This is a genomic window from Clostridium paraputrificum, assembly GCF_900447045.1.
GTDB lineage: Bacteria > Bacillota > Clostridia > Clostridiales > Clostridiaceae > Clostridium > Clostridium paraputrificum.
On the sequence record NZ_UAWH01000014.1, the window covers coordinates 778528 to 893870 of the forward strand.

104 protein-coding genes, 1 other RNA gene, 1 pseudogene, 2 riboswitches and 1 other annotated feature are annotated in these 115343 nt (G+C 30.1%); of the genes and pseudogenes, 80 read left to right on the forward strand and 26 right to left on the reverse strand.

Annotated features, from left to right (window positions below):
• Positions 1-33: 33 nt before the first annotated feature.
• From DR024_RS08680 to DR024_RS08715, 9 genes are all read left to right on the forward strand, one after another.
• Positions 34-1068: a deoxyguanosinetriphosphate triphosphohydrolase gene (locus tag DR024_RS08680; RefSeq protein WP_111918536.1), complete on the forward strand. Its 1035-nt coding sequence runs from the start codon at positions 34-36 to the stop codon at positions 1066-1068.
• Between the two features lie 145 nt (positions 1069-1213).
• Positions 1214-3010, forward strand: a complete 1797-nt coding sequence (dnaG, locus tag DR024_RS08685; RefSeq protein WP_111918538.1) for a DNA primase — start codon at positions 1214-1216, stop codon at positions 3008-3010.
• Positions 2994-4127 carry an RNA polymerase sigma factor RpoD gene (gene rpoD / locus DR024_RS08690; RefSeq protein ID WP_027099596.1) on the forward strand — a complete coding sequence of 378 codons (1134 nt, stop codon included), beginning with the start codon at positions 2994-2996 and terminating at the stop codon, positions 4125-4127. Before dnaG ends, rpoD begins: the two co-directional genes overlap by 17 nt.
• An 88-nt stretch (positions 4128-4215) precedes the next feature.
• Positions 4216-4911, forward strand: coding sequence for a tRNA (adenine(22)-N(1))-methyltransferase (locus DR024_RS08695; protein ID WP_027099597.1), 696 nt, complete (start codon positions 4216-4218; stop codon positions 4909-4911).
• A complete protein-coding gene (locus DR024_RS08700) occupies positions 4912-5706 on the forward strand; it encodes a Nif3-like dinuclear metal center hexameric protein (RefSeq protein WP_055253586.1) in 795 nt (264 codons plus the stop codon).
• A gap of 132 nt (positions 5707-5838) precedes the next feature.
• Complete coding sequence (locus DR024_RS17690) at positions 5839-6009, forward strand: hypothetical protein (RefSeq protein ID WP_156333922.1); 171 nt, start codon at positions 5839-5841, stop codon at positions 6007-6009.
• Positions 6010-6063: 54 nt separating this feature from the next.
• Positions 6064-6408, forward strand: an RNA gene (rnpB, locus tag DR024_RS08705) — RNase P RNA component class A.
• A gap of 383 nt (positions 6409-6791) precedes the next feature.
• Positions 6792-7004 carry a hypothetical protein gene (locus DR024_RS08710; protein ID WP_027099600.1) on the forward strand — a complete coding sequence of 71 codons (213 nt, stop codon included), beginning with the start codon at positions 6792-6794 and terminating at the stop codon, positions 7002-7004.
• A 178-nt stretch (positions 7005-7182) separates the two neighbouring features.
• On the forward strand, positions 7183-7539 hold the full coding sequence (locus tag DR024_RS08715) for a hypothetical protein (RefSeq protein WP_027099601.1): 357 nt from the start codon (positions 7183-7185) through the stop codon (positions 7537-7539).
• 100 nt (positions 7540-7639) lie between these two features.
• Here the strand turns inward: DR024_RS08715 and DR024_RS08720 are convergent, their stop codons facing one another.
• On the reverse strand, positions 7640-8497 hold the full coding sequence (locus DR024_RS08720) for a 50S ribosomal protein L11 methyltransferase (protein ID WP_027099602.1): 858 nt from the start codon (positions 8495-8497) through the stop codon (positions 7640-7642).
• 109 nt (positions 8498-8606) lie between these two features.
• On the opposite strand from DR024_RS08720, the gene DR024_RS08725 reads away from it, so the two are divergent.
• A complete protein-coding gene (locus tag DR024_RS08725; RefSeq protein ID WP_027099603.1) occupies positions 8607-9563 on the forward strand; it encodes a D-2-hydroxyacid dehydrogenase in 957 nt (318 codons plus the stop codon).
• 24 nt (positions 9564-9587) lie between these two features.
• Here the strand turns inward: DR024_RS08725 and DR024_RS08730 are convergent, their stop codons facing one another.
• Positions 9588-10376, reverse strand: coding sequence for an HAD family hydrolase (locus DR024_RS08730; protein ID WP_055183609.1), 789 nt, complete (start codon positions 10374-10376; stop codon positions 9588-9590).
• Between the two features lie 156 nt (positions 10377-10532).
• Positions 10533-10724, forward strand: a binding site (T-box leader).
• A 172-nt stretch (positions 10725-10896) separates the two neighbouring features.
• Here DR024_RS08730 and leuA point away from each other — a divergent pair.
• The 3 genes from leuA to DR024_RS08745 all read left to right on the forward strand — a co-directional run bounded on the left by leuA (position 10897) and on the right by DR024_RS08745 (position 15512).
• Positions 10897-12549, forward strand: coding sequence for a 2-isopropylmalate synthase (gene leuA, locus DR024_RS08735; RefSeq protein WP_027099605.1), 1653 nt, complete (start codon positions 10897-10899; stop codon positions 12547-12549).
• 137 nt (positions 12550-12686) lie between these two features.
• A riboswitch (glycine riboswitch) is annotated at positions 12687-12768 on the forward strand.
• A gap of 2 nt (positions 12769-12770) precedes the next feature.
• A riboswitch (glycine riboswitch) is annotated at positions 12771-12846 on the forward strand.
• An 82-nt stretch (positions 12847-12928) separates the two neighbouring features.
• Positions 12929-14302, forward strand: coding sequence for an alanine/glycine:cation symporter family protein (locus tag DR024_RS08740; RefSeq protein WP_055253588.1), 1374 nt, complete (start codon positions 12929-12931; stop codon positions 14300-14302).
• A gap of 271 nt (positions 14303-14573) precedes the next feature.
• Positions 14574-15512, forward strand: coding sequence for a glycoside hydrolase family 73 protein (locus tag DR024_RS08745; protein ID WP_051196069.1), 939 nt, complete (start codon positions 14574-14576; stop codon positions 15510-15512).
• Positions 15513-15599: 87 nt separating this feature from the next.
• On the opposite strand, the gene DR024_RS08750 is transcribed toward DR024_RS08745, so the two are convergent.
• Both DR024_RS08750 and DR024_RS08755 read right to left on the reverse strand, forming a co-directional pair.
• Entirely contained in the window at positions 15600-16226 is a 627-nt protein-coding gene (locus tag DR024_RS08750) for a tetratricopeptide repeat protein (protein WP_027099608.1), read from the reverse strand.
• 76 nt (positions 16227-16302) lie between these two features.
• On the reverse strand, positions 16303-16575 hold the full coding sequence (locus DR024_RS08755) for an acylphosphatase (RefSeq protein ID WP_027099609.1): 273 nt from the start codon (positions 16573-16575) through the stop codon (positions 16303-16305).
• A 145-nt stretch (positions 16576-16720) separates the two neighbouring features.
• Between DR024_RS08755 and ndk the strand changes: the two genes are divergently transcribed.
• Positions 16721-17149 carry a nucleoside-diphosphate kinase gene (ndk, locus tag DR024_RS08760; RefSeq protein WP_027099610.1) on the forward strand — a complete coding sequence of 143 codons (429 nt, stop codon included), beginning with the start codon at positions 16721-16723 and terminating at the stop codon, positions 17147-17149.
• 119 nt (positions 17150-17268) lie between these two features.
• On the opposite strand, the gene DR024_RS08765 is transcribed toward ndk, so the two are convergent.
• Genes DR024_RS08765 through DR024_RS08785 form a run of 5 tightly spaced genes read right to left on the reverse strand, consistent with a single transcriptional unit; the run spans position 17269 to position 21656 of the window.
• Positions 17269-18420, reverse strand: a complete 1152-nt coding sequence (locus DR024_RS08765) for an ABC transporter substrate-binding protein (protein WP_081663767.1) — start codon at positions 18418-18420, stop codon at positions 17269-17271.
• The gene (locus DR024_RS08770) at positions 18413-19210 is read right to left on the reverse strand and encodes an ABC transporter permease (RefSeq protein ID WP_027099611.1); all 798 of its coding nucleotides are present in this window, start codon (positions 19208-19210) and stop codon (positions 18413-18415) included. The genes DR024_RS08765 and DR024_RS08770 overlap by 8 nt, the downstream gene beginning before the upstream one ends.
• The gene (locus DR024_RS08775) at positions 19204-20046 is read right to left on the reverse strand and encodes an ABC transporter permease (protein WP_055183606.1); all 843 of its coding nucleotides are present in this window, start codon (positions 20044-20046) and stop codon (positions 19204-19206) included. The genes DR024_RS08770 and DR024_RS08775 overlap by 7 nt, the downstream gene beginning before the upstream one ends.
• 1 nt (position 20047) lies before the next feature.
• Positions 20048-21088 (reverse strand): spermidine/putrescine ABC transporter ATP-binding protein, encoded by a 1041-nt coding sequence (potA, locus tag DR024_RS08780; RefSeq protein ID WP_027099613.1) that lies wholly within the window; start codon positions 21086-21088, stop codon positions 20048-20050.
• Between the two features lie 28 nt (positions 21089-21116).
• Positions 21117-21656 (reverse strand): helix-turn-helix domain-containing protein, encoded by a 540-nt coding sequence (locus tag DR024_RS08785; protein WP_027099614.1) that lies wholly within the window; start codon positions 21654-21656, stop codon positions 21117-21119.
• 359 nt (positions 21657-22015) lie between these two features.
• Here DR024_RS08785 and DR024_RS08790 point away from each other — a divergent pair, with 359 nt between their 5' ends.
• Both DR024_RS08790 and DR024_RS08795 read left to right on the forward strand, forming a co-directional pair.
• Entirely contained in the window at positions 22016-23029 is a 1014-nt protein-coding gene (locus DR024_RS08790) for a GNAT family N-acetyltransferase (RefSeq protein WP_099313803.1), read from the forward strand.
• A gap of 65 nt (positions 23030-23094) precedes the next feature.
• On the forward strand, positions 23095-23937 hold the full coding sequence (locus DR024_RS08795; protein WP_027099616.1) for a YcdB/YcdC domain-containing protein: 843 nt from the start codon (positions 23095-23097) through the stop codon (positions 23935-23937).
• Positions 23938-24054: 117 nt separating this feature from the next.
• On the opposite strand, the gene DR024_RS08800 is transcribed toward DR024_RS08795, so the two are convergent.
• Together DR024_RS08800 and DR024_RS08805 are read right to left on the reverse strand one after the other, a co-directional pair.
• Positions 24055-25455: an alanine/glycine:cation symporter family protein gene (locus tag DR024_RS08800; protein WP_027099617.1), complete on the reverse strand. Its 1401-nt coding sequence runs from the start codon at positions 25453-25455 to the stop codon at positions 24055-24057.
• Between the two features lie 277 nt (positions 25456-25732).
• Entirely contained in the window at positions 25733-28279 is a 2547-nt protein-coding gene (locus tag DR024_RS08805) for a transglycosylase domain-containing protein (protein ID WP_111918540.1), read from the reverse strand.
• 96 nt (positions 28280-28375) lie between these two features.
• Here DR024_RS08805 and yunB point away from each other — a divergent pair, with 96 nt between their 5' ends.
• On the forward strand, positions 28376-29026 hold the full coding sequence (yunB, locus tag DR024_RS08810; protein ID WP_111918542.1) for a sporulation protein YunB: 651 nt from the start codon (positions 28376-28378) through the stop codon (positions 29024-29026).
• Between the two features lie 384 nt (positions 29027-29410).
• Here yunB and hpt read toward each other — a convergent pair whose 3' ends face one another.
• Entirely contained in the window at positions 29411-29935 is a 525-nt protein-coding gene (gene hpt / locus DR024_RS08815) for a hypoxanthine phosphoribosyltransferase (RefSeq protein WP_027099619.1), read from the reverse strand.
• A gap of 428 nt (positions 29936-30363) precedes the next feature.
• Between hpt and hflX the strand changes: the two genes are divergently transcribed.
• From hflX to DR024_RS08840, 5 genes are all read left to right on the forward strand, one after another.
• Complete coding sequence (gene hflX / locus DR024_RS08820) at positions 30364-32160, forward strand: GTPase HflX (protein ID WP_111918544.1); 1797 nt, start codon at positions 30364-30366, stop codon at positions 32158-32160.
• A 182-nt stretch (positions 32161-32342) separates the two neighbouring features.
• Positions 32343-33245, forward strand: a complete 903-nt coding sequence (locus tag DR024_RS08825) for a nucleotidyltransferase domain-containing protein (protein WP_111918546.1) — start codon at positions 32343-32345, stop codon at positions 33243-33245.
• A 16-nt stretch (positions 33246-33261) separates the two neighbouring features.
• The gene (locus DR024_RS08830) at positions 33262-34677 is read left to right on the forward strand and encodes an aminotransferase-like domain-containing protein (protein ID WP_034867027.1); all 1416 of its coding nucleotides are present in this window, start codon (positions 33262-33264) and stop codon (positions 34675-34677) included.
• Positions 34665-35315, forward strand: coding sequence for a YigZ family protein (locus DR024_RS08835; RefSeq protein WP_027099623.1), 651 nt, complete (start codon positions 34665-34667; stop codon positions 35313-35315). Before DR024_RS08830 ends, DR024_RS08835 begins: the two co-directional genes overlap by 13 nt.
• Before the next feature lie 76 nt (positions 35316-35391).
• A complete protein-coding gene (locus tag DR024_RS08840) occupies positions 35392-36129 on the forward strand; it encodes a YebC/PmpR family DNA-binding transcriptional regulator (protein WP_027099624.1) in 738 nt (245 codons plus the stop codon).
• Between the two features lie 137 nt (positions 36130-36266).
• Here the strand turns inward: DR024_RS08840 and DR024_RS08845 are convergent, their stop codons facing one another.
• On the reverse strand, positions 36267-36989 hold the full coding sequence (locus DR024_RS08845; RefSeq protein WP_111918548.1) for a GerMN domain-containing protein: 723 nt from the start codon (positions 36987-36989) through the stop codon (positions 36267-36269).
• Between the two features lie 141 nt (positions 36990-37130).
• Here DR024_RS08845 and DR024_RS17695 point away from each other — a divergent pair, with 141 nt between their 5' ends.
• Entirely contained in the window at positions 37131-37271 is a 141-nt protein-coding gene (locus tag DR024_RS17695; protein ID WP_155849328.1) for a hypothetical protein, read from the forward strand.
• 40 nt (positions 37272-37311) lie between these two features.
• On the opposite strand, the gene DR024_RS08850 is transcribed toward DR024_RS17695, so the two are convergent.
• Entirely contained in the window at positions 37312-37641 is a 330-nt protein-coding gene (locus DR024_RS08850; protein WP_055253596.1) for a DUF1622 domain-containing protein, read from the reverse strand.
• A 255-nt stretch (positions 37642-37896) separates the two neighbouring features.
• Here DR024_RS08850 and DR024_RS08855 point away from each other — a divergent pair, with 255 nt between their 5' ends.
• The 4 genes from DR024_RS08855 to DR024_RS08870 all read left to right on the forward strand — a co-directional run bounded on the left by DR024_RS08855 (position 37897) and on the right by DR024_RS08870 (position 44529).
• Positions 37897-38772 carry a radical SAM/SPASM domain-containing protein gene (locus DR024_RS08855; RefSeq protein WP_027099628.1) on the forward strand — a complete coding sequence of 292 codons (876 nt, stop codon included), beginning with the start codon at positions 37897-37899 and terminating at the stop codon, positions 38770-38772.
• A gap of 189 nt (positions 38773-38961) precedes the next feature.
• Positions 38962-43542 (forward strand): alpha-1,3-galactosidase-related protein, encoded by a 4581-nt coding sequence (locus DR024_RS08860; RefSeq protein WP_172458933.1) that lies wholly within the window; start codon positions 38962-38964, stop codon positions 43540-43542.
• Positions 43543-43820: 278 nt separating this feature from the next.
• A complete protein-coding gene (locus DR024_RS08865; protein ID WP_027099629.1) occupies positions 43821-44087 on the forward strand; it encodes a hypothetical protein in 267 nt (88 codons plus the stop codon).
• A 64-nt stretch (positions 44088-44151) separates the two neighbouring features.
• Positions 44152-44529 carry a hypothetical protein gene (locus DR024_RS08870; RefSeq protein ID WP_027099630.1) on the forward strand — a complete coding sequence of 126 codons (378 nt, stop codon included), beginning with the start codon at positions 44152-44154 and terminating at the stop codon, positions 44527-44529.
• Between the two features lie 123 nt (positions 44530-44652).
• On the opposite strand, the gene DR024_RS08875 is transcribed toward DR024_RS08870, so the two are convergent.
• The gene (locus tag DR024_RS08875; RefSeq protein WP_242829742.1) at positions 44653-45543 is read right to left on the reverse strand and encodes an SDR family oxidoreductase; all 891 of its coding nucleotides are present in this window, start codon (positions 45541-45543) and stop codon (positions 44653-44655) included.
• A 163-nt stretch (positions 45544-45706) separates the two neighbouring features.
• Between DR024_RS08875 and DR024_RS08880 the strand changes: the two genes are divergently transcribed.
• The 20 genes and pseudogenes from DR024_RS08880 to DR024_RS08975 all read left to right on the forward strand — a co-directional run bounded on the left by DR024_RS08880 (position 45707) and on the right by DR024_RS08975 (position 66073).
• Positions 45707-46288, forward strand: coding sequence for a hypothetical protein (locus tag DR024_RS08880; protein WP_111918552.1), 582 nt, complete (start codon positions 45707-45709; stop codon positions 46286-46288).
• Between the two features lie 163 nt (positions 46289-46451).
• Positions 46452-47063, forward strand: a complete 612-nt coding sequence (gene ruvA, locus DR024_RS08885; RefSeq protein ID WP_027099633.1) for a Holliday junction branch migration protein RuvA — start codon at positions 46452-46454, stop codon at positions 47061-47063.
• Between the two features lie 11 nt (positions 47064-47074).
• Positions 47075-48109, forward strand: a complete 1035-nt coding sequence (ruvB, locus tag DR024_RS08890; RefSeq protein ID WP_111918554.1) for a Holliday junction branch migration DNA helicase RuvB — start codon at positions 47075-47077, stop codon at positions 48107-48109.
• Positions 48110-48123: 14 nt separating this feature from the next.
• Positions 48124-49149 (forward strand): tRNA preQ1(34) S-adenosylmethionine ribosyltransferase-isomerase QueA, encoded by a 1026-nt coding sequence (gene queA / locus DR024_RS08895; protein ID WP_027099635.1) that lies wholly within the window; start codon positions 48124-48126, stop codon positions 49147-49149.
• Between the two features lie 12 nt (positions 49150-49161).
• Positions 49162-50301, forward strand: a complete 1140-nt coding sequence (gene tgt / locus DR024_RS08900; protein ID WP_027099636.1) for a tRNA guanosine(34) transglycosylase Tgt — start codon at positions 49162-49164, stop codon at positions 50299-50301.
• Between the two features lie 99 nt (positions 50302-50400).
• Positions 50401-50670 (forward strand): preprotein translocase subunit YajC, encoded by a 270-nt coding sequence (gene yajC, locus DR024_RS08905; protein ID WP_027099637.1) that lies wholly within the window; start codon positions 50401-50403, stop codon positions 50668-50670.
• Between the two features lie 50 nt (positions 50671-50720).
• Positions 50721-51092, forward strand: a complete 372-nt coding sequence (locus DR024_RS08910; protein ID WP_034867032.1) for a TIGR04086 family membrane protein — start codon at positions 50721-50723, stop codon at positions 51090-51092.
• An 82-nt stretch (positions 51093-51174) separates the two neighbouring features.
• Positions 51175-52416, forward strand: coding sequence for a protein translocase subunit SecD (gene secD, locus DR024_RS08915; RefSeq protein ID WP_027099639.1), 1242 nt, complete (start codon positions 51175-51177; stop codon positions 52414-52416).
• A gap of 6 nt (positions 52417-52422) precedes the next feature.
• Positions 52423-53280, forward strand: coding sequence for a protein translocase subunit SecF (secF, locus tag DR024_RS08920; RefSeq protein WP_027099640.1), 858 nt, complete (start codon positions 52423-52425; stop codon positions 53278-53280).
• Between the two features lie 318 nt (positions 53281-53598).
• Positions 53599-54456, forward strand: a complete 858-nt coding sequence (locus DR024_RS08925) for a DHH family phosphoesterase (protein WP_027099641.1) — start codon at positions 53599-53601, stop codon at positions 54454-54456.
• A 70-nt stretch (positions 54457-54526) separates the two neighbouring features.
• On the forward strand, positions 54527-55045 hold the full coding sequence (locus DR024_RS08930; RefSeq protein ID WP_027099642.1) for an adenine phosphoribosyltransferase: 519 nt from the start codon (positions 54527-54529) through the stop codon (positions 55043-55045).
• Positions 55046-55156: 111 nt separating this feature from the next.
• Positions 55157-57343, forward strand: a complete 2187-nt coding sequence (locus DR024_RS08935; RefSeq protein ID WP_027099643.1) for a RelA/SpoT family protein — start codon at positions 55157-55159, stop codon at positions 57341-57343.
• A gap of 12 nt (positions 57344-57355) precedes the next feature.
• Positions 57356-57805 carry a D-aminoacyl-tRNA deacylase gene (dtd, locus tag DR024_RS08940; protein WP_027099644.1) on the forward strand — a complete coding sequence of 150 codons (450 nt, stop codon included), beginning with the start codon at positions 57356-57358 and terminating at the stop codon, positions 57803-57805.
• A gap of 14 nt (positions 57806-57819) precedes the next feature.
• Positions 57820-58437: an MBL fold metallo-hydrolase gene (locus DR024_RS08945; RefSeq protein WP_111918556.1), complete on the forward strand. Its 618-nt coding sequence runs from the start codon at positions 57820-57822 to the stop codon at positions 58435-58437.
• 8 nt (positions 58438-58445) lie between these two features.
• Positions 58446-59876 carry a coproporphyrinogen III oxidase gene (locus DR024_RS08950; protein WP_111918558.1) on the forward strand — a complete coding sequence of 477 codons (1431 nt, stop codon included), beginning with the start codon at positions 58446-58448 and terminating at the stop codon, positions 59874-59876.
• Between the two features lie 11 nt (positions 59877-59887).
• Entirely contained in the window at positions 59888-61138 is a 1251-nt protein-coding gene (gene hisS / locus DR024_RS08955; protein ID WP_111918560.1) for a histidine--tRNA ligase, read from the forward strand.
• Positions 61139-61156: 18 nt separating this feature from the next.
• Positions 61157-62947 (forward strand): aspartate--tRNA ligase, encoded by a 1791-nt coding sequence (gene aspS / locus DR024_RS08960; RefSeq protein ID WP_055183594.1) that lies wholly within the window; start codon positions 61157-61159, stop codon positions 62945-62947.
• Positions 62948-63033: 86 nt separating this feature from the next.
• Positions 63034-64095, forward strand: a complete 1062-nt coding sequence (locus tag DR024_RS08965; protein ID WP_055183593.1) for an ABC transporter permease — start codon at positions 63034-63036, stop codon at positions 64093-64095.
• A 2-nt stretch (positions 64096-64097) separates the two neighbouring features.
• Positions 64098-65408, forward strand: a complete 1311-nt coding sequence (locus DR024_RS08970; RefSeq protein ID WP_055183592.1) for an FtsX-like permease family protein — start codon at positions 64098-64100, stop codon at positions 65406-65408.
• A gap of 5 nt (positions 65409-65413) precedes the next feature.
• Positions 65414-66073, forward strand: a pseudogene (locus tag DR024_RS08975) (ABC transporter ATP-binding protein).
• A gap of 186 nt (positions 66074-66259) precedes the next feature.
• Here the strand turns inward: DR024_RS08975 and DR024_RS08980 are convergent.
• Entirely contained in the window at positions 66260-66952 is a 693-nt protein-coding gene (locus DR024_RS08980; protein WP_027099649.1) for a MurR/RpiR family transcriptional regulator, read from the reverse strand.
• A gap of 74 nt (positions 66953-67026) precedes the next feature.
• Between DR024_RS08980 and DR024_RS08985 the strand changes: the two genes are divergently transcribed.
• Both DR024_RS08985 and DR024_RS08990 read left to right on the forward strand, forming a co-directional pair.
• Positions 67027-67641 (forward strand): AAA family ATPase, encoded by a 615-nt coding sequence (locus DR024_RS08985; RefSeq protein ID WP_027099650.1) that lies wholly within the window; start codon positions 67027-67029, stop codon positions 67639-67641.
• A 26-nt stretch (positions 67642-67667) separates the two neighbouring features.
• Positions 67668-68966: a PTS sugar transporter subunit IIC gene (locus DR024_RS08990; RefSeq protein WP_111918562.1), complete on the forward strand. Its 1299-nt coding sequence runs from the start codon at positions 67668-67670 to the stop codon at positions 68964-68966.
• Positions 68967-69136: 170 nt separating this feature from the next.
• Here DR024_RS08990 and DR024_RS08995 read toward each other — a convergent pair whose 3' ends face one another.
• Entirely contained in the window at positions 69137-69790 is a 654-nt protein-coding gene (locus DR024_RS08995) for an NAD(P)H-dependent oxidoreductase (RefSeq protein WP_111918564.1), read from the reverse strand.
• 126 nt (positions 69791-69916) lie between these two features.
• On the opposite strand from DR024_RS08995, the gene DR024_RS09000 reads away from it, so the two are divergent.
• The 20 genes from DR024_RS09000 (at position 69917) to DR024_RS09095 (ending at position 91339) form a co-directional block, all read left to right on the forward strand.
• Positions 69917-70606: a SanA/YdcF family protein gene (locus DR024_RS09000; protein WP_111918566.1), complete on the forward strand. Its 690-nt coding sequence runs from the start codon at positions 69917-69919 to the stop codon at positions 70604-70606.
• A gap of 127 nt (positions 70607-70733) precedes the next feature.
• Entirely contained in the window at positions 70734-71747 is a 1014-nt protein-coding gene (locus tag DR024_RS09005; RefSeq protein ID WP_111918568.1) for a hypothetical protein, read from the forward strand.
• On the forward strand, positions 71748-72011 hold the full coding sequence (locus DR024_RS09010; protein WP_111918570.1) for a hypothetical protein: 264 nt from the start codon (positions 71748-71750) through the stop codon (positions 72009-72011).
• Position 72012: 1 nt separating this feature from the next.
• Positions 72013-72522, forward strand: a complete 510-nt coding sequence (locus tag DR024_RS09015) for an RNA polymerase sigma factor (protein WP_111918572.1) — start codon at positions 72013-72015, stop codon at positions 72520-72522.
• A gap of 173 nt (positions 72523-72695) precedes the next feature.
• Positions 72696-74462, forward strand: a complete 1767-nt coding sequence (locus DR024_RS09020) for a sigma-54-dependent Fis family transcriptional regulator (protein WP_055183587.1) — start codon at positions 72696-72698, stop codon at positions 74460-74462.
• A 241-nt stretch (positions 74463-74703) separates the two neighbouring features.
• On the forward strand, positions 74704-75909 hold the full coding sequence (dpaL, locus tag DR024_RS09025; protein ID WP_027099655.1) for a diaminopropionate ammonia-lyase: 1206 nt from the start codon (positions 74704-74706) through the stop codon (positions 75907-75909).
• A 19-nt stretch (positions 75910-75928) separates the two neighbouring features.
• Entirely contained in the window at positions 75929-77116 is a 1188-nt protein-coding gene (locus DR024_RS09030) for a YgeY family selenium metabolism-linked hydrolase (RefSeq protein ID WP_027099656.1), read from the forward strand.
• A 19-nt stretch (positions 77117-77135) separates the two neighbouring features.
• Positions 77136-78716: an N-acyl-D-amino-acid deacylase family protein gene (locus tag DR024_RS09035; protein WP_027099657.1), complete on the forward strand. Its 1581-nt coding sequence runs from the start codon at positions 77136-77138 to the stop codon at positions 78714-78716.
• 16 nt (positions 78717-78732) lie between these two features.
• Positions 78733-80058 carry a putative aminohydrolase SsnA gene (ssnA, locus tag DR024_RS09040; RefSeq protein ID WP_055183586.1) on the forward strand — a complete coding sequence of 442 codons (1326 nt, stop codon included), beginning with the start codon at positions 78733-78735 and terminating at the stop codon, positions 80056-80058.
• A gap of 21 nt (positions 80059-80079) precedes the next feature.
• Positions 80080-81447: a nucleobase:cation symporter-2 family protein gene (locus DR024_RS09045; RefSeq protein ID WP_055183585.1), complete on the forward strand. Its 1368-nt coding sequence runs from the start codon at positions 80080-80082 to the stop codon at positions 81445-81447.
• Positions 81448-81464: 17 nt separating this feature from the next.
• Complete coding sequence (locus tag DR024_RS09050) at positions 81465-82553, forward strand: 4Fe-4S binding protein (protein ID WP_111918574.1); 1089 nt, start codon at positions 81465-81467, stop codon at positions 82551-82553.
• Positions 82554-82566: 13 nt separating this feature from the next.
• Positions 82567-83979: a dihydropyrimidinase gene (gene hydA / locus DR024_RS09055; RefSeq protein ID WP_111918576.1), complete on the forward strand. Its 1413-nt coding sequence runs from the start codon at positions 82567-82569 to the stop codon at positions 83977-83979.
• Positions 83966-86524 (forward strand): selenium-dependent xanthine dehydrogenase, encoded by a 2559-nt coding sequence (xdh, locus tag DR024_RS09060; protein ID WP_111918578.1) that lies wholly within the window; start codon positions 83966-83968, stop codon positions 86522-86524. The genes hydA and xdh overlap by 14 nt, the downstream gene beginning before the upstream one ends.
• Before the next feature lie 25 nt (positions 86525-86549).
• Positions 86550-86933, forward strand: coding sequence for a RidA family protein (locus tag DR024_RS09065; RefSeq protein WP_027099663.1), 384 nt, complete (start codon positions 86550-86552; stop codon positions 86931-86933).
• Between the two features lie 45 nt (positions 86934-86978).
• Positions 86979-87518 carry a nucleoside-triphosphatase gene (locus DR024_RS09070; RefSeq protein ID WP_034867035.1) on the forward strand — a complete coding sequence of 180 codons (540 nt, stop codon included), beginning with the start codon at positions 86979-86981 and terminating at the stop codon, positions 87516-87518.
• Positions 87519-87526: 8 nt separating this feature from the next.
• A complete protein-coding gene (locus tag DR024_RS09075) occupies positions 87527-88552 on the forward strand; it encodes an ABC transporter substrate-binding protein (RefSeq protein WP_099327760.1) in 1026 nt (341 codons plus the stop codon).
• A complete protein-coding gene (locus DR024_RS09080; RefSeq protein WP_055183580.1) occupies positions 88549-89535 on the forward strand; it encodes a FecCD family ABC transporter permease in 987 nt (328 codons plus the stop codon). The genes DR024_RS09075 and DR024_RS09080 overlap by 4 nt, the downstream gene beginning before the upstream one ends.
• A 56-nt stretch (positions 89536-89591) precedes the next feature.
• Complete coding sequence (locus tag DR024_RS09085) at positions 89592-90317, forward strand: ABC transporter ATP-binding protein (RefSeq protein WP_278244172.1); 726 nt, start codon at positions 89592-89594, stop codon at positions 90315-90317.
• Positions 90311-90907 (forward strand): nucleotidyltransferase family protein, encoded by a 597-nt coding sequence (locus tag DR024_RS09090; RefSeq protein ID WP_034867039.1) that lies wholly within the window; start codon positions 90311-90313, stop codon positions 90905-90907. Before DR024_RS09085 ends, DR024_RS09090 begins: the two co-directional genes overlap by 7 nt.
• Before the next feature lie 93 nt (positions 90908-91000).
• Positions 91001-91339 (forward strand): hypothetical protein, encoded by a 339-nt coding sequence (locus DR024_RS09095; RefSeq protein ID WP_027099669.1) that lies wholly within the window; start codon positions 91001-91003, stop codon positions 91337-91339.
• A gap of 27 nt (positions 91340-91366) precedes the next feature.
• Here the strand turns inward: DR024_RS09095 and DR024_RS09100 are convergent, their stop codons facing one another.
• From DR024_RS09100 to DR024_RS09110, 3 genes are read right to left on the reverse strand one after another with little or no spacing between them, the layout of a single operon-like run.
• On the reverse strand, positions 91367-91888 hold the full coding sequence (locus DR024_RS09100; protein ID WP_111918580.1) for a J domain-containing protein: 522 nt from the start codon (positions 91886-91888) through the stop codon (positions 91367-91369).
• 45 nt (positions 91889-91933) lie between these two features.
• Positions 91934-92800, reverse strand: a complete 867-nt coding sequence (locus tag DR024_RS09105; protein WP_027099671.1) for a DUF5685 family protein — start codon at positions 92798-92800, stop codon at positions 91934-91936.
• A 9-nt stretch (positions 92801-92809) separates the two neighbouring features.
• On the reverse strand, positions 92810-93721 hold the full coding sequence (locus DR024_RS09110; RefSeq protein ID WP_051196073.1) for a patatin-like phospholipase family protein: 912 nt from the start codon (positions 93719-93721) through the stop codon (positions 92810-92812).
• A 320-nt stretch (positions 93722-94041) separates the two neighbouring features.
• Between DR024_RS09110 and DR024_RS09115 the strand changes: the two genes are divergently transcribed.
• Entirely contained in the window at positions 94042-96291 is a 2250-nt protein-coding gene (locus tag DR024_RS09115; protein WP_051196074.1) for a LamG-like jellyroll fold domain-containing protein, read from the forward strand.
• Between the two features lie 189 nt (positions 96292-96480).
• Positions 96481-98238 carry an SUV3 family DEAD/DEAH box RNA helicase gene (locus tag DR024_RS09120; protein ID WP_111918582.1) on the forward strand — a complete coding sequence of 586 codons (1758 nt, stop codon included), beginning with the start codon at positions 96481-96483 and terminating at the stop codon, positions 98236-98238.
• A gap of 73 nt (positions 98239-98311) precedes the next feature.
• On the opposite strand, the gene DR024_RS09125 is transcribed toward DR024_RS09120, so the two are convergent.
• A complete protein-coding gene (locus DR024_RS09125; protein ID WP_027099673.1) occupies positions 98312-98575 on the reverse strand; it encodes a spore coat protein in 264 nt (87 codons plus the stop codon).
• A gap of 12 nt (positions 98576-98587) precedes the next feature.
• Entirely contained in the window at positions 98588-98764 is a 177-nt protein-coding gene (locus tag DR024_RS17700; protein WP_155849330.1) for a hypothetical protein, read from the reverse strand.
• Positions 98765-98940: 176 nt separating this feature from the next.
• On the opposite strand from DR024_RS17700, the gene DR024_RS09130 reads away from it, so the two are divergent.
• A complete protein-coding gene (locus DR024_RS09130) occupies positions 98941-99819 on the forward strand; it encodes an IS1/IS1595 family N-terminal zinc-binding domain-containing protein (protein WP_111918584.1) in 879 nt (292 codons plus the stop codon).
• A 60-nt stretch (positions 99820-99879) separates the two neighbouring features.
• Here the strand turns inward: DR024_RS09130 and zupT are convergent, their stop codons facing one another.
• Positions 99880-100641: a zinc transporter ZupT gene (zupT, locus tag DR024_RS09135; protein ID WP_027099675.1), complete on the reverse strand. Its 762-nt coding sequence runs from the start codon at positions 100639-100641 to the stop codon at positions 99880-99882.
• Between the two features lie 152 nt (positions 100642-100793).
• On the opposite strand from zupT, the gene DR024_RS09140 reads away from it, so the two are divergent.
• Both DR024_RS09140 and DR024_RS09145 read left to right on the forward strand, forming a co-directional pair.
• Complete coding sequence (locus DR024_RS09140; RefSeq protein ID WP_055253621.1) at positions 100794-101894, forward strand: AI-2E family transporter; 1101 nt, start codon at positions 100794-100796, stop codon at positions 101892-101894.
• Positions 101895-101982: 88 nt separating this feature from the next.
• A complete protein-coding gene (locus DR024_RS09145; RefSeq protein WP_055253622.1) occupies positions 101983-103281 on the forward strand; it encodes a homoserine dehydrogenase in 1299 nt (432 codons plus the stop codon).
• 22 nt (positions 103282-103303) lie between these two features.
• On the opposite strand, the gene DR024_RS09150 is transcribed toward DR024_RS09145, so the two are convergent.
• Together DR024_RS09150 and DR024_RS09155 are read right to left on the reverse strand one after the other, a co-directional pair.
• A complete protein-coding gene (locus DR024_RS09150) occupies positions 103304-103633 on the reverse strand; it encodes an AzlD domain-containing protein (protein ID WP_055253624.1) in 330 nt (109 codons plus the stop codon).
• 1 nt (position 103634) lies between these two features.
• On the reverse strand, positions 103635-104366 hold the full coding sequence (locus DR024_RS09155) for an AzlC family ABC transporter permease (RefSeq protein WP_051196075.1): 732 nt from the start codon (positions 104364-104366) through the stop codon (positions 103635-103637).
• 224 nt (positions 104367-104590) lie between these two features.
• On the opposite strand from DR024_RS09155, the gene DR024_RS09160 reads away from it, so the two are divergent.
• From DR024_RS09160 to DR024_RS09170, 3 genes are all read left to right on the forward strand, one after another.
• Positions 104591-106288, forward strand: coding sequence for a cell shape-determining protein (locus tag DR024_RS09160; protein ID WP_242983099.1), 1698 nt, complete (start codon positions 104591-104593; stop codon positions 106286-106288).
• 167 nt (positions 106289-106455) lie between these two features.
• Positions 106456-109119, forward strand: a complete 2664-nt coding sequence (locus DR024_RS09165) for an EAL domain-containing protein (protein ID WP_055253626.1) — start codon at positions 106456-106458, stop codon at positions 109117-109119.
• Between the two features lie 299 nt (positions 109120-109418).
• The gene (locus DR024_RS09170) at positions 109419-110957 is read left to right on the forward strand and encodes an AbgT family transporter (RefSeq protein ID WP_027099681.1); all 1539 of its coding nucleotides are present in this window, start codon (positions 109419-109421) and stop codon (positions 110955-110957) included.
• Positions 110958-111173: 216 nt separating this feature from the next.
• Here DR024_RS09170 and DR024_RS09175 read toward each other — a convergent pair whose 3' ends face one another.
• Positions 111174-112322, reverse strand: a complete 1149-nt coding sequence (locus DR024_RS09175) for an SEC-C metal-binding domain-containing protein (protein ID WP_027099682.1) — start codon at positions 112320-112322, stop codon at positions 111174-111176.
• Between the two features lie 169 nt (positions 112323-112491).
• Between DR024_RS09175 and DR024_RS09180 the strand changes: the two genes are divergently transcribed.
• The 3 genes from DR024_RS09180 to DR024_RS09190 all read left to right on the forward strand — a co-directional run bounded on the left by DR024_RS09180 (position 112492) and on the right by DR024_RS09190 (position 115310).
• Positions 112492-113592: a hypothetical protein gene (locus tag DR024_RS09180; protein WP_111918586.1), complete on the forward strand. Its 1101-nt coding sequence runs from the start codon at positions 112492-112494 to the stop codon at positions 113590-113592.
• 115 nt (positions 113593-113707) lie between these two features.
• Positions 113708-115090: a CehA/McbA family metallohydrolase gene (locus tag DR024_RS09185; protein ID WP_111918588.1), complete on the forward strand. Its 1383-nt coding sequence runs from the start codon at positions 113708-113710 to the stop codon at positions 115088-115090.
• A 61-nt stretch (positions 115091-115151) separates the two neighbouring features.
• The gene (locus tag DR024_RS09190; protein ID WP_065254241.1) at positions 115152-115310 is read left to right on the forward strand and encodes a DUF1540 domain-containing protein; all 159 of its coding nucleotides are present in this window, start codon (positions 115152-115154) and stop codon (positions 115308-115310) included.
• The last annotated feature ends 33 nt before the right edge of the window (positions 115311-115343 follow it).

Sequence of the window (115343 nt, forward strand, 5' to 3'; positions counted from 1 at the left end):
AAATATAGAATGATATATAGGAGGTGATTTTATATGGACATAAGGGAAAAAATCGAGACTTTTGAAAGGTTGACATTTATTGAAAAAGCAACTTTTTCTGATAAGTCCTTGGGTCGTGAAAAAGATGAGAGTGAGGATGTTGTTAGAACTTGTTTTATGGTGGATCGTGATAGAATTATTCATTGTAAATCATTTAGACGTTTGAAGCATAAGACTCAAGTTTATATAAAAACCTTCGGAGATCATTATAGAACAAGATTGACCCATACATTAGAGGTTGCTCAGATTGCTAGAACTATAGGGGCTGGAATTAGATTGAATGAAACCTTAATAGAAGCAATTGCATTAGGGCATGATTTAGGGCACGTAGCATTTGCCCATAATGGGGAAGAAGTTTTAAATGAGTTTTTGCCAAATGGATTTAGACACAATGAACAAAGTGTAAGAGTAGTAACAAAGTTAGAGAATGAAGGTAAGGGGGTAAACCTTACTAAAGAGGTTATAGATGGTATACTGCATCATAGTGGCTTAAGAAGTGCATCTGATGATAAAGGAGCATCAACCTTAGAGGGAAGAGTTGTTCAGGTAAGTGATAAGATAGCATATATAAATCATGACATAGATGACTCTATAAGAGCAGGTTTGTTGTCGGAAAATGATATTCCAAAAGAATTACTTAATACTCTTGGTAAAACTCATTCTGAAAGAATTGAAACATTGGTGTTAGATTTTATTAATACATCAAATAAGAATTTGGAAAAAGGAGTTAACTCAGTTGGGTTAAGTAAAGAAATTGAAGAAGCTATGAGAGAGCTTAGGGCATTTATGTTTAAGAATATATATTTATCTGAGGAACTTAAAGAAGAACGAAATAAGGCGAAGTTTATACTAAATGAATTAATAAATCATTATATGGAACATATAGAAGAAATGCCGGAGATGTATAGAAATATTGCAGAATGTGAGGGAGCTAAAAGAGGGGTGGCAGATTATATTGCTGGGATGAGTGATGATTATTGTCTTAGTCAGTTTAATAAAATATTTGTCCCTAAACTGGTAATATATTAAAGCTAAGTATATTTTTTAAGATTTAAGGAAAGATAAGTAAGTCAAAAAGTTAGAAAATAATTTTAAAATCAGAAGGAATAGTAAGCAATGTGTCGAATAATATATAAATTGTTGAAAAAAATTTTGTAAGGAGGGGGAAGCTTCCTTGCGTATATCAGAGGAATTAATTGAAAGAATCAGACAAGAAAATGACATAGTAGATATAGTTTCAGAAACCGTTAGGTTAAAGAGGTCAGGACGTAATTATATGGGGCTTTGCCCATTTCACAATGACCATTCTCCATCTTTCTCGGTTTCGCAAGATAAGCAGATATATAAATGCTTTTCATGTGGAGAGGCAGGAAATGTTTTTACTTTTGTCATGAAACAAAAAAAATTAAACTTTTTAGAAGCAGCAAAGTATTTGGCCGAAAAGGTAAATATACCTTTAGATTTAGGGGATGGAGAACCTAGTAAGATAACAAAAAAGAAGGAAGTGCTTTACAAAGCAAATATTGAAGCAGGGAGATTCTTTTTTAAAAACTTATCTCAAGATAAGAAAGCAAAAGAATATTTCTTAAATAGGGGAATAAAAGAATCCACTATAAGAAAATTTGGATTAGGGTATTCTAAAGATAGCTGGAATAGCTTGATTTATCATTTAAGGAAAATGGGCTTAAAAGAAGATGCTTTGCAAGAAGCAGGATTAGTTCTTAAAAGCGAAAAGAAAGGTACCTTTTATGATAGGTTTAGAAATAGAGTTATGTTCCCAGTCTTTGATATAAAAGGAAGGGTAATTGGCTTTGGTGGTAGAGTGTTAGATGATTCTAAACCAAAGTATTTAAACTCACCAGAAACTTTAGTTTTCCAAAAGGGTACTAATCTGTATGGATTAAATTTTGCTATTAAAGAAAAGATGGAGGATAGATACTTCATCATAGTAGAAGGGTATATGGATTGTATTTCACTACATCAATATGGAATTACTAACGTAGTTGCATCACTTGGAACAGCATTGACTACTAATCAGGCAAGGTTGTTAAAGAGATATGCAGACAAAGTAATTATTTCATATGATGCTGATGTTGCAGGTCAAACAGCAACACTTAGAGGGTTAGAAATTTTAAGAAATGCAGGATTTGATGTTAGAGTACTTACAATACCACAGGGTAAGGATCCTGATGAATTTATTAGATCAAATGGGAAAGAGGCTTTTTTAAAATTGATTAATTCTGCAACACCATTAATAGGCTATCGTCTAAAAAGGGCAGAAGAGGGAATTGATTTTAAAAATGAACAATCTTTAATTAAATATGGGGAGAGAGTTACAGAAATACTAGCAGATTTGAATCCAGTTGAAAAGGATGTTTATATAAAAAAGATATCCGAGGACACTGGATTGAAGGAACAATCTCTTTATGATTTGCTATCTATGGCACAAAACAGAAAAGAAGAGCCTTTTATGAATAAAAAGGAAGAAATTGGAACAAAATTATATGTAGAGCCTGCTTATTTAAAAGCTGAAAGAAGTCTTATAAAACTTATGTTTAAGGAAGGTTATTATGAAGAAATTGTAAAACAAATTTCTAGTGATGATTTTAATTTAGGGGCTCATAAAAAAATCTTCTCTTTAATTTCTAAAGGGAAAGAAGAAGGTGCTGAAAATATATTAGCATATGTAGAAAGTGGTTGTGATGATGTGGAATCATCCAAAGAGTTCGTGAAAATTAAAGAACTTAGGGTATTAGAAGCTAGTGATGAGAGAAAGCTAATTAGAGATTATATAAATAGGATAAAAACATTTAAATTAACTTCAAAAATTGAATGTTTAAAAAAGGAGCAAAAAGACTTGGAACAAAAGGGAAAGATTGAAGAATCAATAAAACTCGCAATAGAGCTCAACAAATTAAATGAGGAGCTTAAGAGGGAGAAAGGGGTTATTGGTCATGGCGAAAGGAGGTAAGAAAGAAATGGCAGAGGAAACTAAAGCAAAAAGCAAAAAGACTGGTAATGATAAGAAAGATAGAAATGACAAGATGGCCATTGTTAAGAATTTAATAGAAAAAGGTAAGAAGAATGGTTCATTAACTTATAAAGAAATTATGGATGACATAGAGAACATAGATTTAGGACCAGAACAAATAGAAAAGATTTATGAGGTTCTTGAATCTATGGGGATAGAAGTAATAGGTGATATTAATGGTGTTGAAGAGGTTGAAGAAGAAGTAGATCTTTCAATACCAGAAGGTATTGCTATTGATGACCCTGTTAGAATGTACTTAAAAGAAATAGGTAAGGTGCCATTATTATCTTCAGAAGAAGAAATAGAACTTGCTTTAAGAATTGAACAAGGGGATCAATATGCTAAGAAGAAGCTAGCTGAAGCTAACTTAAGACTTGTTGTAAGTATAGCTAAGAGATATGTTGGTAGAGGTATGTTATTCCTAGATCTTATTCAAGAAGGTAACTTAGGACTTATTAAAGCCGTTGAAAAGTTTGATTATAGAAAAGGGTTCAAATTCTCTACATATGCTACATGGTGGATAAGACAGGCGATTACAAGAGCTATAGCAGACCAAGCAAGAACAATTAGAATACCAGTTCATATGGTTGAAACTATAAATAAGCTTATAAGAGTACAAAGACAATTACTTCAAGAGTTAGGAAGAGATCCATTCCCAGAAGAGATTTCAAAGGTTATGGATTTACCAGTTGAAAAGGTAAGAGAAATTCAAAAAATAGCACAAGAGCCAGTTTCTTTAGAAACTCCAATCGGTGAAGAAGAAGATAGCCATTTAGGTGATTTCATTCCTGATGATGAAGCTCCAGCACCAGCAGAAGCTGCAGCATTTACTATGCTAAAAGAACAATTAATAAATGTTCTAGATACTTTAACTCCAAGAGAAGAAAAAGTATTAAGACTAAGATTTGGTCTTGATGATGGTAGAGCAAGAACTCTTGAAGAAGTAGGTAAAGAGTTCAATGTAACAAGAGAAAGAATAAGACAGATAGAAGCTAAAGCTTTAAGAAAGCTTAGACACCCATCAAGAAGTAAAAAGCTTAAGGATTATTTAGATTAATATATACTAAAAAACATCTGTTGAAAAACAGATGTTTTTTAGTACCTAGGGTAAAATATACTTATATGCTATTAGAAAGAGGTTTAACATGGACATTAGTAAAAGATTAGAGTTTATAGCAAATCATATAGATAAATGTGAAAGTATTATAGATGTTGGTACAGATCATGGATATATTCCAATATATGCAGTGAAAAAAGGGCTTTGTAATAAGGCTATAGCATCTGATATAAATAAGGATCCTGTTAAAAAAGCACAATTAAATGTGGCTCTAGAAGGGTTGTCGAAAAAAATAGATGTTAGGCTAGGAGGAGGCTTACAAACAGTTGATATAAAAGAAGTAGAAGGTGTTGTAATTGCAGGTATGGGAGGAAACCTAATTAGAGATATACTAGAGCATGATAAAAGAAAGTTACCTTTCTATAAATTTTTAATATTACAACCAGCTCAAAATCCAGAAGTTCTTAGAGAATACTTGTATAATAACGGATATGAGATTTTAGAAGAAGATTTATGTTTTGATGAGGGAATTTACTATGAACTATTTAAAGTAAGGAAAAATAGTAAGGAAAATATGAAGTTAGACCCTATATATTATGAGTTTTCACCTGTACTATTAAAAGATAAGCACCCTTTAATGATAGGGTATTTAAAAGAAAAAGAAGAAAAATATAATAGAATAGTAAGCTTTATAAAAGAAGATAGTGAAAGTGCAATAAGAAGAAAAAAAGAAGTCCAAGATAAATTAAATGAAATAAAAAGATTTATTGAAGAGGTGAAATAAATGACCATAACAGTAAAAGATATATCAAAAGAAATGGAGAAGTTAGCACCAATATTCTTAAAAGAAGACTTTGATAATGTAGGACTTATGGTTGGATCTAAAGATAAGGAAGTTAAAAAAGTCCTATTAGCGTTAGATTGTACTAAAGATGTTATTGAAGAGGGAAAAAGGGAAGGGGTAGACCTTATTATAACTCATCATCCACTAATATTTAGAAAACCAAGCAGAATTGTAAATGATGATCTTCAAGGATGGAAGATAATAGAACTTATAAAGAACGATATATCTTTATATTCAAGTCATACTAATTTAGATTCTACTAAGGATGGTATAAATGAAGAAATTGTTAAGGTATTAGGTTTTTCTCAGGGGAAACTTATTGAGTCCTCAAAGGTTAGAGGATTTGAAGAATGTGGATTAGGTAGGGTTGTTTACTTAGATAGTGAAATAGAATTAAACAATCTTATAAATATAGTTAAAGAGAAGCTTGGGATAAGCAGTTTAAGAGTTGTAGTAGGAAAAGAAAATGTGAAAAATATAGCTATAATAAATGGAAGTGGTCAAGACTTTTTTGGAAAAGCTATAGGAATGGGAGCAGATTGTATAATAACTGGTGATACGTCATATCATTTTGCTTCTGATTATAAAGAAATGGGAGTGTCAATTATAGACCCAGGACATTTTCCTACAGAATGGATAGTGTTTTTAAAGGTGATGAAAAAGATAGAAGAGAGATTTAGTACTATTGAATTCATTCACTCTAAGTGCAGTAAAGACCCTTATGAATATGTATAAAATAAGTATTTTTTTGAGTTATAAACATATATAAATAGTAGAACTCATCAATTTTGAGGAGGAACTATTATTAGTACACAAAAAGATTTTAAAAAGGCTTTTAAAAATATTAGGGAAAATTTTCAAAGTGGAATGAATAGAAGTTCTAGAGGATGGAGAAGCTGGCCAATATTTTATTTTTGTAGCCCTTTTAAGTTTATTATATTATGTGGACTTTTGGCTACATTACTTCTTTGTGGAGTTGGATTATATGGTCTAATTGTAATAATTCTTTTAGTTCTATTATTTATATTTGTTCCATAATTGTAAAAAAGTTCAACTTGTAAAAGTATAAGGAGTATGATATTATAGTCTTTGCGAGTGAGACATGCAATCGCTGCTAGTCTTTGAACTAGGAGAGGAAAGTCGGGGCTCCGTAGGGCAGGGTGCTGGATAACGTCCAGTCAAGGTGACTTGAAGGAAAGTGCAACAGAGATATACCGCCTATTTTTATAGGTAAGGGTGGAAAGGCGAGGTAAGAGCTCACCAGCGTGGTGGAGACATCACGGCTATGTAAACCCCACCTGGAGCAAGACCGAATAGAGAGGCATTTAAGGGGTTGCCCGTCCCGCCTCTGGGTGTGTCGCTTGAGTTTACTGGCAACAGTAAGCCTAGATAGATGATTGCTTAAGACAGAACCCCGCTTATGGCTTATCTCGCAAAAAAAGAGATTTCAAGGGTTTGAAGGGAAGAAATTAAATTTTTCACTTGCAGTTTCCCTTATTATATTTATAAGCTTTGTAATAGAGGTGTAATCTTATTGGTTACATCTCTATTTCTTTTTTAGTAATATGGATTGACTGAAATAATGAATTTTATAGTGTTTCTAGTATTAATTGAAGTAAGTGGGTTTTAGTTGATATGCTTTAAGATATTGTTTGTATTTATTGTTTTTTCTTTTTTGTTAAAGAAGTGTTAAAGAAATATGAATAATATTGACCTGATTTAATATTTATATAATAATATTTTATAAAAATTAAAAAATAAAGAAATTTCGTTTGTATTGGGATAATAATTAATACTTTTATTAAATTTGGGAGGGTTAAATGAGAAACAACAGAAAAACAAGTGAAGCACAAAGGAATGCAGATAAAAGATGGAGAGAAAAAAATAGAGAGCATGCAAATTATTTGAAAAATAGAACTAGTGCAAGGTGCTTTATAAGGAATAAAGCTACACTAGAAGATATAGAAGAGTTAAAAGAGTTACTTAGAGTAAGAGCTGAAGTGTTAAGTAAAGAAAATAATCTATTATGTTAAAGGCTAGGATATAGTTAGTATTCTAGTCTTTATTTTTGTAGCAATAGAAAAAACTTTAATCTACAATGATATATACTAGGTTAACCTCTATTACTTTTTTATCCTATATTAATGAAATTGTATACATAATATGATATAATAATTAAATAATTATACTTTTAATTAATGAGGTGGGGGAATGGTTAAATTAGTTAGAAAATTTGTTACAGATATTAGGTTAAGTAAACTTAATGCAGTAAAATATAGTGGTATTGTAGCCTTCTTAATTTTTGCTACTTCAGTTACTTATAAAAATTTAATGGGGACTTCAGTAAAAGATGCAATAATAACATCTGGTATTAGTGCAGCAATATTATTTGTAGCTCTTTATTTTATGTGTTTTGCAATTGTAAAGCAAATGGATAAAAAGGATGCAAGGATTGAAGCTGAAAAGCAAAGGGAATTAGAAGAGAGAAGAAGAAGGCTTGAAGAAAGAAGTGGGAAAAAAGTTAATAATAAGAAGAAAAAGAAAAATAGACAAGCTTATAATGAATAGTAAAAATGGTGAGGGATAAAATTTATCCTTCACCATTAATTTTTTATGTATAGATCAGTTATATTTTCTGTGACTTGGAGCTTGTAACGGAACAACCTTTTTAGTTAAAAATAGCTGTTACCCATTCGTTGCTTTGATGCTTTTCTATCATATTAAATCCATTACACTCTACCATAGATTTGATGTTATCAAAGCTCCATTCAACTAAGCCGGAAACAAGAAGGGTTCCATTGTCCTTTAAATGAGCTTTAATAAAGTTCATAAACATATGAGTTTCTTCTCCACCAATGTTTATATATATCCAGTCAAATTCTCCTTCAATGTTAACCTCATTAGAAAGAGCATCTCCAACAAAAACCTTTATATTATTTAAGCCGTTTAAAGAAGCGTTTAGTTCCACTTCATCCTTTACATCTCTAATATCTAAAGCAACTACTTCACTAGCTCCTTTAATTGCTGTTGCAATGGATAGTATACCAGATCCAGTTCCTATATCTAATACTTTTTTATTAGAAAAGTCTTTGGATAGAATTACTCTAAGAAGATCTTGAGTAGTTTCATGTAGACCAGTACCAAAAGCTCCTTGAGAAATAAAATTTATTTTGTTTTTACCTTCTATTTCTTCATCAGGAGAAGCAAGAACCCAGTTCTCATCTATATTTATAGCAGGTAAAGAAAAATCATTATAATTATAGTTTTCTTCATATACATTAATAGGTGTTTCATTAATCAAATGAGAAACCTTGTCTTTAAAACCTTCTAAGTCTTCCTCTTCTCCATCAAAGGCAACTTTTAATGTAGTTAATTCATCTTCTTTTTCTATATATCCATATCCATTTTCATCAGTAGTTATTTCTAATGGACTTTCATAAAATGCGTTATAGATTTCATTTATTTGTAGTATTTCGATCTTTTCATCTACTTTATTTAAAGGCATATTATAACAAATAATAAACATAGAAAATCTCCTCTCTTTTAAGCTAATATCATCTTATTACAAGAAATGAATTATGTAAAGTGTGAGAGAATATGATAAAATTATTATTAGGATTTAAGGAGGGATAGTCGTGAAAAAAATAGTTGTTTTAGATGGAATCACTTTAGGAAATGTTGATTTTGATAAGTTAAAAGAATTTGGTGAATTAGTATACTTTGATAAAACAAATGCTGATGAAGTAGTTGATAGAGTAAAGGATGCAGCAATAGTACTAACTAATAAAGTTGTATTAAATAGAGAAAATTTAAAAGATGCAAGTAAATTAGAATTAATTTGTGAAATGGCTACAGGATTTAATAATATTGATATAGAGTATGCTAAGGAGAGAAATATTGCAGTGACTAATGTTGCAGGATATTCTACACCAACTGTAGCTCAGCATACATTTGCAACATTATTGCATTTATATGACAAGATTTCTTATTATGATAATTTTGTTAAGAGTGGAGCGTATTCATCATCAGGCTTATTTACTAATTTAGATAAGCCTTACAATGATATAGAAGGTAAGAGATGGGGAATAGTAGGGTTAGGAGCTATAGGAAGAAAGGTAGCTCATATTGCAGATGCCTTTGGTTGTGAAGTGGTATACTATTCAACATCAGGAAAAAATAACAGTTCAGATTATAGAAGAGTAGAACTAGATGAGTTATTAAAAGAATGTGATATTATATCAATTCATGCTCCTTTAAATGAGAATACTCAAAGCTTATTTAATTATAAAAATATAAGCAAAATGAAAAAGGATGCTGTACTGATTAATATGGGAAGAGGACCTATAGTTGTTGATGAAGATTTAGCTAAAGCTATTGATGAAGAACTTATAGCTGGTGCTGCCTTGGATGTATTTATGGTAGAACCTATGCCAGCAGATAACCCATTTTTAAAGGTTAAAAATAAAGATAGATTAGTGTTAACTCCACATATTGCATGGGCTAGTATTGAAGCTAGAGAAAGATTATTTAAGGATTTAATAGAGAATATACATGCTTTTTATAGAGGAGAAGCTAGAAATAGAATAGTTTAAAAAATAAGCCTAGGGTTACTAGGCTTATTTTAATACATATTCTTCAATTGCTTTAATTACTCCATAATTTCTATTGCTTTTTGCTATATAGTTACCGTATTGTTTCATATCTTCATTTGCATTTTCCATAACAAAACTAAATTTAGCCTTACCAAGCATTTCTATATCATTGTAGAAGTCGCCAAAAACCATAGTTTCCTCATAAGAAATATTTTCATCATTTTGAATTTTTTCTAAGGCAGCTCCTTTATTAACATTCTTATTCATAATATCAAGCCATATTTCACCGGCAACCACAACCATAAATTCATCTCCAAATAGAGGATTTAAAACTTTATTGGAATTATTAGATGCTCCTGAGAGGTCGCATAGTGTAATTTTAAAAATATCATCATCAATAGAATATAAGTCTTCTACTACATGCTTCTTTATATAGTATTTATCAATCTCTTTTAAGAAATCATCACTACATGGTTTATGATATGCACCTTTTGTACCACATAAAATTAACTCTATGTTTTCTATATCTTCACAAGCTTTTATAATAGCTGTTACAAAGTCTTTCTTTATAATATCTATGCAAGACTTACCTTTATCTTCAACTACATAAGCACCATTGTCACAAATATAATAAATGTGATCTGAATAAGGCTTGAAGTTTTCGTATAAAGTAGGGTAAGGTCTTCCACTAGCTACTACAAATTTAACGTTTTTATTATTTAGTTTTTCTAATACTTCAAAAAAGTTCGATGGTAGCTTCCCATGTTCATCTAATAGTGTTCCATCCATATCTGTTGCAATTAACTTTATCATATAGTCCACCCTTTTCGTTGAATAATTTTCATTAGTATTTCATAAGTTATTATACCATAGTAAAAGAGTTGGAAAAATAAATACACTAACAAGAAACAAATGGAAATATTGACATATAATCAATAATATAGTAATATTACAAATAAGTTAATAATTAGAAAAACGTTGATTGAGAGTAGTAGAAAGAAAAGATTCTTTTTAGAGAGCGAGTGCTTTGCTGGGAAACTCGTAGGAATAACTTTTGAACTTGCTCATGAGTTGTAAGGTTTAATTTAAATCTTATCGGTATATCTATCGTTATTTTAAGTAAGTATAATTTTGGATGGTACCGCGTAAATCGCTCCAATAAGGAGTAATTTACGCGGTTTTAATATTATATGAGAGGTGAAATTGGATGGGGTTAATAGTTTAGTAGAGAAAATAATTATTGTGATTTTAAAGCTTAAAGGGGTAATTGAATCGCTGTGATTTTATATAGGTTTTATAAAAGCAATAAGTATTAATAAAGGGGGCTTAAAACATGTTAAATGTAAATAAATATAAGAGATTTAAAACTATTAATTTTAAGGAAAGAACTTGGCCAAATAAAGAGGTTACAAAGGCACCTATATGGTGTTCTGTAGATTTAAGAGATGGTAATCAGGCTTTGATAAGTCCTATGACAGTAGATGAGAAGGTTGAAATGTTTAACCTTTTAACTAAATTGGGGTTTAAGGAAATTGAAATAGGTTTTCCTTCTGCATCACAAATAGAATTTGATTTCTTAAGAACACTTGTTAATAATAATTTAATTCCAGATGACGTTGTTGTACAAGTATTAACACAAGCAAGACCTCACTTAATTAAAAGAACTTTTGAAGCCTTAGAAGGGGTGAAAAAGGCTGTTGTTCATATTTATAATTCAACTTCTATACTTCAAAGAGATGTCGTCTTTAATATGAGTAAAGAGGAGATAAAAAATATAGCTGTAGAAGGAACAAAGTTAGTAAAAGAATATGTTAAAGAGTTTAATGGGGAAGTGATTCTAGAATATTCTCCAGAGAGTTTTACAGGAACAGAGGTAGAATATGCATTAGAGGTTTGTGAAGCTGTTTGTGATGTATGGGAAGCATCAAAAGATAAAAAAGTTATAATTAATTTACCATCTACAGTTGAAATGGATACTCCAAATGTTTTTGCAGATCAAATAGAGTGGATGTGTACTCATTTTAAAGATAGGGAACGTGTGATAGTAAGTGTACATCCTCATAATGATAGGGGGACTGGTGTAGCAGCTGCTGAATTAGCTTTACTAGCAGGGGCTGATAGGGTTGAAGGTACTCTGTTTGGTAATGGAGAAAGAACAGGTAACGTTGATATAGTTAATATTGCTCTTAACATGTATTCTCAAGGGGTGGATCCTAAGCTAGAATTAAATAATATTCAAGAAGTTATAGATGTATATGAAAGATGTTGCAAAATACCAGTTCATATAAGGCATCCCTATGCAGGAGAACTAGTTTTCACGGCTTTCTCAGGATCTCATCAAGATGCTATAAATAAAGGGATGGCAAAGTATAGGGAAAGAGAAGGTCAATATTGGGAGGTGCCTTATCTTCCAATTGATCCAAGTGATTTAGGAAGAGAATATGAAGCTTTAGTAAGGATTAATAGTCAATCTGGTAAGGGCGGAATAGCATTTGTTATGGATAGATACTTTGGGTATAAGATGCCAAAGAAGATGCATAAAGAATTTGCTGATGTAATTCAAAAAATATCAGAAGAAAGAGGAGAAGTGGCTCCACAAGTAATAATGCAAAAATTTGAAGAGGAATACTTAAATAGAGAGGAGCCTTTCAAATTAATTAAATGTTCTGTGTCGGAAGAGGATTCTAATTCTAATGTAACTGTTAGGTTCTTATATAAGGGTGTAGAAAAAGAGTTTACTTCTGTTGGAAATGGACCAATAGATTCATTGAAAAAAGCCTTAATTAAATCTGAATTAATAAACACAAGTATTTTAGATTATGCAGAGCATTCAATGGGAGAAGGGTCAGAAGCAAAGGCTGCTGCTTATGTAAATATGAAGAGAATTGATAATGGAGAAGAAACCTTTGGTGTTGGTGTAGATTCTAATATTACAACTGCTTCAATGAAAGCTGTATTCAGTGCTATAAATAGACTTTATAAGTAATAAATAAAACGCTACTTTTTAAGTAGCGTTTATTTATTAATGCAGTCTATGATGAAAGGACAAATGTATTTTATATACTTGCAACATATGGCAAATTAATATATAATAAGTTCATAAAATAAAATATTAAAGTTCGGATGAAGATAGTGGGAGAGCGACAAACTTATTTTGTCCACCGAAGAGGGAAAATCTTTCAGGTTATAGGACCGCTATTGGACGAGCCTCTGGAGAGACTCTAGAAGAGCACCGAAGGAGCAAGGCTAAGATAGCTGAAACTCTCAGGTAAAAGGACAGGGGATATGAGATTGTATCATGTTTTTTTGTGATGCAATTTATCATACTCTCCTCCAGTAAATTATAATTTAGGGAGGATTTTTTTATGCAATTAAAAGATTTATTACAAAACGTTAGTGACTTCATATGGGGGCCACCATTACTAATTTTACTAGTAGGTACAGGGGTATATTTAACCTTAAGGTTAAAGCTACTTCAAATATTCAAATTACCATTAGCTTTAAAATACGTATTTGGAAAAGATGAAGAAGAAAATGATGAAGGGGCAGAAGGGGATGTATCAAGCTTTGGGGCTTTATGTACAGCATTATCAGCTACAATAGGTACAGGTAATATTGTAGGTGTAGCTACAGCTGTAAAAGCAGGAGGTCCAGGGGCTTTATTTTGGATGTGGATAGCAGCTTTCTTTGGTATGGCAACTAAGTATGCTGAAGGAGTATTAGCTATTAAATATAGAGAAGTAGATGAAAATGGTAATATGGCAGGAGGTCCAATGTATTATATACAAAATGGACTGGGGCTAAAATGGTTAGCAAAAATATTTGCAGTTTTAGGAATTGGTGTTGCTTTTTTTGGTATTGGAACATTTGGACAAGTAAAATCAATTTCTGACGCAGCATCAATAACATTTAAAGTTCCTTTAATACTTACAGCTATAATAGTTACAGTATTAGTAGCATTGGTTACTTTAGGTGGAATAAAAAGGATATCTAGGGTATCAGAAAAGGTTGTTCCTTTTATGGCTGGAATATATATTTTGGGAGCAGTGTTAGTATTAATTTGTAATTATAGTGCTATACCAGGAGCAGTATCAATTATTATAAGAAGTGCATTTAATCCTCAAGCAGCATTAGGGGGAGCAGCAGGTATAACAGTTCAAATAGCATTACAAAGAGGGGTAGGTAGAGGAGTATTTTCAAATGAAGCAGGTCTTGGAAGTGCACCTATTGCAGCAGCAGCAGCTAAAACTAAGTCCCCAGTGAGACAAGGGTTAATATCAATGACAGGTACTTTCTTTGATACTATAGTTATATGTACTATGACTGGGCTTGCAATAGTTTTAACTGGAGCATATTCAAGTCCCTTAGAAGGAGCAGCTTTAACAACAGCAGCTTTTGAAGCTGGATTACCTTTTGCTGTAATAGGTAAGTATATTGTAAATATAGGATTAATATTCTTTGCATTTACAACAATTTTAGGGTGGAATTACTATGGTGAAAGATGTGCTGAGTATTTATTAGGTGTTAAATCAATATTGCCATATAGAATGATATTTATAGCACTTGTAGCAGTAGGGCCATTTTTATCATTAGATTTAATATTTATAATAGCAGATATAGTTAATGGAATGATGGCTTTTCCTAATTTAATAGGATTAATTGGATTAAGAAAAGTTGTTATAAAAGAAACAGAAGATTATTTTCAACAGTTAAAAGAAGAAGTGGCATTGCCGGCGTAATGAAAATCTAGGAAGGTATAAAATTTTAATTAGTTATAAATCAAATGTATTATTATGTTTCTGTATTATAAAATATAAAGTCAAGAATAATAATTTTATAATTTCCTTACCTTTAGTAGGAGTGGAGGGGATATTTGTTTGGATGTGCTTGGAGCAAGAAAAATAAATTTCCTCCACTTTTTTTGTATTATAGTAAAATTAATAAATAATAAAGAAATAAATAAGAAACCTATGTTAGTATAATAATAGTACATAATAAATAGGTGGTAAGATGGTTAAAAGAAGAAGGAAAGTATACAAACGAAGAAAAATAAATAGAAATAAGTATAAGTTTTTAATAAGAAGAGTGTTTGCTTTTATTTTGCTAGTTACATTCTTTATGGGATTAAAATATATATTTAGTAGTAAGAAAGAATTTATATCTTCAGAAAGTATAAATAATTATATAGAGTACGTAGATAGTTTTAGCGGATGGAGAAAGCAATTAAACTGGAAAGAAGTAGCTGCTATAGATGGAATTAAAAACATAGATTTTAATAATATAAATAAAAAGAAGATAGAGGAAATTTGTAAGTGGTTTTATGATGAGAATAATAACATAAAGGATTTTGAGAAGGTTATAGAAGGACAAAGCTTTACAGATAAAGAGAGAAAAAAGGCAGAAAAAAATTTAAAAAAATTAAGTGAAGTTAGTTTGAGAAATATTAGGGGAGACTCTGACAAAGAAAAGGACAAGTTAATAGAGAATATGAAAAAAATAAGTATAGATAATTATAAGAAAAGTGGAGTTTTACCATCAGTAACTATTAGCCAAGCTATATTAGAATCAAACTGGGGTAAATCTGAATTATCTGCTAAGTACAATAATTATTTTGGGATAAAAGCAAGTGTAGGGTGGAATGGGAAAATAGCTACTTTCTCAACTAAAGAAAATTATAATGATACTATAAAAGCTAATTTCAGGGCGTATGATTCCTTAGAAGAGTCTGTTAATGACTTTGGAAATTTTTTAAATGTAAATGGTAGATATAGAAAACATGGATTATTTGATGGGAAGAACTATATTGAGCAAGCACAAGCTTTAGAGGATGCGGGATATAGCACTAAAAAGAACTCTAAAGGAGAGGCTATTTATGCAGATTTATTAATAGAGCTAATTAAGGATAATAATTTAATGATTATTGATAATGAGGCAGTTAAAAACGAATAAAAGAAGGATGAAAAAACCCCAGTATTTAATACATGGGGTTTTTTTAAAAGAAACAAAAGGTACAATTTCATAAATACCAAAAGGTAATTATAGACTTAGCTTATTTTTATTAGAAAAGTATAATTTTAAAACTTCTTTTGAATCAATGTTATCCCAGTCTAAATGATCTATTAAGAATTCTCTTCCTAAAACTATATAGTGACTCTCATCAAAATTTAAATAATCTTCATAACATATGTTACTAGTTGAGGTTATTTCTTTAATAGATTTTCTAGTTAGCAAATGCTTTTTATATATCTTTGAACACTCTTTTACTATAGGGTCTAATTTATCAACAGGATCTATATCAAAAAATGAATGTGCTATATGACTAGGGATGCTCGAGTCCTCGTATATAATCATACCTTCTTTGCAAGGTAGCAATTCTCTTATTTCTTCTGGGGCATTGTCAAACTTAATATTTAACATAGTAGAAAAGGTAGCAGTTTGCATTTTTGTAAAAGTGCTTATTTGTATATGTATAGCTGCTAGATAACACTTGATAGAATTAAGCTTGTCCCCTAATAAATAGTAGGTATTACCTAAAAGCATATAAGATGGAGCTGAAGTTGGGTTAAGTTTGATCGCTTTTACAAGGGCAATCTTAGCCAATTTTAACTCATTCTTTTTTATAGCATCTTCAGCTAGCTTTGTTAAAACTACAACTTCTTTCATATGCATTCCCCTTTCTATGATTACCATAATATTATTATATCACCTAATAAAAGGTGATAAAAGTAAAAATGGATATTTAATAACTTACTTTAAATTTATTCTCATCTTCTATCAAACTTATTTTCTTAAGGGAGTAATCATCAACACGAATAAATCTATTTCCTTCTTTTATCATAGATAGAAATTTAGCTATATTTTCTTCCAAGCCTTGAACTTGTATTTCAACCATTCCATTATTTAAATTTCTTGCAAATCCAGTTAGGGCATATTTTATAGCATTACTTTGAGCAAAGTATCTAAAGCCTACCCCTTGTACCCTTCCTTCAACTATAATTAAGCATCTAATCATCAAATTATCCTCCAAATCTTAATTATTCATTTAGAAAGATTATATCATATAACATAAAATTAACGAAATACAAAAAATATTGCAAATTTTCAGAAAACAAGATATAATTTCTTTGGGTATTGTGAAAATGAGGAGGTAATTTAAAATGTTGGAAAAGAGTTTGGTTTTAATTAAGCCAGATGCAGTGGAGAAAGACATAATTGGTGAAATAATTAGTTATTATGAAAAGGCAGGGCTAAAGATTGTTGCTTTAAAAATGGAAAGAGCAAATGAAGAATTAGCAGAAAAGCATTATGCTGAACATAAAGGAAAGCCTTTTTATGAAGGGTTAATAAAGTTTATAACTAGAAGTCCTTTGTGTGCTCTTATTGTTGAAGGAGATAATGCTATAGAAAGCGTTAGAAAAATCAATGGAGCAACAAATCCTAATGAAGCAGAAGATGGAACTATTAGAAAGGCATTTGCTACAAGTAAATCAGAAAATTGTGTACATGCGTCTGACTCTGTAGAAAGTGCAAATAGGGAATTGGCAATATGGTTTCCAGAGGTTGTAGAAAGTATATTAGTGGGTTAATATAAAAATAAGCTGTGTAATATTGTAACATTACACAGCTTATTTTTTATAGTTTCCTTTAGTAGGAGTGAGAGGATATTTGTTTTGATGAACAAGTAAAATAAATATCCCCACCACTTTTATTTCTTGAACTTTTTTAATAGATAAAGTATAAGTAATATAAATATTCCTAGAACTAATCCCATACCTAAAAAGCCTAATAGGGAAGGAGAAGTGCTATTATTAGTAGATGTACTACCTATTCTTATCCATTCATCATCATATATCTTTAAAGAATCTCTATCTAAATCTTTAAATACTTCACAGTTATCAAGAGTTTCATCAGTAGGATAAGATTCTTTAACTTCATCATCTAACATTTCGTATGTTTTCCAGTTAGGAGTATAGTATTGAATATAATCAACATTTTGTAATGAGTTTTCTGGGTCAGTTAAGAAGTTTATAAATGCTTCAGCACCTTCTTTATTAGGAGCGTCTTTTGGAATTACCATAGCATCAAACCACTTATTAGAACCTTCTTCTGGTACAACATATTCTAGTTTTGGATTTTCGCTTATTATGTAATTAGCATCACCTGACCATACAGTTGCAAGTGCTGCTTCATCATTAATCATAGCATCTTTAACTTGGTCAACAAACCATGCCTTAACTATTGGTTTTTGTTCAATAAGTATATCTGCAGCTTGCTTTATTTCTTCTGGATTAGTTGAATTCATTGAATAACCAAGTTTGCTTAATGCAATAGCCATAGTATCTCTAACAGAGTTAAACATTATTATTTCTTTATCATATTTTTTATCCCATAATATATCCCAGCTCTTAACTTCTTCTTTTACAATTTCAGGATTATATATGATTCCTATAGTTCCCCACATATAAGGAACTGAATATTCATTGTTAGGGTCATATGATAAGTTCTTAAATTTTTCATCTATATATTTATAATTTGGTATATTATCAAAGTTGATTTTTTCTGCCATACCTTCGTTAATCATTTTTTCAATCATATAATCAGAAGGAAAAACTAAATCATACTTATTGCTTCCTGATTTAATTTTAGAGTACATGATTTCGTTAGTATCATATGTAGAATATTCAACCTTGTATCCAGTTTCTTCTTCAAATTTTGTAATTAATTCTTCATCTATATAGTCACCGCAGTTAAATACATTAATTACTTTATTAGAGTTACTTTTATTGCCTACACAACCTATTAAGGAGCTAGATATAAGAATGGTAGCTGATATTAGGGCAATTAATTTTTTATGCATTTTCAATACTATCACCTCTAGAAGATTTTTTGTTAACTATAAGCAATAAAGCTAAAACAGTAATAAACATTAATGTAGATAAAGCATTAATTTCTGGTTTAATACCTCTTCTTGCCATAGAGTAAATTTCTATAGATAGATTTGAAACTCCAGGACCTGTAGTAAAGAATGAAATTACAAAATCATCTATAGACATTGTAAATGCCATTAAGAATCCAGCCATTATTCCAGGTTTTATTTGAGGAATTATGATTTTTCTTAAAGCATAAAAAGGAGTAGCACCTAAATCTAGAGCAGCCTCTGTTGTATTTGCAGGAAGTTGTTTTAGTTTTGGAAGTACTGAAAGTATTACATAAGGTATATTAAAAGTAATATGTGCTAAAAGCATTGTTGTAAATCCAAAATCTAATTTTACAAATATAAATAGTGACATTAAAGCTATACCTGTAACTATATCAGGATTTAATACAGGTAGATAATTAATATTTAACAGGAAGTTTTTACCGAATCCTTTTTTCATATTGTGTATACCTATAGCTGTAATAGTTCCTATTATTGTAGCAATGGTTGAAGCTAAAAGTGCAATAACTACAGTATAGTAAAGAGCACTCATTATATTTTCATTATGAAGTAATTCTCCATACCATTTGAAGGTAAAGCCATTCCATTTAGCCATAGTTTTTGAATCATTAAAAGAGTAAATCATAAGTGTTATTATAGGTGCATATAAAAAAGCAAATATTATAACAAGATAAAATCTTTTTAAAAACTGTTCAAACTTATTTACCAAAGTCCTGCACTCCCTTCTTTGTCTTCTGAGTCGAATTTATTCATTACTGCCATAGATATAAGTATAACAATCATCATTATTATAGAGATTGCTGAACCAAAGTTACGGTTACCCATAGTAGTAAATTGTTGTTCTATTAAGTTACCAAGAAGCATGTATTGTCCACCACCTAGAAGACTAGAGATAACAAAGGTAGATACAGCAGGCATAAATACCATAGTTATTCCTGAAAGAACTCCAGGGAGACTTAGAGGAAATACTACTTTAGTAAATATTTGTTTTCTAGTTGCTCCAAGATCACTTGCAGCATCAATTAAGCTTTGATCCATTTTTGATAGTATAGTGAATATTGGTAATACCATAAAAGGTAAGAAGTTATATACCATACCAAGTAATACTGCACCATCATTATATAAAAATTGTATTGGTCCAATGCCAAAGTTAGCTAAAAAGTTATTTACAAAACCATTTTTACCCAGAATTGGTAACCAAGCGTAAGTTCTAAGTAGGAAGTTCATCCACATAGGAACTATAAAAAGCATAATAATTAAATTTCTTCTTGATGGAGAAATTTTAGATATAATATATGCAACTGGGTAGCCTAAAATTAGGCATACAACTGTAGTTAGTCCAGCTAACTGTATTGATTTATAAAAAATATGTGCGTATTGAGAATTCATTAATCTTGTATAATTTTCAACAGAGAAACTGTATCCATCAGGAGTTTCTATTGTAAAACTAAAAAATAGAACTATTAATAAAGGTATTAATATAAATAATGAACTCCATACTATATATGGATAAGCAGCAGATTTACTGCTGTTAATTTTCTTCATTTTATCTCACCTTTTTCATGATGTGAATGTCTTCAGGATAGATATCTAATCCTATTTCACTATCAACTTCAGCAAATTTAGTATTATGTAAAATCCAAGTTCTATTATTTTCTTCTACAACCATTTCGTAATGAACACCTTTAAAGATTACAGATTTTACTGTACCTTTTAACATTCCTTTTTCGGACTTTACTATTTTAAAGTCTTCAGGTCTTATTACAACATCAATATCTTCATTTGGTTCAAAACCTTTATCCACACATTCAAATTCTCTATCTGCAAAAATAACTTTAAAGTCTTCTACCATAACACCATCAAGGATGTTACTTTCTCCAATGAAATCTGCTACAAAAGCATTAGCAGGTTCATTATATATATCTTCAGGTGTACCTTTTTGTTGTATAACGCCCTTATTCATAACTACAATAGTATCTGACATTGTTAATGCTTCTTCTTGGTCATGTGTTACAAATATAAAAGTTATACCAAGCTCTTGTTGGATTTTCTTTAGCTCTAATTGCATTTCTTTTCTAAGTTTTAAGTCTAGTGCACCAAGAGGTTCATCTAATAGAAGTACTTCTGGTTCATTAACTAAAGCTCTTGCTATGGCAACTCTTTGTTGTTGTCCACCACTTAGGGATTCTATACTTCTTTTTTCAAATCCTGATAAAGAAACCATTCTAAGCATTTCTTTTACTTTTTTATCTATTTCATCTTTTGAAAGTTTTTTTATCTTTAACCCAAATGCAATGTTTTCATAAACATTCATATGAGGAAATAGTGCATATTTTTGGAATACGGTGTTTAATTGCCTCTTATAAGGAGGAATATCTGAGATATCCTTATTTTTAAACATTATACTTCCAGAATCTGCAGTTTCAAAACCAGCTATTATCTTAAGAGTGGTAGTCTTACCACAACCTGAAGGTCCAAGTAAGGTAACAAACTCATTTTTTCTAATGTTTAAAGATAAATTATCTAAGACTGTATTATCTTCATATTGTTTACTAATGTTTTTTAATTCAATTATATTTTCACTCAATATAAACACCTCTTTCTAAAAAACTAAATTAAAATGATGGTGGAGTACTAATCCAAATAACTTTTGCAGGGGTTTTCCCAGCATTTGATATATAATGATTTTCACGCGCTTGATAGTAGAAACTTTCACCTTTTTTTACTTTATAAGTTCTTTCTCCAAGATGTAAAAATATGATTCCTGCAAGTACATATCCAAATTCTTCACCTTCGTGAGGTTCTTCTTCTATATATCTTCCACCAGGTTCAATGGTAATCATTATAGGTTCCATCTCATTCTTTTGAGCATTTGGAACTAACCACATAAGTTGATATTTTAACTCTTCGTTTTCAGTTTCAAACATATCTTCATTGGTGAAAGTAATTCTCTCCTCAGAAGTTTCACTGAAGAACTCTTTTAAGTTTGTACCTAATATCTCTAGTATATCCATTAAGGTTGCAATAGATGGTGAAGTTAGATCATTTTCTAATTGAGAAATAAATCCTTTTGATAATTCACACCTATTTGCAAGCTCTTCTTGTGTTAATTGTTTTTCAACTCTTAATCTTCGAATTTTGTCTCCTATTTGCACATTTACACCTACCATCTTTAATTTATAAAAATAACTTTTACTAAACTAATAGTTTAAAATTACTAAACAAACAAAAATATTATATAAAGAATGGAGGGAAAAATCAATATTTTTATAAAAAATATTGAAAAAAATATTTGCTCCTAAGATAGAGTATGATTGAAGTGTAGAAAAATATAAAAAAAATAGTTTAGTAAAACATAAAGAAAAGTTTAGTATAACTAAGAAAAATAAATAAAAAGTTTTTTTGCGTTTATTTAGAATAAGAATTTGATATGAAAATTATTTGTATTGATAATGGTGTATAAATATGAGATATTTATTATAAAAATAGTTGGAAATATTATAGGTGATGAATTATGTTACATTCTGATGGTTTGTATATGAGAGAGGGAAAGAGGATTTATATAAAACAACCAATATTAGAGGAGTTAGAGTTTGTCGCTAGTCTTTGGTCAGATGAACAGACTATGAAGGATATTGGTGGGATTTTTTCATTTCCTAGAAGTAAGTGGGAAGGTTTTTACAAAAAAATGGTTTATCCATCTGATGGTAAAAACTTTTATTGTTTAGTATATTTAAATGATGGTTCTCCAATAGGAGAGGTGAGTTTTCATGGATATGATTCAGCTACTAAAGTTGCAAGGTTTAATATTAAGATATTATCTAAATATAGAAATCAGGGCTTTGGGGAAGAAGCTGTAAAGCTACTATTAGAGTATTTTTTTATTGAATTTGGTGGCGAGATAATAATGGACAGCATCTCTACAGAGGCAGGGGTAAGGCTTGCAGAGAAAATGAAATTTAGTATTATATATAATCAAAAGGGAAATGTAAGTGTAAGAATTAGTAGAGATGAATTCTTAGAGAAAAAAGAAGTGTCAATTAAAAATGTAGGATTTATAATGCATGATGAAATGAATGTTTTAGATTTTACACTAGCAAAAGAGATTTTTATGTTATCTAATAAAATAGAAAAGAAAGAACTTTTTAAATTATATGAAATAGAAGCTTCATTTATAAGTGGTAATAAAGAAGTGAAAGAGAAAATTGATATATTATTCATTCCAAGTGGCAATAATTTAGATAATAGTACTTTAGAAAAATTGTATACAAAATTCCATTGTTGCGATTATGTATGTATAAAAGCAGATAAGTTTAAATTAAATGAGTGCCCTGAAGAGAGAAAGTTTTTTAGAGATAGAAAAGGTTATGAAAGTGTTAGCAAAAACTTTGTTGATAATGGTAAAGTAATGATAAGCTACAATTTGCTTGGTGAAATAGAAATGTTATTGGGAATGATTACAAAGGTTTATGGAAGAAGACTTTCAAATAACATAGCTAAAAAATTAGGGTACAATAGTACTTTATAAAATTCACATATTATTGTAATATAAATATATAGGAATAGTGTTTGTTCGTAAAGTGGAGGTATCTTATGAATTATAAGAAGAGGAGTATAATATTTTTTATAACTATTATTTGTCTTTTGATTAGCATTTTGTGTATTGTTTACTCCTATATTGGTGGAGGATCAAAAGAAATAAGAGCAGCTAAAAGGTTTGTTGGTTTATTATACTCAGAGGATATAGTGGCTGAAACTGAAAATTTTAAAAATATATCTTATGAAAGTTTAAAGAAATATGATATGAATAATGAAAGTGAATATTATATTGTGAATACTAGGGACTTTGGTATAGATGTTGATAATGAGTTTAAGGTCATTGGTTTCAAGAATAAAGTATGTATTCTTGGTGAGACGAAAATAAGTGAAGAACAAGCTGTTAAAAAGGCAGAAGATTATTTGGACAAAATATACAAAGGTGATGTGGAATTTAAAGAGTTTATAAAAAGTGAAGGGCAAGAAGTGCCGTACTATTCATTAATATTTACTAAGTTAGAGGATGGATACCCTTTTTATAAGGATCAAATAATAGTAAATATAGATAAGGAAAAAGGGACATTAGACGGATATTCAAATATTTCAACTTTAAAGGAGCCAGGTAGAGTTAAAATTAAGGTGACTCAGGATAAAGCTGAAGAGACAGCATTGAATGAAGCTTTAAGCCTTGTAGAAAAGAGTGAAATTGTAGGAGAGACATTCAAAGCTTTTTATGAAGATAAAGATAGAAAGAAAACGGAACTTTGCTATGTTATTTCTATAAAAGGTTTAGGGATTGATGGAAAAGAAATGAAAACGAAATACTTTGTTTCCACTGAAAGTGGAGAAATTATTAATAGAATTAAAGATACTGTTACTGAAACAAAGTCATTAAAATAAAAAAGAACTCAACTTTTTAAGTTGAGTTCTTTTTTGTTTTAAGTACTAGTGGAGTAGGGATTTATTTTGATGTAAATTTGAGCTTTGCTAAGTAACAATCAAAATAAATATAACTTCCTAGTTCCATTCATCTGCATTTTTTAGTTCTGGAATTGAACTAGCTTTGAATACTGGTTCTTTAATACCTGCCTTCTTTTGAGCTCTGTAATCTTCAAGGGCTCTAAAGGCAAACTTTCCTAATAATGCAATAACTATAAGGTTTAAAACTGCCATTAATCCCATAAATACATCTGCTAAGTTCCAAACTATATTTAAGTTAGCTATTGATCCAAAGAACACCATAGCACCGACAAATAATCTATAAAGAGTTAAATATATTTTTTTATCTGTTAAGAATTCAATGTTAGCTTCACCATAATAATAGTTTCCTACAATAGAACTGAAAGCAAATAGTAGTATACAAAAAGCTATGAAATAACTTCCCCAAGCACCTACTTGTGAGCTTAAAGCATTTTGAGTAAGTTGTATACCTTCTAAATTACTATTTAAGTCTACACCTGATAAAAGAATTATAAAGGCTGTACATGTACAAATTATAATTGTATCAGTGAAAACACCTAATGTTTGAATCAGACCTTGTTTAACAGGGTGAGTTACAGTTGCAGTAGCTGCAGCGTTTGGAGCACTTCCCATACCAGCTTCATTAGAGAATAAACCTCTCTTAATACCAGTTAATAAAGCAGCACCCATTGTTCCACCAACTACTTGTTCCGCACCAAAAGCACTTTTTACTATAAGAGTTATTAAAGATGGAATTTGAGTTATATTCATAACCACTACAATTAAAGCTACAAAAATATACGCTAATGCCATTACAGGAACTATAACTTCTGAAACCTTAGATACTCTGTGAACACCACCAAATATTATAATAAGTGTTATAACAGTTAGAAGGATTCCAATTAAAGCATTATTAGTACCAAATGCTTCATTCATTGCTAGAGTAATAGTATTAGATTGAACTGAGTTGAATATTAATCCAAAAGTAATTGTTATTAATATGGAGAATATAATGCCAAGCCATCTTTTACCAAGGGCTTTTTCCATGTAATATGCAGGCCCGCCTACATAAGAACCATCTGGTTGCTTTGTTTTATATATTTGAGCTAAAGTTGACTCAACAAAGCTTGAGGCTGCACCGATTAATGCTATTATCCACATCCAGAATATTGCACCAGGTCCTCCTACAGTAAGAGCTAATGCTATACCTGCAAGATTCCCAGTACCTACTCTTGAAGCGGTACTTATACAAAAAGCTTGAAATGAAGAAATGCTACCTTTTACCTTTTCTTGAGTAGCTCCATCTCCAAGAAGCCTAAACATTTCTTTTAAATATCTAAATTGTACAAATTTTGTTTTCCATGTGAAGTATACGCCTAATACTAAAAGCATAGCTATTAAGATATAAGTCCATAGGAAATTATTAAAATGTTGAATTAAATTGTTTAATAAATCCATTTATTGTCCCCCGTTCTAGTAATATTTTATTGCTTATTATGACAAAATACTATTTTATAATATATGAAAAAGTTAGTTTTTGCAAGAAAAAAAATAAAAGTTGCATAAGAAGAATAAAAAAAAGTTAAAATCAACGTAAAATATGAAAAAAATAAGATTTAAAAGAGAAAAACGAAGGAAATAAATTAAATTTATTCTAAAAATGAAGGATTGATATTAAAATTATTCAAAAAAATAAAGATAACTTTAAAGTTATCCTTATTTTTGTATTTTATATTCATGTTTTATCTGGTTTTTCAGTTTGATTATTTGTATTATCCCCTGTACCCTCGGAACCAGGATTGTCTTCAGGAAGTTTATCGTCTCCCTCTGGATCCTCATCCTCATTATCAGTATCAGTTGGAGGTAATACAGGAGCACCTATAGTATCATCATACTCAGTAGGTAATACATATTTGTAATCATCTGTAGCAGGATTTGGTGAAGCTTTCTTAACAAATATTTTTTCCACAACAAGGTGAGAAGGTGTGTTTGGTGTTACTAATTTGTTATTAGCACTATTAACCTTAACCTTAACATGGTTTTCACAATATCCTGTTGGTTCAGTTCCCTTTATGAAGTATTCTTCATACACTCTATTTCCTCTTGGATCCTGTCTACATAAATCTGTAGGAAGGTGACCTGAATCTTTACATACAGCAACCTTTACAATGTTATCTGGCATTGTAATATCCTTAGTGTTCATTCCTTCACTAGCCTTAGCCATAATCTTACCCCATACCTTAGAAGCAGAACTTGAGTATCCACCCATTATTGAACGATTATCATAACCTAGCCATACAGAAGCAGATAAATGAGGTGTTAATCCAGAGAACCAGAAGTCTTTAGGTCCTGTTGTAGTACCTGTTTTACCAGCTACTGGCATAGCACCAAATTTGGCGTTTGAAGCTGAGTAGTTTAGAGAGCCTTTTAATAAGTCATACATTATATAAGCTGTTTGTTCAGAGAATATTCTCTTTGTTTCAGTTTCTTTTTCTAATAATACATTTCCAGAAGTATCTGTTACTTTTGAGTATAACTTTGGTTCAGTATAAACACCACCATTACCAAAAACACCAAAAGCTGAGGCTAAAATATATGGTGTTGCTCCATCTCTATCATCAGATGCATTATGGAATTCCCCTAAAGCATAAGCAGGGTATTCCTGTGAACTCTTACTATATACTATTCCAAACTTTTCACCATAACGCTTAGATAAAGAGTTACCTATAGCTAGTTGAGTTTTAACAGTTGTTATATTTTTTGATTCTTTAATAGATTCTCTTAAAGTTATATTTCCGTAATGTGAATTGTCAAAATTTTTCAAGTAAGATAATTTTGAATCAGTAAAAGGTGAATCGTCAAGTGTAGAAGCAGCTGTAAATAGCTTTTCTTCTATTGCAGGTCCATAAACTGTTAATGGTTTAGTTGATGACCCAATAGATTTTAAATCGCTATATGCTCTATTCAAGGAGTTAGCTCCTTGTTCACCTCTCCCTCCAATAAGAGCAAGAACTTCACCAGTCTTATAATCTACTACAGTAGCTGCACCTTGGAATTCTGGAGTTTTAGTACCAGCTACATAAGTTTCTTGTTTTCTAACAGTAGCAGCAGTAGTTTCATCTAATACTTTTTGAGCATAGTCTTGAAGATCTCTGTCCATGTTTGTATAGATTTTTAATCCACCATTAGCTAAAAGTTTATTTACTTCTTCATCAGAATACTTATATTTTTCTTTTAAATCTCTTTTTACTTCAGTTATAGTAGGGTTTATATACCATTCATAATCAAGTCTATATGAAATTGATTTTGGAGTGAAAACTAATCCACCATTATCAATATCAGAAATTGCTTGATTATATTCTTCCTCGTTAATATACCCTAATTCCTTCATTTTGCCTAAAACAGTTTTAGTTCTATTTAAGTAGATTGAAGGATTATCTTTATTATTTGGATTATATGCACTATAAGTGTGAGGTGCTTGAGTTACACCTGCAATATAAGCACATTGTATTAAGTTAAGCTTATCTACAGATTTACCAAAGTATAAGTTTGAAGCAGCTTCAACTCCATAAGTTACACCACCTAAGGGAATTGTATTTAAATATTGAACTAATATCTCATCCTTATCTAGGTGTTTCTCTAATTGTAATGCAAGGTATATTTCTTTTATTTTTCTTTCAACTATAAAGTCTTCATTGCTTAATATTGTGTTCTTAAGCAATTGTTGAGTTATAGTTGAACCACCATGCAGACCTCTTTTTCCTTTAAAGATTTTGACTACATCAGTTACAGCAGAACCTAATATTCTTCTAACATCTATACCAGGATGCTTATAAAATCTTTCATCTTCAATTGCTACAAAGGCATTTTTTAAATTTTTAGGTATTTTATCTCCATCTACGATTTGTCTATCTATATCAGAATGGACATTATCCATAAACTCCCCATCTCGATCGTATAATACTGAAGCTTGGCTTAAATTTTTTACAGCATCAACATCTAGTGGTGGGGCACTACTGATAATAGCGAAGACATATCCTAAACCTATAACAAATAGGGCTAAGAATAAGAATAATAAAGCTAAAAATACTCTTTTTATTATTTTTTTCTTTTTGTTAACAACTTTACCTTTACTATTCTTAGAAGGTTTTACAGTAGTACTTTTTTGAGAAGCTTGACTTACTTTTGAAGTAGCAGCTGTCTTTTTCTTAGAAGTACTACCTGATTTAGATGGTCCCTGTGAGGTCTTTTTATTTTTATTTGAATTATTTTTATTTGCCATCAGTTCCTCCTAAATTAAATTGATTTAATAATAATAAATGCTATTATAGCATAATTATAATATGAGTAAATCAATAACTCAACAATAAGGTGATATATGAACTATTATACTAAACCTAAAAAAACGGAATTTAAGCCTATCATACTGGTTATTATTTCCATATTATTAGTTTTTATTCTTTCAATAATTTTATATGATAAGAGGATTTATCCTGCAGTGTTACAGGTGGCAGAAAGTTCAATTAAAGCTGATACAGTAGAGTGTATAAGTAAAACAAGTATGGAACTGTTTGATGAAGAATTTAATTATGATGAGATGATCATAATAGATAAAGATAATGAAGGTAATATCAATATGATTAGAGCTAATACTGTTAAACTAAATTATTTAACTTCAAGGCTTTCGATAAGATGCAATGAAGAACTTCAGAAAATGGGGGAGGTAGGGGTTGAGGTACCTCTTGGATGGATGACAGACAATAGTGCCTTCTATGAATTTGGTCCTGACATAAATGTAAAGATTGATCCAATTGGAAATATGAAGGTATCTTATGAATCTAAATTTGAAAGCGCAGGGATTAATCAGACAAGACATAAAATTTATTTAAATGTTGAAGCTAGAGTAAGGATGAAAATACCTCTAAATAGTAAGGAGCAAGTTGTTACTTGTCAGATACCTGTGGCTGAAACAATTATTGTTGGAAAGACACCAAATACTGCTATAGATTTAGGCGGTGGCAATAAGTAAAGATAAAAAATAAAATATCTAATGAATAAATAAATTTACCTCTAGTATGAAGGGAATGGATATTTATTTTTCTGTGACTTGAAGCTTGTGCTAAAGGAGAAAGATAAATATCCATTCTCCTTTTTTTGCTTTATAGGAAACTTAGGTAAAAAAATCTACAGCTTCACAGTGGACTTAGCCATTTTAAAAAGTTAAAAACTTATAAATATAACAATATATAAGTATAAGAATATATAAATATGGGTAATAAGTGAAAAGAAATTTTAAAAGAGGCTTACAAAAAGTATTCCAATAATAAAATGAGCTCTTCTTATATAAATTAAAAAATGGAATAGCATTTATAACTTGTATAAATGCTATTCCATAATTATTTACGCTATATAATTATTCTTCCCAGTTAAATACGTAAGGAACATTTCTATAATAACTTTCGTAATCTAAACCAAAGCCTACTACAAATACATCATCAATTTCAAAACAGCTGTAATCTGGTTTTAAATCAACCTTTCTTCTTGAAGGTTTATCTAAAAGTACACAGCTCTTAACTGATGCAGCACCAAGTTTTTTTACATGTTCTATGATAAATTCCATAGTGTATCCTGTATCTACAATATCATCAACTATTAAAACATCATATCCTTCAATGTTATCAGGAATGTCGCTAACTATTTTAACTTCTCCTGAACTATTTTCACTATGACCATAGCTAGATGTTGTCATAAAACCTACTTTAACTTTTGTATCTAAAGCTCTAACTAAATCAGCAGTGAAAATAAAGCTTCCTCTTAATAGAGAAAGTACATATATGCTCTTTCCTTCATAATCTTTTGTGATTTCTTTACCAAGCTCTTGAATTCTACTATCAATAGTTTCCTTTGATAAAAGGATGTTACGTTTTTTGTTTTCCATGGTTGTCCTCCGCTCATAAAATAATACTATGTACCACTTAATTAACTATAATTATATTCTCTCTAATTAAAGTGCAAATTAATACTTAAAAAAGTCTTATCTTAATTTATATTACATACATTTTTAAATTCTTTCAACTATTTTACATAAAATAAGATAATGAGTAACATTTTATGATGTTTACATATGTTTACCAATAGTATAAAATTAGATGAAAGTTGCCAAGATAGAGTTAGGAAGGTAAGAGAAGGTACTAGGTAAAAAGCAGTGCTATGCATAGTTTAGGTACGAGGTAAGAAGATAAATGAGATAATAAAGTTAATTAAGATAAATAGGATAAAGATAAGTAAGATAATAAAGAAATTCTGATTTTGTTGGAATTTCTACAATATAAATTATATAACGTTTAGGCATGAGGTGATTGATGTATGATAAATGGAAATACGGAAGGAATTAAAAAGACCTTTTTAGATGAATTAGATAAAATATATAAAATGAAGAGTTTGAAGGATGAAGTATGTAGTAGAGAGATAATAGATACTATGGTTAGGGTTTCTACTGCAGTTGAAAGAGAAGTGAGTGTTGCTATTGATAGAAGAGGAACAGTTACATCTGTTGCAATAGGAGATTCAACATCTGTTGAGTTACCTTTATTAGATATTAGAGAAAGTAAGCTTTCTGGGACAAGAGTAATTCACACACATCCAAATGGATATAGTAATCTTTCTGCATTAGATTTATCAGCTTTATTAAAGTTAAAGCTTGATTGTATTGTAGCAGTTGGGATATTTGAAGGGAATATTATAGATTTTTCTTTAGGTACTTTAACAGTATTTAATGATGTATTAGCTTATGAAGAAAAGAAAAATCTTTCCTTTGAAGAGCTTGTTTCAATACACATTTTAGATAAGGTAAGATATGTAGAATCATTAATAAAAGAAAATGAAGTAATAGAAGATGATACAGAAAAAGCTATAATTGTTGGTTCTGATACAAGAGAAAGTTTAGAAGAATTAAGAGAACTTGCAGAAGCTTGTGATATTCCAGTATTAGAAAGTGTTTTCCAAGGAAGAAGCAAGATAGATCCAGCTTTTTATATAGGAAGAGGAAAGGTACTTGAGATAGCATCATTAAGACAAACTGAAAGAGCTAATGTAGTTATTTTTGATGATGAATTATCAGGTTCTCAAGTTAGAAACTTAGAAAATGCAATTGGTGCAAAGGTAATAGATAGAACAACTCTTATTTTGGAGATATTTGCAAGAAGAGCAAAGAGTAAAGAAGCTAAAATTCAAGTAGAGCTTGCCCAACTAAAATATAGAAAGAGTAGGCTACAAGGGCTTGGAACAGTGTTATCAAGAACAGGTGGTGGTATAGGTACAAGAGGTCCTGGAGAAAAGAAGCTTGAAACAGATAGAAGACATATAAATGAAACCATATATGATTTAAATAATGAATTAAAGAAAATAAAGAAAACGAGAGAAGTCCAAAGAGAAAAGAGAAATAAAGAAAGTATTCCAAAGGTATCTTTAGTTGGATATACAAATGCTGGAAAGTCTACTTTAAGAAATGCTTTATGTGATATAGCAGCAGTTCAAGAAGGTAAGGGTAAGGAAAAAGTATTTGAAGCTAATATGCTTTTTGCAACTCTTGATATAACAACAAGAGCAATAACCTTAAAAAATAAAGGGCTTATAACCCTAACTGATACAGTTGGATTTGTAAGAAAGTTGCCTCATGATTTAGTAGAAGCATTTAAGTCTACTTTAGAGGAGGTAGTGTTTTCAGATCTTTTATGTCATGTTGTAGATGCTTCATCTTCTTATGCCTTAGAACAAATTAAGGCTGTTGAAGAAGTGCTTTCAGAGTTAGGAGCTATAGGAAAGGAAACTATTTTAGTATTAAATAAGGTTGATATGTCCTCAGAAGAGCAGCTTGATGAACTGAGAGAAAAATCACTATACAAGGATATAATTGAGGTTTCTGCAAAAGAAGGAACAAATTTAGAAGAATTATTATATCTTATTGAAGAAAAGCTTCCTTATAGCCTAATTAAAGCTGAATTTATGATTCCATATCATAAAGGTGATGTAGTATCATTCCTTCATAGAAATGGAAGAGTTTTTGAAGAGGATTATAAGGATGAAGGTACTTATATGATGGTGGAAGTAGATGAGGAAGTTTATAATAAAACAGAAGAATATGTAACTAAGGTAATTGAATAATAGTAATAAAGGGGAAATTCTATAAGGATTTCTCCTTTTTCAATTATAAAATTTTAATTAGTTATAAATTAAAGGGGTTATTATATTTTCCTATTAAAAATATAAAATTGTTTCGGTACTTTTTTAAGGGGGAGTTTTAATATATAATGTAAATAAATAATTTTAAGGAAAGGAGAGAAAATATGGCTAAAACTGTATTAGAATTACAGAAGGCATTTCAAACTGTTGTAAATCAAATTAAGAAAAATAAGAAGGTTGGAGCACTATTTACATTTGGTAGTATTGTATCTGGAGATGTGTGGGAAGAATCTGATATAGATTTGTTTCTTATATATGAAGATGGTTTTGAAAAAATAAGAGATGTTTATTCAGAGGTAAGGGAAGTTCCAGTTCACACAAAGATATTAAATAAAAACTCTTTCCTAGAACTTTATAAGAATGATGGAAAAAAGGGCTTTGCTAAAAAGTTGTTGTGTAATTCCAAATTAGTATTTTCAAGAGATAATGAAATAAGTTCAGCTTACAATAATTCTAGATATACTATGCCATCCCATACAGAAGTGTGGAATTTAGTTTATTTAGGAAAGCTTCTTAAGGATATAGGCATAAGTAAAAAGTATTTACAAAATGGAGGGCTTAAAACTTCCTATGAAGTTTTAATTAGAACTTTAGATAGTTTTTCAAAGTTACTAATTAATTTAAACGGATACACAGTAACAAAGGATTCTTTAGTTATGGCTACAAACTTAAGTAATAATTTTAAAGAAGTAGTAGACAAGTTGTTTATGGAGGCTATAAATGAAAAAATTATTAAAGATACTATAAATTATATAGAAAAGTTTTTAGATGATAATATTGTTAGGGCATCTAGCGCTTTAATAGACTATCTTTGTGAAGAATACGAATATATGAATTCTTATGAAATTAGCTCATATAGTGCGTTTAAAGAATTTGATATAAAAATGGAAAATATATTAAAAGAGCTTGCAAAGAGAGAGGTTATTTCTAAGAAAAGTAGAGCTTTATATGATGAAGAAGGTAATTTAATACTTGATGAAAATGTATATGCACATAAAGTAATTTAAAATTGGATGGTATATTATGAGGGATATTTATAATGTGATTTTTCAGGAAGAAATACCTAAGTATGTTCAAATTTCTAATCATATAAAAAGGCTTATAGAAACTAAGAACATAGAAGATGGAGAAAAACTTCCTACAATAAGAGAATATACAAATTATTTAGGGGTTAATAAGGTAACTATTATTAATGCATACAATAAACTTCAAAATGATGGCTTTGCATATCAAAAGGTTGGAAGTGGAACCTATGCAAAAGTAAAAGAAGTACGTCGTAGTTTTTCTAAGGAATATTCAAGAGTATTTAGAAAACTATCATCAGGAAATACTAAGGATGCTATAGATTTTGCAGGGGAAACAAATAATGAAGTTGTATTTCCTATAGAAGAGTTTAAAAGTATTATTAATAAGGTTCTTGATAGAGATGGAGCAGAAGCTTTAATTTCACAAAATGCTTTAGGATATGAAAATTTAAGATATACTATTAATGAAGTATTTTGGGATAATAGCATAGATAATGAGAGTATATTAATAGTTTCAGGTGCACAACAAGGAATTGATATTGCATCTAAGGCTATATTAAATATTAATGACAATGTTATAGTAGAAAAACCAACTTATGGGGGGGCTCTTTCTGTATTTAAGTGGAGAAGAGCTAATATATTTGAAGTTGAGATGGAAAAGGACGGAGTAAATCTAGATGGTTTTGAGGAAATACTAAAAAAGAATAGAATAAGATGTTTTTATACTATGAGTTATTTTCAAAATCCAACAGGTATAAGCTATAGTTTGGAAAAGAAGAAAAAGCTTATTGAACTAGCAGAAAAATATGATTTTTATATAATTGAGGATGATTATTTATCAGAGCTTATTTATGAAGAGTCAGTGGAATATATTCCATTTAAGTGGCTTGATAGAAGTGATAGGGTTATTTATATAAAGAGTTTTTCTAAAATATTTTTACCAGGTATAAGAATTGGGTATATAGTTACTCCCAATATATTTAGGGAAAGTATGCAAAACTCTAAGTTTAATACAGATATTGCAACATCAAGTTTAATGCAAAGAGCTTTAGAGTTATATATAAAAGATGGGGCATGGAAGGATAATATCTCATATTTAAATGTTGAATATAAGAAAAGATATGAATTAATGTCTAAACTTATAGATGAAGAACTAGGTGATATGGTTACTTGTAACAAACCAGGGGGAGGACTTACATTTTATCTTAAAATAGCAGATGAAAGAGTTACATCTAGAGAGTTGTTTTTAAGATTGAGTAAGAAAAATGTTTATATAACACCTGGAGTATTGTTCTTTAGAAATATGAGTGATGGAGATAGAACCTTTAGAATAGGCTTTTCTCAGACAAATGAGGAGAAAATTAAAAAAGGACTTAAATTAATAAGAGAGGAATTAGAAACATGGCATATATAACAATAAGAAATTTTGGTGAAGATTCCTTTGAAGAAAAGAAATCAGAGTTTATTGGGTATGCAAAGAGAGTTGAGAATGAAGAGGATGCTAAAGCCTTTGTTGCTGAAATAAAGAATAAGCATAAGCAAGCTAGGCATAATTGTTGGGCATATGTAATAGGTCAAAATATGGGGATTCAAAGATATTCAGATGATGGTGAACCTCAAGGAACAGCAGGAATTCCTATTTTAGAGGTAATGAAAAAGAGCGGAATTACTGATTGTGCAGTAGTTGTAACTAGATATTTTGGAGGAATTCTTTTAGGAGCAGGAGGGTTAACTAGAGCTTATACTAAGGGGGCATCTATTGCTGTAAAAGCTGCAGGTGTTGTAGAAAAAGTAGAAGGCTTAAAGCTATCTGCTAATATTGATTATGATCTTTTTGGTAAGATACAATATATATGTGGTCAAAATAATTGGCATATAGAAGACACAGAATATACAGATTCAGTTACTGTACATATATTAACTGAAAAAAGTATTGTAGAGACTATAGAAAATGAATTTGTTAATTCTACAAATGGAAAAGTAGTAATTGACAAAAGTGAGGAAGGTATATATTTTAAGGAAGGAAATAGGCTATACAAAGGAATAGAATAACCACTTCTTTTATTTCCTAAAAGTATATGATATAATTTTATAGGTTTTATAAAAAATAAAGATAGGAGGAATAAGCATGTCAGGACACTCAAAATGGCATAACATTCAAAACAAAAAAGGTAAAGCAGACGCTAAAAGAGGAAAGATATTTACTAAAATAGGTAAAGAATTAGCATTAGCTATAAAGAACGGTGGCGCTAACCCTGATACAAATGCAAAGCTAAGAGATGTTATTGCAAAGGCAAAGGCTGCTAATATGCCTAATGACAATATAAACAGAGCTATTAAGAAGGCAGAAGGAGAACTTGATTCAGTAAACTACGAAAAAATTGTATATGAAGGTTATGGCCCTAGTGGAGTTGCTGTAATTGTTGAAACTCTTACTGATAATAAAAATAGATCAGCAGGTAATGTTAGAAGTGCATTCACTAAAGGTGGAGGAAATATGGGAACTACAGGTTGTGTAGGATTCATGTTCCAAGAAAAAGGTGAAATTGTAATAGAAAAAGAAGATAGAGATGAAGATGAAATGATGATGTTAGCTTTAGATGCTGGTGCAGAAGATTTTGCAGCAGAAGAGGAAGTTTTCGTTGTTACTACTACACCTGAAGATTTTGGTACAGTTAGAGAAGCATTAGAAGCTGAAGAAATTGAATTCTTAGAAGCTGCTGTAAAAATGGTTCCAGATACATATACAGCAATTAATGAAGATGATGCTAAGAAGTTCCAAAAGATGTTAGATCTATTAGATGATGATGACGATGTAACTGATGTTTACCATAATGCAGAATTCCCAGAAGGTTGGGAGGAATAATAAAAAAAGATGTTGCAAATAAACTATTTTGCAACATCTTTTTTGACGTCTAGGAAATTATAAAATTTTAATTAGCTATAAATAAAAGGTATTATTATAAAATATAAAATCAACTAAAACAAATATCTATCCCACACTTAATTAGTCGGATTCCAACCGTTGTAGTTTACGCTAAAATAATCACTGCTTCCTAAATCAAAATGTCCAGAAGAGTACCCTTTTCCATTTATAGTTATACGAACATTAGATACACCTAAATTATAGCCTAAAGTATTAACCAATCCTTGAAGAAAGTATCCTTCTATTCCGCTACCAAAAGTTTTTGTCAGAATTGAATTATTAAAATCTACAGTTAGAAGATTAGACTCCTTATTTACCTTTGCACTAGAAACTCCTGCACTAGGGTTTATGGATACATAAGAAGAATTAGGAGGATTTTTAAATTCATTTATTATAGCTGTTACTATAGCATTGTCAGTTATATTAACATTTTTACTTAAATATATTTTTTTATCAGACATTGGGTCGTGAAAGTATAATCTTAAAGTTTTAGAAACAGTTTTAGGTTTTGTAGGTGTTTCTTCTTTCTCTACCTTAGTAGTTGTTTGTGGCTTTTCTACCTTATTGCCAGTGTTTTCTGGTGGAGGTGTTGAAACATTAGAATTTTGTTTTTCCTCAGTTTTACCTGTATCTGAATCTGATAAATCTTCTTTTTTATCTTCATTTTTTATATCTGTTTCTGGTGAAGAGGCCTCAACATGATTCTGTTCGTTATTTTTATCAACATTATTTTCAGAACAGCCCATAAATAAAAGCATAGAAAAAGATATAAGTATAATGGATAATATTCTTTTTTTCAATGAAACCACTCCTTTCTTTAGTATATATTATACCGTTTATTACCTCTTGTATATATATTTACTTAAATAATATAGTGTTAGTTAACTAATATTCTAAATATACATAATTAGGAATAGATTTAAAGTGGGAGGTGTTAAAGAATGTCAAGATCTAAGGTTATAAAAAGGTGTAAGATGTGTCATAAGATGAAGAGCTTATCGGATTATTATGTTGATAAAAACCAAGGAGACAAGCATAATGCAATTTGTAAACGATGTATAGATGAAATGAAAGGTAATTAAAGAAATATAAAAAGGCTGTACTATTGTTACAGCCCTTTTATTAGGTGGTTTCGTTTTTTTCATTCTTCATTTCCCAATAGATAAGTAGGGCAAGAAATCCTCTAAGTAAACTTACAGCAGCAATTATCCATAACTCATCTATATTTTTAATTAATACAGTCTTTAATATTTCTCCAGCTAGCTTAAATTCAAGCCCCATAGCTAGGTTATTAGCAAAGGTATACTTAATTGGATACTTCTTTTTACAAAATATACTCATTATATATTTATAAAAGGCAGAAACAGCACCTATAACAACTACTATTACTCCCATTAATTCTAAAAGATGTATCAAAACTGGTAAATAATTACTAAGTAATTCCTCTAACAAAAAAATCCCTCCTAAAATAACTATCACTGTAGTTTTTCACAAGAGAGAATAAAAAATTCATAAAATAAAAGGGAGCTTAGCATCCGGCGAAAGACAAACTAAGCTCCCAAGTAATTAGCACTATTGTACCAACTGCTCAATTAGAATAACACAGAATTTTAAATTATACAAGTGAAATTTTGTGTTTGTATTTCTTATATCTTAGTGTTATAAAATAATGTATAATTAAGAATTTTGAAAAGTAGGTACAGAATAATGAAAAAGTATAAAAGAGTTTATATTGAAATAACGAATGTATGCAATTTAAGTTGTAGTTTCTGCCCCTTAACAAAAAGGGCAAAAAGCTTTTTAGATGAGGAAAAGTTTGTACATATACTTAATGAGGTAAGTCCATACACTGATTATATATATCTTCATCTTATGGGTGAGCCTTTATTAAATCCTGGTTTAGAAGTGTTTTTAGATGAGGCATATAAGAGGGGTATAAAGGTTAACATAACAACAAATGGAACCCTTTTAAAGAAGAATAAAGAAATACTTCTCAATGCAAAGTCTCTAAGACAAGTTAATATTTCACTTCATAGTTTTGAAGCTAATGATAGTAAAATAACTTTTGAAGAATATTTTAATGATGTTTTAAGCTTTATAGATGAAGTAAATAGAACTACAGACATAATATGTTCAATGAGATTATGGAATTTTGATGGTGAGAAGACCAAGGGTGAAAATGAGTTGAATGAGAAAATAACCAAGCTTATCAATATGAAGTTTGGATATGAAGATGATGTAATGAAGGTTTTAGAGGAAAAGAGAAGGGTAAAGATAAAAGATAGAATATATTTAAATGGAGCAGAAAAATTTCAATGGCCAACTATGGAGATTGAACCATTAGGGGATAGTGGCTTCTGTCACGGATTAAGAGATCATTTTGGAATTTTGGTAGATGGAACTGTGGTTCCATGTTGCTTAGATGGGGAAGGGAATATACCTTTAGGTAATATTTATAATGAAAGTTTAAAATCTATTCTTGAGGGAGAGAGAGCTAGAAAGATATTTGATGGTTTCTCTTGTAGAAAGAGGGTAGAAGAGTTATGTAAAAGATGTGGTTATAGTGAGGTGTTTTCTAAATAGATATATATATAAACTAGGGTTAGCTTTAAAGCAATCCTAGTTTTTTATATATGTTAAGTAATATTTTATATGTATTTTTAAATTATGAGATGATACTATAAAATTGTAAAAATAGAAAACGTTTTCTTTAAAAGGATGATAGTTTTAAATTTTACTGTAAAAATAATATCAACTCATAAGGAGGAAAAAATGAAACGTATATTTCGAAAAGCAATAGTTTATTTTACTGTACTAGCAGTACTTATTTCAAATGTAAGTATTTCATCAGTAAAAGCTATGGAAAAAAGTGATGAAGGAATCATAGTTTATGCAAGTGATTATGGACTTGATTCAACAGGTGAAAAAGATAATGCTAAAGCTTTAGTTAATATGTTTGAAGCTATTAGGGAAATAGGTGAGAATGGGGATAAGGTTACTTTAAAGTTTGATAAAGGTATTTATCAAATTCATAAAGAGAATGCTCCAGTAAGAGAGGTACATACATCAAATACAGATAGTGTACGTTTTCCTAACAAATCAATTGGTATTTTAATTGAGAACCAAAATAATTTAACTATAGATGGAAATGGATCACAGTTTATTATTAATGGTGATATGATGGCCTTAGCTATTATGCACTCAGAGAATATAACAGTAAAAAATGTAAATATAGATTATCAAATTCCTACAACTTCTGAGATGACTGTGCTTGATTATGATAATGAAAATAAGACTATAGATTATTTTATTCCTGAATATCTTAATTATGAAATTCAAGGAGCGAATATTATATGGAAGTCAGAACAAAAATCTGATGGAGGGTACTATTGGACAGAAAAAAATGATCATCGTAATTATGGTATATCAGTAAAGTATCCAACAGAGTTAATGGGAAGATCATATTATTCAAATAGTAATCCATTTACAAATGCACAATCAATAGAGCAGCTAGATGATTCAAGAGTTAGAATTAAATACTCTTCAAACCCAGCATTTGAAGTTGTAAAGGGAATGAATTTTCAATTAGTATCAAACGCTGAGCGTCCAACAGCTGGTGCTTTTGTATGGGAAAGCAAAGATATTAATGTAATTAATACAAAGATATCATACATGCATGGATTTGGATTCTTAGTTCAAATGGCAGAAAACGTTTCTTTTGATGGTATACGTATGGAAACAGATATTGAAACAGGACGTAATACTTCAAGCTTTGCTGATGGAATTCATATTTCAGGTGCAAAGGGAAAGATAGAAATAAAAAATTCCTTCTTCAATAATACTCATGATGATCCTATCAATATTCATGGGACATTTACTCGTGTTGAAGAAAAGTTAGATAGCAATACATTGAGATTAAAATATATTCATAATCAACAAGGAGGATTTCCACAATATCATCCAGGAGATAAGGTGGTATTTTATAGTCGTGATACACTAGAATCAAGAGATGAAGAAAAGGAATATACAGTAAAAAGTGTAGAAGGACCATCAAAAGATAATCTTAAAGAGATGATTGTTGAATTTGAAGAAGAAGTACCAGATTATTTAACAGAGAAAGTTGGAAATGAACCAAAGTTTGTAGCTGAAAATGCAACATATACTCCAGAGATTTATATTAAAAACAACGAGTTTAAAAATGTATTTACTCGTATGATCTTAGCAACATCACGTAAGAAGATAGTTATTGAAGACAATTATTTTGAAGCTCCTTCAATGGCAACATTATTTTTCTCAAATGACTCTGATGAATGGTATGAATCAGGTCCAATTCGTGATCTAGAAATAAGAAATAATACATTTAAAATACGTAGCTTAGGTCGTACTTGGTGGAAGTATGCTCCAGCAATATATTTTCATCCAGTAACTAAAGGTGGAGGATTACCAGATGAATCCAACCCTATTCATAAGAATATTTTGATTGAAGAAAATAAGTTTTATTTAGAAAGTGATGGGGCTTTACGTGCTGAAAGTGTTGAGAATCTAACATTTAGAAATAATGAAATATATAGATTAGATCCAAGTGTTGATTTAAGTATAGAAGGTTCTAACAAATTATATGTAGGTAACAATAGCAATTTAGAACTAACTTATGATGGAAATGTTGTAACTGGTCCAACATCATTACCAGGAGGTCCAGAATCTAATTCAGGAACTGTAGCTAATGTATTAGAATTTAAAAATAGTAAAAATGTTGTTGTAGAAAACAATTATTATGATGATGGATTAAGAAAGAATGTATTAATTGAGGGGATGGATAGCAAAAATTTAAAGCTTAAAGATGATTTAAATGTACTAAATAATAGAGAAAAAACTGAACCTTCAGATGTTGTTAGTAATATACAATATGCATCAACTAATCATGAAGTGGTAAGTATTGATAGTAATGGGAAGATGACTGCAAACAAAGAAGGTACAGCAGAGGTATTTGCATATTATGTTTGGAATGGTACCATTATTGAGTCTAATAAGAAGGAAATAACAGTTTTAAGCTCTGAAAATACTTTCGAGAATGAATTGGAATTTAAATCAGAGGTAATTACTATTGATGGAGACGATGGTACAAGCTTTGAGTTTAAAGAAGATATTAATCCAAGTGAAGTAGAATATACAATTCATGATTCTCAAATTGTAAAATTAGAAGGAAACACCTTTTATGGTTTAAAAACAGGTTTAGCAAGAATTACAGTAAGATATAAGGGAAGTGAAAAAATAGTCTTTGCTATAGTAAATGGTAAAGATGATCAAAAGGTTTTAAACTCTTTAATAAATATTGAAGATAAAGATAGTAATTCAACTGCTTCAGATGATAGCATTACAATAACTCGTAAAGCAGGTAATGATTTGTGGGGAAGTGATAATACATTAAATAATTTAGTTACTATTGATTTGGAAAATGTTGATACTAATAATTTTACAGGGTTAGTAACAATTGATGGATTACCAGGACGTATGGCAAATAACTGGGACTCAGCATATTTCTTAATTATGAAAAAGAATGCAAATGGAACTGTTGATCGTAATAACTATTTATCTGTAGGTAAACGTGCTCATGCTGATGGATTTGGAACTGTTCATGAAGTTAATGCTATAGGAAGTGAGCATGCAACAGGGGATGTTAGTGAAAATGAAATTAAAAAAGCAACTTTTGCAATAGAAAAGCAAGGCAAAACAGTTAATTTATATTCTATAGTTGATGGCAAGAGGAATAAGGTACAAAGCGTTGATATATCAAGCTTTGGAGATGATCTTAAGCTTGCAGTTGCATGTTGGGGAGCTGGACAAACTAATAAAAATGTTACAGTTACAGATATTAAATTAGGAGAAGGAAATATTGATGAAGTTTTACTGAAGGATTCATTACCAATTATGACTAATGATGATTCTAAGTTTGTAATTTCTAATTTAAGTCATTCATCTGATAGTAATGATAATATTAATATTAGCTTTGATTCAACTCATAAAGGTAATAATATGTTAATAGTTAGTGAGCCTGGTAATAACACATATGTTGTAAGTGGAAATAGCTTTAAAGCTACAGAAAATGGAGAGTATAAGGTGTTTGCGGTATCGCAACTATCTAGTGGTAAATATTCAAATGTAATTAGTAAAACATTTAATTATAAGCCACAATCTCAAAAAGGCTTTTATCTAAATGGTATAAAAATAGTTGATGGAGATACCATTACTATACCAGAGGAGTTAACAAAGTTATATTTAATAAACTATGATAATAATACTAAGTCAGTAATAGATGTTACAGGTAAGGATACAGTTAGTGGCGATTTTGGAACTATTAAATTAGAGAAAATAAAAAGTAACAAAGCAGGAATTGAGTCAATTAATGCTGTTGGATATGGTGAAATTAATATATCAAGCAAAAATTCCTTTATTAATACTAATAAAAAAGATAATTCTATAACATTTAATGTTAAATTATCAGAAGGTACAGACAAGCTTTTAGCAAAGAATTATGACCATGGAATAAATTATGAAGTGGTTCAGAATGGAAATAATGCAAAGGTTACTGTTCCTGTTTATAATGGAGTAGTTAGTATTGATTTTGAAGCTGTTGCTAAGGATAGAGTAACTAAAGATGTTCATAGTGTTCATGTTATGCGTTATGCGGACATTTTAGAAGGATTTAATAAAATTGATGTTAATGGAAGTACTCTAGATATTTCAGAAGAGAAAGTTGATTTAGGTAACAAGACTAATAAAATTTCAGTTAAGGCAGATGCTAATGATGTAAATGCAGAAATAACAGTTATGAAGCGTAATAACAATGGACTTAATGAAATATCACAAGGTGTAGATACAGTAGTTGAAAATGGAGATGAGATCATTGTAAGAATAATCCATGAAAATAAACGTATGATGGAGTTTAAGACTCTTACAGTAGAAAATTCAAAGGAGCCTGAATTAGATATCAAGTCATTATTAGATTTAATAAAAGAAGCAGAAGATATTGACTTATCCAATAAAACAGAAGAAAGTAAGGTCAAATTCCTAGAAGTATTAGATGAAGTAAAAGCAGAAGTTAATGAAGGAATTACTTCTAGTGATGAATTGGAAGAATTAATAGATAAGCTTCAGAAGGCGATTAATGGTCTTGAAGATAAAGAAGAAACTCCAAATGGTGGGAGTAATGATGAAATTGAAGATGATAAAACAGAGTCATCAAATCCACCTAAAACAGGAGATGAAAGTTTGGGACTATTAGTACTTGCTCTAGTTGTATTAAGTGGAGTAACCATTATATTAATGAGCAGAGAAAAGTCTAGTAGTAAATAGAATATGATAAAGTTTTTTAAGTGAGCTGTGGCACTATATAATTAGTGCGCAGCCCTTTTTTATTCTTTAGGAAAATATAAAATCAAGGATAATAATTTTATAATTTCCTTACCTTTAGTAGGGGTGGGGGATATTTGCTTTGATGTGACTTGGAGATTGCACCGGAAGGAGCAAAATAAATATCCACCCACCCTTTTTATATCTAAAGATACTCCATATGTATTTTTTTAGTAATTGTTGCACACACTAAGCAAAATATTATTTTAGGAGTTTAGATTATGAAAAAAGAAAAAATAAGAATTGTGATTGATGGAATTGTTGTACTTTTATTATTTTTTTGTGGAACCTTAGTTTTTATAAATAAACCAACTGTAGAAGCTGTTAATAAGATGGATGAGCCAGAATATATGAAATTTGGTGTTCCACCAGAGGAAGAATTCTTAGAGGATGAAGAAAAACAAGATTATTATTTAGAAGATGAAAAATCTCAAGAAAATAAAGAAACGGAAGACTTTTATAAAGAATATGAAAAAGGTACATACTAATTTGTTTGATAGAACCACTGAAATGTAATATAATTCTCATAAAGTACAATTTATGGGGGAAGATATGGATTTCAAGAATATATCTAAGGAAAATAAAGTATATATAGTGTTTTTTATAGCGGGTATAATGTCTTTATTTATGGATTGGGTAAAGCTAGATTCTATAAGTTATAATGGCTTTCAGCAACAAGGGTGGATAATATTAATTCCACTTGCTTTTATACTATTTACTAAGCTAACAGGTAAATTATATAGTAGAGGATTTAATTTAGTACTATCTAGTGTAGTGTGTTTATTAACTATATTTTTCTTGTTTGATAAAACAGTGTACATAAATAATGAAGCCTATAACCTTGCAGCACTAGGATTACATATTATGGTGACTTGTACACTAGGTTATGTAGTTTTATCTATAAGGAGCTTTATAAAGGAAAAGAAATAATAAGCTGAGGGAGAGTACCTCAGCTTTTTTATTCTTTAGGAAATTATAATCGAAATTAAATTGTGGATAGCTTAAAGAGATTCTAATGTTAATAAAGTTTGTTTAATCCTAAAAAATAAGATATTAGCTATCTACCATAGTTCCACCATTAACATGTAAAACTTGCCCTGTAACATATGAAGAGTCTTCAGATGCAAGATAAACGTATGTTGGAGCAAGTTCATAAGGTTGGCCTGCACGCTTCATGGGAACATCTAGACCAAAGGTGGCCATTTTATCTGCTGAATAGCTTGAAACAATCAAAGGGGTCCAAATTGGACCAGGGGCAACTGCGTTTACACGTATACCTTTTTTGATAAGAGAATTTGATAGTGAGCGTGTGAAAGTTACAACGGCTCCTTTTGTAGAGGCATAATCAATTAAGTCTTCTGGACCTTTATATGCAGTTACAGATGCAGTATTAATAATAGCTGAGCCTGATTTTAAATGAGGAAGGGCAGCTTGTACAAGATAAAACATGGGAAAAATATTAACTTTATAAGTAAGTTCTAGCTGATATTGTGATATGCATTCTATTCCATTATCATGAGGAACTTGAACACCTGCATTGTTAATTAATATATCCAGTTTACCAAAGTGCTTTATGGTTCTATCTATAATTTTATGGCAAAACTCTTTTGAAGATATATCACCTTCTATTAATAAACATCTTGCACCATATTCTTCAACATAGGCTTTAGTGTATTTAGCATCATCTTCTTCATATAAGTAAGAAATGGCTAGGTCTGCCCCCTCTTTAGCAAAAGCTACAGCAACAGCACGACCTATACCACTGTCTCCACCAGTTATAAGTGCTACTTTTCCTCTTAATTTATCACTACCTTTATAATTAGGGTTATCAAAGATAGGAAGAGGGCGCATTATGGATTCTATTCCTGGTTGAATCATTTGATGTTGAGCAGGAAATTGTGGCTCGTAATAAGTACATTTAAAATCCCTATAATTATTCTCCAATACAGACATCTCCCAAATTAGTTCTTCTAATTAAGTATTTTATGAAAACTATTAAGAAATGGTTAGTTTATTTTAAATTATTTATTATATTGTATAAAAAGTTTTAGTTTATGAATACTAAATGGAGTTTCAGGCAATAATTGCTTATAGGGAGTTGATTATAATGAAAAAAGGAAGCAAAAAAATAATATTAGGTATACTGGCATTAACAAGTATTTTCTTAATTAGTTATATGGCTACTGATATATATATAAAAAGCAAAAACAAAGGGCAAGATACTAATCAAACATCTACAAATGCCAATGCAAGTAATAAGTATCTAAGTGATAATGTTAAAGTGGTATTACAAAAAAATGGTAGTAGAGAGGCTGAAAAGACCTTAGATGAAGTTATTGATGAATATGGATTAGAAGGAAGCATTACTCAGGATGAGTTAACAGAGGTTTTAAGTCAATATGGATATACTTTTGATGTAAGTACATCGGATACAGTATATTATAATAAGGACTTAAAATCTGAGCTAGAACCAAATAAATATTATATTGGAGAATATGAAGGGTACTTAGCAATATATAAGTCTAATGATAAGGGTGAATTAGAGATTGAAGATGAAAAAGCTGATGTCTATAGGAATGGAGCAAAATTCACCGATTTAAAACCATTAGACCAAGAGGCTATTAAAAAGTATCAATATGTATACGACACAAAAGAAGATGCAAAATTAGATTTGACAGGCATAAGTTAATATAGCTTAATACTTCTTTAATATATAGTGAAACTATTACAAATAAAGGTGTGAATTGAATGATTCACACCTTTATTATGTTTTTAAGTCCTTGAAAGATTATAGCTTAAATGATAAAGTATTAGGGGAACATACTTTCACTATGATTTCGGAGGAATAAATAATGTACGAGTATATAAAAGGTAAGTATATAGGTATAAATAAAGATTATATAGTAGTTGAAAACAATGGAATTGGATATAAAATATTTACTTCAGGAGCTACTATGGCGGAGTTGCCAAAATCAGGTGAAGAAGTAATGCTTTATGTAGAGCAAATAGTTAGAGAAGATTTTATAGGTCTTTATGGATTTATAGGTAAAGAAGAATTACAGATGTTTAAGTTATTACTAAGTATAAATGGGGTTGGGGCTAAGGCGGCTCTTTCTTTATTATCAATAAGTAGAGTAACTAACTTAAAGTATGCAATAATGATGGGTGATGAAAAACATATATGTAGAGCACCTGGAATAGGTAAAAAGACAGCGGGAAGAATCATATTAGAACTTCAAGATAAGCTTAAGAAGGAAGATATGGTTATTGATAAAGAACAAATGGATATGGATAATGACTTTAATGAGGATAATAACTATGCATCAACTTTAAGCGAAGTAATGGGAGCTTTATTAGCTCTTGGATACAGCGAAAAAGAAGCTGAGTTAGCATTAAAGAAGGTTAATAAGAATGATACTGTAGAAAATGTTATTAAGGAATGTTTAAAAGTATTAATGGGATAGGAGGATGAAATATGGAAAGAATAATTACTCCTGCCGAGTTAGAGGAAGATTCAAAGGGAGAATTAAGTCTTAGACCTCAAAAAATAAGTGAATATATTGGTCAAGATAAGGTTAAAGAGAGACTAGATATATTTATAAAAGCAGCTCAAAAAAGAGGGGAAGCTTTAGACCATGTTCTTTTATATGGACCTCCAGGACTAGGTAAAACTACTTTGGCTAATATTATTGCCAGGGAAATGGGGGGAGATTTAAAGATAACCTCAGGACCTGCAATTGAGAGAGCAGGGGACTTGGCAGCTATTTTAACATCTCTTAAAGATAACGATGTTTTATTTATTGATGAAATACATAGACTAAATAGAAGTGTAGAAGAAATACTTTATCCAGCAATGGAGGACTATGCACTTGACATAGTTATAGGCAAGGGAGCAGCAGCAAAATCTATAAGGTTGGATTTGCCACAGTTCACTTTAATTGGAGCAACTACAAGAATAGGAATGCTTACATCTCCACTTAGAGATAGATTTGGTGTATTATGTTCTATGGAATATTATACAGTGGAACAATTAAAGGAGATAGTAATTAGAAGTGCTTTAGTTTTTGGATGTAACATAACAGAAGAAGGAGCTATAGAAATAGCAAGAAGATCTAGAGGTACACCAAGAATAGCAAATAGGCTATTAAAGAGAGTTAGAGATTATTCAGAAGTATATTCAGATAACTTAATAAGCTTAAAAGAGGCTAGAGAAGCCTTAGGACTTTTAGAGGTAGACAATGAAGGCTTTGATAGGGTTGACAATAAAATTTTAGAGGCTATAATAGATAATTTTGGAGGAGGCCCTGTTGGAATTGAAACATTATCCTACTTTGTAGGTGAGGAACTTGGAACCCTTGAAGATGTTTATGAGCCTTATCTTCTTCAAAGAGGTTTTATGGTTAGAACACCTAGAGGGAGAGTTGCTACAGAAAAAGCATATAAGCACTTAGGAAGAGCAATGAATAAGAAAAATGTACATGAAGGACAAAAAAGTTTTTTCAATAGTTAGGAGAAGTGAAGGATATGAAGGTATCTGATTTTGATTTTTATCTTCCAGAGGAGTTAATTGCACAACATCCTCTAGAAAAGAGAGATACATCTAGATTAATGGTTTTAAACAAAGAAACTGGAGAGATAGAACATAAGAGATTTTATGATATTATTGATTATCTAGATAAGGGAGATACTTTAGTACTAAATAATACTAGGGTTTTGCCAGCTAGACTAATAGGAGAAAAGGAACATACAGGTGGTAAAATAGAGTTCTTACTTCTAAAAAGATTAGAGGGAGATAAGTGGGAATGCTTAGCTAAGCCTGGTAAAAGTGCAAGAGAAGGAAGAAGATTTACTTTTGGTGATGGTAAATTAAAGGCAGAAGTTGTTGAAGTTTTAGAAAATGGTAATAGAATAGTTCAGTTTTTCTATGAAGGAATATTTGAAGAGGTTTTAGATTCCTTAGGAGAAATGCCACTTCCACCATATATTCATGAAAGACTAGAAGATAAAGAAAGATATCAAACTGTATATTCTAAAGAAGAGGGATCAGCAGCAGCGCCAACAGCTGGGCTTCACTTTACAGAAGAATTATTACAAAAGATAAAAGATAAGGGAATAAATATTGCGTATGTAACTTTACATGTTGGTTTAGGTACTTTTAGACCAGTAAAGGTTGAAGATATAGAAAGTCATGATATGCATTCTGAGTTTTATGTATTAGATGAAGAAAATGCACAAATAATAAATGATACAAAGAAAAGAGGAAATAGAGTAATATCGGTAGGAACAACATCTACAAGAACTATAGAAACTATTGCAGATGATAATGGATTAGTTAAAGCTCAAACTGGATGGACAAATATTTTTATTTATCCAGGATACAAGTTTAAAACTATAGATAACCTAATTACAAATTTCCACTTGCCAGAATCAACACTTATTATGTTAGTATCAGCTTTAGCTGGAAAAGAGCATGTATTAAATGCTTATAATGAAGCAGTTAAAGAAAAGTATAGATTCTTCTCATTTGGAGATGCAATGTTTATAAAATAAGGAGTGAATTTTTTGTCAAAGAGATATACTTTACTAAAGAAGGATGGAAAAGCAAGAAGAGGTAGATTTGTTACGCCTCATGGAACAGTAGAAACACCAGTATTTATGAATGTTGGTACATTAGCAGCAATAAAGGGCGCTGTATCATCAATGGATTTAAAGGAAATAGGATGCCAAGTAGAGCTTTCAAATACATATCACCTTCATTTAAGACCTAGTGATAAGGTTGTATATAAAATGGGTGGATTACATGAATTTATGAATTGGGATAGACCAATACTTACGGATTCAGGTGGATTCCAAGTTTTCTCTTTATCAGGAATGAGGAAGATAAAGGAAGAAGGAGTTTATTTTAGTTCACATATAGATGGTAAGAAAATATTTATGGGACCTGAAGAATCAATGCAAATTCAAAGTAATCTTGCATCAACCATAGCCATGGCTTTTGATGAATGTATTCCAATACCATCAACAAGAGAATATGTTGAAAAGTCAGTAGCAAGAACAACTAGATGGCTTGAAAGATGCAAGGTGGAAATGGATAGATTAAATTCACTTCCAGAAACGATTAATAAGGAACAAATGTTATTTGGTATAAACCAAGGAGCAACATTTAAGGATATAAGAATAGAACATGCCAAAACTATTGCTAAGATGGATTTAGATGGATATGCTATAGGTGGTTTAGCAGTTGGAGAAACTCATGAAGAGATGTATGAAATTATAGATGCTGTTGTACCATACCTTCCAGAGGATAAGCCAATATATTTAATGGGAGTAGGAACTCCTGCTAATATCTTAGAGGCTGTTGATAGAGGGGTAGACTTCTTTGACTGTGTACTTCCTGCTAGAAATGGTAGACATGGGCATGTATTCACTAAAGATGGTAAGATTAATTTAATGAATGCAAAGTTTGAATTAGATAAGAGACCTATAGATGAAGGTTGTCAATGTCCAGCTTGTAAGAGTTATACTAGAGGATATATTAGACACTTATTTAAAGCTAAAGAAATGCTTGCTATGAGATTATGTGTATTACATAATTTATATTTCTATAATAAGCTTATGGAAGATATAAGAGCAGCTATTGATGGGGGCTATTACAAAGAGTTTAAAGAGCAAAAGCTAAAAGAGTGGAACATTAAAGCTTAATATTGACAAAGATAATAAAGAATTGTAAACTACTTTAAAAGGATGTTGAATTGGCATTCATAAGGTCAGTTTTACAAAAGGGAAGGAAGGAAATAAAAAATGGAGATAATAGCATCACTAGCACCTATGCTAATAGTATTTGTAGTATTTTATTTAGTACTACTATTACCAGAAAAGAAGAGAAAAAAGCAATATATGCAAATGTTAGATAACTTACAAGTTAATGATGAAATCATGACTAGAGGTGGAATAATAGGAAAGATAATTTCTCTTGATGGAGAAAACATGGTTCTTGAATCAGGTCCAGATAGAGCAAGATTAAAAATGACTAAAAATGCAATAGCAAATAAAATATATAAAGAAGACTAGAATAGTACCCCTTGATACTTCATAAAATTTAGTATCAGGGGGTGTTTTATATGGATGAAAATAGAAGTTTTGTAAAATCAGTTTTAAAGGGTTGGATTGGTGCAGTGCTATTAACATTTATGCTTATGTTAATATTATCTTTGGCTATGATTAAATTTGAGCTGAATGATAATATATATAGCATTATTTTTACAGTAATAACAGTAGTTTCTCTTGTTATAGGTGCAGTCCTTGCAGCAAGAAACAATGGAGAAAGGGGATGGCTTACTGGTGGTATAGTAGGTTTACTTTTCTTTGTATTTATATTTGTGTTTAGCTCTGTTATAAATGGAAGTTTTGCTTTTGATATAACACAAATATATAAGTTGATAGGCTGTTTTGGAGTTGGCACTATAGCAGGAATACTAGGGATAAATCTGTAAAAAATCTTTTATATATATTACCAATATGCTATAATGTAAAAATACAATGTGAAATTCGAACCTAGTACTGAGGAGGATAAAAATGAAGACAAAGGGCAAAAGTTCAGCATTATTTATACTTTGTACTTTAGCTATAATCTTATTTGCTTTTTTAGGTTATAAAGGAGCTGAAGTTGCAGGGTGGAGAATTAAACCGTTTTCGGAAACTATAACAAAGGGACTTGACCTTCAAGGTGGTGTTTCTGTTGTTATGGAAATTCAAGACGAAGAAGTAAGCAAGGAAGACTTAGAGAAAACAAAAGAACAATTATCTCTAAGAGTAAACAAAATAGGGGTAGCAGAAACAGTAGTTTCAACTGAAGGGGATAGAAGAATAAGAATTGATATTCCAGCACAAGTTGATTCGGGGAAAATAGTAGAAAGTTTGGGAAAAACTGGTGAGTTAACATTTAAATCTCCAAAAGGGGATGTTATCTTAACTGGTCAAGACGTAAATAAGGCTATAGCAACATCAGATGAAAATGGATTGCCACAAGTTGCACTAGAATTAAATGAAGAAGGAACTAAAAAGTTTGCTGATGCAACTAAAGAGTACTTAGGTCAATCAATTTCGGTTAATATGGATGATGAAGTTTTAACAAATCCAACGGTAAATAGCGTAATAACAAATGGTTCTGCGGTAATTACAGGAAGCAAAAGTGCAGATGATGCAAAGAGACTTGCAGGATTAATTAATGCAGGAGCTTTACCTGTTACTGTAAAGGCAGCTTCAGTAAAAACTGTAGGAGCACAACTTGGAGAAGAAGCACTTCCAAATGCTTTAAAAGCAGCTTTAATTGGTATAGGACTAATTTTTGTATTTATGATTATTTATTATAGAGTACCAGGAGCTATTGCTTGTTTAGCACTAACATTATTTATTGCATTAATATTATTCTTATTTGGTGAGATAGGTGTTACATTAACCTTACCTGGAATTGCAGGAGTTCTATTGACCATAGGTATGGCTGTAGATGCTAATGTACTAATCTTTGAAAGAATAAGAGAAGAGCTTAAAAAAGGTGTGTCAATTAGAAGTGCTGTAGAAAAGGGATTTGAAAATGCAACATCATCAATAATGGATTCCAATATTACAACTATCATAGCAGCTTTAGTACTTTACTTCCTAGGATCAGGAACAGTAAAAGGTTTTGCTATAACTTTACTAGTAGGTATAGTAGTAAGTTTATTTACAGCATTGATTGTTACTAAATTCTTTATGCATAAGGCTGTAGAAATGGGATTACTAACAAAACTATCTCAGTTCAGAGTGAAGAGGGGGTAGAGAGTTATGCTTAAGGTTGTAGAAAAAAAGAAGATATGGTTTAGTATTTCAGCTATTATAATAGCAATTGGGTTAATTGCTATGTTTACTAAAGGTTTAAACTTCGGAATAGATTTTGAAGGTGGAACTAATATAATTTTAAAGTTTGATGAAGAGTACAATAAAGAGGATGTAGACTCTATAGTTAAAGGATTTGCATCTGATGCAGTAACAAATACTGCAGAAAATAATGAGTATGAAATTAAATCAAAGAATTTTGAGAGCAAAGATGTTTCTAAGTTAGTAGAAGAATTAAAGAAAAAATATAAGATGCCAGAAAATGCTATTGTATCTCAAGAGGAGATTGGAGCTTCTATAGGTAAGGAATTAAGAGTCAATTCTTTAAAAGCCTTAGCTATAGCATTTGTAGCTATGCTTATATATATAGCAGTAAGATTTGAATTTAAGTTTGGTGTTATTGCACTAATAGCCTTAGCGCACGACTTATTAATAACTATAAGTGTATTTGCAGTGTTTGGTATTTCTATTAATTCACCTTTTATAGCTGCAGTATTAACAATAGTAGGTTATTCTATAAATGCAACAATAGTAATTTTTGATAGAATAAGAGAAAACCTAAAACTATCGGGAAGAACTTCTGCAGCAGAAGTTGCTAACAAAAGTGTAACTCAAACTATGGCAAGGTCAATAAATACTACATTAACTACTTTATTTACTATAGTAGCTGTGTATATATTTGTACCTACTGTAAGAGGATTCTCTCTCCCAATAATAATTGGTATAATTTCAGGATTATTCTCGTCAGTATTTATAGCACCTTCTTTATGGGTACTTGTTACAGAAAAAAAGAAAAAATCTAAATAATAAAAAAGTTTTCAGCCTAAAGTAGGTTGAAAACTTTTTTTATTGTTTTCTTACCTTTATTATTAAGGGGATAGATATTTATTTTTATGTTATTTGGAGCTTGCCACGGAAGGAGAAAAATAAATATCCACCTTACCATTTTGAAGAATGTGATTTATATTTAATTAAATTATCATAAAAACACATACTATATGTAGAATAAAAAAAATAGAAAGCACAATTTGTAGTGTGCGTGTAAATACTTAAAAAAATGGTTTGATATTATGACTGTTTTCATCTATAATATAGTTGTTTTCTTATTTTATGGAGGAGTAAGTCATGCGTAAGTTTTGGGAGAGTATTTATTGTCCAAATTATATAACTGGATATAATCCCTTTTTACTTAGACATATGAATAAAGCGATTGAAAAGTTAGTTTACGCTGTAAATAATAGAAAAAAGATTGTTATTTATGGTGTGTCTTCAGTAGATGGAATATGTTCTATTGCATCCTTAAGTTTAATTTTAATGTATTTAAATGCGGATGTTGAATATCTTATATATGAAGAGGAAGATGCTAAAAAATCTATAGATTGCAATAATATAAAAAATGATATTGATTTTTTAGGAGCTGATTTACTTATAACACTTGGAGTTGATTTGAAGTCGGAGAGTGAGGTAAAGCTTTGCAATGAGCTTGATATAGATCTAATTGTTTTACAAAATAAAAAGACAGTTAGAGAAAGAAGCTATGTCTATATAAATCCGAACCAAAAGGGGTGTCAGTACAGGTATAAGAACCTGTCTTTAAGTGCGTTAACTTTTAAGCTAATGCAAGCTATTGCAATCTACTATAATCTAAAGAGTATTAATAAATATTTAGATTTGATTTTAATAGGTGCACATTGGGCAAAAGTACCTCTTAAAGGTGAAAACGGAGTTATAATAAAAGAGGGGAAAAAGTTTTTAATTAATACTAATAACTATGGTTTAAGGGCTGTTATGGAGTTAAATAATATAGTAGAGTTGGATGATAATAGCATCGTTAAGATCATAGAACTTATTACTCCAGCAGGAAGCACTGTAGGAATGGTTAATAATGCACGTATTATACTTGAATTATTAATAACAAATGATAAGGATAGAGCTGAACAAATTTCTAAATACTTATATAACTTAAAAAAGCCTGAAGAGTAGTAAATAATTTACGCTTTGATAAAGTAGAATAGGCGATTTTTATATAAATAATATTTTTGGAGGAAGCAGTATGAATTTAAAAGATAGTATTAGAGTGGTAGAGGGTTTCCCAAAAGAAGGTATAAGCTTTAAAGATATCACTACTTTAATTGGTGATGGAGAAGCTTTAAAGTGCTCAATTGATAAAATTGTAGAACACTTAAAGGATAAAAACGTTGATTTAATAGTAGGACCAGAAGCTAGAGGCTTTATTTTTGGTGTTCCAGTAGCTTATGCTCTAGGTGTTGGGTTTGTGCCAGTAAGAAAGCCAGGAAAACTACCATGTGAAACAGTATCTGTTGACTATGGTTTAGAATACGGTAATGATACTTTAGAAATTCATAAAGATGCAATAAAAAAAGGTCAAAGGGTTGCAATAGTAGATGATCTTCTAGCTACAGGAGGAACTATTGAAGCAGTTGCTAAGCTAGTAGAAACTGTTGGTGCTGAAGTAGTAGCTTTAGATTTTGCTATTGAACTTACAGGTCTAAATGGAAGAGAAAAATTACAAGGATATGATGTAATGTCTCTAGTTGATTACGAGTTTTAATTTGTTGAAAAAGATAGGATAATAATATATAATAATATTTATTAAGAATGGCTGGTTAGTATAAACCAGCCATTGATTTTAGAAATAAATAGCTAGGGGAGAGTAAGCCTTATGATTGAGAGCTTAATAAAAAAGATTAATGACAATTGTATAAACGTTGATATAGATATAATAGAAAAAGCTTATAACTTTGCTAGTGAAGCTCATAAATCTCAAAAGAGAGAATCAGGTGAACCCTATATAATTCATCCTATTGATGTGGCAGAAATTCTTGCGGAGCTTGGTATGGATACAAATACTATTGCGGCAGGACTATTACATGATGTGTTAGAAGATACTGATTGTACTTATAAAGAAATGTCTGATATGTTTAATGAGGAAATTGCAAGTTTAGTAAATGGAGTAACTAAGCTTGGTAAAATAGAGTATAAAAGTAAACAAGAACAGCAAGCAGATAATGTTAGAAAAATGCTTTTAGCAATGGCTAAAGATATAAGGGTTATTATTATAAAACTTGCAGATAGATTACATAATATGAGAACTTTAAAGTTCATGTCTAAAGAAAAACAAAAGCTTAAAGCAAAAGAAACTCTAGATATATATGCACCTCTTGCCCATAGACTTGGTATGTCTAAGATTAAGTGGGAATTAGAAGACCTTTCTTTTAGATATTTACATGAAGAAGAATACTATGATTTAGTAAGACAAATTGCAGAAAAAAGAGTAGAGAGAGAAGCGTATATTTCTAGTATAATTGATGATTTATATAAGAATTTAGAGGAATCTGGAATAGATTCTGATATTGAAGGAAGACCAAAGCATTTTTATAGTATTTATAGAAAAATGGTTAATAAGAGTAAGACCATAGAACAAATTTTTGACTTAACAGCTATTAGAATTTTGGTAAATTCAGTAAAGGATTGTTATGGTGTTTTAGGTATAGTTCATACTATATATAAACCAATACCAGGAAGATTTAAGGATTATATAGCAATGCCTAAACCAAATATGTATCAATCTTTACATACAACTGTAATTGGACCACAAGGAAAAACATTTGAAATACAAATAAGAACTTTTGACATGCATAAAACTGCTGAATATGGTATTGCTGCTCACTGGAAGTACAAAGAAGGTGATGCAGGTGAAGATAAAGAAAAGGGCTTTGAGAAGAAGCTTGCTTGGCTTAGAGATATGCTTGAGTGGCAAAAGGAAACATCAGATGCTGAAGAATTTATGGAAGGATTTAAAATAGATCTTTTCTCTGATGAAATATTTGTATTTACTCCTAAAGGTGTGGTTATAAATTTAGCAAGTGGATCTACACCAATAGATTTTGCTTATAGAATACATACTGATGTTGGAAATAGATGCATAGGTGCAAAAGTTAATGGAAAAATTGTTCCTTTAGATTATAAGCTAAAGACTGGAGAGATAGTTGAAATAATTACATCTCAATCAGCCAAGGGACCTAATATGGATTGGCTTAATATAGCAAAGAGTAATCAAGCTAAAAGTAAAATAAAGTCTTGGCTTAAAAAGGCTAAAAAGGATGAAAATATAAATAAAGGTAAAGAACTTCTTGAAAAAGAATTAAGAAAACAAGGAGTTGTATTATCAGAAATCACTAAGGGTGATTCATATGAAAGACTTGCAAAAAGATATAATTTACATAATTCTGATGATATTTATGCTGCAGTTGGAGTAGGAAGCATATCTGCTTCTGCCTTTGTATCTAGATTAAAAGAAGAAAATTTAGGTGACAAAGTTAAGCAATCTGACGAAGAAATAGCTAAAAATATTGAGGAGCACATTGCAAAAAGTGATAGGGTTTCTAAGAATGAAAGTAGTTATGGAATTACAGTAAAAGGTGAAAGTAATCTTATGATTAGGTTTGCAAGGTGTTGCAATCCTGTACCAGGTGATGAAATACAAGGATATATTACAAAGGGCAGAGGAGTGTCCGTACATAGAACTGATTGTAGTAACTTAAAATCTTTAATTGACTATGACCCTAATAAAGTTGTAGATGTAAGTTGGGGAATGTCAAAGGGTGCTTCATATGTTGCAGAGGTTAGAGTTAAATCTGACGATAGAATGGGAGTATTATCTGATATTATGAAGGTAATAACAGATTCAGGGTTACATTTAAATGCTTTAAATGCCAATTCTGCTAAAGGAAATGAAGCGTTAATTAATATAAAGGTGAAAATAGATTCTGTAGAACAACTTAGGGAACTTATGAAAAAGATAAGAAGACTTAAAGGTGTTACAGATGTATTTAGAGTTAATAGTTAGGAGCGCTATATAATGAGAGCTGTTGTACAAAGAGTTAAAAAGTCAAGAGTTATTGTTGAAGGTAGATTAGTTGGAGAAATAAATAAAGGGTTTAATGTCCTTTTAGGAATATCTAAAGAGGATACAATAGAGGACTTGAAATATATAAAAGATAAAATTATTAACTTAAGAGTGTTTGAAGATGAAAATGATAAAATGAACCTTTCTCTTTTAGATATAAAGGGGGATATTCTTGCAATTTCTCAATTTACTCTTTATGGTGATTGTAGAAAAGGTAGAAGACCTAATTTTATGAATGCTATGGGTGGAGATGAGGCAAAAGCACTATATGAAGAATTCGTGAAAATGCTAAAAGAATCTGGCTTAAAGATAGAAACGGGAGAGTTTGGAGCTCATATGAATGTTGAAATTGAAAATGATGGGCCAGTGACAATTCTATTAGATAGCAAAAAAGAATTTTAAGGGAGGAATTTATAGTGATAATAAAAGCAATACCAGCTGGAATATATGATGCAAATTGTTATATAGTGATGGATGAAAAAACAAAGGATGCAGTAGTGTTAGATCCAGGTGGAGATGGAGAAATGCTAGAAAGAGCTATAAAAGATATGAAAGCAAATGTTAAGAGTATTCTTTTAACTCATGGGCATATGGATCATGTAGGTGGTGTAGAGTATTTATCAGATAAACTAAATGTTCCATTCTATATATCTAAAATAGATGAAGAATACATGGAGAAAGACAATTATGTATTTGGATCCATTAGAAATGCTAACGGATATTTAGAGGATGGCAATGCTTTATATTTTGGAAGCTTAAATATAAAAGTAATAGCTACTCCAGGTCATACAAAGGGTGGCTTATGCTTCTTAATAGAGGATAAACTATTTACAGGGGATACCTTGTTCCAAGGCTCTATAGGAAGAACTGACTTTATAGGAGGAAGTTTTCCAGAGATTATAGATAGTATAAAGACTAAATTATTACCTCTTGGTGATGAAATAGAAGTATATCCAGGGCATGGATCTAAGTCATCTATAGGATATGAAAAAGGATACAATATGTATTTAAATGACTATGATAGTTTAATATAGGAGAAAAAATGGATATAAATATTAAATTAAACGATCTAAAATATAGATATGATGTTTATCAAATGTTTAATATATATTTCCCTCTAGACAAAATTAACTTTTCAGAGCTAGAGGGAGATTATCATGTTGAAATAACTGATGATAGGATTAAGTTTTCTTATAATGATATAAATAGAGAAGAATATAAAAATGATAATGAATATTATAAGGAAACTATAAAAAAAGTAATATTTAAAGCTTTAAGAGATATTACTGGAGATGAATATCCTTGGGGAACCTTAGTTGGTATTAGACCATCTAAGATTGCTCTTAAACATTTAAGAGAAGGGAAAAGTGAAGAAGAGGTAAAAGAAATATTCTTTGAAAAGCATATAACTTCAGAAGAAAAAGCTCAGCTTTGTATAGATGTAGCTGAATTTGAAGATAAGTATGTAAATAAAGATCCTAAGAATATTGCTATTTATGTTGGAATGGCCTTTTGTCCTACAAGATGTCTTTACTGTTCCTTTGCAGCTAATCCAATCAGTGGAAATAAAAAATTAGTTAATCCATATTTAGAGGCACTTACATATGAAATCGAAGAAATTAGGAAATATGCAGATGAAAAAGGATTAAGGATTGAATCTGTTTATTTTGGAGGAGGCACTCCAACAGCTGTAGATGATGATGAATTTGAAAACTTAATGAATAAAATATATAATTCATTTGTAGAAAATAGAGAATTAAAAGAGTTTACAGTGGAGTGTGGAAGACCAGATTCTATTACATTAAACAAGCTTCAAACAATGAAGAAGTATGATGTAACAAGAATTAGTATCAATCCTCAGACTATGAATGATGAAACCCTAAAGTTAATAGGTAGGGGACATACTTCACAAGATATAATAGATAAGTTCAAAATGGCTAGGGAGCTTGGCTTTGAAGATATAAATATGGATATGATAATAGGACTACCAGGGGAGGGCCTTCAGGAGGCTAAGATTACAGCTAGAGAAATTAAAAAGCTTTCACCTGATAGCTTAACTATACATGGACTATCTCTTAAAAGAGGTTCTATAATGTATGAGAACTTTATTCTTAAAAAAGGCTTAGGTTTAAAAAGCCAAGAAGAGATAATGAAGATGTATGAAGAGAGTAAAAATCTTGCCAAGGAATTAGAATTAACCCCATATTATATGTATAGACAAAAAAATATGGTTGGAAATATGGAGAATTTGGGTTATTCTAAGAAGGGTAAAGAGTGTATCTATAACATCCAAATGATAGAGGATAAGCAAACAATTATAGCCTTAGGAGCAGATGCTGTTACTAAAGTTGTTTTCTTAGAAAATGATAGAATAGAAAGATTTGGCAATGTTAAAGATATTAAGGAATATGTAAATAGAATAAAAGAAATGGTAGATGGTAAGATTGCTTTACTAGATACTTTGTATAAATAAGGAGGATTAATATGGCAGAAATGCAAGCACCTAAGGGTACTAAAGATATGTTGCCTCAAGATGCATATAAGTGGCACTATGTAGAAAATACATTTAAAGATACAGCAAAAAACTTTGGCTTAAAAGAGATAAGAACTCCTATTTTTGAACATACAGAGCTTTTCTTAAGAGGAGTTGGAGATACAACTGATATAGTACAAAAGGAAATGTATACTTTTGAAGATAAAGGAAAGAGAAGTGTTACCTTAAAACCAGAAGGTACAGCACCTATAGTAAGAGCTTTTATAGAAAATAGACTATTTAATGAAGCTCAACCTACTAAGCTATACTATGTAATTCCTTGTTTTAGATATGAAAATGTTCAAAAGGGAAGACTTAGACAATTCCACCAATGTGGTGTTGAAGTATTTGGTTCTAAGGAACCATCAATGGATGCAGAAGTTATAGCATTTGCTATGGAAGTTTTAAAGAATCTTGGATTAAAAGGACTAAAGCTTAATATAAACAATTTAGGTTGTCCAAAGTGTAGACCTAATTACAATGAAGCTTTAAAGAACTTCTTAAAGGAAAACTATGATAATTTATGCCCTACATGTAAGGAAAGATTTGAAAAGAATCCTATGAGAATTTTAGATTGTAAGGAAAAGAAGTGTAAGGAAATTACTAAGAGTGCACCTATAATATTAGATTTTATGTGCGAAGAATGTGATACTCACTTTACTAAGGTAAAAGAGTACTTAGATTTATTAGGAATTCCATATGCAGTTGATCCAGGAATAGTTAGAGGATTAGATTATTACACTAAGACTATCTTTGAAATCTTAAATGATGACTTCACAGCTATAGGTGGAGGAAGATATGATAATATGATAGAAGAACTTGGTGGTCCTAGCATGCCAGCAGTTGGATTTGCAATGGGTATTGAAAGATTGATAATGGCTCTTGATAAGGAAGGTATAGAAATTCCAAGTAATGAGGGTTATGCTTTATATATAGGATCAAGAGGGGATGAAGCATATAAAGCTGGATTTAAGCTTGCTAATGATTTAAGAAGCAAAGGTGTAGCTGTTGAAATAAATCATATGGGTAGAAGTGTTAAAGCAGAAATGAAATATGCTAATAAAATTGGTGCTAAGTTTACTACAATCTTAGGTGATGATGAATTAGCTAACAATGTAATAAAGCTTAAGAGAATGAGTGATGGTGAAATATTTGAAGTATCACTTGAAAATATAGATGAAATTGCAAACACACTTAAGTAAGAAAGGAATGACTTTAAAATGGGTGAATCTTTAGGCGGATTAAAGAGAACTATGTACTGTGGTGAACCTAGAGAAGAACATATAGGTAAAAAGATTACTCTTATGGGATGGGTTCAAAGAAATAGAAAGCTTGGAGGTCTTGAATTTATAGACTTAAGAGATAGAAGCGGAATAATGCAAGTTGTTTTTGGTGAAGAAATAAATGCTGAAGCTTTTGAAAAAGCTAAGGGTGTTAAGCCAGAATACTGCATAGCTGTAACAGGAGAAGTTGTTAAGAGACAATCTCCTAATGAAAACATGCCAACAGGTATGGTTGAATTAATGTGTGAAGAAATAAAGGTTCTTTCAGAATCTGAAACTCCACCAATATATATAAAAGAAGGATTAGATGCATCTGAACAAATTAGATTAAAGTATAGATACTTAGATTTAAGAAGACCAGATATGCAAAATATCTTTATGATAAGAAATAGAGCTACTAAGGCGGTAAGAGATTTCTTAGATAACAACGGATTCTTAGATGTAGAAACTCCAATGTTAACTAAGTCAACTCCAGAAGGAGCAAGAGACTACTTAGTACCCTCTAGAAACTATCCAGGTATGTTCTATGCATTACCTCAATCACCACAAATATTTAAGCAATTATTAATGGTTTCTGGATTTGATAGATACTATCAAATAGTTAAGTGCTTCAGAGATGAAGATTTAAGAGCAAATAGACAACCAGAATTTACTCAAATAGATATGGAATTAAGCTTCGTTGAGCAAGATGATGTTATGGAATTAAATGAAAGACTTGTAGCTCATGTATTCAAAGAAGTTTTAGGTCATGAAGTTAAGCTTCCAATAGCTAGAATGACATTTAAAGATGCTATGGAAAAGTACGGTTCTGATAAGCCAGACTTAAGATTCGGTATGGAAATTACTGATTTAACAGAGGTTGTTAAGGATGTAGACTTTAAAGTATTCCAAAGTGCTATAGAAATTGGCGGTTCAGTTAGAGCCCTTTGCCTAAAGGGTGGAGCATCTATGGGAAGAAAAGATGTTGATAGATTAGGTGAATTTGTTAAGACTTACAAAGCTAAGGGATTAGCATACATTCAACTTAAGGAAGAAGGAATTAAATCTCCTATAGCTAAGTTCTTAAAGGAAGAAGAAATGAATGCTATCATTGAAAAGATGGGAGCAGAAACAGGAGATATAATTTTAATAGTTGGGGATAAAAACTCAGTAGTATTCCAAAGTCTTGGAGCATTAAGATTAGAACTTGCTAAGAAGTATGATTTAATTAAGGATAAGAATGAATTTAACTTCTGTTGGATTACTGAATTCCCATTATTCGAGTATGACGAAGAAGAAAATAGATATACAGCGTGTCACCATCCATTTACAGCACCAATGGATGAAGATTTAGATATGATAGAAACTAATCCAGGTGCAGTAAGATCTAAGGCATATGACTTAGTATTAAATGGTGAAGAATTAGGTGGAGGTTCTATAAGAATTCATAATATGGAACTTCAACAAAGAATGTTTAAAGCTTTAGGCTTTACAGAAGAATCTGCTTGGGAAAGATTTGGATTCTTATTAGAAGCATTTAAGTTTGGTCCACCACCACATGGAGGATTAGCATTTGGTCTAGATAGAATGATAATGTTCTTAGCTGGAACAGATAATATTAAAGATGTTATTGCATTCCCTAAGAATCAAAATGCTTACTGCTACTTAAGTGAAGCGCCAAATATAGCAGATGAAAAACAATTAGAAGAATTAGGTATTGCTATAACAGCTAAAAGTGAAGAAGAATAGATTAACTTATGAAAAAATTCCTACTAGTAGTAGGAATTTTTTTAATTATATTAAGTAATAAATAATAGGGGAAAGAGATGGTATAAATGGGTGGTTCGAGAAAAATAAAGGGTTCTATTCTATTTTTTATTTGTGCCTTTACATTAGGTTTCTTTGCATTTTCAATGGGGAATTCAGCAATTAATGCTCAAGAAAAAAGATTGAAGAAGTATACTGCTGAAAATAATAGAGCTATTGTAGCTACATGTAATAAAGAAATAAAATTCAAAGAATTAGTAAAAGTAATAAAGGATAATAAGGTATCAGTTCAATTAATTAGCAAAGTAAATAATGAAAATGAAGAATATGATGTATTTGTTACAACATGTATAAAGTCTGATGGGTTAAATAGACTTGGAGATTTACGAGAGGGAGAGTATTTAACAAAAGAAGATTATGGAAGTGATAAATTAATTGGAGTTTTTTCATCAATATTAGCTGGGGATGAGAAATTTTTATTAAAAAATATGAATGGAGATTCTATAGAAGTAGGTAAGAAAGGATCAACTTTCGATACAGGTAGAAGTATAGATATCCCTAATAAAATCTTTTTTAAGATTACAGGACAAGATACTATTTCTAATAAAAACCTAGAAATAGTAATAAGTGGAGAGGATGAAGAAGTAAAATCATCTATAAGTAACATAAGGAATTATATTAAAGCGTTAGATAAAGATGGACAAGTTAATGATTATGATTATACAGATGATGATGTTAGTGATGCTGCAAATCAAATGATTAGGGCCTCATATATTATTATATTTATAACAGTTATAAATTCTATATCTATTGCTTATTTATGGGTTAATGACAATAAAAAAGAAATTATTATTAGAAAAGTATGTGGGGCAAAAAGTATAAATTTAGTAGGAACATTTTTTGGTAGATTAGTTGTAATTGCATTAATATCTGTAGTTATAGCCTTAGGATTGCAATGGTTTCTTGGGACTGTTTTTAAAGGGGTATTTATAAATCTGGATATTAGATTATCTCTTAATAATATTCAATATTCATTATTATTTTCTGTTGGGGTTGCTATATTATCTAGTATACCAGCATTTCATTATATATCAGAATTGCAACCTGCAGAATTATTAAGGGGGGAATAAATATGTATAATGCATTTAGATCTTTGGGAGGATTTAAGTTACTTACTCTACTAGTAATTATTCAGTTAGCATTGGGAATAAGCTTGCTTGATAATGTAGCAATGCAGCTAATGGGGGTAATAAATAAAAGGGATGTTTATACAGAGATGTTTGATGTAAATAATACTTATATGATAAGAGTTCGAAATGCAGTTAGTTGGGGAGGAAATAATTCTGCGGAGTTGTTGGATGAAGGTACGGAAGAATTAGCATCAGAAAAAGCTGAGGAATTAACAAAAGAAATATGTAAGGATATATATGATCTTAAGGATAAAAGAATAATAAAAGATGTTTTTTCTTGCTATAACTATTCAGGTGTGATAGCGGATTTATATGATAAATCACCTTTAGAACAGTCAAAAAAAGATATGGGTCCAAATTCTTATTTAGTTACATTACAAATAGATAAAAACTTTTATGAACATTATGAATTAAAAATAGAAGAAGGAAGAACATTTAGTGAAGAAGATTTTAATTTAGATTATAGGAAAGATATTATTCCTATTGTAGTTGGAAATGATTATAAAGATATAGTTAATGTAGGGGACGTATTATTGCAGGAATGGCAATCTTATGAAGGGGATACAGTAAAAATAAAATATAAAGTTATAGGTTTTTTAGAAACTAACTCAATAGTATCTTTTTTGGCTAGGAATGAGCTATTTAATGCAATAACCTATACTAATTCTATTGTAATACAACCTGCAATAGATACTTTTCCTGTAAGTATGGCAATGCAAGACATAGGTATCTTTCTTGAGACTGGTTATGGTAATGATATTACAAAAGTACAAGAAGAAATTAATGATGTTATAAGAAAATATGATCCAGACAATAAGTATGGATTCTATCTTCATACTGTAAGTCTAAGGGAAGATATGGGAGCAATAAAAGCTAGCCTTGTAAATGATATTAATATAGCTATTCTTTTAGGTGGAGTATTGATTTTATTAGCCATAATTGGAATTACAACTGCAATTTTAGGTGAGTTAAAACAACGACGAAAAGAGTTTGGAATAAGGATGGCTTGTGGAGCATCCATTAAAGACATTTCTAAGGAAATAATCATAAAAGTTTTAATTTTAAGCTTTATTTCAGCTATACTTGGATTTTTGTATGTTGGTTATACAGTAGGAGAATATACGTTGGGGCTTGGGATTACACTATTAAATATTTCTCTAGTGGCATTTTTTACTATAGCAATTTCTGTAGTGCCTGTTATATCTCTAAAAAAATATGATGTGGTTAAATTGTTAAGGGAGGATATAAAATAATGAGTATGATTTCTTTAAAAAACATAATTAAGGATTATGGTGAAGGCTCAGGAAAAACTACTGCTCTTAAAGGGGTAGACTTAGAAATTGAAAAGGGAGAAATGGTTGCTATAATGGGACCTTCAGGTTCAGGAAAAACTACACTTTTAAATATATTAGGATTATTAGATATTCAAACAAGTGGTGAATATATTTTAGATGGGAAAGTTGTTAAAGGAATAAAAGCAGACTCATTAGCAAAGCTTAGAAATAAAAAAATAGGATTTATATTTCAAAATTTTAACCTTCTATATGAATATGACATAGTTTATAATGTATGAATTCCATTGACTTATTCTAATAACACTAAGGATATGAGGTCCCGTTGCGTAAAGATGTTGAAGATGGTTGGACTTAAAGATCATATAAACAAGAAACCAGATGAATTATCAGGAGGACAAAAGCAAAGGGTAGCTATTGCAAGAGCCTTAATAAATGAACCGGAAATAATATTAGCTGATGAACCTACAGGAGCTTTAGATAAGAAAACTGGTGATGATATCTTAGAATTAATTAGAGATATTAATAAAGAAGGAAAAACAATTATTATAGTAACACATGATAAGAGCATAGCTGATAAATGTGATAGAGTAATAAATATTATTGATGGACAAGTAGTCGTGTAGTTAATAGAAAAGAGAGTTTTTATAAAACTCTCTTTTCTATTATATAAAATAAAAACACGTACATTCTCAAGATAAAATGTTATTAATTTCGAAACATGTTTTTAAAGTATATAAATTAATGAATACATAGAAAAAAGTTATTATAATAATTTTAAATAGTGTAGACAAATTAAGTTAATTATATAGCTAATTCGTAAGATATTCGAAAATAAGAAGTAATTCACCGAAAAATGTGTTGAATTCTTCTGAAATACTTTTAAAGCTATCATAACTTCCAATTGGAACAGATAAGGTAGAGGCTTTAGCTAATTTAGAATTTTTATTAGCTGTAAAGGAAATAATTTTAAATCCATGAGTATTAGCTTCTTCAACTAGTTCTACTAGTCTAGAGGTTTTTCCAGAACGTGATATAGCTATTATTAATAGATTATCCTTATTTTCTGGCGAAAGTAGTTGAAGATGTAGTGTATGTGCACAGCTATATCCTTTTAGAAATAAAGCTTCACTAATAAAATTGGATATTATATCTGAGAAACCCATGCCAGTTATAACAATTTGTTTATTCTTATATTCAGAAAGAATTGAATTAAAATCTTTCTTATAAGGTTTTACAGTATCATAAAGCTTTGAATATGCATTTTCATTATTATTTTCACTTTTATTATAAGTGTAGGATATGTAATGAATCATATCAGAATAACCTTCAAAACCTAGTTTTTTAACTAGTTTATATACCATAGATGTTGAGGTATAGTTATCTGATGCAAGTTTTCTTATACCTATAGATTTTATTTCATCAATATTATCATAAAGATACTGAAGTAATTTTCTTTCTAATGTATCTAAGTTGTGTTTATGAGATAAAAGTTCAATATTCATTAAATCACCTCTAAGGTATTATACAATAAGCTAATTAATAATTAAAATAAAAAATAAACAAAGGAGAATGTACTATGAGCAACAAATTTACTCAAGACCCATGGGCAAGAACAAAAACTCGTAATGGGCTAAATGGAGATGAAGTTATATCAGCTCTACAAAAGTCTATTAGAAGAGGACTAGTTGAGGAGGCATGTAAGTTTGCATATGAAATGTATATTACATCACCTCAAATGGAAGACAAGCTATGGAGAAGACTATTAACAATAACTGTTGAAGATATTGGTATGGGAGATCCTAATGCAGCTATATTAGTAAATAATCTTAACCAAATGAGATTACAATTTGATTATGCAGATGGAGATAGACCAATATACTTTATTCATGCTATAAGATATCTTTGTGCATGCGAAAAGGATAGATCAAGCGATCTTCTTAAGAATATTGTAATCAAAGGATTTGCTATGGGTGAGGTTCCAGAAATACCTGACTATGCATTAGATAAGCATACAGTAAGAGGAGCTGAAATGGGAAGAGACTCATTCCATTTTTTAAATGAAGCAAGTAAGGTTATACCTCAAATGGAAGTAGACAATGATTACAAAGAACGTTACGGAAAGATATTAGAAACATATAAGCCAGAAGAAGCAGTTGAATCAGCATTTAAATTCAATGGATGGCAGTACTAAAATAGCATGGTAGGAGGAAGTGGGCTATGGAAGGAAATAAGTTTTTAGATAAATTAGATAGAGTTTTATCACCAATAGGAAGTAAGTTAGGAAATCAAAGACATTTAAAGGCAATATCTGCTGGTATGATGATGCCTTTAGCATTAATTGTTGTGGGAGCATTATTTTTAGTTATAGCAAACCCACCTATAAATCCAGATTTAGTTAATGCAGATACTGCAAATTTCTTTGTTAAGGGATTATTATCTTGGAAAGAATTCGCTGTTGAAAATTATGCTATATTAACAGCACCATTTAATATGACAATGGGTATGTTTGGACTTATGAGTGCATTCTCAATTGCATACTCATTAGCTAATGAATATAAAATGAAAGCTTCTATTTCAGGATTAATCTCATTATCAGTATTTTTAATGATTTGTGCACCAGCTGTAGAAGGTGGGATTTCTACTCAATATCTAGGAGCAGATGGATTATTTGTAGCAATTATTATATCTGTACTATCTGTTGAAATATCAAGATTCCTAAAGGTTAAGGGGCTTGAGTTTAAGTTACCAGATTCAGTACCATCAGCTGTAACATCATTTATTAATTCAATATTACCTGTAGTAGCTAATATAGCAATCCTTTATGGATTAAATATTATATTAGTTTCAAGTTTAGATAAGAATTTACCAGATGCCATAATGGGTATTTTAACACCAGCTTTATCTGTAGTAGATAATTTATGGGGATTCATATTTCTAATAACTTTTTCTAACTTGTTATGGCTATTTGGAGTTAACGGAACTTCAATTATATTCCCTATAGTATTTTCATTAGGTATAGCTAACAGTGGACTAAATGCAGAATTAGTAGCGGCAGGACAAGCACCAACAAACCTTATGAACTTACAAATGTTTAGAATAGCTATCATGGGTGGAGCAGGTAATACAATAGGATTAATTATTCTTATGATGAAGAGTAGATCAACTCATTTAAAGACATTGGGAAGATTATCAATAGTACCTGGAATGTGCGGAATAAATGAACCAGTAATATTTGGTGGCCCAATTGTGTTTAACCCAATACTTGCAATTCCATTTTTAATTACACCTATAGTGTCAGTATCACTTACATATTTTGTTCAAAGTATAGGATTAATTACACCAGGATACATAGTTGACCCATCATTTACTCCTTTCTTTGCACAAGCTTATTTAAGCTCATTAGATTGGAGAAATGTAGTTTTCGTATTCTTATTAATACCAATATCAATGGTAATATACTATCCATTCTTTAAGATATTTGAAAAGAAGCAACTTAAGGAAGAAGGAATTAATTAAAAATGTAAAAAGATAAGTTCTTAAGAACTTAACAACTTAAGATAGTAAAAATCAGGTATTGAGTGGATTCTAGTAGGATGAATTCTAATTAGAAAGATATACAATAACTTTCAGTGAAATATATAAAAGGAGCTATGGCTATTTTTTCTGATAATGCCATAGCTCCTTTTTTATTTTACAAGTACAAAAATATCTTTAAATGGTTGACGTGTTTTGATAGGCTGAGGATTTTTTCTGTAGCCTAAAGCAACCATTAAGGTTACATAAAATTTCTCCTTATCAAGTAAGTTTCTCTTTACTAAAATTTTGTTTACAGCATCTAAATCAAATCCACCAATAGAACAGGAATCGATTTTTTCAAAAGCAGCAATAGTCATCATATTTGCACAAGCTATATATGTTTGCTTTGTTGAATAGTCAAGAAGGTCCTCTTCTGTCTTAAACTTACTTTCTTCAAAGCCCTTCATTATTTCTTTATATTTTTCAGAAACTTCCTCTGGCATATTATGAACATCCTTTAAAATATAGTTTATGAAATCTGAATTATATTTAATTTGGTTAGGAGTTCTACTTAGAGCAATAACTAAATGGCTACAGGATGGAATTTGCTTTTGTCCACCCCAAGAAACGGAGGTAAGTTCTTTTTTTAACTCTTCATTTTCTATAATTAAAAACTTCCATGGTTCAATTCCCATAGAGCTAGGAGAAAGACGTGCACTTTCTAATATAAGATTAAGTTCATCTTCACTTATTTTCTTTGAAGGGTCAAATTCCTTGCAAGCGTGTCTAAAATTTAAGGCTTCTAATATTTCTTTCTTATCCATATAATAATCCTCCTATTATTGTATTTATAGTATTATTGTTTCAAAAATATCTTAACTAATTCGTAATTGTTAATAGAAAATTATAGGATATAATGTAACAAAAGAGTAGTTCGGGGGGTAAATTATATGGAGGGGAAAAAATATATAAAGGTTCTGAAAAAAATGATGGTTACATTTATATGTATATTGGTAATTATTCTTTGTGGAGCCTTAGTAATAATAAATAACGTACAAGCAAAAGGTGAGAAGAGAATAGTTACAAAGGATGATATTCCAGAAAAAGTTGATGCAATTATAGTTCTTGGGGCTGGGGTTAGAGAAGATGGTACTCCTTCAGATATTTTAACTGATAGGTTATCAACAGCATTAGATGTTTTAAACTTGGGGGTAGAGGGAAAACTACTTCTTTCAGGAGATCATGGAAGAGAAGGATATAATGAAGTTGGAACTATGAAGGATTATATTTTAAAGAATTCAGATATAAAGGAGAAGGATATTTTTTTAGACCATGCAGGTTTTTCAACTTATGATAGTATTTATAGGGCTAAAGATATTTTTAAGGTTGAAAGTGCCATAATTGTGACTAATGAATATCATCTACCTAGAGCTTTATACTTATCAGAGAAGCTTGGCATAGATGCTTATGGATATACTTCAGATAAGAGAGAATACTATTATATGGATGCTTATAAGAAGAGAGAGAAGATTGCACAATTAAAAGATTTCTTGTTTGTAAATATATTGAAGCCTAAACCTAAATTCTTAGGAGATTCAATTCCAGTTAATACAAGTGATGGAAGAGATACAGAAGGATAAAAGAATAGTTTATAGAATATTAAAGTAAAAAGGTTTTGCAAAAAGCAAAATCTTTTTTCACGTTTAGGGAACTTTTGTAGATTTAAATACTCTTATTTATAAATAGAATGCTAGGGGGAATGCTTTTATGAATTTAGAGGATAGGTTAAAGGAATTAAAAGAAGAGGGTAATGAAGCGCCTGACTGTATGGAAGATAGATTAAGGGGATCTTTAGAGGGGGCTAAAAGAGATAATTATAATAGGGGCAGAAAAGTATTTATAAAAGTAGCTACAATTTTAATAGCTATTCTTCTAATTTTTAATTTTGATCTTGTATCTGGAACATTACAAAAGTTATTAGGTTTTGACTATTATTTTTCAGATGATGTTAATATAAACTCTCTAAATGAAAAGGGAAATATACAAATGGTAAATGAAAATATAAGTTTTAGTGATGGAAATAAAATAGTTATAGAGGGGTTAGTGTATGATGGAACCTATATAAATCTTTTTGTAAGTAATGAGGATGAGTGCGGAAAAATCAATATAGATGAGGGTATACCACTATCAATGTATCCTGAAAAAGTAAATGGAGATAAGTACAATAGTGTTTATAGGTTCTTTGTAAATGAGAATTTAGATTGTATAAACTTAAATGCTATATCTAAAGATGGAGAGGTAAAGAGCATTAAGATTACAATAGATAAATCAAAGATTGTGCAAACTAAAATACTCCAAGGAAAAAATGAAAAAGTATCTGTTGAAGGTATAGACTTTAAGGTTAATGAAATATTAATTAGTCATCTTGGAGTTACAATTGACTATAGCTTAATATCTGAGGATAGCAATCTTATTAATAAGCTAAAGAGCGTTAATAAAAGTTTTTATAAATATGATATAGCTGCAGATATATTTGTTGCTTGTAACATTAAATCTGAGAAATACTTTACTTTGGGAGGGTGGAGTGAAGAAGAGATAGAAAATGGAATGAGATTTAAAAGGTTAGTTGTATTTTCTGATATAAGTGTAGATGATATAGAAAAAGTAGAAGTGACATTAGATAATTTATATTTTACTAAGAAGTTGGATTCAACTATAAGTAAAAATACATGGATAAATGATTATGTTTATTTTGATATAGTTGAAGATGCAGGGGATTAGATGTCAGTTCAGTATTGGACTAGATTTAAGCATCAAGAAGATGGAAGGACTATATTAGAGTATAATATATCACCTTACGCGATTTTTTATGGATCAAGTGGTAGCTTAGAAGGTAGTAAGGAGATTTTTATTGAAGAACATAAAAACTTTACTAACTTCAAAGCCGACTATGAAAAGAATAATTTATATATTAGCAAAAATAAGGCTTTTAATATACCAGAGAATAAAAGAAAGATAGTATTTTATTTGAGAGGGGAACAATAGTATGGAACTACTGGTAAAAAAGGCTATAAAAGGGGACAAGGAAGCCTTATTAAAATTAATTATGGATAAGAAAGATGAATATTATGGATTAGCCTTTATATATATGAAAAATAAAGATGATGCTTTAGATGCACTTCAAGAAATGATTGTGGTTTTATATAGGGAAATTGTAAAGCTAAAAAAGAAAGAGGCTTTCTATAGTTGGAGTAAAACTATTTTGGTGAATATTTGCAAGAGAGAATTAAAGAGGAAAAATAAAGAAAACAAAGAAGAGAAAGATGATGAATATATTGAGGGAAGCTATTCTAATGTGGAGGATAAAATTTACTTAAAGGAACTTATAGAAAAATTAAATGAGGATCAAAAAGAGGTTATAAAGTTAAGGTACTATCTAGATTGCTCTTATAATGATATTTCAGAAATTACTGGTGTACCATTGGGTACAGTGAAGTCTAGAATAAGTAAAGGGATAGATAAGTTAAGAAAGATAGTAGATGGGGAACTTGAATAACAAAGAATAGTCTCTTATAGAAGATTAATGCAAGATAAAGTATAATAAAAATCAAGAGAAAAACTTCTGATCTTTTATTTTTAAAAATATATAAATATATAAATATAAGAACTTAAGAATAAATTATGGTATTCAGGTATAAAGATGGAGAGAAGTACATATGGGAGGACAAGATGATTAAGTTACGTCTTAAAGATATAAGTAAAGTTGTTAATAGATATGCAAAAGTTATTTCAAGTATTGTAAATATCGATGTTGAGATAGTTGATGAGAATTTAATTAGAATAGCTGGAACTGGATTATATAGTAATAAAGTTAATGAGAGTATAGATAAGGTTGGATATGTTTATAAGCATGCATTAGCTACAGGAGAAATTCAAATTATTAATAATCCAGGAGAAAATGAATTATGTAAAAACTGTGAGCAATGCGGAAATTGTATAGAAGAGATGGAGATATGTGTTCCAATAAAATATAAGGATGAGACATTTGGAATTATTGGATTAATTTGCAGTAGCTATGATCAAAAGAAGAGACTAGAAGGTAATTTAACTAATATGGTATCATTCTTAGAGCAAATTGGGGAATTAATTGCAGCAAAAATAATTGAAGAGAATGAAGTTGAGTTAAGTCGGTTGAATCTAAGTTTCTTAAAACAAATATTGGATTCTGTTGATAATGGCGTAATACCCATAAAGAGAGATGGTACAATACAAAATATTAATTACTGTGGATTAAAAGAACTAAAACTGAGCCCAAGTGTAATAGGTAAAAATATAGAAATTACCGAGGTAGAGGAGTATTATCACGGAAATAGAACTTTTAAAATAACAATTGAAGAAAAAGAATTTAATGTTGTTGGCAAGCTTATTCCCAATGTAGTTGGCATAGATGAATGTGATAAGATATTGATATTTAATAAGTTACATAAGTTACAAGAGGATGCCTTAAATATTTCTTTAGGGGATAATAAAACAAATACGAAGTCAATTTTAGGAGAATCAAAAGCAATAAAATCATTAAAAAATAAAGTTAAAAGAATAGCAGATTCAAAATCTACTGTATTAATAACTGGAGAAAGTGGAACAGGAAAAGAATTAGTGGCAAGAGCTATTCATTCAGAAAGCGATAGAAAAAATAAACCATTTATAGCAATTAACTGTGGAGCAATTCCTGAAACTCTTCTTGAAAGTGAATTGTTTGGATATGTTAAAGGTGCTTTTTCAGGGGCAAGTTCTAGTGGAAGAATAGGTAAGTTTGAGTTAGCAAATAAAGGTGTAATATTTTTAGATGAAATAGGAGACATGCCTTTATATCTCCAAGTAAAGTTATTGAGGGTATTGCAAGAAAGAGTAGTTGTTAGAATTGGGTCAAATCAATTACAACACTTGGATATAAGAGTTATAGCTGCAACTAATAAAAATCTAAAAGAACTTGTAAAGGAAGGAAAGTTCAGAGAGGATTTATATTATAGGCTTAATGTAATTCCTATAGAGGTACCTCCCCTTAGAGATAGGGAAGATGATATAGATATTATTACAAAGGGATTATTAAATAAATATAACCAAATTTATAATAAATATGTTCATACAATTGATGATGACGTGAGAAATATGATGCATAAATATAGTTGGCCAGGAAATATACGAGAATTAGAAAATGTTGTTGAGTTTATGGTAAGTCTTTCTAATGAAAGTGGAATAGTAAAGAGAAGTATGCTACCTAAATCCTTTGTTGATGCATATCAAGAAGAAAAGGATAAAAATAAATTTAGTTTTTTAGAGAATAATGAAATAAGAACATTAAAGGATATTGAAAAGCAGTATATAACTAAGGTTTTGGAGGAATATGGTTACGATACAGAAGGAAAGAAAAAAGCTGCAAAAAAATTAGGTATTGGACTAGCTACACTTTATAGAAAGCTAGATGATATGAAATGATTATCATTTTGAGAAAAAGTATAGATAATATTATCAAATTAGAAATATAGAATGTTTTAAGCGATTATCATTTTGAGAATTAATTCTCAAAATGATAATCGCTTGTTTTTTATATATAAATTTAATTAAAAAATAGCTTTTACAAAGGGCAAAATGAGATTAAAGTGTATTTTTCCAGTGAAAAAACAAAGAAAAAACTGGCATGAAATTTGCTTTGAGAATAAGCATAGGAGGGATGGAAATGATTGAGAATATTAAATGGAAAGAAAATACATTACCTAAAGTAAATAAGGATGATTTATTAGATTTTTTAAGTATTGAGGAAGTGTCTAAAGCAAAAAACTTTCATAGTAGTTTTCCTCAATACTCAGAGACACCTTTAGTAAGTTTGGATAATTTAGCAGATTCTTTAGGACTAGGTGGAATATTTATTAAAGATGAATCCTACAGATTTGGATTAAATGCATTTAAGGTATTAGGTGGATCCTTTGCTATGGCTAAATATCTAGCTGAAAAGTTGGGAAAGGATATTAGTGAATTACCTTATGAAAAAATGATTTCTAAAGAAGTAAGAGAAGCTTTAGGAGAAATTACTTTTGTAACAGCTACTGATGGAAACCATGGAAGAGGAGTTGCGTGGACAGCTAATCAATTAAAACAAAAGTCTGTAGTGTACATGCCTAAGGGATCTTCTTTAATAAGATTAGAGAATATTAGAAAAGAGGGAGCAGAGGCAAGTATAACAGATATGAATTATGATGATGCTGTTAGATTAGCAGATAAATATGCTAAGGAGCATAATGGAGTAGTAATTCAAGATACTGCTTGGGAAGGATATGAGGATATTCCAGCATGGATAATGCAAGGTTATGGAACAATGGGGCTTGAAGCTTACAATCAGCTTAAAGAATATAAGGTTGAAAGACCTACTCATATATTTATTCAAGCAGGTGTTGGTTCTTTAGCTGGCGGAATTCAAGGATTCTTTGCTTCTGTTTTTGGAGAAGATTGTCCTAAGACTGTAATAGTAGAAGCAAATAAGGCGGATTGTTTATACAAATCAGCAGTTGCAAATGATGGGGAACCAAGAGTTGTTGGTGGAGATATGCAAACTATTATGGCTGGACTAGCATGTGGTGAGCCTAACATAATTGGATGGGAAGTATTAAAAAGTTGTTCAAAGGTATTTGTTTCTTGTCCTGACTGGGTAGCAGCTAAGGGGATGAGAATACTAGGTAATCCTTTAAAAGAAGATAAGAGAGTAGTATCAGGAGAATCAGGTGCTGTTACAACAGGCTTAATATATGAAATTATGAAAAATGATGCTTATAAAGAATTAAGAGAAAAATTAGAATTAAATGAGGATTCAAAGGTATTACTTTTCAGTACAGAAGGAGATACAGATCCTGAGAAATATAGAGAAATTGTTTGGGAAGGAAATTATTAATATATAAGGAGATAAGGGTATGTTAAGTGAAAAAAGAAAAGAAGAGTTAGTAAATTTATGTAGAGAAATGGTTCAAAATCAATCGATATCAGGTGAAGAAGGACAAGTAGTAGGAGTTATTAAGAAAGCTTTAAAAAACTTAGGATATGATGATGTTTATGTTGATGCATATGGTAATGTAATTGGCCATATTAAAGGAAGTAAGCCAGGTAAGAAACTTTTATTTGATGGGCATATTGATACAGTTCCAGTTCCTGATGATTCTAAATGGACATATTCACCTTTTGGAGCAGAAGTAGTTGATGGAAAGATTTATGGTAGAGGAACTTCTGATATGAAGGGGCAAACTTCAGCTATGATTTCTGCTGCAGCTTATTTTGCAGAAGATGTTAAGAAAGACTTTGAAGGAGATATTTATGTAGCGGGGGTTGTTCATGAAGAATTATTTGAAGGTGTAGCATCAAGAAGCATTAGCTCATTTGTAAAACCTGATTATGTAATAATTGGTGAATCATCAGAAATGAACTTAAAAATAGGACAAAGAGGAAGAGCAGAAATTGTTATAGAAACTTTTGGAAAACCAGCTCACTCAGCTAATCCAGAAAAAGGTATAAATGCAGTTTACAAGATGTCAAAGGTTATTGAAAAAATTCAAGGAGTAGAAACCCCTGTACATCCTGTACTTGGAAAAGGAATTTTAGTATTAACAGATATTAAGTCATCCCCATATCCAGGAGCTTCTGTTGTACCTGATTACTGTAAAGCAACTTTTGACAGAAGATTATTAGTGGGTGAAACTAAGGAATCTGTATTAGCTCCAATAGAAAAGATTTTAGAAGAGTTAAGAAAAGAAGATGCAGAGTTAAATGTTAAGGTTTCATATGCAAAAGGAAATGAAACTTGTTATACAGGTGAGGTAATAGAAGGAGAAAGATTCTTCCCAGCATGGTTATATGATGAGGAAGATGAATTCGTACAAGCAGCATATAAGGGATTAAAGAATGCTGGAATTAATCCTGAGATAACTCAATACTCTTTCTGTACTAATGGTTCTCACTATGCAGGAGAAAAAGGTATAAAGACAATAGGATTTGGACCATCTAAAGAAAATTTAGCTCATACTATTGATGAATATATAGAATTAGAACAATTATATACAGGAGCTGAAGGATATTATGAAATCTTAAAGTCTGTTTATAAAAAGTAATTTAAGAGGGTGATGGGTGTTGAAAGTTCTAATTAAGAATGGAATTATCGTTGATGGAACAGGAAAGAAAACATTTAAAGGTGATTTGTTAATTGAAGACAGTAGAATAAAAGAAATAGGGAAAGTTAGTGAAAATGCTGACAAGATAATAGATGCAAAAGGTAGAGTAGTATCTCCAGGTTTTATAGATACTCATAGTCATTCAGATTTAATGATTTTAGTAAATCCTTATAATGAAATAAAAATAAGACAAGGGATTACAACTGAGGTTTTAGGACAAGATGGTATATCAATGGCTCCATTACCTACTGAATTTATAAGTCCTTGGAGAAAAAATATAGCTGGTCTTGATGGAGATACAGACGAAATTGATTGGGAATATGAAACAACAGAAAATTATCTAAAGATGATGAAAGATAATGGAGTTGGACTTAATGAGTGTTATTTAGTTCCTCATGGAAATGTAAGAATGGAAGCTATGGGGTTAGGCAATAGACCTGCTACAGATGAAGAAATCTCTAAGATGTGTGAAATAACAAGAAGAGAGATGGAAGCAGGAGCCTTTGGACTGTCTACAGGTTTAATATATATCCCTTGCGCCTATGGAAGAACTAATGAACTTATAGAAATGTGTAAGGTAGTTGCTGAATATGATGGTGTCTTTGTTGTACATCAAAGAAGTGAGGCAGATACAATTGTAGATTCTATGAAGGAAGTTATAGAAATTGGTAAGAAGTCTGGAGTAAAGGTGCATTTTTCACACTTCAAGGTATGTGGAAAGAACAACTGGAAGTATATTGATGAAATGGAGAAATTACTAGAAGAGGCTGAACAAGAAGGTATTAGAGTATCATTTGATCAATATCCATATGCAGCTGGTAGTACAATGCTTGGAGTAATTTTACCACCTTGGGCTCATGACGGAGGAACTGATGAGCTTATGAACAGACTACAATCAAAAGAACTAAGGGATAAAATGATTTATGATATGGAACATGGCATACCAGGTTGGGATAACTTTGTAGATTTTGCAGGTGTAGATCAAATTTTTGTAACAAGTGTAAAAACTGAGAAGAATAAAGATCTTATAGGTAAGAGTTTAGAGGAAATTGGAAAAATAAAAGGTAAAGATCCTTTAAATGCAACTTTTGATTTATTATACGAGGAAGAAAATGCTGTAGGAATGGTAGACTTCTATGGATTAGAAGAACATGTAATAAAATTCCTATGTAGAAAAGAACAAAATGTATGTACAGATGGTTTGTTAGCAGGGAAACCACATCCTAGAGCGTATGGATCATTCCCAAGAATATTAGGAAGATATGTAAGAGAGAAAAATATTTTATCTGTAGAAGAGGCTGTCTATAAAATGTCAAAGAAAGCAGCTGATTCATTTGGAATTAAAGAAAGAGGAGAATTGGCTAAGGGAAACTTTGCAGATATAGTAATCTTTGATTTAGATAAAGTATGTGATAAGGGAACTTATGTTGACCCAACTCAATATCCAGAAGGAATAGATTATGTAATCATAAATGGTGAAGTTGTAATAGAAGAAGGTGTATACAACAAAATTAAAGCTGGTATGGTGGTAACAAAATAAAGGTAGGTAGAGAGAGATGTTAATAGGTAATGGTAGATTGATAACCCATGATAAGAATAATTCCTATTTAGAAGATGGATGTATCTACATTGATGGAAACATTATTAAAGAAGTAGGAAAGACAAAGGATTTAAAAGATAAATATTCCAAAGAAGAGTTTATCGATGCAAGAGGAAATGTAATAATGCCAGGCATTATCAATACCCATCATCATATATATAGTGCTTTTGCTAGGGGGATGAATCTAAACAATCCCCCTGCAAAGGGATTTATAGATATATTAGAAAATTTATGGTGGAGATTGGATAAAGAGTTAACAATTGAAGATACAAGATATAGTGGATATACAACTTTAATAGATAGTATTAAGTATGGAGTTACTACAGTTTTTGATCATCATGCAAGTCCAATGCACTTAGAGGGAAGCGTATTTGAATTAGGAGATGTGGCAAAAGAGTTAGGTATAAGAGCTTGTTTGTGTTATGAAACTTCTGATAGAGATGGTGAAGAAATTTTAAATAAAGGTATAAAAGAAAATATAGATTTTATAAAACATGCAAACAACCAAGATGACGATATGATTAAAGGAATGTTTGGAATGCACGCATCCTTTACATTAAGTGATGAAAGCTTATATAAATGTGCTGAAGCAATGGAAGGCATAGACTCTGGATATCATATACATACCGCAGAGGGAATAGATGATGTATATGATTCATTAAGAAGAAGCGGAAAAAGAGTAGCTGAAAGATTAATGGATTTCGACATATTAGGAAACAAGACTCTAGCAGTTCATAGTATACATTTAAATCCTAGAGAGTTGGATTTAATAAAAGCTACTAACACAAATATTGTTAATAATCCTGAATCTAATATGGGGAATGCTGTAGGATGTGCACCTGTATTAAATATGATTGAAAGAGGAATTAATGTAGGGCTTGGTACAGACGGATATACTTCAGATATGTTTGAATCAATGAAGGTTGAAAATATAATTCAAAAACATAACTTGTGTAATTCTAATGTGGCTTGGGTGGAAACACCAAAAATGATTTTTGAGAACAATGCTAAGATTGCTAATAAATTCTTTAACAATACATTGGGAGTAATTAAAGAAGGCGCTTATGGTGATGTAATTATTGTTGAATATAATCCATTAACACCAATGACTAAAGATAATTATAACAGCCATATAGTATTTGGTATGTGCGGGAAATGTGTATTAACAACAATTGTAAATGGAAAGGTTTTAATGAAGGATAGAGAATTAGTGGGCATTGATGAGGAGAAAATATTCTCTAAATCAAGAGAATTATCAAAGAAACTATGGGATAGAATCTAAATTCGAAAAGAGGAATTGGGTATGAATAATGAGAGTATGAATGTGGCTCCTGTTGATGAAAAGTTACCTGTAGGTAAAAGCTTAGCATTAGCACTTCAACACGTATTAGCCATGTGTGCGGGTGCTGTAGCAGTACCAATAATAGTTGGTAATGCAGCAGGGCTTTCACAAAGTGATATTGTTTTTTTAATAAATGCAGATTTACTAATTGCAGGAGTTGCTACCTTAATTCAAACCTTAGGGCTTGGTTCTAAAATTGGAGCTAAGATACCAATGGTAGAAGGTACAAGCTTTGCAACTGTTAGTGCTATGGTTGCAATAGCAGATTCCTATAAAGGAGACTCTTTATCTGCTATGACAACAATATTTGGAGCAGTATTAATAGCAGGTATATTTACATTTTTTATGGCACCTGTTTTTGGAAAGTTATTAAGATTCTTTCCAAAAGTGGTAACAGGAACAGTGGTATCAATTATAGGATTATCCCTTATACCCGTTGCTGTAAGATGGGCAGCAGGAAATGATACCACATCCCCAAGTTTTGCAAGTGCAGAAAATATTATTATGGCACTTGTTACATTAATACTAATAATTTTAATGAATAAGTTTTTAAAAGGAATGTTAGGAAACCTATCAATTCTATTAGGTCTTGTATTAGGTACTGTAATCGCTTCCGTAATTGGAATGACTGATTTTACAATGTTTAAAGAAGCTGGATGGTTTAGTCTAAACTTACCATTTCACTTTGGTACTCCAAAGTTTGAAGCATCAGCAATTATATCTCTTATTTTAGTTGTATTAGTAATAATGACAGAAGCTACAGGAAATATAATTGCAATTCATGAGATGGTGGGTAAAGATTTAGATGACAAAAACTTAGCAAGAGGTTTAAGGACTGATGGATTAGCAACAATGTTGGCGTCTATATTTAATACTTTTCCACATACAGCCTTTGCACAGAATATAGGTTTAGTTGCTTTAACAGGTGTGAAAAGTAGGTTTGTAGTAGCAATATCTGGAGGAATATTAATTCTATTAGGGTTATTCCCTAAAATGGCAGCATTATTTACTTGTATACCATATCCAGTACTTGGGGGAGCAGGCTTTGTAATGTTTGGAATGGTTATTTCAGGTGGAATTAAAACTTTAAAATCTGTAGAGTTTGATGGAAATAAGAATTCATTGATAGTTGCAGTAAGTATTGGACTTTCAATGATTCCAACAGTTGTCCCAACTTTTTATCAAAACTTTCCAGAATGGGTAAATACACTTTTCCATAGTGGAATTACTACAGGAAGCCTATGTGCAATATTACTTAATTTACTATTCAATATCTTAGGAGAGAAGAAAGAATATTTAGTACAAACAGATTATTCTAAAGAAGTTTAAATAGAGGAGTGAAAAATATGGCAAGTTTAAATGTTAATATATTAGGAATGGAATTTAATAACCCTATCTTTACAGCAGCTGGACCAGGTGCTAAAGATGGAGATTTATGTGTAAAAGCTGTAGAAGGAGGAGCAGGTGGCCTTGTGACTAAAACAATATCTGTTGATCCAGCACCAGTACCAAGACCTTGTATGGCAAAAACTAATTCGGGTTTTTTAAATACTGAATTATGGTCAGAGCTTCCAAAGGAACAATGGATAGAAAAAGAATATAAGAGAGCTAAAAGTGCTGGAGTTCCAATGATAGTAAGTATGGGCTATAAAGCAGAAGATATAGAAAAGATAGCACCATTAGTTAAGCCTTATGCAGATGCAGTAGAGTTATCAACTCACTATGTTGGAACTGATGTAAAGCCAATAGTCGATGCAATGAAGGCTGCTAAAAAGGCATTAGATTGTCCTGTATTTATGAAGATGAGTCCACATACTGATATTCAAACTATTGCAAAGGCTTTAGAGGATGCAGGTGCAGATGGGTTAGTAATGATTAATTCTTTTGGTCCATGTATGTCAATAGATTTAGAAACAGGATATCCAATAATGGGAAGTCAAAAGGGATATGGCTGGTTATCAGGAGCACCAATTAGACCTTTAGCAGTAAGAAATATATATGATGCATCAAGAGTTGTTAATATTCCAATAATAGGAGTTGGAGGAGTGACCTGCGGAAGAGATGCAGCAGAAATGTTAATGGCAGGAGCATCAGCAGTTGAAGTTTGTACAGAAGCAATTTTAAAGGGACCTGGAATATATGGAAAAATAGCGAAAGAGTTAAATGCTTTCTTAGATGAGCATGGATATAAAGATGTAAAAGAAATTATTGGACTATCACATAAAAAGGCTAATGAAAGAACATTCAGGACAGAAGCTATTCCGCCTGTAGTAGATAATGATAAGTGCATAAAATGTGGTCAATGTAGAGTTAGTTGTGTATATGATGCGATTACTATTGAAGAGGTTCTTAAGATTGATGAAGATAAGTGTTTTGGTTGTGGATTATGTGTTACAAGATGTCCAAAAGGAGCATTAACTATTCAATATAAATAAGAAGGTGCAATATATGGGTATTGTTTTAAAGGGTGGTACAATAGTTTCTTCGAAAGATTCATATATAGCTGATATAAGAATAGAAAATGGGATAATTAAAGCTATGGGAGAGAATCTAGAAGTTGATGGAGATGAAGTAATTAATGTTTCAGGGAGATATATTCTCCCTGGAGGAATTGATGCTCATACACATTTTAATTTAGATGTTGGAGTAACAAGAACTGCAGATAATTTTGAAACAGGAACTAAAGCTGCATTAGTTGGTGGTACTACAACAATTATTGATTATGCAAATCATATAAAAGGACAAAGATTTTTAGATGATTTAAGGTATTATAGTACTTTAACAGATGGAAGATGTTATTGTGACTATAGTTATCATCTAAGCATAACAGAATGGAATCAAGATTTTTCTAAGGAAATGGGAGAGATGGTTTTAAGAGGAATACCTTCTTTTAAGATGTATATGGCATATAAGGATACTCTTCAAGTAGAGGATTATGAAATAGAAGAAGCATTAAGAAAAGCTAAAGAATTAGGTATTATACTTTCATTTCATTGTGAAGATGGAGATGAAATAGTTAAAAATGTTTCTAATCTTCTTTTAGAAGGTAAGACAGAGCCAAAATTTCATGAGATTTCTAGAGGAGATGAGGTTGAGCTAGCTGCTGTTAAAAAGATTTTAGATATATCTGAAAAGGTTGATTATCCAGTATATATAGTACATCTAAGTACTAAAAAAGCTTTAGATGAAATAATTAGAAGACGTAAATCAGGAACAAAGGTAATTATAGAAACATGTCCTCAATATCTTTTACTAAATAAAGAAGCTTATAAAGGAAAAGTTGATGATGATTTTAATGGAGCAAAATATGTTATGTCTCCTCCATTAAGATCAAAAGAAGATAATAATGCTTTATGGAAAGGTATTGCTAATAGGGATATACAAATTATTGCCACAGATCATTGCTCTTTTAATTATAAAAATCAAAAAGAAATAGGATTAAAAGATTTTTCTAAAATACCAAACGGAGCACCAGGAGTAGAACATCGTATGATATTACTTTATTCATTTGGAGTAAGAGAAGAGAGAATTTCTATTAATAAACTAGTAGAAATAACCTCTGAAAATCCATCTAAGATTTTTGGATTATATCCTAATAAGGGAGTAATAGCAGAAGGTAGTGATGGAGATATATTAGTTCTAAATCCAAGTGAAGAAGAGGTAATAACATGGCAAAATCAAACTCAAAATGTTGATTATACTCCATATGAGGGATATAAGGTAAAAGGAAAAATAGAAAGGGTATTTTTAAGAGGAAAAGAAGTAGTTAAAGATGGAAAGCTACTTTCTGATAAGGCCTTTGGACAGTTTGTAAGTAGAAAAAGGTTGAGAGATGAGGTGCAAAAGTATGGTGAAATTTAAACTGAATGGTAGAGATGTAGAGATTGAAGAGGGAAGAACTCTTATTAATTATTTAAGAGAGGGATGTGACCTTACTTCAGTAAAAAATGGTTGTGGGGAAGGTGCTTGTGGCGCATGTATGGTTTTAGTTGATGGAAAGGCTACAAAAGCATGTATCTTAAAGTCAGATAAGATAGAAGGAAAGGAAATACAAACTGTTGAAGGATTAAGTGATAGGGACAAAAAGGTATTTGCTTATGCCTTTAGTAAAGCAGGTGCAGTACAATGCGGATTTTGTATTCCTGGAATGGTAATTAGTGCAAAAGCTTTACTTCTTAAAACTTTAAATCCTACATTAGATGAAGTGAAAAAGGCATTAATGGGAAATATCTGTAGATGTACAGGCTATGTGAAAATTGAAAAAGCAGTACTTATGGCAGCAGAAATCCTTAGGGAAAATAGAGATGTTCCAACAGTATTCTGTAAGGGTATTGTTGGGGAAGAGATGGGAAGAATTGATGCAGAGGATAAGATATTAGCTGAAGGCGAATATGTAGATGATATGAAAATTAATGGTATGATATATGGATTTGCATTAAGAAGTAAATATCCAAGAGCCTTAGTTAAAAATATTGATTATTCTGATGCAGAGAAGTTAGAAGGAGTAGTTAAGGTAGTAACTTCTAAAGATATACCTGGAGAGAGATATGGAGGCCACTTAAAGAAAGATTGGCCAGCGCTTATAGAAGTAGGAGAAGAAACTAGATATGTAGGTGATGCTATAGCTTTGGTTGCTGCAACTTCAATGGATATTGCAAGGAAGGCAGCAGACCTAATAAAAGTGGATTATGAGGAGTTAGAACCACTATCATTACCTGAAGAAGCAATGAAGGAAGGAGCTCCTAAAATTCATAAGGATGGCAACATTCTAGTAAGGGAAGTCTTAAAAAGAGGAAATGTAGATGAAGCTCTTAAAAATTCTAAGTATGTTGTTACTAACCACTACTCAGTTCCGTTTACAGAACATGCATTTTTAGAGCCTGAATCTGCAGTGGCAGTTCCAACAGAAAAAGAATTAATAGTTTATACAGGTAGTCAAAGTGTTTATGATGATTTACATGAAATAACTCACTTATTAGGATTAGGTGAGGATAAGGTTAGGATAATATCTAAGTATGTAGGTGGAGGATTTGGTGGCAAAGAAGATATGAGCTGTCAACATCATGCTGCATTACTAGCATACTTAACTGGAAAACCTGTAAAAATGACTTTAACAAGGGCTGAAAGTATTAAGGTTCATCCAAAGAGGCATGCCATGGAGATGGAGTTTACAACAGCCTGTGATGAAAAGGGCAAGCTTACAGCAATGAGAGCAAAGATAATTGCTGATACTGGAGCTTATGCATCTCTTGGTGGTCCGGTATTACAAAGAGCATGTACTCATGCAGCAGGTCCATATAATTATCAGAATTCAGAGGTGGAAGGAATTGCAGTATATACTAATAATCCTCCAGGTGGTGCATTTAGAGGTTTTGGTGTTACGCAATCAGCTTTTGCTACTGAATGTAATATAAATCAATTAGCAGAGTTAGTTGGAATATCACCTTGGGAATTTAGATGGAGGAATGCAATTGAAGCAGGACAAGAACTACCAAATGGTCAAATTGCAGATCCTGGTACAGCTTTAAAAGAAACTTTATTAGCTGTAAAAGATGTATATGACAACAATGAATATGTTGGTATTGCCTGTGCCTTTAAAAACTCTGGTATCGGAGTAGGACTTCCTGATATAGGAAGATGTATCTTAGAAATAAAAGATGGAAAGGTTCATATAAGAAGTTCAGCAGCTTGCATTGGACAAGGTTTAGGAACAATATTAACTCAAATACTATGTCAGACATTAGATATTACTCCAGATAAGGTAGTATATGAAGCGCCTGATACTAGAAGAACACCAGATTCAGGTACCACAACGGCATCAAGACAAACAACTTTCACAGGAGAAGCTGTTAGAGTAACTGCTTTAAAAGTTAAGGAAGCTTTAAATGGAAGAACTTTAGATGCGCTTAATGGACAAGAGTTCTATGGTGAGTTCTCAGGAGTAACAGATAAAATGGGAAGTGATAAAAAGAATCCAGTAAGCCATGTTGCTTATGGATTTGCAACTCAAGTTGTTGTTTTAGATGAAAATGGAAAATTAAAAAAGGTTGTAGCAGCTCATGATGTTGGTAAAGCTATAAACCCAAAGAATGTTGAAGGACAAATTGAGGGTGGAGTAGTTATGGGATTAGGATATGCTCTTACTGAAGATTATCCTTTAAAAAATAGTGTGCCTACTGCAAAATTTGGAACATTAGGGTTATTAAGAGCAACAGCAGTACCAGAGATAAAGGCTATGGTTATAGAAAAAAATACTAATGATTTATCTTATGGTGCTAAAGGGGTAGGAGAGATAACATGTATCCCTACTGCACCAGCAGTTCAAGGTGCTTATTATAAATTTGATGGAGTATTTAGAACTAAATTACCATTAGAAAATACTTTTTATAAAAAGTCAAAAAAATAGAATTATTGATTTGGAGGAAATGAAAATGAATAAAGAAATAATTAATACAGTAAATGCGCCAGCAGCTATTGGACCATATTCACAAGGAGTTAAGGTTGGAGATTTAATATTTACATCAGGTCAATTACCAATTAATCCTGAAACTAAGGAAATACCTAAAGATATTAAAGAAGCAACAAAGCAAAGTATAGAAAATGTTAGAGCTATACTAGAAGAGAGTGGATCAGCTCTAGAAAATGTTACTAAGACTACTGTATTTTTAAAGGATTTAAATGACTTTGCTTCAGTAAATGAAGTATATGGAGAATTTTTTGAAGAGAATCCACCAGCTAGAAGCTGTTTCCAAGTTGCAAAGCTACCAATGGATGCACCAATAGAAATTGAAGTTGTTGCAGTTATCAATAAGTAGAAAAGGAATAGTCAGCGAAGATTACTTCGCTGACTTATAAAAGATATGGAAACTAAAAATATATTTTTAACTGGTAAAAAGAGAAGTGGTAAAAGTACCATGATAAATAATATTCTTAATGAGTTAGATATAAATTATTCTGGATATAGGACTTTACCGTATTACATAAATAATGAAGCTAGAGGGTTTTACTTAAATGGATATGTAGATTGTGTTGGTAATAATAGCCCGATTTCCATTAAGATTGGAGAAGAAAAATGCATTCCAATCATTGAAAGTTTTGAGGTTGTAGGTGTGTCTATATTAGAAAAAAGTATTGAGTTTAGTAATACAAAACTTATTCTTTTAGATGAAATAGGAAGGTTAGAATCTAATGCATATACATTTAAGAAGAGAATAGTGGAGGCATTAGATAGTGAAAAGGTTGTTTTAGGAGTATTACAAAAAGCTGAAAATGAATTTCTAATAGATATAATTAAACGTGAAGATACTGTAGTTTTTGACATAGATAACTTAACAAATTATGAAATAAATGAAGTCAATAAAAAGATATTAGACATTATAAAATTATTGTTAAAAGGGTGAGGTAAATTATGAAGAAATTTAAGAAAATTATTAGCCTATTTATTCTAGGAATATTGATGAGCACATTTGTTGTTGGCTGTGGTTCAAATAATGTGGAATCTAAAGATAATAAAGTAACAGTTGTAGACCAATTAGGTAGGGAAGTTGAATTAGATGGTACACCTGAAAAAATAATCTCTAGTTATTATATTTCAACATCTCTTTTAATTAATTTGGGAGTACAGGATAAGTTAGTTGGAATAGAAGCTAAAGCAAAAACCAGGGAAATGTATAAGAAGGTAGCGAAAGAATTAATAGATTTGCCAGCAGTAGGTACTTCAAAAGAAATTAATATAGAAGAGTGTGCTAATTTAAATCCAGATTTAGTTATTATTCCTACTAGATTAAAGGAGTTCATACCTAAGTTTGAAGAATTAAATATTCCAGTAATAGCTATAGAACCTGAGACATTGGATCAGTTTAAAGAAACAGTTAAATTAATTGGTAAGGCAGTAGGAAAGGAAGAAAAGGCTAATAAGCTTGTAAACTATTATGATGATACAATATCTAAGGTTAAAGAATTAAATAAGAACCTTACAGAAAAACAAAATGTATATTTAGCAGGTAGTGATAGTGTTTTAAAAACATGTACATCTAAGATGTATCAAAACTATATGTTCGAAGTATGCGGTGGAGAAAATGTTACAAAAGAGCTTACAGATGGATATTGGACAACTATTTCTGTTGAAGAATTAGTTAAAAAGAATCCTGATGTAATCTATATGGTTGGATATGCAAGTTATTCAAAAGATGACATTTTAAAAGATGAAAGACTTAAAGGAATAAATGCTATAAAGAATAATAAGATTTATGTGTTCCCATCAACTTTAGAAGCATGGGATTATCCAACTCCATCATCTATGTTAGGAATTTTATGGCTTGAAAATAATCTACATCCAGATTTATATTCTAAGGAAGACTATATAAAGGATGCAAAAGATTTTTATAAAGAATTTTATGATATAGAAGTAAGTGAAGAGGAACTTGGCCTATGAAATTAAAGAAGTCTATATTATTACATGGAATAGTTCTTTTAATTCTAATATTAGTATCATTAAGTATAGGGAGATATAATATAGAGTTTAAAGAAGTTATTAAAACCTTGTTTAATATGGATGCAAGCTCTCAGGATTTTAATTTATTAATGAATATTAGAATTCCTAGAGTACTGCTTGTTGTAATTGGTGGTGGAGCCTTAGCATTATCAGGAATGGTATTTCAAAGTATATTTCAAAATCCATTAATTTCACCTGATGTATTAGGAGTTACTTCAGGATGTTCTTTAGGTGCAGTTGTAGCTATAGTATTATTTTCTTCATCAACAATATTATTACAAGTTATGTCATTCGTTTTTGGAATAGGAGCAGTGATTTTTTCAATGCTCCTTTCTAAAAATATGAAAAGCAATAAGGTTTTGGCCTTGGTTATTTCGGGTATAGTAACAGGAGCTATAGCTTCAGCTTTTATAATGATATTTAAGTATTTTGCAGATCCATATAAAGAGCTTCCAGCAATTGATTTTTGGCTTATGGGAGGTTTTTATAATAGTTCATGGTCTAAGGTAGTTATAGTATTCATACTAACATTAATATCATCATTAGTACTATTTTTAGTTAGATGGCAGCTTAAAGTTTTAACCATGGGAGACACTCAAGCAAAATTATTAGGCGTTAATGTAAATGCAATTAGAATAGTTGCTATATTAGCAGCAACATTATTAGTTTCAGCTGTTGTTTCAGTTGCAGGGGTTGTAAGTTGGATTGGTATTTTAGCACCACATATAGTTAAGTCTTATTCTAAAGATGATATTTCAAAGATAATGCCAACAACATTATTAATGGGAGGAATATTGATGATAATAGCAGATACAATTGCAAGAACAATATCAACAACAGAAATTCCTATAAGCATATTAACTTCATTAGTAGGTGCTCCATTTTTAGTATATCTACTATGTAGAAAGAAGGGGTTAGTATAGATACATCTAAAAAATTAGTAATTGAAAATTTAAGTGTTAATTACGATGAAAAAGAAATTTTAAAAAATATAAACATCAAGTTGAAGCCAGGAGAGACAACTATACTATTAGGTCTTAATGGAGCAGGAAAGACAACTCTTTTGAAAACTATTTCTGGATTAGTAAAATATAAAAATGGAAAAATAAAATATGATAATAATGAGTTTTTAAAATGGAGTTATAAGGAAAGAGGAAAATTAATATCATATATACCTCAATATATACACACAAATCAAAACTATAGGGTAGAAGATGTTATTTTAATGGGGATAACGCCTTACTTGGGGATTTTTGACATGCCTTCAGAAGAACATTATAAGATGGTTGATGATATTCTAAAGAAATTAAATATTTGTCATTTAAAGAATAAGTGTATTGGAGAGTTAAGTGGTGGAGAAAGAAGAATGGTTTATCTAGGAAGAATACTTATGCAAGAGTGTAAAATCCTTCTTTTAGATGAACCTAATACATTTTTAGATTATGTAAGGCAACATGATTTTTTCTCATTTATAGATAAATTTATTAAAGATAATAATTTAATAGCCCTTGTAACTGTTCATGATATTAATTTGGCTTTAAGATATGGAGATAAAATTGTAATATTAAGCGATAAAAGTGTAGTGGAAACTATAGATTGTACAAAAGAGGGCTATGAAATAAAATTTGTTGAATGTGTGAAAAGGGTATATAACAGAGAATTGGAATTAATATATACAAAGGTAGGACCAATGGTAGTATGTTAAAAAATTCATGTATAAATATTAATGCCATTATTCTAGCTGCTGGAAATAGTAGTAGATTTAATGGAAATAAATTATTATCGATTTATAATGAAAAGCCCCTAGCAATGCATATCATAGAAAAGAGTTTTGAGGTTGGTTTTAAGGAAATAATTTTAGTTACACAATATAATGAGCTTAAAGAAATGTTAAAGGATAAAGATATTAAAATTATTAGAAATTGTATGTCAAACAAAGGTATATCTTATTCAATAAAGCTTGGATTAAAAGAGTGTAGGAATTGTGATGGGGTAATGTTTTTAGTATGTGATCAACCATATATTTCATATAAAACTATGAAGGATTTAATAGAAATATTTAAAGAAAATCCTGATAGAATAATAAGTTCTAAGTATTGTGGCAAACTAAGGAATCCTAATATTTTTCCAAAGAAATATTTTAAAGAACTTTTAGAACTTAATGGGGATATGGGAGGAAAAAGTATAATATTAAATGATTTAGATAATGTTTTAGAATATGAAATTAAAAATGAGCTTGAAGTTTTAGATATAGATACAAAAGAAGATTTAAATAAAATAAATACTTTAATTTAAGAAGACTTTTTAAAGTCTTCTTTTTTTGAATTGTAAATATATAACAAGCAAGGACGATAATATAAATAAGAATAGGAAGGGGGGAAGCCTATTATGTGGAGAACTACTGATATTAATAAGATTGTAAATAAGTATGAGGTAAAAAAGGTATATGGAGGAAAAAGACCGTCAAAGATAAGGGATGATGGATATAGAGATGAAGGAAAAAATAAGAGTTTTAAAGAAGCTTTAAAGGAGCAAAAAAAGGATAGTTCTAAGGAAGAAATAATAGTTCAAGCCAAGGAAGAACTAGAGGAAAGTGTTATTGTATCATCTTCACTAAGAAGCTTAATACAGAAAAACAATGTTTTAGATAGAATTATAGAAGAGGAAATTCAAAATCATCCAAATTTAAATAATTTAGTAGAGGATATTTATAAGGAAGAAAAATAAAAAGTGGAAGGTTTATCCTTCCACCTTTTAGCATAGTCCGCCTTTGCCTCCACCAGAGTTGTTGTTAGCACCACAAAGATTTCCGCCTCCACCGCCACCGGCTTTAGCATTTGAAAAGTTTTGTTTATATGAACTAACTTTTTGATTAAGTGTATTCATAGCAGAAACATATTCGTTATTATAAGGATTAAGAGTTGCAGCCTTTTTTATATGGTTAACACCAGATTCAACCCATCCTTTCTTAAGTAACAATACACCTTTTAAGTAATTCCATTCTGCAGATGAGATATCAGAAACTAAATTAAGTCTTGCTTCAGCAGCAACGAAGTCATCATCTTCTATCATTTCACGTACTTCTTCGCAGGCGATGTTATGAGAGATTATTCTATAAGCTTCATTTGCTTCATTAAGCTTTTCAGTATAGAATGTTTTAATGGAATCGTCTTGAAGGTCATCAGTATTATAAGTTTGTACTATTTTTTGATAAGCTTGATTTACTTCACCCTCAGAAGAGTGAGGTAATACACCAAGTACTTTATAAGGATCCATAAATTTATATACTCCTTGCATTCTATTGCTTTGATATAAATATACTCATAGCTTTAATAAAATATGATTATATTTATCCATTAATCCTAAATTAATGACGTTTTCGATTATTTCCTTATTTTTAATTAAAGGTAAGTCCTTTAGTTTTTCACTACAGCTAGAAGCTAATGTCATTAATATTAAATCTACCTTTTCACTAACTATATCTAAGAGTTCTTCATAAGAATGCTTCTTTTTATTGTAAACTTTAGAAATAGGATTAAACTTACCTCCTTCCATATCTTCTTTTAAATCGTCAAAAGCATCAATTAAATATATCCATTTTCCAAAGTAATAGCCAAATAGATATAAGTTATTTCTTGCCTCCTTTCCATCATCTTTTAGCTTAAAAGGACATTCCTTAAGCACCTCCCCAACTATATGACTAAAGGGATGACAAATTTCATCAAGAGAACTAAAATTTCCACTATGCTCTAAGGAGTGAAGCTTATTTAGATTATCTTTAATGATAGTATCTAAATTATTATTAGATAGTTTTTTGTAATAAGGAGTAAGTGATTTTACTAATGCTAGACTTTTTAAGCTATTATTATCTAAATAGTCATCTAGAAGTTTGTAGTATATTAAAGCCATATTTAAATCTGTGGCATAGTCTAAAGCACTATTTGTTTCAATACATTCTCTGTTTTCTAATGGATGTTTAAGACATTTTGTTTTGAAGGATTTTGTATATTCAGAATTTAGTCCATCAATTAATACTGCAAAAAATGTAGCGTCATAGTTTAACCCAAGTCTGGGTATGTTTCCAAATTTATTTTTTATAGAATAGCACATGCCACAATAATAACTTCTAAACTTTTCGTAGTCTTTCAATTTAAGTTCACTCATTAAAGGTGTGATATAACCAAACATTTCTCCCCCTCATTCTAGAAATTGTTCTCTTATAAATTTATTAGCCTTCTCATAGTTATAGTTATCAGCTGTTAGTTTTAATAAAGGTACTTTAGTATAGTCATCTATCTCTATATCTTCTAGCAAAATTGGGTTTATTCTAAGATAGTTATCTCCAAGCAATTCACTACAATATAAATCCTCCAATGCAGCATCATCATTTAGTAGAACTGAAATTAAAGGTAGTTTAACCTTTGAAAAAGGTTTTATTGCCCATTGAAGAACTCCCCAATTTTTTGTGTTAGAACTGATTTTTTTAGGAGTTATTCCAGTTCCAATTGATAATACCTTAAAATCATCTAGGGTATATTTTCCTTTCATGTTGTGTAGTACAGTTATTAAAGATGCAATAGCAGGTGAATTAGTTAAAACACCTCCATCTATATAATTTTTATGAGAAGGAAAGTAAGTTGGAGCCGCTGAACTAGCTAGAGCTACATCTACTAACCTTTCATTTGAAGTAATATTTTTTGTTAAATTATTAAAGAATACTCCCTGCCAGTGATCTTGATTTACTCCTTTTAAATGAAAGGCAGGAATAAATACATATTTTTGGAGGTCATTTAAAGTAGCTTCTTTTGATATGGTGGATTCTATGAAGTTTTTCAAGCTTTTATCCTTATATCTTGGATGAAGCAAGTTAAATCTTTTTGGAGAAAATATGTTTTTTATATTCTTGTAGCAATATATATCATCTATTTCCTTACCGTTAAATCCATAGGCTAAGGATAGGGCTATTAAGGCTCCAGTAGATGTTCCTGCAAAAAGATTTGTTTTTTTTAAAAGATTAGGATTATCCAAGTAAAGTCTTTTCAGTATTCTAGTAGATAAAGCTCCTTTTATACCACCACCATCAAAGGAGATAATTCTGAAAGTGGACAATCCACACCTCCTATATAATCATTCTAAGATTAATCTATGTTAATACTAGTAATATGGTTATTGGTAGTTGAAATTTATTTTTCTTTTTAAAACAAACTATTTATAGAGTAATTAAAATAAATAAGTTAAGAGCCTGTTTTTAATTGATATTATTCAATATAGAGATTTCATTAAGCTTTCCTATTAGGTTTTGTAGTTATATTTTTAGTTATTATTTAACAACAATCTAACTGGTCATTAACACCAATAGATACAAAATAATGTAGAATGTTAATTGATTCCAAAAGAAAATCACTATATATTGTGAGGAGGAGAATGAGATGAAAAATGTTAAAAAAAGAGTTTTAAGTACTCTACTTCTTGCCGGAATTACAATAACAAATGTAGTATCTGGCACAAGTGTTGTTTCTGCTTATGTAAAGGAAAGAGTAAATGTAATTGCAGAGTGGAAATTTGATTCAAGTAATATTGAAAGTGGAAGTATTGCCGATAATAATTTAGTTTTAAAAGATGTAAGTGGAAATGGAAATAACTTAAGAATAAACACCTATGGTAATGTAGATGATTATAGTAAATACATAAGTTTTTCTGATGATAAGATGTATGAAAGTGCTAAAGGAAGCGTAGTTATTAATGGAGATAGTGTTAATAAAATTGGTGCAGACTTTATTACTGTAGATAATGCACCTATCAATAAAGAAGAGTTTGAAAATGGGTATACAATAGAATTGGTTTATAAGTTACCTAGTGATTGGACAGTTTCAGATAGTTGGATGTCTCTTTTATCTAGACAAGGTGATTCTAAAAGTATGGATGAGCCTGAACTTGGAACCATGAATGTTGCAGTTTCTAACTGTAAGGAAATTCAATTTTTATCAGCTAATAAAGATGACAGTCATAAAATGGATTCAGCATCATGGTCTGTATCTATGGACAAGGGTGGCGTTTGGTACCATATTGCAATAGTTAATGATAATAAAACTATTCGTACTTTTGTAAATGGAGCAGAAGCATTTAGAGATTATGTTAGTGGTGATATGGTTGGTTTATATGCAGATCCTAATGATGGGCGTTTTAGAGTTGGATCTAGTTGGTGGAAAGAGGAAAATCAACTTTTAGATAAGTTTGCTAGGGGGAATTATCAAGAAATTAGAATATCTGAGGGGGCTTTAGATAAATCACAGTGGCTAGTTACTAATCCAGAAGAGTATGTTGGTGAGTATGGAAATAATGATGAGTTCTCTTTAAATGGTGAAAGTAATTATAATATGGTATTTTTACCAGACACTCAAAATACTATTAAATTTAGAAAGAATGTTATGGATACTGCAATGGATTGGATAATTGAAAATAAAAATAAAGCTAATATTATATCTGTAGCTAATTTGGGTGATATAGTTGAAAATGGTAATAATGAAGAGCAATGGAATAATGCTCTATTATTTAATAAGTTACCATCAGCTGGTATTAATTTACTTATGCAACCAGGTAATCATGATTGGCCAGAATATTTTGATAAGTATTTTGGTGGGGACAGTGAATATGGTAAGTTAACTAAAGATTATGTTGTTAGAACATCCCCTTCAGGACGTAGTAGTTATATGGTGAATGATGGTGGCTCTTATAAATATATGACTTTGTCCATTGATTATCATAGTTTTGATACTGATTTATCATGGGTTGAAGAGGTTTTATCAAATACTAATATACCTACCATTGTTACAAGCCATGATTTACAAAACTGTTCAGATACTGCGCCTAGTGATATTAAGTTAAGTGAAAAAGGAAAAGAAGTTTGGAATGTAGTAAAGAAGTACAATCAGGTATTTATGATGATTGGTGGACATAGTCATGGGTCAGGGGATGAAATTTTAATTAATGACTTTGGTAATGAAGTATTTAATGTATTAGCTGATTATCAATTTGCATATAATGGTGGAAATGCTTTATTTAAATTTGCAGAGTTTGATGAAAATACAAATAAGATTTATCTTTCAACTTTTTCGCCATACGCAGCAACTTTAAGTGAAGATGAAAGAACTTTCTTTGATGTAAATTATTTAACTGGTGATGGAAATTATAGTGAGCTTAATATTAACTTTACAGAAAGATTTGCTGGAATGGAGAAATCAGACTTAATAAATAAAAGCTTAGAAGAATTAAAATCATTAGTGGAAAAAGCAGAATCCTTGAATAAAGATAAATATACTTATGAAAGTTTCAATGCTTTAGAGGAAGTTGTATATAAAGCTAAAGCTATATTAATAGATAAAAATATAAACTATAATATAGTTTTAGATACTGTAAAAACATTACAAAATGCAATAGATAATCTTAAGATAATAGAAGATAAGCCTTCTAATGATGAAGAGAGTAATAAGCCAGGTGGTAGCCAAGAAAATAATAAACCAAATGGCAGTCAAGATAATAGTTTTGGAAATAATTCTAATAATAACTTACCTAAAACAGGTGATTCAAGTTCAGTGTTATATACTTTACTTTCATTACTAGCTGCTTTGGGTGGAGTTATAAAGTATGGGAAAAGAAGAGATAATATTAGAGTAAATTAAAAATAAAATTAACTATTAAAATACCGTATTATTCAACGAATATGCGGTATTTTTTTGGTAAACATATTAGGGAGAAAAATAAAAAGGTAGGTATTAGGCTTTAAAAATATAAATATATAGGATATAAATTAAAATAGTAGAGGAAGTATTGTATAATTATGTAATAGGTTAAAAAGTAGGAGGCAAGGCATGAAGAAGAATGCATCTCAAAGAGAATTTAAAAAGCTAAAAAGTCAAATTAATCAAATAGAAGAAATAGCTCATCATTCAAAGGGTGGAGCATTAATGGAACATGAATCTACAGTTAGAAAGAAAATACTTCTTCTTATGGGAATGAAGAATGAAGGGTTTAAAGAGTATAAGGATTTATTAGAAAGATATGAAGAATTATTAGAATACATAGCTAAAAAAATACTAGAAAACTATAATAATAAAAACAATTGTGATTTTGATTATTATCAAGTTGTGAGAGGAAACTATAATAGTCTTTTGAACTCAGGTATAATGACTGTTTTAACTAAACAGCATATTCCAAAGATGGTTTCAGAAGAATTTGAAGAAAACTTCCCTAGGAATCCTAAGGATGAATATAGAGAAGCACGTGGAATGAGAAGAAAATTTGTAATTCATCTTGGGGACACTAATACAGGTAAAACTTATAATGCCATTCAAAGGCTTAAGAAATGTGATAAAGGTGTATATTTATCACCTCTTAGAATTCTTGCTCTTGAGAATTATGAAAGGCTAAATAATGAGGGAGCGTTATGCGACCTTCAAACAGGAGAGGAAGAGTTAATAACAGAGGGGGCTACTCATGTGTCTTGTACTATTGAAAAGCTTGATTTAAAAAGACAATATGATGTGGCAGTAATTGATGAAATCCAAATGATTGATGATTCTCAAAGAGGAGCAGCATGGAGTAGGGCACTTCTTGGTGTGAGAGCTAAGGAAATTCATGTCTGTGGTGCATCAAATTCTAGAGAAATTTTAGAAGAGATCATAAATGATTGTGGAGATCCATATGAAATTATAGAGTATAAAAGAAGAATACCTCTTGAGGTTCAAGATAAGGCTTTTAATTATAATGAGGTAGAAGAGGGAGATGCCATTGTAGTATTTTCAAAAAAGAGAGTTTTAGAATTAGCTGAAGAGTATTCATCAAAGGGAATAAAGGCTAGTTTAATATATGGCGATTTACCACCTGAGGTTAGAAGGAAGCAGTACGAGCAATTTGTAAATAAGGAAACAAAGATATTAATTACAACAGATGCTATAGGAATGGGAGTTAATCTTCCAATTAGAAGAATAATATTTTTATCTGTTAAAAAGTTTGATGGAGAAGAAGTTAGATTTTTAACATCCCAAGAAGTTAAGCAGATAGCAGGTAGGGCAGGACGTCAGGGCATTTATGATGTTGGTTATGTGGTTTCAGTTGGTAATAATGCTGAAGTTATTAAGGATAAACTTATTAGGGAAGACAAAATTATTACTGAAGCAGTAATAGGTCCTTCAGATGCAATTTTAAGAATAAAGACATTACCTTTAATTGAAAAGTTAGCATTATGGAGTACAAGAAAAGAGGCTCTACCTTATTATAGAAAAATGGATATTAGTGATTATATTATTGTTTTAGATAGACTTAAGAAATATAGACTTAGGGAAACAATAGAGTGGAGTCTTTTAAAGGTACCTTTTGATGTAACCTCAGATGAACTGATGGAACAATTCTTATTTTACGTTGATGAATTATTTGTAGCTGAAAATGATGTTATATCGAGACCAACTATTTTAGGTGGAACATTAGATGAGCTAGAGATTTATTATCAGAAAATAAATATGTATTATTCTTTCTGTAAGGGATTTAACTTAGAGTTTGATGTTCAATGGATTTATGATGAAAGACTTAAAATTAGTGAAGAAATTAATGAAATATTGGTTAGAATATAAGAAAAAAGAGGTATGCGAGAGGATGATGCATACCTCTTTTTTGGTAAAAGTAATAATTTAGAGGTTAATACTATTATTGTCCTGCAGCTTGAGCAAATTTATTCTTAACCTTATCAATTGCAGGTTGTTGAACTTGTTCTAATTGATATAAGCCTTTTTGCTGCATTAATTTAAAAGTTTCATTTTGTTTTGTTAATGCTTGATTTAATTGGCTATTTAAATCTGTATGTAATGGTTCTGTAGATGATTCTTCTACAGCTGTATTGTATAGATTAGCTAAGTTTTTTTCTGTTGTAAGAACTTCAGTAATAAGCTCTTTATCAGTTAACCCATTCATTAATGATACCTCCTATTTTAGCATTGCATATAATTTTGCTATATTTTGCTTATGGTAAGCAGCTAATGCGGTAAAGTGATCTTTAAATTGTTGATCTTGAGCTTTTTGGGCAAAATCAGAACATATTTTATTAGCTTGGTCTTCGGCACCCAGTAAATCTTCAAGATAAAGTAATTCTTTTTGAGTCATTTAAAAAATCCTCCTTATGTTGATTGATACGAAATTATTTTCCCCTGAGAGGATTTATTTATTCTAAAGTATTTGGAGTTTATACATAAAATTTAGCTATGAACTTCTTTTAAAGATAAATGTTGTTAAGGTTATAAATTGTAAAAGTTGTTAAGAATTAGAGTGGGTGATATAGAATGATAAAATATGATTTAAACTTAAGAAATTTAGAGATCCACTTAAATAAAATTTTTGATATAGATTTATATCGAAGTATAAGGATTACAGAATGTCCACATTGTAGGTCTGAAAATATAATAAAGTTTGGATACTATAAAAATGTACAGAGATATAGATGTAAAGAATGTGGGAAAACTTTTTCTAATAAAACAAACACATCCTTTTATTATTCTAAGAAAAATTCAGAAACTTGGGTAAAATATATTGAACTCATGTTGAAAAGAAAAACGCTAGATGAGTGCTCTAAAGAGCTTGGGATAAGTTTGCCAACAGCATTTTATTGGAGACATAAAATATTATTTTCATTAGCAAAAGTTAAAGAAGCTGAAAAATTAGAAAATAATATACATATATCAAAGATATTAATTAAAGAGAATTTTAAAGGTGAAAGGCAAATAAGGAATAAGGAAAGGAAAAATGTTTGGAATGTTATAGCAATGGATTCAGGAGAAAATATAATATCTAGGCCAATATCTATTGGTATATGGAACATTGAAAATTTTAATAAATTATTTTATGAGAAAATTGATAAGGATGCCTATATTAATGCATATTTAGATAGGTACCTAGATGTAATAGCTAAGAAGCATAATGGAAGTGATAAAAGTAGGATAAATATAGAGCTATCAGAAGTATTGAAAAACTATAATAAAACCTTTAAAAACTTTTTGAAAGGTTATAGAGGTGTAGCAACAAAGTATTTAGTACATTACTTATATTTAGTAAATATTTTTGTAATAACTTTTGAAATATCATCTCTGGATCTTATATATTCATTGAATATTTATGACTCTTATATAAAAGAAAATGAAATAAAAAATCTAAAGGCCGTATAAAAAGTAACAACAATTAACTTAAAAAGATTTATAGGATATTTTATACAGCCTAAAGTATCATCATGTAAGGAATATATGACTTATTGGTATAATACAAATTCCTAATATTAATGAAAAAATATATAGTTTATTATAGCCATAGGCTCTGGCCTCTGGAATAAGTTCTTGGAATGCTATATAAAGCATAATTCCAGCAACTAGTGCAAATATAACAGCTAAAATTATTTCATTAATAAATGGTTTTAAGAATAAGAAGGCTAAAAAAGCACCTACAGGTTCAGCAATTCCTGAAATAAAGGTATACTTAAAAGCTTTACTTTTACTATTTGTAGAATAATATATTGGCATAGCAATAGAAATTCCTTCAGGAATATTATGAAGGGCTATTGCCATTGCAATGTAGATACCCAAAGTAGTGCTTTGATAACCTGATACAAAGGTTGCGATACCTTCAGGGAAATTATGTAGCATAATTGCAATCATAGAAACAAAGCCTACTCTATAAAGGTCACCACCTTTTTTATCTCCTTCAGGAATGAAGTGGTCTATTAAGAATGCTATAAGAACTCCTATAATCATAAATAATAAGGATAACAGTACTCCCATTAAGTGCCCTTCCTGCTTAACTAAGGTTTCCTGAGCCGAAGGATATAAATCTGTAAAAGATATTGTTATCATAACCCCAGCAGAAAAAGCAAGAGCAAAGGTGATTAGCTTCTTATTTGAAGATTTTGAAAAGAAAACTATAAATGCACCTATAACAGTAGATAATCCTGCTAGTAATGATAATAATAATGAAATCATTGATTGACTATCAAACATAATACAACTCCTAAAAATTTCTTATCTACCTTATTAAATTTATTTGAAATATCTATAAAAATTCCAACTTTAATATAATGCTATTGTAAATTTAGAAAAATTAAACTATAATGCTTTATAAAATAAAGAAGAACATAAGAAAGGAAAGGAAAATGAAGAACTTTTTGGATAGCATCACTCAGTATTTTTCACCAGAGTTAATAAATAGTTGCAAAAGAATATCTAAGTTTCTACTAATATACACTGTGCTTTTTATACTGCTTGCAATGGGATTAAAATATGCAATTCCATTTGTAATAGCACTTCTTATTGCAATGAGTTTAAGACCAATAAAAAATAGAATTCTATGCATAAATAAAAGATTAAAAAAGTTTAAGCTTACAGATGGATTTGTTTCAATGGTTTTAACAATAACCATTGTTGCAGTAGCAGCTTTTTTACTATTTATAATAGGGTTTAAAATAGCTGAGCAATTAAATAACTTTTATACATACATAACAGATAAAAATACATTAAATAATATAATGAGTACAGTTTCTTTAGAAATAAATAATCTTTTAAAGAATGCTAATGACATAGATTCAGGAATTTTAGAAAAGATAAATGAGTTAATACCTAAACTAATATCTATTGGGACATCACTTGCAGCTACATTTGTTCAAAACTTATTAAATATATTAGTATCAATTCCAGCTGCATTTGTAATGGTGATAATAACGATTATAGCAACTTTCTTCTTTACTAAAGATATAGATGTAATACAAGTAAAGTTAAAAGGGGCCTTTTCTGAAAAGGGAATTGAGTTAATTAGAAGTTTAAGAAAAAAGAAAAATGAAATATTTGGTGGTTATCTGAAGGCCTTTGCACTTATTATGATAGCAGTAATAATTTACACATCTGTAATATACAAATTTGCAGGAATAAAGTATGCAGTAGTAATAGCAATTATTACAGGAGTATTAGATGCACTTCCTATATTTGGTGCAGGTTTGGTTTATGGAATTGTTGGAATAACAGCTTTGTTAGGGCAAAACTATAAGGGAACACTAATTATTATTTTAGGGTATATTGGATGTGTTGTAATAAGACAGTTCTTACAGCAACAATTAATGTCTACATTCTTAGGGTTAAATCCATTAGTAATAATAATTGCATTATTCTTAATAATAACCCCGGTAGGGTTTGTAGGAATGTTTTATTTCTTAGGAGCATTTATTTTATATGATATAATAACCCCTAATAAAACACCATAAGGTATAGAATTTTTACCAGATTAATAATATAATGGATTTAAACATGTAAAATTGGGGATTAAAAATACATTAAAAAGGGGGAATCCAATTGAAAAAAGTAAAAATAGCATTGCTTGGCTTAGGTAATGTTGGGCGTGGGGTATGGAATATTCTACAAATGAATGGTGAAGAAATCATGAAGCGTTCAGGATGCCAAGTTGAAGTTGCAAAAATCCTTGTAAGAGATCCTAGTAAAGCTAGAGCAGTTAAGGTCCCAGAAGAGTTAATAACAACTAACTTTGATGAAATTTTAAATGATGATTCTATTAAGATAATAGTTGAAGTAATGGGAGGCATAGAGCCAGCTAGGGAGTATATCTTAAAGTCATTAAATAAAAAGAAGCATATAGTTACAGCTAATAAAATGCTTTTAGCTACATATGGTGATGAATTATTTAAAAAAGCAGATGAAGAAGAGGTTATGCTTAATTATGAAGCAAGTGTAGCAGGTGGTATACCTATAATTCAAGCTATAAATGAAAGTTTAACAGCAAATAAGATTGAAAAACTATATGGAATAATTAATGGTACAACAAACTTCATTTTAAGTAAGATGGAACTTGAAGGTAGTGACTTTGAGAATGTATTAAAAGAAGCACAAGAAAAGGGATATGCAGAAGCAGATCCTACATCTGATATTGAAGGTTTTGATGCCCAATATAAGCTTGCAATTTTATCTTCTTTAGCTTTTGGAACTAAAGTTAAGATAGATGATGTTTATAGAGAAGGAATTACTAAAATAACTTCAAAGGATATTAGATATGCTAAGGATTTTGGATTGGTAATTAAGTTATTAGCCATAGCAAAAGAAACAGATGGAAAACTTCAGTTAAGGGTACATCCAACAATGATACCAGCTACTCATCCTTTAGCAAATGTACATGATTCCTTTAATGCAGTGTTTATTAAAGGAAATGCAGTAGATGATTTAATGTTCTATGGAAGAGGTGCTGGAGATTTACCTACAGGAAGTGCTGTTGTAGCAGATATAGTATCAATTTTAAGAAGTGATGTGGATACTGAAAATAGACTTCCAGTAGAAAAAAATAACTTATGGCATAAAGAAATTGGGGAAATTAATGATATAACTAGTAGGTATTACATTAGAACAACAGTAACAGACAGACCAGGTGTACTTGGTGAAATTACAGCCATATTTGGTAGGCATGGAGTAAGTTTACGTTCTGTAATTCAAAGAGGAAGAATTAAAAATGAAGAAGAAGTAGGATTAGTTTTAGTAACTCATTATACTGAGGAAAAACAGTTACAAGGTGCAATTAATGAAGTTAAAGATATTGATGCTGTAAAAGAAATTAATAATATGATAAGAATAGAAGATTTTAATTAAAAGGAGCTCTTTTGAGCTCCTTTTATATTATTGTCATTAGAATAGTTATTGTAATGACTCCTACTACAATTGAAAGTCCTAAAGACTTTTTCTTAAGTGAAATTAATAAAACAATAATAGATGCCATAAGTTCTATGTTAGAAAAGCTTAAGTTTAAACTACCATTATCAGTGAAAATTCCTGGGCATATTAAAGCAGCAAAAATTCCTGCAGGAATAAACTTCATCCATTCGATAAGCCAATTTGGAAGTTCTTTTCCTGAAAGATATACCATAGGTAAGCTACGTGGAATATAGGTAAATACAGATATTCCTAGTATAAGTAAGATAACATTAATTGTATTAACTTTCATCTTAAACACCCTTTCTGATTTTAATGAATTTTTCTACAAAGTAACAAAGGGTTGCTGATAGCAAGGTAGCTATAATTACATATAAATTGTTGTTCATAATCAAAGAAAGATTAACAGCTGTAAATCCAGAAATAACAGCACATAAAATGTATATTCCTCCCTTAAGTTGAAGACACAAAAGACATATAAACATAGAGGTTAGAACAAAGTTAATTATGGTATCATTAAAATTGAATATTGAACCTGTAACCCCACCTAATATATTAGATAATATCCATGTAGAATGAGAAACTATATTAAGTATAGTGGCTCTACGTGTATTCCATCTACCTTCTTTAAATTTTATTAAATTAATAGCAAAAGTTTCATCTGTTATTTCATGAGAAAAAAATAATAAAAACTTTTTGTTACATTTACTAAAGTATTGAGAGAGAGTTGAGCTCATTAATATATGTCTTAAGTTAACTATAAAAGTTGTAAGTATTATAGAAAACATTGAAGAATGAGCTATAAGCATTGATGATGTTATAAATTGTCCACTTCCTGCAAATACGAATAAAGAAAGGAATCCAATTTCTATTGGAGACAATCCTGCTTTTTGAGATAGAATTCCTGAAGCTATTCCAAGAGGTATATACCCGATACATATAGGGATAGCCATTTTTACTCCATATATTACATCATCTCTAGATAGTTTATTTTCTTCCTTTTTATTATGTATTGTTTCAATCATTTAAAAGCCCCCCTTAAAAATTCCTTAAGTAAAATTATACCATATGTATTTTGTAGTATAATATAATTCTATTTATGATTGCAGAGATAATTATTAGAGTCATAAATGATAGAGATAGAGCTTATGAAATAAAAAAAAATTATAAAATATGTGGTATTACATAACTTATTATGCTATAATTATCACAACAAAAGATAGTAATAGTGTAAATTATGGAGGCAATGATGGAACAAGGTAATTTTAAAAATTTTAACGGAGATATTTTTGGACAAATTTTTTCTCATTTTGGGAAACAATTTAAAGGATTTAATAATGGTGGAGGTCCTAAAAAGAAGGGGTCCTTTGTAGGCTTTTTAAAGTGGTTAGCATTAGCTTATATAGCAATTGCTATATCAAAGTTTTTAGCATCTGATTTAATATTGGATGTATCTTTAAGTGCATTTTATATAGTTGCACCTTTCGTAGTAGTTTCAGTATTATATGGATTAACTCATTCTATGAAAAAGTTACCTATAATTGGGATAGTAGTAGCAATATTATACGGAGTAGTTTTATTCCTATGTAGCCCTATATTAAATTATAAGGCACATAGAGATTTAGTAGGAACTGTTGATGAAATTGAATTTTCTAATGAAATTGAACATATTGATTTGAAGCAGTTACCAACAATAGATACACAACTTGCTGCAAAGCTTGCAGATAAAAAACTTGGAGAAATTCCTTCTCTTGGAAGTCAGGTGACAATTGGAGAATTACATTTACAAAGTATTGGTGGACAACTTTACTATGTAGCTCCACTTGAGCATTCTTCACTAATTAAGTGGCTTACTAATAGAGAAGGTACAAGTGGTTATATAAAAGTAAGTGCAACTAATCAAAATGATGTTCAATTGGTTACAGAATTAGATGGAAAGCCTTTAAAAATTAAATATTTAGAATCATCATATCTTTTAAGTGATCTTCATAGAGCAGCTTTTTTAAGAGATATGAAATCAGCTCATACGGACTTTACTTTTGAATTAGATGATAATGGAAGACCATACTGGGTTGTTACTAGATATGACAATGCTATTGGTATTACAGAAGCAAAGGCTATTGGGGCGTTAGTTATTGATGCTCAAACAGGAGAATCTGAAATATATGATATAGATAATATGCCTAAATGGATAGATAGAATTCAACCTTCAAAATTTATTAATAACTATATTAATAAGTGGGGAGAATTAGTTCATGGTGTATTTAACTTTAATGATAAAGATAAGTTAAAAACAACTACAGGAATGAACTTAATATTTAATAAAGATGAATGTTTCTATTATACAGGAATAACATCTGTGGGTAACGATGAAGGATTAGTTGGATTTACATTAACAAATACAAGAACTGGTAAAACTACAATGTATAAGACAGCTGGAGCAACTGAAGAAGCTGCTATTAGATCTGCAGAAGGTAAGGTTCAACAATATGGATATAAAGCTACATTCCCATATTTAATTAATATTCAAGGGGAACCAACTTACTTTACAACATTAAAAGATTCTAATGGATTAGTTAAGCAATATGCAATGGTTAATGTTAAGAACTACAATACAGTAGGAGTTGGTGATAATCTTCAATCTACATTAAATAAATATTTAGAGGGATTAACAAATACAAATATTTCACTAGAGGGTTCTAACAAAGAAGAAGTTATTCAAGGCGAAGTTGAGAGAATTGGTCTTGTAGTTAAAGATGGATCTAGTATCTATGATATTAAGTTAAAAGATAGTGATAAAATTTATTCAGTATCAACAGAAACTTCAAGAGAGATAGCTTTAACTAAAGTTGGAGATAAGGTGGAAATAAAGTATATAAATGTAGGTGCAAGTAAATATATAATAGTAAATGGATTTACGAATATAACTACTATGCCAGTAGAATAATGGGTAAAAAGAGGAGATAGCAATATCTCCTCTTTTTTTGGATACATATCAATATGCTTTTTCTTACTAAATAATATATATTTATCTTTTTTTTACAATAAGATATAATTGTAAATAAGGCACAAATGTTAAAAATTAATAATAAAACGTATAGGGGAGAGTAGGATATGAAGTTATCAAAAAAAATTGTCATATTATTTATGACTATATCTTTAGTTACAGTAACTTTATATATGATATCTATGGGCTTTGTATCAAAGTATTTATATAGCGGTGAAGTGACTAGAATAAGTGGAATAGCATCCGGATGTATAAATAGAGTGAATGGAGAAGTATCAAAGGTAATAGGAAAAGGAAATGATTATACAAGCTTGTTATCGCTAGCTGATACATATAATGAGAAATTAAATGAAACTAATGCTTTAGAGGAATTAGGGATTATAAATAAATTTAAAAATGACAATATTGATTTTAAAGTTGTGTTAGATTCAAATCTTAATGAAAAAGAGAAATTTGAATCTAAGGATGTAAGTGATAGAAGTAAAAATGAGTACTCGAGTTTACTAAATAAAATAAAAACAATAATAAAAGAAAAAAAGGATATTAAAAAGGGATATATAACAGGAAAAGAAGGGTTATATATTTTTTCACACAATAAAAAGTACAACTCATCTGATTATGTGGTGATTATAGATAGTTTTGATGATGGATTTATAGAAAATGTTTCTAAAGATATGAATAAAAATGTTTCATTATTAAAAGATATAGCTACTACTGGTGAGGTGGAGGACTCTAAACTAGATAGTGGAGAAAACATTAAATTAGTAACAAATGAAAGTGATGTAAGTGCTTACTATAAAATAGAGTGTGTAGATGGAGAGAATTATTATATTAAAGTTTCAGAGCCATTGGTAGTAAAAGAGAGTCAAAAAAATAATATTATTATTTTATCTGTTATGTTCATATCTATTAATCTTATTATTAACATTATTTTAATAGTTTTAATGAAGAACATAGTTATAAAAAGAGTGGAGAGAATAAGCGAAGGAATAAACAGGATAAAAGAAAATAAAGATTTGAAAGAGAGACTTGATTTAGATAATAGTAGTGATGAAATTAGTAAACTAACTAGTGATATAAATGAAATGTTTGATGCTTTAGAGACGTCAAATAATTTGTTTATGGAGAATGAAGAAAAAAGTATTAAGCTTTTAGAGGGCTTAGATAATGGATATGCCTATTTTGGAGAGATTATGGATGAAGAAGGAAATGTTGTTGATGCAAATCTCCTTGATGTGAATGCATCTATGTCAAAAATTTTAAATATTCCTAAAAAGAATCTATATAGAATGACCTTTAAAGAAATTTTCTTTGATAAAATTAATGATGAAGAATTTATAAGGGACATATTATCATCAGGTAAAAGAGATGGAGAGACATTAAGCAAAAATTGTATTGCACTAGGAAATAACAATTGGGCATCAATAGCTGTATATCCAATTGAGAACCATCATTTTGCTATGTTACTTACAGATATAACTGAAAATAGAAGAAATGAAGATGAAATGAGATATTTAGGAAACTATGATGTATTAACTGGTCTTCAGAATAGATATAGTTTATACAATTACATGGCACAGCTTAAGGAAGATGGGAAAGTGTTTAGCATATTCTTTATAGATTTAGATAACTTTAAGTCTTTAAATGATTCGTTAGGACATAATAGTGGAGATGAAGTGTTATGCCAAGCTGCATTTACCTTGCAAAACTTAGAAGAAGATATTGAAGTGGGAAGACTAGGGGGAGATGAATTTCTGTTAGTTAAAAAGGGAGAACTATCTAAAGCAGATGCAGAAAACTTAGGGAATAAGATTTTAAGAAAACTTAATAAGACTTTCGAGTATAAAAATTTCAATTATGAGTTAAAAGCAAGCATTGGGGCAAGTTCTTTCCCTAATCATACAACAGATATAGAAACGTTGATTAGATATGCAGATATTGCTATGTATAAGAGCAAAAATTCAGGTGGAAATATTATAGAAGTATTTAATGAAGAGATGTTAGAAGATATATTAATAGAAGGGTTATTAAAAAAGGCTATAGATAATAAAGAATTTGTAGTTAACTTCCAACCTATTTATAGCGTAAATAAAAAAATGATAATTGGAGCAGAAGCTTTAGTAAGATGGGTAAGGGATGGAAAGGTAATATATCCTGACAAATTTATTCATATTGCTAAAAGAACAGGAGATATTTACGAAATAGACAATTATGTATTAAAGGAAGCTTGTATTTTCTGTAAAGAAAAAAGAAAAGAAGGCTTTAAGGATTTTCAAGTGTCAGTAAATGCTTCTTATAGATTTTTAAAACAACATAAATTTATTGATAAATTAAAGGATGTATTAGATGAAGTTGGGCTAGATCCAAATGGCTTAAAGCTTGAAATTACAGAAGATGAAGTTTTAGAAGATGCAAAACAAGTTGTAGAGTTATTGAAGGAAATTAAAGCTTTAGGAGTGATGATAGCTTTAGATGATTTTGGAGTTGGATATTCATCCTTTAGTTATATAAAAATTCTTCCTATTGATACCATAAAGATAGATAGAAGTCTATTATCAAAGATTGAAAATGATAGAAAAACAGTAGCTATAATTGAAACATTAATAAAGCTTGCACATACCCTTGAGTTAGATGTAATAGCAGAAGGTGTAGAGATGCAGGATCAATTAGACTTACTAAAGACTTTAAACTGTGACAAAATTCAAGGGTACTTTATAAGTAAACCAATAGAAAGAGAAGAATTTAAAAAATTATTAGAACAACATAGTTAGTATTTAAAGGAGCTATTAAAAGTAGCTTCTTTTTTTATTCTTTAGGAAAGCTGTGACTTGGAGCTTGCGACGGAACAATCAGAATAACTATCTACGGATACATACGGAACTAATTTACAGTTTATAAATTAAATGTTGAATAAAATTATAAAAAGTAACAAAATGAGTGAAAATAACTTATATATCTAACAAAATGATAAAAATTTTAATATTTGTTGATAATTATTATAAAAATGCTTATAATTAATTTAACATGTTAAATCGAAAAAATAAAAAATGACGAAAAAGGGGGACTACCAATGAGTAAAAAAGATAAAATAAAAATGTCTTTTATAGAAAAAGTAGGTAAAAAAATACCGGATCCGGTAATTATATTTATGATATTATATGCAATCGTTATGATAGCGAGTATATTCATGGGTGGAATGGAGTTTGAAACATTAGCCGCTGATGGGGGAACAATATCTTATGAAATTAAGAACATGTTTGCGGCTGAAAACTTTAGATGGATTTTTGGAAATGCATTATTAAATAACTGGTTAGCATACGGTGGAGGAGTTCTTGGAACAATATTAATCGTTATGCTTGGAGTTGGACTAGCAGAAGAATCTGGTCTACTATCAGTTTTAATTAAAAAAGTAGGATTAAAAGTTTCAGATAAGTTTTTACCAGTAGTTTTAGTATTCTTAGGAATTATGAGTAGTATAGCTACTGATGCAGGATATATAATCTTAATACCATTAGCAGGTATGTTATATGTTGGATTAAAGAAGAATCCACTTATAGGTATGGCAGCAGCTTTTGCTGGGGTATCAGCTGGATTTAGTGCTAACTTAATACCAGGTACACCTATAGATGTTATTGTTGGTAACAACGCAAAGGTGTTTGCTGAAAGTCAAGGTATACCTTTTGTTACAGCAGCGGGACAAGCTATTACTCCTGCAACAATGCACTACATATTTATAGTTGCTTCAACAGTATTATTATCAGTTGTTGGTTATTTTGTTACAGCTAAATTCATTAAGCCAAGATTAGAAAAAGAAACATACATTGTTCCTGAAGATATGAATATGGCTGACTTTACAGTTAAAGAAGAAGAAAATAAAGCTTTAAAATGGGCAGGATTAGGATTGTTAATTGCCTTAGCTCTTGCAGCAGTACTTTACTTTGGACCACTTGCTACGTATGTAGATGATAAGGGTGCAACAGTTAAGCCATTTATGGATAACATAATTCTTATAATTACATTTGTATTCTTTGTTCCAGGCTTACTATATGGAATGAAATTAAAGAAATTCAATAATGCTATGGATGTAGTTCAAGCTATGTCAAAGCAAATGAGTGGGATGGGATCTATATTGGTATTAACATTCTTCTGTTACAACTTCTTAGCATTATTAAGCTACTCAAACTTAGGTACATATATAACTTACTTAGGTGCAACAGGATTACAATCATTAGGATTATCTGATTCACCAATCTTATTATTAATAGGATTCATTATAGTTACTGCTATAATCAACTTATTCGTTGGTGGATTAACTTCAAAATGGATGTTACTTGGACCAATATTTATACCAATGTTATACCAAGTTAATGGAGCTCTAACTCCAGATATGGTTGCAGCTGCATATAGAATTGCAGACTCATCAACTAATGTGATATCACCACTTATGTCATATGCAGGTATTATCCTTGTATTCATGAAGAAGTATAAGCCTGAATATACTTTAGGAGATATGATTAAGTTAATGTTCCCATATTCAGTAGCATTCTTGATTTCCTGGACAATCTTATTAATAGTATTCTTTACATTTGGAATTCCACTAGGAATTTAATAAAAAGACTTAGCTCTTTCTTGAGCTAAGTCTTTTTTAGCGCACTCTGCTTTTGAAAACTCATATGAAAAAAGGATTAGGTGCATATAATTTTATTTTTTATATTGCTAAATTGTTGGAGTTATCCAGGATTTAATAATATATAAATCTCCTAAATAATAAAAAGTGTAGAAAATTTACAGCTTTTTTTATTTAGGAGATTATAATTAGTACGTGTTATCTACCACAACACTTCTTATATTTCTTTCCACTTCCACAAGGGCAAGGCTCATTTCTTCCAGGCTCTTTATCCTTTATTATAGTAGTCTTTTGTCTAGCTATTGATTCTGCTGGTGTTAAGCCCTTTAAAGACCATATAGGTGTATTGTTAAAGATCTTAGAGAAAGAGTTAACTATTGAATCAGCTAAGGACTTATTACTTAAATCTAATTTATAAGAAGTTAGTAATTCAACTATTATTTGAGTGTCCATGTCATTTTTTATATAGAATATTAACTGACTAAGTAATGAATCTATATCGGATTTTTTTAAATTAGTCTTAGAAAGAATATTTTTAAGTTCTAGTACTTCTTCACCCCAAGTATCTTTGAAATTTCTACCTAAAGAAATAAAGAAATCTTCATTGCTGAAGTTATATTGAATAGTTTGTCTTACTCTTAATTCCTCGTATACATCTTCAGGTGAGAAAAGAAATGGGTGAATTAATGCGTTACCTTCTGTAAATGCTTCATAGCTTCTAAAAATATAATTTAAGTAAAAATCTAAGTTTTCCTCTTTAAAAACCGTACTTTCCTTATTAGTTATTATGGAATATAATTCTCCACCTAATAAAAGACCATAGTGAGTCATTAATCCATCTATAAGATTGATTCCTTCTGAACGTTCTTTAAGGTTGGAAATATATTTTTTAGAAGATATTAAAGAATTTATTCCTTCTTTTATATCACTTGGTACTACAAGGTAGTAATTATCCTTTATAGATAATTTAAATAGTACTCCAAGAGAAGATAATCCTCCAATTAAGTTTAAGTTATCTATTGAAAAAGAATATTCAACTAAGTCTTCTTTAGCTAATTCTTTTAACAGATTAAGTTCCTTATAAGATAGTTCGCAAAGTATATTATCTATATTATCAGTAATATAAGCAGATACTAGATTAACTAACCCATCTTTACCTAATTTTGAATACCCTTTAATATCTAACCTCTTAGCTATTTCTGTAAGTGTAGGTTTAGTTTGAAGAGATAAAAGTTCTGAAGTATTAGATTCCTTTAAACTATTCTTACATTTAGTAAAAGTTTGATAGTATTTTTCAAAATAGTATTTTCTTAGTTGCTCATCGTAGTAGTACTTTTTAGTATGCATTAAAATTCTCCTTTGCTATATATTAACATTTATAATTATCCATTAACCTTATATAGTATCCATTTTTTTTGACAAAAAGTCAAGTAAATACCATTACATAATTTACTTGTTGTTAGTAGTATGAAGTGGTTATATAATTGATTATAAGGTCTTTTAATGGGGGGATATTGTGGAAACTAGTGGATATATTGTGGAATATGGAAAGTGTTATATTTTTCCTAAAAATAAGATGATAATAGTAAGTAAATTATATGAAAGAAGCTTGTGTAAAGAAGATATTACCAATGAAATTTATGGTGATATGGGTAAATCTGTATTAGAAGAAGATTCAACTTATATTAAGGCAGTGGAGTATGCTTTAGATGAGTACTTTGAAAATGAGTTTGACTTGATAATTGGTATTAAGGACAAGGAAAGTAACACATATGATATGAAATTACAGGAAGAGTGCATAAATAAAAATTTTTTGTATAGAAGTTATATAAAAAATGGATATACCTTTAAAAGTATAGACTGTGTAAAAAAGTATGTTAATAAATGTAAAGAGAAAAATGAGCTTGTTAAGTTTGATAGGATTACCTTAAAAATAATAATAACAACAAGCTTTGGAGATAGGCTTGCAGAATTTGTACAAGCGCTAGGAAATGCATCTTCATTAGATGGAAATGAAAATAGAAAAAAAGATGTATTTAAAAGTGAAATCATTAAGAACTCCTTTGCAAATATTAAATATAGCAGCATAGATTTTAAAAGCTTAATGGAAGAATTAATGGAGTGGGAAAGTTACAATTTTCAGTGGAATGGTTATTTTGGGGAAATAATGAAATTATGTAATAAAACTGGATTTAGGTTTGAAGAGGACAAAGAAGCATATAAATTAAGAGATTATATTATAGCCTTTATTCAGAGTAAAAACTTTCTTTTTATACCTTGTATGAAGAAATATAAAAAGGACTTATATTTAGATTTAAACAATAATAGATACATATATAATAATGAAAGTAAGGGATTTCATAAGGTATTATCAAAGGAAAGTAGTTTTCTTTTTGAATCCTCAAAGATTAATAGTAAAGAAATTATATTTCATGAAGATTTGGAAATAGGATATTTGCTTTATTATATTGAGGACAAGGTGTATATTTCATTAGGTCGATATGATTCCCTAAGTAAGAGAGTTACAGTAATAGATATAAATGATAAGATTTTAAATGAATTTATCAGTTTTATAAATAAATTTATAGAACTTGAAGAAGATAAATTGAGGATATAAGGGTAAAAAAGAAATCGCTTTGCGGTTTCTTTTTTTATTCTTTATAAAACTATAAAGAAATTAGAATAATTTATAAATAAATAAAGAAAATAGTATTAGAGAAAGGAAGGGTAAAATGGGTAGAAGAAAAAAACATTATAAACTATTTATTGCAATTCTCCCTCTAATACTAATGCTTATAGGAGTTGGAGCTTATATTTACTTTTCAAAGGATATAGGAGTAGTTACAGCATCTACAGAAGAAGATATGGTGTATGAAGGAAGTGTAGATAAAGCTGGAGATCTGTTAAATTCTGGCGATGAAGTAATTGTTAATTTAAAGATAAAAAACATAACAAATAATAAAAAAGAAAAAATAGAGGGTAAGTTAATTTGTGATGGTGAAAGTAAACCTTTAGGAAAAAGTAATTTTTCAATAGATACTTTGGAGCCAAATGAAGAGGGGAATGTTCAATGGAAGGTAAAATGTAAAAGTGGAGGTACAAGGTTTATAGTACAAGTTAAGGAATCTAATAAAGGCTTGAAGAATATAAAACTAGGTGGAATTACAGTTGGTGGTAAGGGATGGTTCATGGGGGATAATCATACTCATTCTAACTATTCTGATGGTAATGGGAGTGTAGCAGAAAATATATGGGCTATGAGAAGCGCTGGATTAAATTATATGACAATGACTGATCATAATAATAGCAATGGATATGAGGAATCAAAAAGTGCTAAAGGTAATGGAGAAATAATTATAAAAGGAAATGAATATACTACATCTTCAGGTCATGCAGTTTTAATGAATGTGAAGGATAATAAAAATTATAGCTCTTTATCTAAAGATAATTTAATTAAAGAGCTTGGAAATTATAATACTTTAATTTATGCTGCTCATCCTTTTGATAGCAGGTTAAGTTGGAAGTTTCCTGATTATAATGGGGTGAATGGAATTGAAGTGTGGAATGGCTGTAGGGGGCCAAAAAATAAATATAATAATGATGCATTTATTCAATGGGATAAATTAAATACAGAAGGAAAGCATCTTTATGGAGTTGCAGAAACAGATGCTCATTACCCAGTTGATATAGGGAAGGTATACTTAAAAACATATTCAGAAAGTTTCACTGAAGAAGGTATAATTGAAGCCCAAAAGAAGGGACATATGTATGGAACTAATGGACCTTCATTAGAGATTAAGGTAAATAATGCTATGATGGGGGATGACTACAAAGTAAGTTCCATGGGAGAAGTTATAAAGGTTAATTTAAAAGGTGAATATTATAATGGTATTTCTAAAGTTAGATTAATAAGAAATGGTGAAGTGATTTCTGAAAAAAATATTAATGATAATACTTTTGAAATGGTAGAAAGAGTAAGGGTAGTACCAGGAGATTTTATCAGAATGGAAGTAGAAGGAAAAGAAGAAGAAGGACAGTCTTTATTAACTGAAGTTGGAGTTAGGAATACAGCTCCATTTGCATTTTCAAATCCTATTTTTATCATTGAAAAATAAGAATATATTTATGAGAATAGGTTAACATAAATACGAAATTAGTTATATGGAGGAATGAGAAATGAATAAAAATAGTTCTATAAAATGTTCAGTACAAGAATGCAAGTATAATGCAGTAGATGAAAATTATTGTACACTTGATGAAATAAAGGTAGGAACACATGAACAACACCCTAAAGTTCCACAATGTACAGATTGTGAATCATTTGAATTAAGATAATAATTAAAAGACTAGAGAAAATACTTCTCTAGT

Excerpts from the sequence above, each read along its gene's own strand:
- DR024_RS08680 (WP_111918536.1), top strand. The coding sequence starts at position 34 with ATGGACATAAGGGAAAAAATCGAGACTTTTGAAAGGTTGACATTTATT.
- rpoD (WP_027099596.1), top strand. The coding sequence starts at position 2,994 with ATGGCGAAAGGAGGTAAGAAAGAAATGGCAGAGGAAACTAAAGCAAAA.
- DR024_RS08695 (WP_027099597.1), top strand. The coding sequence starts at position 4,216 with ATGGACATTAGTAAAAGATTAGAGTTTATAGCAAATCATATAGATAAA.
- DR024_RS08700 (WP_055253586.1), top strand. The coding sequence starts at position 4,912 with ATGACCATAACAGTAAAAGATATATCAAAAGAAATGGAGAAGTTAGCA.
- DR024_RS17690 (WP_156333922.1), top strand. The coding sequence starts at position 5,839 with ATGAATAGAAGTTCTAGAGGATGGAGAAGCTGGCCAATATTTTATTTT.
- DR024_RS08710 (WP_027099600.1), top strand. The coding sequence starts at position 6,792 with ATGAGAAACAACAGAAAAACAAGTGAAGCACAAAGGAATGCAGATAAA.
- DR024_RS08715 (WP_027099601.1), top strand. The coding sequence starts at position 7,183 with ATGGTTAAATTAGTTAGAAAATTTGTTACAGATATTAGGTTAAGTAAA.
- DR024_RS08720 (WP_027099602.1), bottom strand. The coding sequence starts at position 8,497 with ATGTTTATTATTTGTTATAATATGCCTTTAAATAAAGTAGATGAAAAG.
- DR024_RS08730 (WP_055183609.1), bottom strand. The coding sequence starts at position 10,376 with ATGATAAAGTTAATTGCAACAGATATGGATGGAACACTATTAGATGAA.
- leuA (WP_027099605.1), top strand. The coding sequence starts at position 10,897 with ATGTTAAATGTAAATAAATATAAGAGATTTAAAACTATTAATTTTAAG.
- DR024_RS08740 (WP_055253588.1), top strand. The coding sequence starts at position 12,929 with ATGCAATTAAAAGATTTATTACAAAACGTTAGTGACTTCATATGGGGG.
- DR024_RS08745 (WP_051196069.1), top strand. The coding sequence starts at position 14,574 with ATGGTTAAAAGAAGAAGGAAAGTATACAAACGAAGAAAAATAAATAGA.
- DR024_RS08750 (WP_027099608.1), bottom strand. The coding sequence starts at position 16,226 with ATGAAAGAAGTTGTAGTTTTAACAAAGCTAGCTGAAGATGCTATAAAA.
- DR024_RS08755 (WP_027099609.1), bottom strand. The coding sequence starts at position 16,575 with ATGATTAGATGCTTAATTATAGTTGAAGGAAGGGTACAAGGGGTAGGC.
- ndk (WP_027099610.1), top strand. The coding sequence starts at position 16,721 with ATGTTGGAAAAGAGTTTGGTTTTAATTAAGCCAGATGCAGTGGAGAAA.
- DR024_RS08765 (WP_081663767.1), bottom strand. The coding sequence starts at position 18,420 with ATGCATAAAAAATTAATTGCCCTAATATCAGCTACCATTCTTATATCT.
- DR024_RS08775 (WP_055183606.1), bottom strand. The coding sequence starts at position 20,046 with ATGAAGAAAATTAACAGCAGTAAATCTGCTGCTTATCCATATATAGTA.
- DR024_RS08790 (WP_099313803.1), top strand. The coding sequence starts at position 22,016 with ATGTTACATTCTGATGGTTTGTATATGAGAGAGGGAAAGAGGATTTAT.
- DR024_RS08795 (WP_027099616.1), top strand. The coding sequence starts at position 23,095 with ATGAATTATAAGAAGAGGAGTATAATATTTTTTATAACTATTATTTGT.
- DR024_RS08800 (WP_027099617.1), bottom strand. The coding sequence starts at position 25,455 with ATGGATTTATTAAACAATTTAATTCAACATTTTAATAATTTCCTATGG.
- DR024_RS08805 (WP_111918540.1), bottom strand. The coding sequence starts at position 28,279 with ATGGCAAATAAAAATAATTCAAATAAAAATAAAAAGACCTCACAGGGA.
- yunB (WP_111918542.1), top strand. The coding sequence starts at position 28,376 with ATGAACTATTATACTAAACCTAAAAAAACGGAATTTAAGCCTATCATA.
- hpt (WP_027099619.1), bottom strand. The coding sequence starts at position 29,935 with ATGGAAAACAAAAAACGTAACATCCTTTTATCAAAGGAAACTATTGAT.
- hflX (WP_111918544.1), top strand. The coding sequence starts at position 30,364 with ATGATAAATGGAAATACGGAAGGAATTAAAAAGACCTTTTTAGATGAA.
- DR024_RS08825 (WP_111918546.1), top strand. The coding sequence starts at position 32,343 with ATGGCTAAAACTGTATTAGAATTACAGAAGGCATTTCAAACTGTTGTA.
- DR024_RS08830 (WP_034867027.1), top strand. The coding sequence starts at position 33,262 with ATGAGGGATATTTATAATGTGATTTTTCAGGAAGAAATACCTAAGTAT.
- DR024_RS08835 (WP_027099623.1), top strand. The coding sequence starts at position 34,665 with ATGGCATATATAACAATAAGAAATTTTGGTGAAGATTCCTTTGAAGAA.
- DR024_RS08840 (WP_027099624.1), top strand. The coding sequence starts at position 35,392 with ATGTCAGGACACTCAAAATGGCATAACATTCAAAACAAAAAAGGTAAA.
- DR024_RS17695 (WP_155849328.1), top strand. The coding sequence starts at position 37,131 with ATGTCAAGATCTAAGGTTATAAAAAGGTGTAAGATGTGTCATAAGATG.
- DR024_RS08855 (WP_027099628.1), top strand. The coding sequence starts at position 37,897 with ATGAAAAAGTATAAAAGAGTTTATATTGAAATAACGAATGTATGCAAT.
- DR024_RS08860 (WP_172458933.1), top strand. The coding sequence starts at position 38,962 with ATGAAACGTATATTTCGAAAAGCAATAGTTTATTTTACTGTACTAGCA.
- DR024_RS08865 (WP_027099629.1), top strand. The coding sequence starts at position 43,821 with ATGAAAAAAGAAAAAATAAGAATTGTGATTGATGGAATTGTTGTACTT.
- DR024_RS08870 (WP_027099630.1), top strand. The coding sequence starts at position 44,152 with ATGGATTTCAAGAATATATCTAAGGAAAATAAAGTATATATAGTGTTT.
- DR024_RS08880 (WP_111918552.1), top strand. The coding sequence starts at position 45,707 with ATGAAAAAAGGAAGCAAAAAAATAATATTAGGTATACTGGCATTAACA.
- ruvA (WP_027099633.1), top strand. The coding sequence starts at position 46,452 with ATGTACGAGTATATAAAAGGTAAGTATATAGGTATAAATAAAGATTAT.
- ruvB (WP_111918554.1), top strand. The coding sequence starts at position 47,075 with ATGGAAAGAATAATTACTCCTGCCGAGTTAGAGGAAGATTCAAAGGGA.
- queA (WP_027099635.1), top strand. The coding sequence starts at position 48,124 with ATGAAGGTATCTGATTTTGATTTTTATCTTCCAGAGGAGTTAATTGCA.
- yajC (WP_027099637.1), top strand. The coding sequence starts at position 50,401 with ATGGAGATAATAGCATCACTAGCACCTATGCTAATAGTATTTGTAGTA.
- DR024_RS08910 (WP_034867032.1), top strand. The coding sequence starts at position 50,721 with ATGGATGAAAATAGAAGTTTTGTAAAATCAGTTTTAAAGGGTTGGATT.
- secD (WP_027099639.1), top strand. The coding sequence starts at position 51,175 with ATGAAGACAAAGGGCAAAAGTTCAGCATTATTTATACTTTGTACTTTA.
- secF (WP_027099640.1), top strand. The coding sequence starts at position 52,423 with ATGCTTAAGGTTGTAGAAAAAAAGAAGATATGGTTTAGTATTTCAGCT.
- DR024_RS08925 (WP_027099641.1), top strand. The coding sequence starts at position 53,599 with ATGCGTAAGTTTTGGGAGAGTATTTATTGTCCAAATTATATAACTGGA.
- DR024_RS08930 (WP_027099642.1), top strand. The coding sequence starts at position 54,527 with ATGAATTTAAAAGATAGTATTAGAGTGGTAGAGGGTTTCCCAAAAGAA.
- DR024_RS08935 (WP_027099643.1), top strand. The coding sequence starts at position 55,157 with ATGATTGAGAGCTTAATAAAAAAGATTAATGACAATTGTATAAACGTT.
- dtd (WP_027099644.1), top strand. The coding sequence starts at position 57,356 with ATGAGAGCTGTTGTACAAAGAGTTAAAAAGTCAAGAGTTATTGTTGAA.
- DR024_RS08950 (WP_111918558.1), top strand. The coding sequence starts at position 58,446 with ATGGATATAAATATTAAATTAAACGATCTAAAATATAGATATGATGTT.
- hisS (WP_111918560.1), top strand. The coding sequence starts at position 59,888 with ATGGCAGAAATGCAAGCACCTAAGGGTACTAAAGATATGTTGCCTCAA.
- aspS (WP_055183594.1), top strand. The coding sequence starts at position 61,157 with ATGGGTGAATCTTTAGGCGGATTAAAGAGAACTATGTACTGTGGTGAA.
- DR024_RS08965 (WP_055183593.1), top strand. The coding sequence starts at position 63,034 with ATGGGTGGTTCGAGAAAAATAAAGGGTTCTATTCTATTTTTTATTTGT.
- DR024_RS08970 (WP_055183592.1), top strand. The coding sequence starts at position 64,098 with ATGTATAATGCATTTAGATCTTTGGGAGGATTTAAGTTACTTACTCTA.
- DR024_RS08980 (WP_027099649.1), bottom strand. The coding sequence starts at position 66,952 with ATGAATATTGAACTTTTATCTCATAAACACAACTTAGATACATTAGAA.
- DR024_RS08985 (WP_027099650.1), top strand. The coding sequence starts at position 67,027 with ATGAGCAACAAATTTACTCAAGACCCATGGGCAAGAACAAAAACTCGT.
- DR024_RS08990 (WP_111918562.1), top strand. The coding sequence starts at position 67,668 with ATGGAAGGAAATAAGTTTTTAGATAAATTAGATAGAGTTTTATCACCA.
- DR024_RS08995 (WP_111918564.1), bottom strand. The coding sequence starts at position 69,790 with ATGGATAAGAAAGAAATATTAGAAGCCTTAAATTTTAGACACGCTTGC.
- DR024_RS09000 (WP_111918566.1), top strand. The coding sequence starts at position 69,917 with ATGGAGGGGAAAAAATATATAAAGGTTCTGAAAAAAATGATGGTTACA.
- DR024_RS09005 (WP_111918568.1), top strand. The coding sequence starts at position 70,734 with ATGAATTTAGAGGATAGGTTAAAGGAATTAAAAGAAGAGGGTAATGAA.
- DR024_RS09010 (WP_111918570.1), top strand. The coding sequence starts at position 71,748 with ATGTCAGTTCAGTATTGGACTAGATTTAAGCATCAAGAAGATGGAAGG.
- DR024_RS09015 (WP_111918572.1), top strand. The coding sequence starts at position 72,013 with ATGGAACTACTGGTAAAAAAGGCTATAAAAGGGGACAAGGAAGCCTTA.
- DR024_RS09020 (WP_055183587.1), top strand. The coding sequence starts at position 72,696 with ATGATTAAGTTACGTCTTAAAGATATAAGTAAAGTTGTTAATAGATAT.
- dpaL (WP_027099655.1), top strand. The coding sequence starts at position 74,704 with ATGATTGAGAATATTAAATGGAAAGAAAATACATTACCTAAAGTAAAT.
- DR024_RS09030 (WP_027099656.1), top strand. The coding sequence starts at position 75,929 with ATGTTAAGTGAAAAAAGAAAAGAAGAGTTAGTAAATTTATGTAGAGAA.
- ssnA (WP_055183586.1), top strand. The coding sequence starts at position 78,733 with ATGTTAATAGGTAATGGTAGATTGATAACCCATGATAAGAATAATTCC.
- DR024_RS09045 (WP_055183585.1), top strand. The coding sequence starts at position 80,080 with ATGAATAATGAGAGTATGAATGTGGCTCCTGTTGATGAAAAGTTACCT.
- DR024_RS09050 (WP_111918574.1), top strand. The coding sequence starts at position 81,465 with ATGGCAAGTTTAAATGTTAATATATTAGGAATGGAATTTAATAACCCT.
- hydA (WP_111918576.1), top strand. The coding sequence starts at position 82,567 with ATGGGTATTGTTTTAAAGGGTGGTACAATAGTTTCTTCGAAAGATTCA.
- xdh (WP_111918578.1), top strand. The coding sequence starts at position 83,966 with ATGGTGAAATTTAAACTGAATGGTAGAGATGTAGAGATTGAAGAGGGA.
- DR024_RS09065 (WP_027099663.1), top strand. The coding sequence starts at position 86,550 with ATGAATAAAGAAATAATTAATACAGTAAATGCGCCAGCAGCTATTGGA.
- DR024_RS09070 (WP_034867035.1), top strand. The coding sequence starts at position 86,979 with ATGGAAACTAAAAATATATTTTTAACTGGTAAAAAGAGAAGTGGTAAA.
- DR024_RS09075 (WP_099327760.1), top strand. The coding sequence starts at position 87,527 with ATGAAGAAATTTAAGAAAATTATTAGCCTATTTATTCTAGGAATATTG.
- DR024_RS09080 (WP_055183580.1), top strand. The coding sequence starts at position 88,549 with ATGAAATTAAAGAAGTCTATATTATTACATGGAATAGTTCTTTTAATT.
- DR024_RS09090 (WP_034867039.1), top strand. The coding sequence starts at position 90,311 with ATGTTAAAAAATTCATGTATAAATATTAATGCCATTATTCTAGCTGCT.
- DR024_RS09095 (WP_027099669.1), top strand. The coding sequence starts at position 91,001 with ATGTGGAGAACTACTGATATTAATAAGATTGTAAATAAGTATGAGGTA.
- DR024_RS09100 (WP_111918580.1), bottom strand. The coding sequence starts at position 91,888 with ATGGATCCTTATAAAGTACTTGGTGTATTACCTCACTCTTCTGAGGGT.
- DR024_RS09105 (WP_027099671.1), bottom strand. The coding sequence starts at position 92,800 with ATGTTTGGTTATATCACACCTTTAATGAGTGAACTTAAATTGAAAGAC.
- DR024_RS09115 (WP_051196074.1), top strand. The coding sequence starts at position 94,042 with ATGAAAAATGTTAAAAAAAGAGTTTTAAGTACTCTACTTCTTGCCGGA.
- DR024_RS09120 (WP_111918582.1), top strand. The coding sequence starts at position 96,481 with ATGAAGAAGAATGCATCTCAAAGAGAATTTAAAAAGCTAAAAAGTCAA.
- DR024_RS09125 (WP_027099673.1), bottom strand. The coding sequence starts at position 98,575 with ATGAATGGGTTAACTGATAAAGAGCTTATTACTGAAGTTCTTACAACA.
- DR024_RS17700 (WP_155849330.1), bottom strand. The coding sequence starts at position 98,764 with ATGACTCAAAAAGAATTACTTTATCTTGAAGATTTACTGGGTGCCGAA.
- DR024_RS09130 (WP_111918584.1), top strand. The coding sequence starts at position 98,941 with ATGATAAAATATGATTTAAACTTAAGAAATTTAGAGATCCACTTAAAT.
- zupT (WP_027099675.1), bottom strand. The coding sequence starts at position 100,641 with ATGTTTGATAGTCAATCAATGATTTCATTATTATTATCATTACTAGCA.
- DR024_RS09140 (WP_055253621.1), top strand. The coding sequence starts at position 100,794 with ATGAAGAACTTTTTGGATAGCATCACTCAGTATTTTTCACCAGAGTTA.
- DR024_RS09150 (WP_055253624.1), bottom strand. The coding sequence starts at position 103,633 with ATGAAAGTTAATACAATTAATGTTATCTTACTTATACTAGGAATATCT.
- DR024_RS09155 (WP_051196075.1), bottom strand. The coding sequence starts at position 104,366 with ATGATTGAAACAATACATAATAAAAAGGAAGAAAATAAACTATCTAGA.
- DR024_RS09160 (WP_242983099.1), top strand. The coding sequence starts at position 104,591 with ATGGAACAAGGTAATTTTAAAAATTTTAACGGAGATATTTTTGGACAA.
- DR024_RS09165 (WP_055253626.1), top strand. The coding sequence starts at position 106,456 with ATGAAGTTATCAAAAAAAATTGTCATATTATTTATGACTATATCTTTA.
- DR024_RS09170 (WP_027099681.1), top strand. The coding sequence starts at position 109,419 with ATGAGTAAAAAAGATAAAATAAAAATGTCTTTTATAGAAAAAGTAGGT.
- DR024_RS09175 (WP_027099682.1), bottom strand. The coding sequence starts at position 112,322 with ATGCATACTAAAAAGTACTACTACGATGAGCAACTAAGAAAATACTAT.
- DR024_RS09185 (WP_111918588.1), top strand. The coding sequence starts at position 113,708 with ATGGGTAGAAGAAAAAAACATTATAAACTATTTATTGCAATTCTCCCT.
- DR024_RS09190 (WP_065254241.1), top strand. The coding sequence starts at position 115,152 with ATGAATAAAAATAGTTCTATAAAATGTTCAGTACAAGAATGCAAGTAT.